The organism is Tenacibaculum sp. UWU-22 (assembly GCF_041021355.1).
Classification (GTDB): Bacteria; Bacteroidota; Bacteroidia; order Flavobacteriales; family Flavobacteriaceae; genus Polaribacter.
This window is the reverse complement of the sequence record NZ_JBFNGP010000001.1, coordinates 1-115,343: the sequence shown is the minus strand read 5'-3', so window position 1 is coordinate 115,343 and position 115,343 is coordinate 1. Positions and strand designations below refer to the sequence as shown.

The window sequence follows — 115,343 nt, the reverse complement described above, 5'->3', positions numbered from 1 at the left end:
AGCATTTTTAAGTTTAGCTACCGAACGCAAAACGTTAGAGCGTATTCAATACATGTTAAAAACAGGAAAACCACTTCGTAATTAATGCGAAAAGTATTGAAATATAAGACTCAATACTAAAACCTCAATACTAAAAATAAAATGAAAACAGCATATATAGTAAAAGGATATAGAACCGCCGTAGGAAAAGCTAAAAAAGGTGTGTTTAGATTTAAAAGAGCTGATGAATTGGCGGCTGAAACCATTAAATACATGGTTGAAAAATTACCAGCGTTTGATGTAAAACGTATCGATGACGTAATTGTTGGAAATGCAATGCCTGAAGGATCTCAAGGATTAAATATGGCTCGAATTATTTCGTTAATAGGATTAAATACAGTTGATGTTCCAGGGGTTACAGTAAATCGTTTTTGTTCGTCAGGGTTAGAAACTATTGCTATTGCTACAGCAAAAATTCAATCTGGAATGGCAAATTGTATTATTGCTGGCGGAACAGAAAGCATGAGTTCTGTACCTATGACAGGGTTTAAACCTGAATTAAACTACGATATTGTTAATTCGGGTCATGAAGATTATTATTGGGGTATGGGAAATACTGCAGAAGCCGTAGCTCAACAATTTAAAGTGTCTCGAGAAGATCAAGACCAATTTGCCTATGAGTCGCATATGAAAGCTCTAAAAGCATTAGATAGCGATCGTTTTCAAGATCAAATAGTGCCAATTAATGTAGAAGAGACCTATGTTGATGGAAACGGAAAACGAGCTACTAAAAGCTATACGGTTACTAAAGATGAAGGTCCTCGTAGAGGAACGAGCATAGAAGCATTAGCAAAATTACGTCCAGTATTTGCTGCCAACGGTTCGGTAACAGCCGGTAACTCTTCTCAAACAAGTGACGGAGCTGCTTTTGTAATGGTAATGAGCGAAGATATGGTAAAAGAATTGGGTATTCAACCAGAAGCTCGTTTGGTAAGTTATGTAGCAGCAGGGGTACCACCACGAATTATGGGTATTGGTCCTGTAGCAGCTGTTCCAAAAGCATTAAAACAAGCAGGGTTACAACAAAAAGATATTCAATTAATTGAATTAAATGAGGCATTTGCATCACAATCATTAGCTGTTATTCGCGAATTAGATTTAAATTCGGATATTGTAAATGTAAATGGGGGGGCTATTGCTCTAGGTCATCCGTTAGGCTGTACAGGAGGTAAACTATCGGTTCAGCTATTTGATGAAATGCGTAAACGAAAACTAAATAACAAATACGGCATGGTAACGATGTGTGTAGGTACAGGTCAAGGGGCAGCTGGTATTTTTGAATTTTTAAGTTAAAATTAAGCTATAAGTATAGAGCTGTTTCTTAGCTCTTTTTAAATAAACAAAAAATATAAAATAGTTAGTATCTTATACTCGCTACTAAATACTAAAAATCTATAAAAATTATGTCAGAACCAACTAAAAATATTTTACGCGGAGGGCAGTTTCTAGTAAAAGAAACCAAATGCGAAGACGTGTTTACGCCTGAAGATTTTTCTGAAGAACAAAACATGATGAAAGAAGCGGTGATTGAATTTAATGACCGTGAAATTATTCCAAATAAACCTCGTTTTGAAGCAAAAGATTATGCGCTAACCGAAGAAATTATGCGTAAAGCAGGTGAACTAGGTTTTTTAAGTGTAGCTGTTCCAGAGGCTTATGGTGGTTTAGATATGGGCTTCGTTTCTACGGTTTTAACCTGCGATTATATTTCGAGTGGAACAGGCTCTTTTAGTACTGCTTTCGGGGCGCATACAGGTATAGGTACCATGCCTATTACCTTATATGGTACTGAAGAACAAAAACAAAAATACGTTCCAAAGTTAGCCACGGGAGAATGGTTTGGGTCATATTGTTTAACAGAACCAGGAGCAGGGTCTGATGCTAATTCAGGTAAAACAACGGCAACCTTAACAAAAGATGGTAAATCGTACAAAATAAACGGACAAAAAATGTGGATTTCTAATGCTGGTTTTTGTAAGTTGATGATTGTTTTTGCGAGAATTGAAGATGATAAAAATATTACAGGTTTTATTGTAGAATACGATAAGGAAAATCCGAATGGAATTACCCTTGGAGAAGAAGAACACAAGTTAGGAATTAGATCATCATCGACAAGGCAAGTGTTTTTTAACGATACGGTAGTTCCTGTAGAAAATATGCTAGCAGGTAGAGGAGAAGGGTTTAAAATAGCGATGAATGCTTTAAATATTGGTAGAATTAAATTAGCAGCAGCCTGTTTAGATTCGCAACGCCGTATTACAACCTCTGCTGTACAATATGCCAATGAACGTAAACAGTTTAAAACACGTATTTCTGATTTTGGAGCTATTAAAGTTAAACTGGCAGAAATGGCAACGAATGCCTATGTAGGTGAATCGGCAACATATAGGGCGGCTAAAAATATTGAAGACCGTATTGCTATTCGTAAATCAGAAGGTAATTCGCATCAAGAAGCAGAGCTAAAAGGCGTTGAAGAATATGCTATTGAATGTTCTATTTTAAAAGTAGCTGTATCAGAAGATATACAAAACTGCTCTGACCAAGGTATTCAAATTTTTGGTGGTATGGGATTTTCTGAAGACACTCCTATGGAAGCCTCTTGGAGAGACGCTCGTATTACTCGTATATATGAAGGAACGAATGAAATTAATCGAATGCTTTGTGTGGGTATGTTAGTTAAAAAAGCAATGAAAGGGCATGTAGATTTATTAGCACCAGCAAAAGCAGTTGCTGATGAATTAGTTGGTATTCCGTCGTTTGATAGACCTGATTATTCTGAGTTGTTTGCCGAAGAAAAAGAAATGATAACCAAGTTAAAAAAAGTGTTTTTAATGGTGGCAGGTTCGGCAGTACAAAAGTTTGGTCCAGATTTACAAAAGCACCAACAGTTATTACTTGCAGCTTCTGATATTTTAATAGAAATATATATGGCAGAATCGGCAATTTTACGAACTGAAAAAAATGTAAAACGTACTAGCGAAAAAGAACAAAGCGCTCAAATAGCAATGACTAAATTGTATTTATATGAAGCGGTAGATATTATAGAGAAAAAAGGAAAAGAAAGTATTATTTCTTTTGCAGAGGGTGATGAGCAACGCATGATGTTAATGGGCTTAAAACGCTATACAAAATATGCGAATTATCCAGATATTGTTGATTTACGTAACGAAATAGCTGAAAAAGTAAAAGAAGAAAACAAATACTGTTTCTAAATAAATAATAAATAACTAGAAAGGCTGAATTATATTTTTTAATATAATTCAGCCTTTTTTTATTTAATAAATAAGATATATAAAAAGTGTTGTAAAATAAAAATAATACAAAAAACACCTTTTAAAAGAGGCTTTTTTTCTATATTTAAAGCTTATTTAAAGAATAGGTAATGAATATTGAAAAATATAAGGTGTCAAAAGCCATTGAACTAAACAATATACCCACTTTAGAAAAAATAGAAGATGCAGCAAAAAAACTAAAAAAAATCAGCAAACAATTATCTAATATACAAGATACTATGTATGCCGAAGGTAAATATAGTGTTTTAATTTGTTTGCAAGGCATGGATACTTCAGGTAAAGACAGTTTAATACGAGAAGTTTTTAAACAATTTAATGCACGAGGAGTAGAAGTACATAGTTTTAAAGTTCCAACAGAATTAGAGTTAAAGCACGATTTTTTATGGCGGCATTATATAGCACTTCCAGCGAAAGGTAAGGTAGGTGTTTTTAATCGCACTCACTACGAAAACGTTTTGGTAACAAGAGTGCACCCTAATTATATTTTTGCTGAAAATATTCCTGAAATAAAAAGTTTAGATGATATAAATGATGCTTTTTATCATGATAGAATGGAGCGAATCAATGCTTTTGAAAAGCATATCGTAACCAATGGTACTATTGTGTTAAAGTTTTTTTTACACCTATCAAAACAAGAACAAAAAAAACGATTGCTACGTCGATTAAATATCCCCGCAAAAAACTGGAAATTTTCTCCAGGCGATTTAAAAGAACGAAAGTTGTGGGATGATTATCAATTTTGTTATCAAGATATGCTAAATCGTACTTCAAAAAAAGAGGCTCCGTGGTATATTATTCCTGCAGACGATAAACCTTCAGCACGATATATTTTGGCAGGAATTTTGTTACAAGAAATTAAGAAGTATAATTTTAAAGAGCCCGTATTATCGCCAGAAATTCAAACTCAAGTAGAAGAATTTAAAGCACAATTAAACAACGAATAAAGATAAAATAGATAACGAATACATAGTTTTAAACTATTTGATATTTGTTATAAATAAAAAAAACTAACAACTTAGATGGAACTAAACTTGACAAAACCTATTGTGTTTTTCGATTTAGAAACAACAGGCATAAATATTGCAACAGACCGAATAGTAGAGATTTCTATTTTAAAAATATTTCCGAACGGAAATAAAGAAAGTAAAACATGGTTGGTAAATCCCGAAGTTGAAATACCTGAAGAAGCAACTGCTGTACATGGAATTACTAACGAAAAAGTAGTAAATGAACCTACTTTTGCAGAGTTGGCACCTAAAATAGATGCATTAATTAAAGATTGTGATTTGGCGGGGTTTAATTCTAACAGATTTGATATTCCTTTATTAGCCGAAGAACTAATGCGTGCAGAAATTGATTTTGATATGACTAATAGAAAGGCAATTGACGTACAAGTAATTTTTCATAAAAAAGAACAGCGAACCTTAAGTGCGGGTTATCAATTTTATTGCGGAAAAGATTTAGAAGATGCACATTCGGCAGAAGCAGATACCATGGCAACTTACGAAATTTTAAAAGCTCAATTAGATAAATATGACGATATAGAAAATAGCGTAGATGCATTAAGTGAATTTTCATCGCATACTCAAAGAGCTGATTTTGCAGGTTTTATTTTGTTTAACGATAACAAACAAGAAATTTTTTCTTTTGGAAAATATAAGGGTAGAACTGTAGAAGAAGTATTAAAAGAAAATCCTGGATATAATTCATGGATTCAACAGGCAGATTTTCCGTTATACACAAAAAAAGTACTACGAAATATTAAAAATAGAATAACTGAAAAAAAAGATGACGGCTTAACCGATCAAGAAAAATTACAAGCCTTACAACAAAAATTTAATTTGCGATAAAAAGGCTAGTGGCTGTGAAAGAGAATAAAAATTCTTTTTAAACTAAAAAAATAACAATGTTTACACCATACAATAATTTACCCAATAACTCTCGGGTTTGGATTTATCAATCTGATAGAAAATTTACAGATAAAGAAGTTGAATTTATAGAAAACGAAGCAGAAGAATTTATAACAAATTGGACAGGGCATGGCGATGATTTAAAAGGCTCTTTTACTATTAAATACAATCAATTTTTAATATTAGTAGTAGACGAAAATTTTAATAGTGTTTCAGGGTGCTCTATCGATGCTTCGGTGCGGTTTATACAAAATTTAGAAGAAGAGTTATCATTAGACCTAATGGATAAAATGAATATTTCTTTTCGTGACGACGAAAAAATTAACATTGCTAAATTAGCTGATTTTCAAGCTCTTGTAAAAGATGGGAAAATTACATTAGAAACCGTTGTGTTTAATAATATGATAAACACAAAACAAGATCTTGAAACCAAATGGGAAGTGCCTGTAAGTAAAAGTTGGCATACTCGTTTTTTTATGTAAACTAACCATTTAGAAATCGAATAAATTATGCAGAAAAAAATAAATATTTTATTTTTATGTTTCATTATATCACTTCAATTACTAGCTCAAAATATTGATCCTTTACGAGCTAAAGATGTAGCCGCTCAAAACAAGTGGGTAGACAGCATTTTACATTCGATGACCCTTGACGAAAAAATAGGTCAATTATTTATGGTGCAAGCATACTCTAATAAAGATGCTAAACACGAAAAATTTATTACCGATTTAATTACAAAATATCATGTAGGTAATTTAATTTTTATGCAGGGTACTCCTGAAAAACAATTAGAATTAACAAACAAATACCAATCAATATCTAAGCTACCCTTATTAATTGGTTTTGATGGTGAGTGGGGTTTAAATATGCGTTTAAAAAACACCTATAAATTTCCTTGGAATATGACATTAGGTGCTATACGAGATAATACTTTAATAGAAGCCTTTGGTAAACAAGTAGGGAAACAATGTAAACGTTTAGGAATTCACATCAACTTTGCGCCAGTTGTCGATATAAATACAAATCCGAAAAACCCAATAATAGGCAATCGGTCTTTTGGCGAAGATAAAGAAAATGTAACCCAAAAAGCAATTGCTTTTACTAAAGGTATGCAAAGTGTGGGGGTGTTAGCAAGTGCAAAACATTTTCCAGGTCATGGTGATACGGCAACCGATTCGCATCATACGCTACCAGTAGTTAATTTTACAAAACAACGTTTAGATACCGTTGAGCTATATCCATACCCAAAACTATTTGATGCAGGTGTTGCTAGTGTTATGGTAGCACATTTAAGTGTGCCTAGTTTAGAAGCCAATGCAGCATTACCATCATCACTTTCGTATAGTATAACCACAAAATTATTACAACAAAAACTAGGTTTTTTAGGTTTAGTAATTACGGATGGATTAAATATGAAAGGAGCCGCAAATTATGCTACCTCAGCAGCTATTAATTTAGATGCTCTCTTAGCAGGTAACGATTTATTGTTGATTCCGCAAGATATTCCAGGCACAGTAGCATTGATTAAAGAATCATTAAAAAAAGGAATGTTAACCGAACAACGAATTAATCATTCTGTAAAAAAAATATTACAAGCTAAGTATTTGGTAGGTTTAAATGCGTACAAACCTATAGCTACCGAAAACCTTGAAAACGATTTACATTCTTACGAAAACAAAATTTTGCATCGAAAATTGGTGAAAAATTCGCTGACTATGTTAAAAAATGAAAAAGGAAATATTCCAATCAGAAATTTAGAAAATAAAAAAATTGCCTACGTTTCTTTAGGTGATGCAGATGGAAGTTCATTTTTGCAAATGTTGAAAAATTACGCAAAAGTAGATAAAGTATCTGCAACAAATTTAAATACGTTACAAAAAAAATTAAAACGCTATAATTTAGTCATCGTAGGATTTCATAAATCGAATGAAACCCCTTGGAAAGATTATAAATTCACTGACAAAGAACTGGTTTGGTTACAAGAAATAGCACGAACAAAAAATGTTATTTTAGATGTATTTGCTAGTCCATACAGTTTATTGCAATTAAAAACTTTTACTAATATTGAAGGGATATTGGTGTCGTATCAAAATAGTAAAATCTCACAAGAATTATCTGCACAAGCTATTTTTGGAGCAATTGATATTAACGGAAAATTACCGGTATCTATTAAAAATCAGTTTTTAAAAGGTCACGGATTAATTTCGTTAAATTTAAAACGATTACAATATGATGTTGTACCTGAAGAAATGGGTATGTCGTCAAAAAAACTTTCTGAAATTACGAAGTATGTAGATACTATTATAAATGAAAAAATGGCACCAGGAGTTCGAATTTTAGTGGCGCGTTATGGCAATGTAATTTATAATAAAAGTTTTGGATATCTTACTTATGCTAATAAAGAACCAGTTAAAAATTCTGATATTTATGATTTGGCATCGGTAACAAAAATTTTGGCATCGTTACCTATGATTATGAAAGCCGAAGAAACTCATAAAATATCATTGAATACCACTATTGGTGAAATGCTTCCTTCGTTTCGAAATTCAAATAAAGATACGGTAACGGTAAAAGAAATACTATCGCATGTGGGTAAGTTAAAAGCATGGATTCCGTTTTATATAAAAACACAAGATAGTATTACCCATAAAAATTTAAAAAGGTTTTATCGTACGAAAAGTTCTGAAGAATTTGGGTTAAAGGTTGCTAGAAATATGTATTTAGAAAACTCGTATAAAGACAGTATATATAAGTATATTAAAGAAGCTCCACAAAGAGAATATTTTGGGTATAAATACAGTGATTTAGGTTATTATCTTTTTAAAGAAGCATTAGAGCAAATGTATAAAAAGCCTTATGATGTATTAGTAGATCAAGAGTTTTATAAGCCTTTAGGCGCCTATAGAACAACGTATAATCCTTTACGTAAATTTAGTGGAAAAGAAGTTGTGCCTACCGAAGACGATACTTATTATAGGCATCAATTGTTAAGAGGCTATGTACATGATATGGGGGCGGCAATGTTGAATGGTGTTAGTGGGCATGCAGGGCTTTTTTCGGATGCAAATGGAGTAGCTAAAATTATGCAAATGTATTTACAAGGCGGTTATTATGGTGGTAAACAATATTTAAAACCAGAAACGATTGATAAATTTAATACGCGTTATTATGTAGATAAAAAAGTGCGTAGGGCTTTAGGTTTTGATAAAAGGCAGTTAGATTCAGAAATAAAAGCCTCTTGTAATTGTGTTTCGTATAAAAGTTTTGGGCATAGCGGATTTACAGGTACCTATACTTGGGCAGACCCCGAAAGCGGAATTTTATATGTGTTTTTATCAAACAGAGTGTACCCGAAGATGGAAAACAGAAAATTGGTGACCTCTAATATGCGTATGAAAATTCAGCAAGTAATTCAAGATGCCATTATTAAATAGTTTTAGGTTTTTTAACCTTTTGTGTTTGTAGGGTAGCTTTTACTGTATATAAATACCAATAAAAAAGACGCTATAAAATACATGCTAGCTATTTTTAAGTTACAAATACGGTAGATTACTAATGATTGTAATGCATAAAATAAAGGAAATAAAACTGTATTTAAGCCAAAGCGAAAGGTATCTATAAATTCAATTTCATCAATTTTTTTTTCAATTTTTTTCCATAAAAAGTAAGGGATAAGACTGTTTAATACAATTAAATAAAGCAGTGGTTTCGTGTAGTTTTTTGTAGCTTTTTTAGGTAAAGGGTATGTTTCTTTTTGTAACATTTGATTAACTGCATCAACATTTGTAAAATCTACATTAGCCTTGTTTAATTTTGATAGTGTATTAGTGTAATTTTTTTCTTGAGTAATGCAAACGGTATTTTTTTCGAGTGCAGTTTTAACTTTTTCTTTTAAGGTATTTGTAGCGTTATGAAGGTTTTCACGATTGTAAAAGGTGTTTGCACGAATAGGTTTTCCGTATTTTAAAGCAATTTTTGAAGGAAAAAAAGATACTTTTTGATAGGTAATACCTACTGGAATAACTGTGATTTCTAAGTCGGGATATTTGTCAATAGCACCAAATAAAATACGGGTAAATCCTTTGTTAATCGGTCGTATTCTACGCATTTGATTATGGGTTCCTTCAGGAAAAATAAGTAAGGTTTCTTTATTTTTTAATAATTCGAAGCAATGGTTAAAAATTTCATTATTTTTTGATAATTGGTCTTTACCATCTCTTATCCTATAAATAGGCATTAAGTTTAAAGAGGCTAATATTTTTTTTGTCAATGGATTTTTAAAAACAGCAGCACGAACTAAAAAATGATTTATTCTTGGGTTGTGGGTAGCTATTATTAATGGGTCTAACAATCCGTTAGGGTGATTAGAAACAAATAAAACAGCGTCTTTTTTCGGAATATTTTCTAAGCCTGAAACTTTAATTTTTTTTGTGTAAAAAAAAAGTCCTGTTTTAACATAAAGCTTAACAAAGTAGTACCACGCTGTTTTAAGCATTTTTAAAATCCTTGAGCTATTTGTTGTAGTTCAGTAGGGTTGGTTACAACAACCTGTTTTCCTTTTAATTTTATATACCCTTTTTTATTAAACTCAGAAAGAAGTCGAATAGCACTTTCAGTAGCTGTACCAATAATATTGGCGATATCTTCTCTAGTTAATAAAATATCTAAATAACCATCTTCATTAGATTTAAACTTATTGTGTAAAAATAATAGGGTAGCCGCTAAACGTTGTTTTACTGTTTTTTGAGCCATGTCAACAATTACATTATCTGCATTTTTAAGTGAATTAGCCATGCTTTTAAGCATATCCATAGAAAAATCAATATTGTTTTGTAGACCATTAAGAATTTCTTCTTTCGGAATAAAACAAACTTGTACATCGTTTACAGCAATAGCTTTTAAATTTGATGCTTCATTGTTTACTAAACTGCGCTCACCTATAATATCACCTTTTTTTATTAAGTTTATAATTTGATCACGACCATTATCACTCATTTTAGAAACCTTACAAATACCATCTCTTATACAATAAACACCGTTAATGTGCTCACCCTCTTTAAAAAGAACCTCTCCTTTTTTTATTGTTTTAGAAACTTTACAGCCCGAAATTCGGGTAAGTTCTTGTTTGGTTAATGATTTCAAAGAATTAAATTCGCGAATGATACATTGTTCACATTTGCCCATAAATGCTTATTTTTAAGGATTCAAAGATAGTTAAAAGCTGATAAATATCATATTTTTAACAACGAGTTTATATAACCTTTGCAATAGGCAAAAGAGTAAATATGGAAAACACAATCTGTTTTCATTGTGGTAATGAGTGCGATACTAAAAAAATTACAGTAGATGATAAGTTTTTTTGCTGTAATGGATGTAGAACCGTGTATGAGATTTTTTCAGAAAATGATTTAACATGTTACTACGATTTTCAAAATAGTCCTGGAGCAATTCCGAAAGAAATTCAAGGTAAATACGATTTTTTAGATAACCAAACCATTGCTGAAAAACTGCTAGAGTTTAGCGATGGTAATGTGCAGGTTGTTAATTTATATATTCCTCATATACATTGTAGTTCGTGTATTTGGGTATTAGAAAATTTACACAAATTACAACAGCATGTAGTGTCTTCGCAAGTAAATTTTCCTCAAAAAACAGTGCGAATTACCTATAATTCTGATAATATATCGTTAAAAGAAGTGGTGTTGTTACTTAGTTCTATTGGTTACGAACCCTATATTTCTTTAGAAGATTATGAGCTAGGAAAAAAGAAAGTAGACCGTAGTTTATTATATAAGTTAGGTATTGCGGGTTTTGCTTTTGGAAATGTAATGTTTTTATCGTTTCCCGAGTATTTCGAAGTATCTGAATATTGGTTAGATCAGTATAAAGGGTTATTTCGTTTGTTAATGTTTTTCTTTTCGTTACCTGTAGTTTTTTATGCAGCGAAAGATTATTTTATTTCGGCATATAAAGGGTTGCGTTCGGGTATTTTAAATATCGATGTGCCTATTGCCTTAGGAATTTCGGTTTTGTTTATACGTAGTACGGTAGAAATTGCATTTAATTTAGGGGCAGGTTTTTTAGATAGTTTAACAGGGTTAGTCTTTTTTTTATTATTGGGTAAGTTTTTTCAACAGAAAACCTATAATTTTTTATCGTTTGAGCGCGATTATAAATCGTATTTTCCAATAGCAGTAACTAAAATTATGCCCGATAAAACAGAGGAAAATATTCAGATTTATGATGTGAAAAAAGGCGACAGATTGCTGATTAGAAATCAAGAATTAATTCCTGTTGATGGTATTTTAATTAGTAATCAAGGGCAAATAGACTACAGTTTTGTTACAGGTGAGGCTGTACCTGTTCTTAAAAAATCGGGCGATAAATTATTTGCGGGAGGTAAGCAACTTGCTGGAAGCATAGAAATGGAGGTTTTAGCGTCGGTTTCGCAAAGTTATTTAACTCAGTTGTGGAGTAATGATGTGTTTCAAAAAGACAAACATTCATCTTTTAAAACATTAACCGATAAAATCAGTAAAAATTTTACGATTGTTGTGTTGTCTATAGCATTTTTAACCACCATTTTTTGGTTGTATTACGATAGTAGTAAGGTGTTAAATGTTTTTACTTCGGTGCTAATTATTGCGTGTCCGTGTGCTATTGCTTTAGCAGCGCCTTTTACTTTGGGTAATATTTTGCGTATTTTTGGTAAAAAGAAATTTTATTTAAAAAATACTACAGTAGTTGAGCAGCTAGCGGTAATATCTTCGGTTGTTTTTGATAAAACAGGTACATTAACTACCAATAAAGAAAGTACCATAGTATATGAAGGAACATCTTTAGACGCAACTGAAACATCAATATTAAAAAGTTCATTACGAGCATCAAACCATCCGCTAAGTAGAATGTTATATGCTTCGTTGGCTGATGAAAAAATGGCTACCATAGATAAGTACCAAGAACACGCAGGAAAAGGAATTGAAGTTAATTCAGGGCAAACAAAAATAAAAATAGGGTCTTCATCTTTTGTAAAAGAGGCTAATGAACAGGTAAATTTAGACACATCGGTACATATTAGTGTTAATAATGAGTATAAAGGCAAATATGTTTTTAAAAATGCCTATAGGGAAGGAATTACAGACTTATTTGATAGCTTAAGCAAAAAATATGATTTGTCGGTTGTATCAGGCGACAATAAAGGGGAGAGAAAATTTTTAGAAACCTTATTACCTAAACAAACCACTTTTTTATTTAATCAAAAGCCACAAGACAAATTAGAATATGTTCAAAAGCTGCAAGAAAATAATAAAAATGTATTAATGATTGGTGATGGACTAAACGATGCAGGAGCTTTGGCGCAAAGTAATGTAGGAGTGGCTATTTCAGAAGATGTTAATGTTTTTTTACCAGCTTGTGATGCGATTTTAGATGCGTCAAAATTTGGTCAAATTTATAACTATATGATAGCTTCAAAAAAAGCTGTTCAAATTATAAAGTATTGTTTTTTACTATCTTTAATTTATAATGTTGTTGGGTTGTATTTTGCAGTAACAGGTCAGCTAAAGCCTGTAATTGCAGCTATTTTAATGCCATTGAGTTCTATTAGTATAGTTGTGTTTACAACCATTGCCACTAATATTATAGGAAAAAAACTAAAATAGTGATGCAATAAATAATTGCAGATAATTTGGATATAAAAGAATGAATAGTTTGCCTATAAAAAGAGATGAACATTAAAAAAAATGACAAACGGCATTAGCGTTTGCTTATTAATAGCTCTGTTTATTAAATATAATATTAAAAAACATGAAAAATTCACTTATTCAAAAATATAATATTCCAGGACCAAGATACACCAGTTACCCTACTGTTCCATATTGGGATAACGAAACGTTTTCAAAAGAAAAATGGATAGCAACTTTTAAACAATCGTTTATAGAAAGCAATTCGTCAGAAGGCATCAGTTTGTATATTCACCTGCCGTTTTGTGAGAGTTTGTGTACCTTTTGTGCTTGCCACAAACACATAACCAAGCGTCATGAAGTAGAAAATCCGTATATAACTGCTGTTTTAAAAGAATGGGAATTGTACTTAAATTTAGTTGACGAAACCCCTATTATAAAAGAAATTCATTTAGGAGGAGGTACCCCTACATTTTTTTCTTCAACAGAACTTAAACGGTTGCTCGATGGAATTTTTGCAAATGCTAAAAAACATCCTAATTACGAGTTTAGTTTTGAAGGTCACCCTAATAATACAACTAAAGAGCACCTACAAACGTTATACAATTTAGGGTTTACCAGAGTTAGTTTTGGGGTGCAAGATTATAATCCAAAGGTGCAAGAAGCCATTCATAGAGTGCAGCCTTTTGAAAATGTAGAGAAAGCCCACAATTGGGCTAGAGAAATTGGGTACACCTCTATTAGTCACGATTTAATTTTTGGACTTCCATTTCAAACCAAAGAAAACGTGATATATACCATTAATAAAACTAAAGAACTACAACCAGATAGAATTTCGTTTTACAGTTATGCACATGTGCCTTGGGTAAAAGGCGTGGGGCAGCGTGGATTTAACGAAGACGATTTACCCAAAAATGAAGAAAAACGAGAACTATATGAAATAGGTAAAAAGCTATTTGCTCAAATAGGTTATGTAGAAATAGGAATGGATCATTTTGCGCTGCCAAGTGATAGTTTGTATAAAGCTACAGAGCAAAAAACACTACACCGAAATTTTATGGGTTATACAGCAAATAAAACCCAGTTAATGATTGGTTTAGGTATGTCGGCAATTTCTGATTCGTGGTACGGGTTTGCACAAAATGTAAAAACCGTGAAAGAATACGAAAAAATGGTAGATGAAGGCGAAATCCCTGTTTTTAAAGGGCATATTTTATCTGAAGAAGATTTAATTGTTAGAAAACATATTTTAAATATTATGTGTCATTTTTCTACCTCATGGAAAGATAAGTCGATGCAAATAGATAATATAGAAAAACATTTAGAAAAGTTAGATGAAATGGTTTCTGACGGATTGCTTTTTATAGATAAAAACGGCTTAAACGTACCTGAAAAAGCACGACCTTATGTGCGTAATATCTGTATGGCATTTGACAAAAAACTACACGAAAAACAACCTCAGAAAAAATTGTTTTCGATGGTAATTTAACTTTTTTTAACAAAAAATCAATTAATATAAGTATATTTGGAATACGTTTTTTTAAAAAAAATTAAAAATATTTACTGTATTACAGTAGTTAAGTTTCTGATAAACATACTCAGAACAAAGTGAAACAGTTTAACATGATAAAAATCATATTTTAAAAAAACATAGGTACATATATTTGTGCAACAATTATCAGGCAGTATTATGAGCGTTATTTATTTGCTACTCGCATTAAGTGTTTTGGTGGCAGTTATTTTTTTCATAGCATTTATTATTTCGGTAAAAAGGGGGCAGTACGACGATTCGTATACGCCGTCGGTGCGTATGCTGTTTGATGATGAGTTGGTAAAAAAAGAGAACATAACAACTAACAATAAATAGATATTAAATTCAAATAAATTATGGAAATGCAACAATTTTATTACGATAACAAGATCGTGAAAAAATTCATCTATGCAACCTTACTATGGGGAATAGTAGGTTTTTCAGTAGGGTTATTACTGGCTTTTATGTTTTTATTTCCCAGCATGACAGAAGGAATACCATGGTTGAGTTTTGGACGGTTACGCCCCTTACACACCAATGCAGTAATATTTGCATTTGTTGGTAACGCCATTTTTGCTGGTGTTTATTATTCGCTTCAAAGGCTGTTAAAGGCTCGTATGGCGAGTAATTTTTTAAGTAATTTCAACTTTTGGGGCTGGCAGTTAATTATTGTTACAGCAGCCATAACGCTTCCATTAGGGTATACAACTAGTAAAGAATATGCAGAGTTAGAATGGCCTATAGATATAGCCATTGCTTTAGTTTGGGTAGCCTTTGGTGCTAACATGATTTGGACAATTTTAAAAAGAAGACAGCGCCATTTATATGTAGCAATTTGGTTTTATTTAGCAACCTTTGTTACCGTAGCTGTATTGCATATATTTAATAGTTTAGAGTTGCCAGTTAGCTTTTTAAAAAGTTACTCGGTATATGCAGGGGTACAAGATGCTTTGGTACAATGGTGGTACGGGCATAATGCAGTAGCATTCTTTTTAACAACACCTTTTTTAGGGTTAATGTATTATTTTGTGCCTAAAGCGGCTAATCGACCTATTTATTCATATCGATTATCTATTGTACACTTTTGGTCGTTGATATTTATTTATATCTGGGCAGGGCCACACCACTTATTATATAGTGCTTTACCTGATTGGGCTCAAAATTTAGGAGTTGCCTTTTCAGTAATGTTGATTGCTCCATCTTGGGGAGGTATGATTAACGGATTGTTAACCTTGAGAGGCGCATGGGATAAAGTAAGAGTTGACCCCGTATTAAAGTTTATGGTAGTAGCTATTACAGGTTATGGTATGGCTACGTTTGAAGGACCAATGTTGTCTTTAAAAAATATTAATGCAGTTGCGCATTTTAGCGATTGGATTATTGCACACGTACACGTTGGAGCTTTAGCTTGGAACGGCTTTTTAACCTTTGGTATGTTGTACTGGTTGGTTCCGCGAATGTTTAAAACAAAATTATACTCTAAAGGGTTAGCTAACCTTCATTTTTGGATTGGAACTTTAGGTATTGTAATGTACACTTTACCCATGTATGTTGCAGGAGTTACCCAAGCATTAATGTGGAAACAATTTAATCCAGACGGAACACTTACTTATGGTAACTTTTTAGAAACAGTAGCAGAAATAATACCTATGTATTGGATGCGTGCTATTGGTGGTAGTTTATATATTTTAGGTGCTCTTGTAATGCTATATAATATAGTAAAAACAATAAAATCAGGTAGTAAAGTTACTGATGAGTTAGCAGAAGCTCCTGCATTAACCAAAGTATCTAAATATAGAACAGCAGGAGAAACTTGGCACACTTGGATAGAAAGAAAACCTGTTAAATTAACTATTTATGCCACTATAGCTATTTTAATAGGAGGTATGGTTCAAATTATACCTACCTTATTGGTAAAATCAAATATTCCTACCATAACTAGTGTAAAACCTTATACTCCTTTAGAATTAGAAGGACGTGATCTTTATATTAGAGAAGGATGTGTGGGTTGTCACTCGCAAATGATACGTCCATTTAGAAGTGAAGTTGAACGTTATGGCGAATACGCTAAAGCAGGCGAATTTGTATACGATCACCCATTTTTATGGGGTAGTAAACGTACAGGTCCTGATTTATTAAGAGTTGGAGGTAAGTATAATGATAACTGGCATTTAAATCATTTATACGACCCACAAAGTACGTCGCCAGGTTCTATTATGCCATCATATAAATGGTTATTACGAAACAAACTGGATAAGAGTAACATCGAAGATAAAATGAAAGCAATGGTTACCTTGGGTGTTCCTTATACAAAAGAAGATATTGCTAATGCGCAAGCAAATATGGATGCGCAAGGCAAAAAAATTCAAGAGAGTTTATATGCAGATCCTGATTTTGTAAAAAATTATGAAGCCGATAAAAAGTATGCTGAAGAAAACGGAGAAGCGTTTGTAGAGATGAAAGATAGAGAAATTGTAGCAGTGATAGCATATTTACAACGTTTAGGAACCGATATTAAAGTAAAAGACGTAGAAGATCAATTAACCTCTAAAAACTAATATCATGTTAAAATTTGCAAAAAATTACATGGAGAGTATTACAGGAGTTGAAATATACCCCATGATTTCGTTAATCATATTTTTTACGTTTTTTGTAGTTCTTTTTTGGTGGGTGTTTACAGCTAAAAAAGAGCATATTAAAGAAGTAAGTAGTTTACCATTAGATAATTAGAAAAATATAATCAGATGAAAAAGTATCTTCAATCTATAGCATATCTTATTTTTGTAGCTGTTGCCATTTTTGCAATTATAACAGCTGTTAAATTTTACGATCATCCATTTAGTTTATACGAACACCCTTTGGTAAGTATTACCGCAGTAGTATTAGCAATAGTACTTGTGTTAAAAGAAGGTTTAAATATAGCAGCAATACAAAAAGCCAATCAGCTTCAAATGGAAAAAGATGGTGTTAACCCCGAAACCGTTGATAACTGGGCTTGGGCTAAAAAAATACTTAGTAAATGGACACAATCTAAACCTCTAGAACAAGAAAGTGAAATTATTTTAGACCATAATTATGATGGTATAAAAGAGCTAGATAACAAGCTGCCACCTTGGTGGATTTACATGTTCTATGCTACAATTATTTTTGCAGTCATATATATAACAAAATACGAGGTGTTGGGTGGAGACACTCAAGTAGACGAATACAACAAAGCTGTTGCCGAAGCACAACAAGCCTTAGCAAAATATAAAGCAACCTCTAAAGATGCTATTATTGATGCTGAAAGTGTTACGTTATTGACAGACGATGCTGATTTAAATAGAGGGAAGGCAATTTTTAAATTAAATTGTATAGCATGTCATGCACCTGATGGTGGAGGTGGTATTGGGCCAAACCTTACTGATAAACATTGGATTTTAGGCGGTGGAATTAAAAACGTATTCCATACCGTTTCTAATGGAGGTAGAGATGGTAAAGGAATGATAGCTTGGAATAAAACCCTAAAACCTCAAGATATACAAAAGGTAGCGAGTTATATTATTTCATTACAAGGCACAACACCTGCAAACCCTAAAGCACCACAAGGTGATATTATTTGGGAAAAAGAACAATAATATACTGTAACCATTGTAATGGGAGCGTTAAAAAACGAAAAATTTAGAGACAGCATTGGAACCATTAACGAAGAAGGAAATCGTTCTTGGGTTTTTCCTAAAAAACCTAGTGGTAAACTATATAAATACAGAAGCTATGTTAGTTATGTTTTGTTATTGTTTCTACTGTTGTCACCATTTATAAAAATTAATGGAAATCAATTTTTATTGTTCAATGTATTAGAACGTAAATTTAATATATTTGGATTTCCATTTTGGCCTCAAGATTTTCATCTATTAGTAATATCGATGATTATAGGCGTGGTTTTCGTTATTTTATTTACAGTAGTTTTTGGTCGAATTTTCTGTGGATGGATTTGTCCTCAAACCATTTTTATGGAAATGGTTTTTAGAAAAATAGAATATTTGATTGAAGGCGATAGAGGTAAACAAATACGGCTAAATAAACAACCTTGGAATGCTGAAAAAATTAGAAAGAGACTGTTAAAATGGACTGTATTTTTTATCATTTCTTTTATTATAGCTAATGTTTTTCTAGCCTATTTAATAGGTGGCGACGAACTTATAAGTTATATTACAGGTAATCCGTTAGATCATATTAGCACCCTAGTATCACTCTTAATTTTTACAGCAGTATTTTACTTTGTGTTTACCTGGTTTAGAGAACAAGTATGTATTATCGCATGTCCATACGGTAGGTTGCAAGGGGTATTGTTAGACAACAAAACAATTAATGTTGCTTATGATTATGTTAGAGGCGAAGGAAAAACAGGAAGAGGAAAATTTAATAAAAAAGAAGATCGAGCGGCATCAGGAAAAGGAGATTGTATTGATTGCTTTCAATGTGTAAATGTATGCCCTACAGGAATAGATATTAGAAACGGAACTCAATTAGAATGTGTTAATTGTACAGCCTGTATTGATGAGTGTAATCATATGATGGAAAAAGTTGGGTTACCAACTGGGTTAATTAGGTACGCAAGTGAAGAAAATATAGCTAAAAAATCGCCATTTAAATTTACCGCTAGAATGAAAGGATACACAGCGGTATTAAGTATCTTAATTGCTGTTTTAATAGGTATGTTATTCTTGAGAAATGATGTTGAAGCTACGATTTTACGATTACCAGGGCAATTATATCAACATAAACCTAATGGAGTAATTAGTAATATTTACACGTATAAAATTATTAATAAAACAACAAGAGAAATTAAAGATATAAGCTATAAACTATTATCTCATAAAGGAAAAATAGAAACAGTTACACATCAAGATTTTGATATTCCAAAACAAGGATTGGCAGAAGGTAGCCTTTTTATTGAGATGCACCAATCTGAAATGGAAAAAGAAAAAATAAAAATAAAAATTGGGGTTTATAGCAAAGGTAAATTAATAGAAACTACAACTACTAATTTTTTAGGACCAAGAAGTTATAGGTGATATTCAGCTAATAAGTTTATAAGCTAAAAGCCAGATACGAATAACATACAATTAAAACTAAAACCATAACAAAATGAAATTTAATTGGGGAACAGGTATTGCTATAGCAATATTAGCATTTATGGGATTTATTATGTACTACGTAATTAAGATTAGTACCGATAAAGCATATAATCACGATTTAGTATCTGATGCGTACTATCAAAAAGAATTAGAATATCAGCACGATATTGATGCGACTAAAAATGCAAATAATTTAAAGGAAAATATAAAAATAGAACAAACAAAAGAAGGTCTACGAATATATTTTCCATCAAATTTTACACCAAAAGATATTACAGGAAAAGTGTTCCTATACAGACCATCTAATAAACACCTGGATTTTGAAATTCCTATTTCGCTTTCCAATACATATTTGCTCGTGCCTGAGAACCGTTTGTTAGGTGGTCGCTGGAACATTACCGTTTCTTGGAACTACAAAAATAAAGATTATTTATATCAAAAAGAATTAAAATACTAATGTTTCTATCAGCTGTTATATTGGGTGTATTAGGAAGCTTTCATTGCATAGGTATGTGTGGGCCGATAGCTTTTATGCTGCCAGTTGATAGAACTAACAAAATAAAACAATCGCTACAAATTGCCAGCTATCATATAGGTCGGTTAGCGACATACAGTTTAATAGGGCTTTTATTTGGCTTTTTAGGTAAAGGTTTTTATTTCTTTGGATTTCAGCAACAACTTTCAATAATTGTTGGTGTTGTTATGATTTTAATTGTTTTACTACCCAAATTGTTTCAAAAATATAATGTTTCTAAACCGATAAGTAAATTCATTTTAAAAATAAAATCTGTACTCGGTGCAGAGCTTAAAAAAAAGAAAAAAAATACTTTTTTTGCTATAGGTTTTCTTAATGGTTTTCTTCCTTGTGGATTAGTATATATGGCAGTTTTTGGAGCTCTTGCTACATCGAATCCCTTATGGGGTAGTTTTTATATGTTTTTGTTTGGTTTAGGCACTATTCCGTTAATGACAACGGTGGTGTATTTGGGTAATTTTACAAATGCCAATCTAAAAAAAAGAATACAAAAAATAACTCCCTATGTAGTAGCTTTAATAGGTGTTTTATTTGTGCTTCGCGGGTTAGGTTTAGGTATACCTTATGTTTCTCCACTTCCAGTTAGTCATATAGGTAATGTAGTGCAAGGATGCCACTAGTTGGTGTATATCATCTTAGAAAGATTTTATATAGTTATTGATTTTTTTAATAGCACTAAAACTTTAAATTAAAAATGAGTTATAGCTAGGCAAATTAAGATGGTTATTGTTTTAAATAGTAATTGGTTAGCTAGTTTTTAAATACGTACTCTATTATATTAGCACCCATTTTTAAGGCTTTCTCTCTAATTTCTTTTGGGTCTTTGTGTACCTCTTGATCTTCCCATCCGTCACTTAAATCGGTTTCGTAATCATAAAAAACGATTAGTCTTCCTTCATAAAATAAACCTAAACCTTGAGGAGGGGTGCCATCATGTTCATGAATTTTAGGTATACCGTTGTTAAAAGAAAAGGTTTGATGGTAAATAGGGTGGTTTGTTGGAATTTCTTGTAAGGTTAATTTTGGAAACATTTTTTGTAATTCTTTTCTAATATATTTATCCATTCCATAATTGTCAGATATTTCTAAAAATCCACCTGAAATCAAATAATTTTTTAAATTTTCGATATCTTCTTCAGAAAAAAATACATTTCCATGTCCTGTCATAAAAATTATAGGGTAATTAAATAGTTCTTCATCATTAGGAGTAACTGTTTTTACATTTTTGTCTATTTTGGTATTGCAATGTTGGTTGGTGTAAGATACTAAGTTAGTTACAGAAGTAGGGTTTGCATACCAGTCACCACCGCCACTATATTTTAACACAGCCACTTGTTGCGTATAAACAGTTGCATAAAAAAAGAACAAAGAAAGTAGTGGTATAATATGTCTCATAGAGAAAGCAATATAGTGTTTTTTAGAAAACAAAAAACACCATTTATAAATGGTGTTTTTTTAATATTCTCTTCCTTTTTCTTGTTAAGAGCAATCTCAACTTATATGGTTAGACGTAGGATTGTTTTTAAATTATCCTAACAATTATTTGCCATGATAAAAGTATGTAAAAAATATAACTTAAAGTCCGAAAACGTCCAAATCGGATGTTTTTGGACAGGTTTTTTTAAAAAAACTAAGAACTAGAATTTCTATATTCGAAAGGAGTGCATCCTACATGTTTTTTAAATACAGCGTAGAAAGATGATTTTGAATTAAATCCAGATTCTAAACCAATGGCAGTCATAGTATAGTTGTTGTAATCTTTAGAGGTTAAAAGTTCCTTTGCTTGTTTTATACGCATTTCATTTATGTAGTCGACAAAACTTTTATCGGCACAGTTGTTAATTGTTAGCGATAAGGTACTGGGGCTTAAATTTACATCTTCCGATAGGTTTTGCAAGGTATATTTGGGCTGTAAAAACTTTTTTTCTTTTTTTATAAATACATTAATTTCATCAAATTGTTCTTGATGTTTATTAATTAGCACTAGGTGTTCTTTTTTGTTTTCTTTTATCAGATTTTCACTAAAACTAGATTCAAATGCAAAAGTGTTTCTAATTTGTTGTCGTTCTTTTAGTAAGCGTAATTGAATAAAGCCTTGATAACCTAGCCAGTAAATTAGAATTGTAGTAGCAACCCTCAAAGGATAATATGAAGATAAAAAATTTGAATAATTTAGGTTTGCTTTAATAATGATAGCAATACCCCATAAAACATAACTAACCAAGCCTAGTTTAAAGAAAGTATAAATCCAATGTAAACTGTCAAACGCTAGTATTTTAGGGAAAAGTTTTTCTTTTTTATATAATAGGTAAAATGAGTAGCTAAAGATACTAATTGATGTAATAAAACTTATAATTTCTTCTATAGAAGTGTATTTTTTATAGCGATAATTTAACTCGCTAAGTTGTACTTTATCTTCAAGGTACAATATATAAGCTATTTGTAAAGCAATAGCAGTTAAAAAAACAAGAATTGTAATTTTCAATACTTTTAATGATTTTTTAGCAATATTTAAATAATTGCTTAAAAAGAGATAAAAAAATGGTGCTATTAATAAGTGCCAAGGAATTAGTATATAATCTAATTTAAATCTGTGTTCAATTAAATGTTGATCAAGTATAAATGATTGGATATTATTTATCGAGATAACTAATATCATCAAATTTAGGTATATCATACTTTTTTCTCCCCCATTTTTAGACATAAAAAGGATAATGCTAAAAAAGAAGCCATGAATAGCACTTATTAATAAAAATAAGTTAAAAATATCTTTTCCACTCACAATTTAAAAATTAACAATTTTTAAATTAAATATATAAAAAATATTTTATTCGTTAATAAACAAAATGCTTTGTGTAGCAACTATACCTGCTGTTTCTGTACGTAAACGACTTTCTCCTAGTGATATAGGTGTGAAATTTTTTTCAATACTTTTTTTTATTTCTTCTGAAGAAAAGTCGCCTTCTGGACCGATTAAGATTGTTACATTTTCAGTAGGTTGTATTACCGTTTTTAAATTTACTTTATTTTCATCTTTGCAATGAGCAATACATAGTTTACCAGCTAAATTTAGATTTATAAAATTATTAAATTCTATAACAGGGTTTAATTTTGGAAGTGTAAACTTTAAAGATTGTTTCATAGCAGACTGAATAATTTTTTCTAATCGTTCTATTTTTACATTTTTACGTTCAGAGTTTTGACAGATAATGGGGGTAATTTCATCAATACCTATTTCAGTAGCTTTTTCTAAAAACCACTCAAAACGGTCGTTATTTTTCGTGGGGGCTATCGCAATGTGTAATTTGTAATTCCAAGGTTTAGTTTTTTGTTGCTTTTCTACTATTTCAGCAACACAATTTTTATCGCTAGCTAATGTAATTTTAGCTAAAAATAACCATTCTTTACCATTTGTAATGTATAAAATGTCATTTTCTTTTTTTCGTAAAACTTTTACAATATGCCTACTTTCGTTTTTATCAAAATTTATTTGTTGCGTTTTTGTTGATATTTCAGAATTGTAAAATAACTGCATTATAAAGTTAATTTGTAGGTTCTACGGCGTTTGTGAGTAATTGGGTTAAAATTTTCCCATATTTTTCGAATAGCATCATTGTCTTCTAATTCAGGTGTACGAATACAATTTTCTATTTTAAGAGGTTTAAAGGTTTTAGCATATTGTTCAAAAATAATAGCGGTTACACCTTTGTTTTGATACGATGGGTGTACGCCTATTAAGTAAAAAATAACATCTTTTGATTTTTTCTTTGCTTTTAATAAATGAAATATTCCAAACGGAAATAGTTTTCCGTTAGCTTTTTGCAATGCTTTTGAAAAAGAAGGCATTACAATAGCAAACGCAATTAGTTTTTTATCTTTATCAATAACAAATTTTATATACTCTGGGTTTATAAAACTAATGTATTTCTTTTTAAAATATGCAATTTGAGCGTCAGAAATAGGTACAAAAGTTGATAGTTTACTGTATGATGCAGAAAATACGCTAAACATTTCTTCTACATAGGGTAATATATCTTTTGTTTTTGTAAAGTCTAACGCGGTTAAATTATACCTCCTTTTTATAAGAGAGCTAATTCTACTATAATACGGTATATCGACAGCACTAAATTTAAATTTGTTTTCTAAGTATTCTTTTTCTTTTGTAAAACCTAATTGTTCTAAATGTTCTTTATAGTATGGGTGGTTGTACCAAGTAATCATAGTGCCAATATGGTCAAACCCTTCAATTAAAACACCTGTTTTATCTAAGTTGTTAAAGCCTACAGGGCCCTCGATAAACTCAAGGTTATTTTTATATCCAATTTCTTTAACTTTTTCAATTAAAACTTTTGTAACTTCTATGTCATCAATTACATCAAACCAACCAAAACGCATTTTTTTAAGTTGTTGTTTTTGAACTTCGTAGTTATTTATAATAGCGGCAATTCTGCCCACAATTTTTTTGTTTTTAATAGCAACAAAAAATCGCGCATCAGCATGCTCAAAAACAGGGTTTTTTGTTTTGTCAAAATTATTGATTTCGTCTTTTATAATTGGCGGTACCCAATACGCGTTGTTTTTATAAAGAGAAAAAGGAAACATAACAAATTGTTTCATTTCCTTTTTTGTGTGCATTTCTTGAAGCGTTATCATAAGATAAATAGGTTTTACAGTCGCGTTTATTAAACTTTTTTATTCTAATTTTTATTTTTTTTCCCAAATAAACGACCAAAGAACCCTTTTTCTTTTTCAACTTTGGTTACCGCTTTTTTACGTTTTCTCTTAGAAGAAGATGTGTTACCACTATCTTTTTTGCCAAATAAACGTCCAAAAATACCTCTGTTTTTTGATGATGCAGGAGCTTCTCGTTTTATTTCATTTCCAAAATTGTCGACTTCTATATATTTGTCTTTATGTTTATCTAAACGAAAAGAAACCCCTAAACTGCCATAATAATTTGAGGCATTATTTGTTAAAGCACTTCTGCCCGATAAATTAAATTGAAGGTCGTTAGAAAATAAATACGTTACCCCAATTCCTAAGTTGTTGTCGTCTTTCGAACCGTTAAAAAAACCTTGATATTCTGCAAAACCCGACCAAAAATCATTAAAATTATAGGTAGCGGTAATTACACAAGAAAACTGAGCAAAATCGCTAATTATATAATCGTAATAAAAGTTAGAAATTAAATTAAATTTATATGAAAATTCGTTTTGTAATAAAGCTCCTACTTTTGGGGTAATACCCCCTCTGTTATGGTAATCGGTTAAAACGGAACCAAAATTTACACCTCCATAAACGGCGACACTTGGTATTAAACGTTTCCAGTCAAAAGCCATTTTTCTTTTCCAACTTCTAATTTCTTTTGATTTATCGGTATAGGTGGGTTGAAATAATAAATATTTAGCCCCTAATGTAAGTTTACTAAAACCACTTTCAGTATACGACGATTCAAAAATATTTTTAAAAGCAATTTTATCTTTTTGAAAGCTTGTGTTTAGGTTTAGCTCTAATTTTTGTAAAAGGAAACTAGTTCTAAAAAATAAATTTGCACCAAAGGCCTCAGGATTACTAAAGGTGGGTATAATTTCTGATTTTTTGTAAAAAAAGCTGGTTTCAAATTGGTACACACCTGTTCCAACACTATATGGGCTTTGAGAAAACCCAGGGCGATTCGAATTAATAACCTCTGTATATTGTGCTTGTAGCTCAACACAAACACCTAGTAATATAAAAAAAAATAGTTTATCTAACTTTTTAAACATAAATTAACTCGAAATTATACAAACATACTCTAAAAAAAATCAACTTTAAATATAAGTTTTGTAAACTCTTAACGTATCAATTGACTTCAAATTATTACTTTTGATTGATTTTTTATAAAGTTATTTAAATGGGATTATTAAGAACAATAATAATTTTTCTGCTAATTTACTATGTTTTTAAATATTTAACACGCTTATTTGCTCCTTTTTTAATGAAAAAAATGGTTGATAATATGCAGGAAAGAGCTACACAACAGTACGGTTATAAACAAGAATCAGCTGTTAAAGAAGGAGAAACAATTATAGATAAAAAACCAAAACAAGCCTCAAAAACAAATGATGATTTAGGTGAGTATGTTGATTTTGAAGAGATTGATTAGTTATGAATTATAAAAAAACATTACCTTATATAATTGCTTTAGGTATTTTTATAATAGCTTCTTTAATATATTTTAATCCTGTTTTAAGTGGTAAACAAATAAAACAGAGCGACATAACCCAGTTTTCGGGTATGGCGAAAGAAATTAAAGATTTTAGAGCTAAAAACCATAAAGAACCGTATTGGACAGGTAGTGCTTTTAGTGGCATGCCTGCATATCAAATAAGTGCATATTACCCCAACGATTTTATTAAATATATTGATAAAGCAATTCGATTTTTGCCTAGACCAGCAGATTATTTGTTTCTTTATTTCTTTGGCTTTTTTATTTTACTTATTGCGTTAAAGGTAAATTGGAAATTAGCTATTCTAGGAGCGTTGTCGTTTGGATTTTCAACATATTTAATTATTATTTTTGGAGCAGGACACAATGCAAAAGCACATGCCATTGGTTTTATACCTATTGTGTTAGCAGGTGTTTTATGGATTTTTCAAAAACGTTATTTGTTAGGTTTTGTAACTACTAGTGTGGCAATGGCATTAGAAATTTATGCAAATCACATACAAATGACCTACTATATGGGGTTTATATTGCTGATTTTAGGAATTATTGAACTTATTGAGGCAATACAAAACAAATCACTACCCCTTTTTGCAAAACAAGCAGGAGTTATTACCCTAGCATTACTTTTAGGTATTAGTGTTAATGCTACACGGTTATTGGCTACTAAAGAATATTCGAAGTATAGTACTCGAGGAAAATCAGAATTAACCATTAAGCCTGATGGAAGCCCTAAAGAAAAATCTAGTGGATTAGATAAAGACTATATCACTGAATATAGTTATGGAATTGCCGAGACCTTTAATTTGATGATTCCACGCTTCATGGGAGGAGGAACAGTAGAAAAATTAGGTAAAAATTCTAACTTTTATAAAACACTTGAGCAAAAGGTAGGGGCTAAACAAGCCAAAGATTTTTCAGAACAAGTTTTAACATATTGGGGTAAACAACCTATTGTAGAAGCACCCGCTTATATAGGTGCTATTATGTTATTTTTATTTTTTCTTGGAATTTTTTTAGTGAAAGGAAAATTAAAAAAATGGTTAGTAGCAGCAACCCTTTTTTCAATCATACTTAGCTGGGGTAAAAACTTTTCAGGATTAACCAATTTTTTTATTGACTATATTCCGTTGTATAATAAGTTTAGAGCAGTTTCATCTATTCAAGTGATTGCCGAAATTTGTATTCCGTTATTAGGTATTTTAGCCCTTGGCAACTTTTTTTCAAATAAAATACCTACTGAAGAAAAAGAGAAAGCCCTAAAAAAAGCACTATATATTGGAGGAGGTATAGCGTTGTTTTTTATGCTTTTTGGTTCTAGTTTGTTTGCCTTTGAAGGAATTAGAGACTCGCAATACGCAAAATTACCCGAACTAATAGAGGCTTTAATTGCAGATAGAAAATCAATGTTGTTTAACGATAGTTTGCGCTCGTTACTACTAATTTTGCTGTCAGCAAGTTTATTGTGGTTACATTTGAAAAATAAGCTAAAACAACCTGTTGTAATTGCTTTATTAGGCTTGTTAATTCTATTCGATTTAACTTCTGTAGATATTAAATATGTTAATAAAGACGATTTTGTTACAGCTAGAAAAGTGCAAAAACCTTTTATTGCTTCAGAAGCCGATAAACAAATTTTAGAAGATAAAACCCATTACAGAGTAGGTAATTTTACAGCTAATTTGATGCAAGATGGAAGAACTTCGTATTTTCATCAATCTATTGGGGGGTATAATGCGGCTAAGATGGAGCGCTATCAAGAGTTATTTGATTATCAGATAGCAAAAAATAATATAGAGGTTTTAAATATGTTAAATACTAAATATTTTATTGTAGGCGCAGATCAGGCTCAGGTAAACCCAGATGCTAATGGAAATGCTTGGTTTGTGCAAAAATTAAAACCTGTTACCAATGCAAATCAAGAAATAAAAGCTTTAGATTCTATGCAAACTAAAGCTGAAGCGGTTTATGATGCCTCTAAATTTACAAACCTATTTAAAACAGGGGGTATTCAAACGTTTAAAAAAGATACTACGGCTACTATTCAATTAACAAAGTACAACGTAAACCAATTAACCTATCAGTCTACATCAGCAATTAACCAATTTGCGGTGTTTTCTGAAATATATTACAAAGATGGTTGGAATGCTTATGTTGATGGAAAATTAACCCCTCATTTAAGGGTTGATTATGTGTTAAGAGGAATGCAAGTTCCAGCAGGTAATCACACTATAGAGTTTAAATTTGAACCCACAGTTATTGAAAAAGGAAGTCTTATTTCACTAATCGCTTACGCATTTTTAGTATTGGCTTCTGTAGGCTGGTTTTTTGTAAAGAAAAAAAATAATGTACGACATATTACCTCAAAAACGATATAATAATACCATCGCTTTTTTAAAAAAAGTAGTGTCTGCACCAACAACTATTTTTGATTTAGGTGTTCGAAATCCGTTTAGTGAAATTATGGAGCAGTACGGCTATACGGTTTATAATACTGGTGGCGAAGATTTAGATATTTTACCAGAAGTAGTAAAAAAACAGTCAGTTGAAGTGGTTACGGCTTTTGAAATTTTTGAACATTTACTAGCTCCGTTTAATGTGTTACGAGAAATTGAAGCTACTAAATTGGTAGCCACGGTTCCGTTAAATTTATGGTTCGCTAAAGCCTATAGAAGTAAAACAGATATGTGGGATAGACATTACCACGAATTTGAAGATTGGCAGTTTGATTGGTTATTACAAAAAACGGGGTGGAAAATTATACAACAAGAAAAATGGACTAGCCCTATTCATAAAATAGGAATTCGTCCTATATTACGAAAATATACACCTCGCTATTACGCGGTTTACGCTGAAAAACAATAATCCATGATTATAGGGATGATTTTGGATAGTAATTTTCCACCAGACCCTCGTGTGGAAAATGAAGCTATAGCCCTTATAAATGCAGGACATACCGTTTGTTTGTTTTGTCTAACCTATGGCGATGAACCTTTAGAAGAGTTAATCAATCAAATTAAGGTAAAAAGATACCGCTCAAATACTCTAGAATATAAATTATCGGCATTAGCTTATACGCTTCCGTTTTATTCAAAAATAATGCGCAAAAAAATTTGCCATTTTTTAATTAAAAATAGTGTTGAAGTAATTCATATTCATGATATTAGAATTGCAGAAGCTGCTTTTTTAGCAAACAAATCACTGCAGTTGCCTATTGTGTTAGATTTACATGAAAACAGACCTGAAATAATGAAAGCGTATGCGTATGTTAACCAATTTCCGGGTAGGTTTTTAATAAATCCGTTAAAATGGAAAGAAAAAGAAGCGTATTTTACAGCTAAAGCCTCTAAAGTTATTACCGTAACGGAAGCCGCTAAAAAAGAATTGTGCAATAGAACTCATATCGCACAAAGTAATGTAGTGGTGGTACCCAATACCATAAGAAAGTCATTTTATCAAGAAGCTGAAATTAATACTGCTATTATACAAAAATATGCATCTAATTTTGTATTACTATATATTGGAGATACAGGGTTGCGTAGAGGATTAGAAACCGTAATAACATCATTAAAAGAATTAAAAGAAAAAATTCCGAATATTTTGTTGGTTATTGTAGGTAAAAATAAGACTGCTGATACAATTTTACAAAATCTAACAATTCGCTTAGGGTTAGAAAATCAGGTAGATTTTCAAGGTTGGCAAGAACCTACCTTTTTGCGTCATATATACAAGCTAGTGATGTTTGTTTATCTCCCTTACACAGAAATTTACATCACGATACTACCTATGCCAATAAAATATTTCAGTATATGAGTTTCGGTAAACCCCTTTTGGTAAGCAATGCTGTTGCACAAGAAGAATTGGTTGTTAAAAATAAAGCAGGTTTAGTGCATAAAGACAGAGATTTAGCTGATTTTTGCGATAAAATTTTACAATTATATACCGATGAGAATTTAAGGAAAGAATTAGGAGAAAATGGTAAAAATTTTGTTAGAAATAATTTTACTTGGGAAAAAACAGCAAAAAATTTAATAGAATTATATAATACTTTGTCGGTTTGAAAGCGCTTATTATAACATATTATTGGCCACCAGCAGGAGGTTCAGGGGTGCAACGTTGGTTGAAATTTGTGAAATATTTACCTGAGTTTGGTGTTCAACCTATTGTATATGTGCCAGAAAATGCAAACTACCCAACTATTGATAAATCGTTATTAGCAGAAATGCCTAAAGAGGTAACGGTTTTAAAATCACCGATTAAAAATCCGCAAGATGTTATTTCATTTTTAAAAAAAAATACCCATAAAAAAGGAGTTGCTAATGTTAGTAAAGGTGGTTTTTTATCATGGGTTAGAGGGAATTTTTTTATTCCCGATGCTAAAAAATTTTGGATAAAACCATCTGTGAAATATTTAGAAAGGTATTTAAAAGAAAACCCAGTAGATGTTATTATTTCTACAGGGCCACCGCATAGCATACATTTAATTGCCAATAAAATTAAACAAAAAACAAATTTACGATGGATTGCCGATTTTCGTGACCCATGGAGTCAACTGTATTATAACGCTGATTTTAATCTAAGTTCTTATGCGAAAAAGAAAAACAAGCAACTAGAAACGATTGTTTTACAAAATGCTGATGCTGTTATAACAGTAAGCAAATCATTAAAAAAAGAATTTGAAAATATCGCTAAAAAAGTGTTTGTAATAACCAATGGTTATGATGATGAAGTTTTACTAGATGAAAAATTGCCGTTGACATCGAAATTTTCGTTAGCACATATTGGTTTGTTGCCTAAGCAAAGTAATCCGCGAGTTTTATGGAAAGTATTGCAAACAATTTCTAAAGAAAATAAAACATTTAAAAATGACTTGGAAATTAATTTGATAGGTAATGTAAATCAAGAAACTATTGAAGATATTAAATATTTTGAACTGTTTAATAACACCATTTTAAAAGGATATGTGCCCCACAAAACAGCTATTAAATTACAAAAAACAGCACAAATATTACTGTTGTTAATTCCAAAAACCGATAATTCTAAAGGAATTTTAACAGGTAAGTTATTTGAATATATTACCTCAAAAAGACCTATCTTAGCTCTTGGAGATAAACAAGGCGATGCGGCAACCCTTATACAAGAAACCGAAACAGGGGTTTTAGTTAATTTTGATGATGAACAGCAATTAAAGGCAATAATTTTGCAATGGTATAAAGCATATCAAGAGCAACGTTTGTCGGTAAAGCCTAAAAACATAGAACAATATCACCGAAAAAATTTAACACAACAACTTTCTGAATTGATAAAAATAATGTAAGCATTGGGAATTATATTTAAACAATCTTTTAAAAACACCTTAATAATTTATTTAGCCTTTATAATAGGTGGAATAAATACCATTGTTTTTTACCCTCGTTATTTAGGTTCAGAATACTACGGTTTAGTAACGTATTTGTTGTCATCATCGAATTTAATTATGCCGCTGGCAGCTTTTGGGGTACAGTATACTATTATTAAATTTTTTCCGTCTTATGAAACTAAAAACGAAAAAGATCGATTTTTATCGTCGGTTATTTTTTTGCCATTATTAGTAGCTTTACCTCTTGGTTTTTTTTGGGATTATGTGCACCAGTGGATTATGAGTCGAGTAACACCAGAAAATAAAGCTATAGAAAGTTATACCGTTTCAATTTATATTATTGCTGTGTCTTGTGCTTATTTTGAGTTGTTTTATTCTTGGGCCAAAGTACAGTTACAAACAGTTTTTGGTAATGTTTTAAAAGAATTATGGAATAGAGTTGTGGTAATGTTGTTGTTGTTAGCTGTATTTTTTAATTTAATTACCAAACCACAATTTATATATGTGTTAACAGGTACTTATATATTAAGAACTTTGATAATGATGGGCTATGCTTTTAGCATTTATTTACCCAGATTTAGCTTTAAGTTGCCCGATAATTTTTCTGAAGTTTTAAAATTTTCGTTTTATATAATTTTAGCAGGTAGTGCAGGGGCTATATTGTTAGATATTGATAAGATAATGATACCAGATAAAGAAACCATAAGTAAGGCAGCATATTATACTGTGGCTGTATTTATAGGTTCATTTGTTGAAGCTCCTAGTAGGGCTATGTCACAAATTTTACAGCCTTTAACTTCTAAAACATTGAATGAGAATAACCACGTAGAGGTAGAGAGTTTATATAAAAAGAGTTCTATTAATTTATTGGTAATAGGTGGTTTGTTTTTTTTGCTTGTTAATTGTGGTGTACACGAACTTTTTAAATTAATGCCAGAAAAAGGATATGCTGGTGGCGAATTAGTGGTTTTAATGATTTCTTTAGCAAAATTATATACTATGGTTTTAGGTAATAATGGCGCAATAATAAATAACTCTAAATTTTATAGGTTTGCTTTACCATTAAGTTTAGGCATGGCACTGATGGTTTATTTTTTAAATAAATTGTTTTATTTTAAATTAGAGTTAGGAACTAACGGGTTAGCTTTCGCAACATTACTTACTATTTTTATATTTAATACCATTAAAATATGGTTGGTAAAAGATAAGTTTTCAATTACACCTTTTACAAAAAAGTCATGGCAAATGTTAGCAATTATTGTAGCCTTATTTTTTGCTTTTTACTTTTGGAATTTTCCGTTTACATCAATAAAATTATTTAAAATACCTTTAGGGCCAGTATTTAATATTGCTTTAAAAAGTGTTTTAATTGTTGTTATTTATCTTTTTTTAATAGTAAAACTTAATATTTCTCAGCAAATTACTAACTTAGTAAAACGGTATATATAAAAAAACTCACTACGGATTAGCGAGTTTTTATATAGGCTTTATTTTTCGAGAATATTAAGTTTTATTGACTATAAAGTTCTTGTTAAATATCTAAACTATAAATACATAGATTGTGGTTGATTTTGAAGCCTAAAAACTACAATTTATTTTTAACAAGGTAGCTTTTCTATAGCTAAACTTAAGCTGTTGAGTACTTTTCTATTTTTTTCTAAATCATTTAAAATACTAACTTTTTCTTCAATTTTACTGTTTTCAGTAAATAAATCAGTGTAATAGTTAATACCTCTTTTTAAATTTTCAGTAAATGTTGAAAAATATTTTTTTTGTTTTTCTGAAATATTTTCTGAACTCTCATTTATCTTGTCTTTTAAATAGGTAATATAAATTTGTAGTTCTTTAACAAACATATTAGGTCTGTTGTTACTCGTCACTTTAACTTGTGGATTGTAAATAGTTTTTACAATTTCTTGAAGACTCATTTTTTTAGAAAAATAAGCAATATTAGGTCCTGGGCAAATTGATACTCCTTTTCCTTCTGTTTTTGTGTCAAGGTTGTGAGCAAGTAAAGCACTAGTACCTAGCCCTACACACGTACAGGCTTTTTCTACAATTTTAGCGTATGCCTTTTCAAAATTATTTTTAGTTAGATTTTTACTTTCTAATTCTTTAATTTTTAAGTGTTGGTATTGCCTTGAAGCTATACACATTCCTTTTTCTGCAAATTCTTTGTTTAAAGCAACAAATTTTTTAGGGCATGAACTACCAGGTCGGCCTTTTTTTATAAATGTTTCTTTTTCTAAATCTTTTGTATTGCCTTTTAAGCTATTGAAAGGAACTCCTAATGGAGATATATTACTTAAATATACATCTTCTTCTTTGGCCTTAACCAATTTGTCTAAGGTTTTGGTGTCTACAGTTGTTGCTTCGGGTACTAATAAAAAAGGAGAGCCCCAACCCACCGAATCAATATTGTAATGTGTTAATAAAAATTCGTGTTCTACAGCTGTACCTACACCTCCTTGCGCAGAAATTTTAAATGACATTTCTGTTTTTGGAACGTTATATTCTTTTCGTGCTAAAGCATCAAATAAAACCTTTTGAAGGCTTTGTTGTAATTCTTCTCTTTTCTCTTTAAATTCTTCTAAAACGGGGCCTAATAAATAACCGTCAGTAGCAAAAGCATGTCCTCCGCAATTTAAACCAGACTCTATTCGATATTCAGATACCCAAATACCTTTTTTTGCTAAAAATCTTCCTTGAATTAAAGCTGAACGGTAATCACTTACTTTTAAAACTACTTTCTTTTTAATAACACCTTTTTCATCGGGGTAAAAATCTTCGAACTGCTCTAAATACGAATATAAACGAGGGTTCATGCCTGCAGAAAATATTATAGATGAGTTTACATTGCTATTAGCGTAACCTCTTAATGCGGCATGAGCATCGTTATATTTAATGGGTAATTTTTCATCTTTAGTGTAGTTGTCTTTATCAACCTTTGTCATTATATTAACATCTATCGACCCCATTTTTAAATTTTCTCGCAACCACGTACTTACTTCATCAAAATCGTACTTTTTATGGGTTAGTTTTATAAACTCTTGTTTTAAAGCAGAGGTGTTAGAAATCATACTAAAAAAATCGCTAACCGATTCTTTTGTAGCGGTAGTTATATTTTTAAATTCTTCAAATTTATTTTCTGATATTTTTTTTATCAAGTTTAAATAAGACGTAATTCTTTGGGCTCTAAAATCTTCAGTTTTGTCTGTGATTTCTTCGTAAGGAAATTTAAATTTTGAGCAATACATTTTTCTCATTTTCTCTATTAAAATATCGTCTACTAAAGAAATAACAGAGTCAATTCCGTATTTAGAAACTTTAAGAGGAGAGTCTATCGTAAAACCTATTCCCATTACAGGGATGTGAAAAGTATGTGTATTATTCATTTGTTATCTACAAAAATAGGGGCGCAAGGTATAAATGGTTGGCGTTATTTTTTATGATATTTATCATGTTAATGATTTAGATCTAACCTATCTTTCACAAAAAAAAAGAGCTGAAAACAGCTGTAGTTTAATGAAAACTAAAATTTATTTTTTTAGATTTTCAGATATGTTCTCTAAAAGACTTAAAGTATTTGGGCCTTCCATAAATAATAAATCGAGTATAGATAAATTAGGAATAAAACCATGTTTGTCGTCAAACATTTGTACATATGGTTTCATTATGAGGGTTACGCCATTTTTAGCTATGGCTAAATTTCTATAATCGTTAATTGAAGGGGTAATTTCGTATTCAATAGTTTTGGTATAAGCTGATGAAATTTGCAGGGCATCCGTTAAAAATAAAAAAGTATCAATTGTTACATCGATTAAATAAGTATATTTTTTAGTGAAAATAGGAAGTAAATCATCTTCGTAAAACTCAAAAAAGGGCGAAGATCGATAGGCCGCTTGTAACGATTTTAAATGTTGACTTTGCCAATTAAAATTATTTTCAACTAAAGTATCTTTTGTTTTTTTTCTTTTTGTAGAAGCGGTGTGTTTTACGGGTATGTTTAGTAATTGTTTACCATTGGCGCCATATATATAACAGCGGTTTCTATAAGTTTGTTTTTGAAAGTTGTCTTCTACTTCAAAAGTAATTTTATCAGTATTTATAATAGTAGCATACTGTATAATAGGAGAGAAGTAGGTGGGTATAAATAAACTCATTTCTCTATAATAATGGTATAATTAAAATTATAAATCGTATTATTTATTTTTTCTTTTTGAAAAAACTATAAGCAAAATACACACCAATTACTACCATAACTACCCATAGGTACGAAACAGGTTTACCACTACCGCCAACGGTAGTAAACATTCTATTCCAACGGATTGATTTTATTTTAGCAGGTAAATTTAAAATAGATATACTAGGGTCCCAACTTAACCAAATCATAACAGGTTTACCCACCACATGATCAAAAGGTACATAGCCCCAATAGCGTGCATCTAATGAGTTTTGTCGGTTGTCTCCCATCATCCAATAATAATCTTGCTTAAACGTGTATGAATCAGCTTTTTTACCGTTGATATAAATATAATCGCCTTGAATTACTAAATTATTATTTTCGTAGTTTTTAATAATTTGTTCGTAAAACGGAATGGTTTTGGTGTTAAGTGCAACAGTGGCTCCTTTTTGAGGAATATAAATAGGGCCATAATTATCTGTCGACCATCGATATCGACTATCGTGAGGAAAAAGGTCTTCATGGTAATTACCAGCAGGCTCTATGTTCTTTGTAATGCTTTTTACAATTGGATTTTTAGCTATTAGAGCGGCCTCATCATCCGTTAAGTTTAAATCGTATTTATCTCCTTGAATACGCCCTTCACGTATATTATAGCGTTTAATTTCCTCTTGACTAAAGTGTTTTCCGTTAGTGTCAACAGTAAAGAACCATTGTGGTTTTGCTCGGTCTGGTAGTACTGTTTTTTTTCCGTTTATATATACGTAACCATCTTTTATGCTTAAGCTATCGCCTGGTATACCCACACAACGTTTTACATAATTTGTTTTTTTATCAATGGGCTTGTAGGTAAACTTACCCGAATGATCGCCCCACATAGTTGCTAAGGTATCTGCAGGCCAACTAAATACTACAATATCGTTGCGTTTTATTTTTTGAAAACTAGGCAATCGCATATAAGGTAATTGAGGGCGTTTTAAATACGATTTTGTTTTAACTATAGGCAAACTGTCATGTACCATTGGAGCGGCAAATACGGTCATGGGTACACGAGCCCCGTAATGAAATTTACTTACAAATAAATAATCACCTACCAATAACGTTTTTTCTAATGACGAGGTGGGTATGGTGTAAGGCTGCATAATGTAGGTATGCACTAATGTTGCGGCAATAATAGCAAAAGAAATAGAACTAACCCATTCGCCAAGTGCTGATTGAGGTTTTAAGCTACGGTTTTTTATATACTTGGCATCAGTAAAATAATTAATGTAATAGATATAAAAGCCTAAGGTTAGTAATACTAAAAAAGTATCTAATCGCTTATTAAAACCAAAACTACGACATGTTTCTATCCATATTATAGGAAACATTAATAAGTTTACTATAGGTATAAAAAGCAATATAATCCACCATTTTGGACGTTTAATAATATCTAACAATACTATTCCGTTATATATAGGAATAGCAGCTTCCCATGCTTTTTTACCTGCTTTTATATATAATTTCCAAGTTGCTAAAAAGTGAATGATTGTTATTGCTAAGAAAAATAAAAACCATTGGCTAAGTGTCATAATTTCTTTACTTTTTTTCCGTAAGGGCGGAAGTTAAAATATTTGCTTGTTTAAATGTTTTTTGCCACGTTGTTTAACGTATATTTAACACGTCTTTCATTGTATGCACCCCTTTCTTATCAACCAACCATTCGGCGGCAATTACGGCTCCTAGTGCAAACCCTTTTCTATTATGTGCTGTATGGGTAATATCAATAGTGTCTATATCAGAGCTATAAGTAATAGTATGCGTTCCAGGAACATCGTCGATTCGTTTTGCTATAATAGGTATTACTTCGTTAGTGGTACTTTTGTCGAGTTGCCATTCTTTTTTTTGTGAGTTTTCAATAATACCTTCTGCTAGGGTTATTGCTGTACCACTTGGCGCATCTAATTTTTTTGTATGGTGTATTTCTTCAATACTTACCTGATAATCATTTAAGGTGCTCATCATTTTAGCCAGTTGTTTGTTCAACTCAAAAAAAATGTTTACCCCTAAACTAAAATTAGAAGCGTAGATAAAAGCACCATTTTTTTGGGTACATAAATCAACTACTTTGTCATAGTTTTTTAACCATCCTGTAGTTCCTGAAACTACAGGTACATTATTTTCTATACAACTTGTAATATTACTGTACGCTATTGTTGGTATGCTAAAATCTATACCAATATCGGCAGTAGTAATGTCAAATTTTTCAACGCCAGAAAATTTTATTACTATTTCATGACCTCTTTGTAAAGCAATTTTTTCAATTTCTTTACCCATTTTTCCGTAACCTAATAAGGCAATTTTCATATTTAAAAAGAATATTTAAAAGAGAGTCCAACTTTGGGGGCTTCCACAAATATTGGATCTGGTGTTATTGTTGTGTTTATTGATAAATTATCGTTGGTGTCAAATTGTAATAAATGTGCATTTACACTTGCTTCAACAATTTGCAAAACATATAGTAGTGCTCCAACAAGTAATGATAAATCTTTATTTTTACGTAAAACTTTTTGTGCGTTTTCTAAACCAGCAGTAGATAGTAAAACCGTACCATCATCTAAAGTAAACTCGTCTTGTAAACCTTGTTTGCGTAGTTTAAAAGCTTTTCTATACCGGTCGTATGCATTGCTATTGTCTACGTAAAAATAAATACTAGTACCTATGGCTGCCCATACAATAGGAGCTTTCCAGTATTTTTTGTTATAAATTTGCCCTCCTCCAGGAAAAACGGCTGAGAAAAAAGCAGCTTTTGAAGGTGAAAGCGGATTATATCTACTACTTTTTATAAGTTGTTGTTTTGTTTTTATAACAGTAGAATCTTTTTGTGCCGTTACAGATATAGTAAAAAATACTATGCAGATTAACGTTATGAATTTACGAGTAAACAACTTATTTTAGTAAGTTTTTAATACGGTTAAAATCTTCTTCAGAATTAAACGGAATTGTTATTTTTCCTTTTCCTTTTTGATTTGCTAAAATAGTTATTTTATGCCCAAAAAAATGGTTTAACTCTTCTATGTTATCTTTAACAAATTTAGGCAGTTGTTTCTTTTTAGCCGTTTTTGTAAGGTTGCCCGATTTTAAGTTTTTTACTAATTCTTCGGTTTGACGCACCGATAGCTTATCGCGTAAAATTTTTTCGTAAATCGTTAGTTGATCTTGAGTGCTTTCTATATTAATTAAAGCTCTACCATGCCCCATAGAAATAAATCCGTCGCGCATACCTGTTTGTATAATGGGGTCTAATTTTAATAACCGTAAATAGTTAGCAACAGTTGATCGTTTTTTGCCTACCCGAACACTTAATTCTTCTTGTGTTAGATTAATTTCTTCAATTAAACGTTGGTATGATAACGCAACTTCAATAGGGTCTAAATTTTTACGTTGAATATTTTCTACCAATGCCATTTCTAGCATTTCTTGGTCGTTGGCAATTCTAATATAGGCAGGTATGGTTTTATTGCCAATTAGTTTAGAAGCTCTAAAACGTCGCTCACCTGATACTAATTGAAATTTTTCACCTGATAATTTTCGTACGGTAATGGGTTGAATAACTCCTAATTCTCGAATAGAACTGGCTAATTCACGTAAGGCTTCTTCATCAAAATAAGTTCGTGGTTGGTAGGGGTTTACTGCTATTAAATCTAAATCAATTTCAATAATATTACCAACTACTTTATCGGCATTTTTATCATTAGCAGAAGTAACTTCTACGGTTTCTTTTAATAAAGCAGATAATCCTCGTCCTAATGCTTGCTTCTTTGTTGCTTTTGCCATTTTATGCGTTTTTCTTTAAAAGTTCGTTCGCCAAATTTAAGTAATTTACAGCACCTTTACTAGTGGCGTCATAGGTTATAATGCTTTCACCATAACTAGGGGCTTCTCCCAAGCGTATATTTCGTCGAATAATAGTGTCAAAAACCATTGTGTTAAAATGTTTTCGAACTTCATCTACTACTTGATTAGAAAGTCGTAAACGGCTGTCGAACATAGTAAGTAGTAAGCCTTCAATATCTAAGTCGGGATTATGAATTTTTTGTACACTTTTAATGGTGTTTAACAACTTTCCTAATCCTTCTAATGCAAAATATTCGCATTGTATAGGAATAAGTACAGAGTCGGCAGCTACAAGTGAGTTTAAAGTAATTAATCCTAATGATGGGGCACAGTCTATTAAAATAAAATCGTACTCGCTTTTTAAATCAGCAATCGCTTTTTTTAACATGTACTCTCTATTTTCTTTGTCAACCAATTCTATTTCTATGGCTACTAAATCAATATGTGCGGGTATAATGTCTACATTTGGAGAGTTGGTACTTACAATAGCATCTTTAGCAGCAATAGAATGTTCAAAAACCTGATAGGTTCCTGTAGAAATTTCATCAATATTAAGTCCTAAGCCAGATGAAGCATTAGCTTGAGGGTCTGCATCAATTAATAACACTTTTTTTTCTAAAACCCCTAAAGAAGCAGCTAAATTAACCGTAGTAGTGGTTTTTCCTACGCCTCCTTTTTGGTTTGCTATGGCAATAACTTTACCCATGTATATAGTTTTATTTAGTAAAAAGTAAAATTACAATTATTTATGACTTTTTTTAGCGAAAGATGTTAACAAAAATCATAAAAAAAAGTATAATTTATTTAAACAATTTACTGTGATGATGTGGTATTGTTTTTTAGGGGAATATTTTTAAGAATTTCTTGTAAAAAAGCCCAAAATTTTTGGGTTGATGAAATTTGTGCACGTTCGTCAGGTGAGTGTGCTCCTTTAATATTAGGGCCAAATGAAACCATGTCGACATTTGGGTAATTTTGTTTTAAAATGCCACATTCTAAGCCAGCATGACAAGCAGCAACATGAGCTTTTTCGCCATTTAATTTTTCATATAAGTCTGAAATAATTTTTAAAATTTCTGAATTTATATTGGGTTGCCAACCAGGATATGAGCCTGAAAAAGTTACTTCGAAACCTGCTAATTCAAATACAGATCGTAATGAGTTTGCTAAATCTAATTTATTGGTTTCAGAAGATGAGCGTGTTAAGCAGTTTATTGTAATTGAGCCTTGTTTTGCAATTATACGAGCAATATTGTTAGATGTTTCTACTAAGCCTTTAATGTCGCTACTCATTTTATAAACACCGTTTAGAGCTGCGTAAATAGCTTTAATAAAACCTTCTTGTACACCTAAATCCATTACTTTTTTAGGGGTGTCAACTTCTTTTAGTTCAATAGAAAGTTCGGGCTCTAAGGTTAAAAACTCTTGTTTTATGTTGTTAATAAGTTCGTTTGTTTCAAATAAAAAAGACTCTTTCGAAATTTTATCAATCACTACAGTCGAAAAACTTTCACGAGGTATCGCATTGCGTAATCCGCCACCATTAATTTCACAGATTCGTAAACCAAAATGTTCGAAACCATTGTATAACAATCGATTCATAATTTTATTGGCGTTGCCTAATCCTTTATGAATATCCATGCCTGAGTGCCCTCCGTTAAGTCCAGTTACTGAAATTTCGTAAGCAATAGTGTTTTTGGGGGTTGTTTCTTCAGTGTAATTTCGCTCTGCTGTTATATCGATACCGCCTGCACAACCCATGCCAATTTCGTCATCTTCTTCGGTGTCTAAATTTAATAATATTTCGCCTTGTAATTCACCAGCTTTAAGTCCCATAGCACCAGTCATTCCTGTTTCTTCATCTATTGTAAATAGTGCTTCTATAGCAGGGTGAGCTATGTTGTTAGACGACAAAATCGCCATAATGGCAGCAACCCCTAATCCATTGTCAGCTCCTAATGTGGTTCCTTTTGCTTTTACCCAATCGCCATCGACATACATTTTTATACCCTCGGTATTAAAATCAAAATTGGTATCGGCATTTTTTTGATGTACCATATCTAAATGCCCTTGTAAAATAACTGTTTTTCTATTTTCCATGCCTGTAGAGGCTGGTTTTTGAATAATAACATTTCCTACAGTATCTACTTGGGTTTTTAAATTAAGGCTATTGCCAAAATCGACCATAAATTGAATAATTTTTTCTTCTTTTTTAGAGGCGCGAGGCACTGCATTTAGGTCAGTAAAATGATTCCAAATTACTTTAGGTTCAAGCTTGCGTATTGCAGAGTTCATTGTTGGTGTTTTAGGTTTTGGGGGCTAAGTTACGAGATTTCAATGACAATATCAGTAGTCTTTTTTCTAACCTTTTCTAAATCTTTCATATAACAATCATTTGCTCTAAAACCAACAGGTAATACTAAAACCGATTGTAGGTTGTGGGCGTCTAAGTTTAAAATTTTGTTATATTCTTCTGAAGAAAAGCCTTCGATAGGGCAGGCATCTATTTTTTCGATAGCACATACAGTTAATAAATTACCTAATGTTATGTAGGCTTGATTTTTGTTCCATTGAAACAATTCTTCTTGCGATTTTTTCGCGACCTCATCAATTAAAAAATCTTTAAACGGATTTAAAATCTCGTCAGGGGTGTTTCTAATTTCTTTTACTAAATTAAAATAATCTTCAACTGCTTTAGTGGTGAATTTTTTAGGAACACAAATTACGAATAAGTGTGAGGCTTGTGCTATTTGCTCTTGATTCCAAGAATGTTGAACTAATTTTTTTTGTAATTCTTTATTTTTGATAATAACCAGTTTTACGGGTTGTAACCCATAAGAAGTTGGTGTTAAATTAAAAGCCTTTTTAAGTAGGTTGATTTTTTCGTTTGAAAGTAATTTGGTTTCGTCGAATTTTTTAACAGCATATCGCCATTTTAAGCTATCAATACTATTCATTAACTGTAATTTTTTAAACAACAAAAGTAAGGTATTAAACAATAATAATAAATAATGGTTTTTTTGTAAATTGATAACCTAATGCATTAATATGAAAGAGGCGTTTTTACATTACATTTGGCAGTATAAATTGTTTTCAACTACCACTATAAAAACAATAGATAATAGAGAAATTAGGGTTTTAAATGCAGGGAGTTATAATCGTAATTCGGGACCTGATTTTTTAAATGCGAAGCTAAAAATTGAAGAACAAATTTGGTGTGGAAATATAGAAATTCATGTAAATACGTCTGATTGGTATTTGCACCAACATGAAAAAGATGTTAATTATGATGCGGTAATTTTACATGTGGTTTGGCAGCATGATGCAGTTGTATTTATGAAAAATAATAAACCATTGCCAACTTTAGTATTAAAAGATTGGGTTGATAAGAATATATTAAAAAACTACAAAAAATTATTTTCAAAACAACAACAACAATGGATTTCTTGTGAGCATCAAATTAAAACAATAGATTCTTTTTTAATCGAAAATTGGTTAGAGCGATTGTTTTTTGAACGCCTACAAAATAAAGCAACGGTAATAGAAGAATTGTTAATTAAATCGAAAGGAAATTACGAAGCGGTATTGTTTAAATTATTAGCTAAAAACTTTGGTTTAAAAGTTAACGCAGAGGCTTTTTTAGCAATGGCTGAATCATTTGATTTTTCGGTATTACAAAAAATACAGTATAATAAACAGTACATTTCTGCACTGTTGTTTGGACAAGCTGGATTTTTAGAGAAAGATAATGAAGAAGATTATTACAGAACTTTAAAAGAATTGTATGCTTTTTTAAAGCATAAATATCAATTAAAGCCTATAAAAAATCAGTTATTTCAGTTTTTTAGAATGCGACCAGCTAATTTTCCAACTATTCGAATAGCCCAATTAGCGGCGTTATATAGCCAACATAAAAGTTTATTTTCGATGCTTTTAGCGTGTAATACGATAAATGATTTTTATGCTATTTTTTCTGTAGAAGTAGATTTTTTTTGGAAAACACACTATACATTTGAAACAGTTTCTAAAAAATATCAAAAAAGAATTACTAAGTTGTTTGTAGACTTATTGTTGATTAATACAATTTTACCTTTAAAATTTCAATATCTAAAAGAAAGAGGGGCTTTACAAGAAGAAGTTTTTTTAAGTTTAATTAAGCAGATAACTGCCGAGAAAAACAGTATTATTTCAAGATTTTCAGCACTAAATATAACAGCAAACAATGCTTTAGAGAGTCAGGCATTGTTAGAGCTTAAAAATAAGTATTGCAAACCAAAACGTTGTTTAGAATGCGCTGTAGGGGTTGCTTTATTGAAAAATAATTAATATAAACTTTTGTATTTTTTAGGGTCTGCTTCGTGCATTATTTCATATATTTTTTCAAAAATATCTTCGGCTGAAGGTTTAGAAAAATAATCACCATCGGTACCGTATGCAGGTCTATGCGCTTTTGCAGTTAAGGTTTGAGGTTTGCTGTCTAAATATTGATAAGCGTCTTGAGTTTCTATAATTTCTTGTAATAAATAAGCAGAAGCACCTCCTGGAACATCTTCGTCTACAATTAATAAACGATTTGTTTTGGCAATAGATTTTACGGTGTCGTGATGAATATCAAAAGGCAATAAACTTTGCGCGTCTATTAATTCAACTTTAATACCAATTTGAGCTAAATCTTTTACTGCTTCTTCAACAATTTTTAATGTTGAGCCGTAAGAAAGTACCGTAATATCGGTTCCTTCTACAATAGTTTCTACAACTCCAATAGGCGTTTTAAAATCGCCCAAATTACTAGGTAGTTCTTCTTTTAAACGATATCCATTTAAACATTCTACTACTAAGCCAGGGTCGTCACCTTCTAATAAAGTGTTATAAAATCCAGCTGCTTTAGTCATATTTCTAGGCACTAATACATGTATGCCTCTAATGATATTAATAATGCTTCCCATAGGTGATCCAGCATGCCAAATTCCTTCTAACCGATGTCCTCTTGTTCTAATAATTAATGGTGCTTTTTGCTTGCCAACAGTGCGGTACTGCAAGGTTGCTAAATCATCACTTAAAATTTGAAGAGCGTAGAGTATATAATCTAAATATTGAATTTCAGCAATGGGGCGTAAGCCGCGTAAAGCCATACCTATTCCTTGCCCTATAATAGTAGCTTCTCGAATACCTGTGTCAGAAACTCTAAGGTTTCCAAATTTATGTTGTAAGCCTTCTAACCCTTGGTTTACATCGCCAATATATCCAGCATCTTCTCCAAAAATGATAACTTTAGGATGTTTTTTTAAAATAGCTTCAAAATTGTCGCGCATGATAATACGAGCATCTACTATTTTTTTCTCATCACCGTAGGTAGGAGCTACTTCAGTAATATTAAGGGGAGAAAATTTGCTTTCACTTATTAAATGTGAATTGTATTTTTGACTTTCGTTTTTTAAATAATTTTGAATAAACGATTGAAGTTCTTTTTTTTCTGAAAATTCTTCGTCTTTTATATAACGTAGTGCTTTACGTACCGCTACTAATATATCTTTTCTAACGGGTTCTTTAATTTCTTGTAAATCGTTTTTACATTTGGTAATAAAGTTGCCATTAGTGCTTTTTTTAGCTACTTTTTCTAATAGCGTTATTGCTATATCTGCATCAGCTTTAACCTCACTAATAAAGGCGTTCCAAGCTGTTTTTTTTGCATTAATTACTTCTTTTTTAGCTTCTTTTTCAATCTGGATAATTTCTTCTTCTGAGTTAATGAATTTTAAGCTGTTTCCATTTTCATCTTGCAATTCAAAGTCTAAAATCCATTGACGCATTTTTTGTATGCAATCGTGTTCTTTTTCCCATTGTAATCGCTCTTTGCTTTTATATCTTTCGTGTGATCCAGAGGTAGAATGTCCTTGAGGTTGGGTTAATTCTTTAACGTGAATAATTACGGGGATATGTTCAGTTCTTGCAATTTTAGCGGCTTTGTTATATACATCTATGAGTTGTACGTAATCCCAACCATTTACTACAAATATTTCGTATCCATTGGTGTTTTTTTCTCGCTGAAAACCTTTTAAAATTTCAGAAATATTTTCTTTTGTGGTTTGATGTTTGGCGTGTACTGAAATACCATATTCATCGTCCCAAATACTGGTTATCATGGGTACTTGTAGTACCCCGCCAGCATTTATGGTTTCGAAAAATAAGCCTTCGCTAGTGCTAGCATTTCCAATGGTACCCCAAGCAACTTCGTTTCCATTAATAGAAAACTGGGTTTCACTTTTTAGTTCTTCTAGGTTTCGATATACTTTTGAAGCGTGTGCTAACCCTAATAAACGAGGCATTTGAGCTGCGGTAGGAGAAATATCGGTTGATGAATTTTTTTGTTGAGTTAAGTTTTTCCAGCTTCCATCTGGGTTTAAAGAGTGGGTTGTAAAATGCCCTCCCATTTGTCGACCTGCCGACATGGGTTCAATCGTAATATCAGGGTGTGCATATAAACCTGCAAAAAACTGTTGGGCTGTTAGCTCGCCAATAGCCATCATAAAGGTTTGATCTCGGTAATAGCCTGACCTAAAATCGCCATTTTTAAAGGCTTTAGCCATTGCCAATTGAGGTACTTCTTTACCATCACCAAAAATTCCAAATTTTGCTTTTCCAGTTAATACTTCTCGTCTACCTAATAAACTGCATTCGCGACTTATACGAGCAATTTTATAATCGTGTAATACTTCGTTTTTAAAGTCGTTAAAAGAAAGTTTGGGTTGAGTAGCAGTAAGTTCTTCGTGTAGCATAATAAAAAACGATTGTAACCTTTTGACAAAGGTAGTGCTTTTTAATTGAAATTAAAAAAAGGTTCGTTTTATTGTTAATATCGTAATTATTAGAGATAAAAATGATTTTTTTTGTATTATTTAAAATAATCCTCTGCGAATATAGTTGTATATTCTGCCTACATCTGTAGTAATAATAAATTTTATTTTAGAGAAATAGTTGTTGTTAAACTCAAAACCATTATTGGTGTATATAGGAAGGTAAAATTCGAAAGCTTGAGGTATAAAATTTAAACGAATACCATTTTCGTAAAAAAAGTGAGGATTTTCATTATGGTTTTTTAGCATTGCACCATCGTTGTAAAACTCTACCCATTTCCAAATACCGATACTGGTATTAACTGAAAGTATTGTTTCGTTAGCGAAAGAGTTTTTAAAGTTAGATTTAAAACCACCATCAGCAATTACATATTGTTGACTAAATAAGCCAGAATTTTCTGATCTTCCGAACAGGTTTTGTTCGAATAAATAATCAGAACCTCTATTTAATCCAAAACTAAAGTAATTGCTTTTAGACTTGTTGTTTATAAAGAAGCCGCCAAATAGGCGTATTGAAAATCGTTTATTGGGTGTTATTCGTTTTAAGTATCGAATATCGGTAGAAAACTTAGTAAAACTGTTGCCAAATTCAGTATTGATAGCATACTTTAAACCACGAATAACTCCCGGATTACTATAGGTGTATCTAAAATTTAATATGTTATATTTATCGTGATCAGTAGCCGTTACGCTATCGTTTACTTCTTTGTTGATAAAAACTAAACGAGATGTGAGGTATTTTTTATCTAAATCTCGTAGTGACTTTCTATTAAATTCAATCGTAACCGATGGTATAAAAGAGGTGTATCCTAAATTAGGTGCATAATGATAATAGTTGCCGCCGATACTATAATCTATTTTGTATATATTAGAATTTATATATTGGTTATAGGTAAACAAGTAACTTCCAGTAACTTGTTTACTTTTAAAGCTGTAATTTGGGGTTATACTGTATTTAAAATTACGAGCTAAAATAGGCTGATTATTAAAATTAACGCCTAATATAATACCGTCGTATAAATTATACCCAACAACAGGTTTGTAAAAAACTTGAGAATAATAAGGGTCTTGAATGTCTTTATAAAGCCTTAGTTGTAATGGTTTGTTAATTAGTTTATTATCTATTTTTTTATAATTATTTAATAAGTTGTATTCAGGATATAGGCGTTCGTAATTTATAGCAACCCTATCAAAGTCGCCACGAGGTATTTTAATGGTTTTTGTAGAGTCTATTCTGTCAATCCATTTTTTGAATTTTATTTTTTTATCTTTTACTCCATATAGACCAATAGGGGCTATTGTTTTCTTTTTGTTTTTTATAGTAACTTCAATAGAGTCTTTATTACGAGTAATTTTTGTTATTTTATAATCGAGTTTTTTATTGGTGTCGATATAATTGGTTTTAAACCATGTTAAATTTTTATCGGTATTTTTGTTAAGCGTATTTAAAAATTGTTTGCTATCGGTTAATTTTAATTTGTTTTTATAATAAAAAGATTTGAATGTTTTTTTTAATGCATCTTCACCGATATAATCTTGTAGGTATTTAAACCCTAACCCAGCTTTGTATTTACTTACTATTTTTCTATTAAAGTTAGAGAGAGAGTCTGCTGGTGTAGTAAGCGATTGATCGTAAAAATTTCGACTACTAAATAAGTATACAAAAGGGTATTTGTCGTTTTGTTTTAATTTGGCAATGGTGTAGCCTTTTATAGGCCAGTAGTTAGAGTATTTGCCCAAAATAGTTAAATCGGGGTAATATTTATTTACATATTCTATCATTAAAAAAGTTAATATTCCATCGTTTAACCAATAATCAGTTCTTTTGTTTACCAATAGCGCATCATCTATGTATTTAATAAGCATTGCTTTGAAAAAACTCATTTCCCAACGAAAATTTTCAGGAAAAGGTTTTAGCCATTTAGGTAGGCTATAGATATTATGTAATAAATTTTTTTCAACAGAATTACGATCTATAAATAATTGTTTATATGGATATCTGCCTAGATAATCTTGAATAAAATCAACTTCTTTTTTTATAATTTCGGTGGTTTTTTGATAATCTATCTTGGTATCGAAAAAATCAGTTTTTATTTCGATGTTTTTGGTTTTGAATGATTTATATTTTTTTAAAGTATCTAGGTCTATAATAATATCTTTTTGTTTTTTGCCTAATAAATAAAAATGCTTGGTGTTGTTTTCTTCAGTAACATATTTATATAAATTACTTTCTAAATAATATTTTTTTGGTGTGTTAATTTGTATTGTAAAATCGGCAATGTTAGCATATAAATCGTCCATGTTTAGGTTGCTCATTAATTGCCATTCGTTTTTATATACGGCGGGGGTTAAATACCAATAACGTAGGTGATAACCTGTTTTTGTTTTGCCAAAACCCGTAAAACTTGCTGATGGTACTTTGACGGTGTATACAGCCGAAATAGTAATGTGGTCGTTTGGGTTTAATGGTTGAGAAAGCTTAATTTCAATTATGTCGGGATGGTTTTTTACTATTTTGTAAGTTGTAAAACTATCATTAACTGTTATCTGATTTATTTTTGAAAAGCCTTTATTTTTTTGCTTTGAAAAATAAAAATCGCTACGGTAATCTTCTATAAAACGTTTTGCTAACGGAGTTTCATTGTTAGAAAAGCTATTTGCCCAGTTGTGTAAAAAAATACGATTAAGTATTGTGTCAGATGAATTATGGAAAACAATTTTCTGCTCAATTTTTAATTCTTTTTTATTGTCGTTTAATAGGGCATTTATATTTATGGAGTTGGTTTGTGCGGTAATAAAATTGCCACACACGATAATAAAAAAGGTTGTTATGAATAGTTTGTAATTCAAAATTAAAAATAAAAGAAACGAGCTAAAATAATGTTATTCTATACAAATTGAATGTTTTTTTAAGTTAGTTTTTTTTATTTGTGAGTTGTAGTGTGTTGTTGTTTTAAAAATTATGCCGTATTTTATATTTAGCATAAAACTTATTAAAATGTTCAACAGCTTCATCGGCAGTGTCTACCAGTCTAAATAAATTTAAATCTTCGGGGCTGATATTGCTTTCTTCTAGTAAGGTGTCTTTAACCCAAGAGATTAGTCCACTCCAAAATTTTGTACCAACTAACACGATAGGAAATCTTCCGATTTTTTTAGTTTGAATTAAGGTAATGGCCTCAAAAAGTTCATCCATTGTGCCAAAACCACCGGGCATTACTACAAACCCTTGCGAATATTTTACAAACATTACTTTACGAACAAAAAAGTAATCGAAGTCTAAACTTTTTCCACTGTCTATCCACGGATTGTCGTGTTGTTCAAATGGTAAATCTATATTTAAGCCTACAGATATTCCTTTACCTCTATTGGCTCCTTTATTGCCAGCTTCCATAATTCCAGGGCCGCCACCAGTAATAATTCCAAAACCGTTTTGAGTAAGTTTATAGGCAATTTCTTCTGCTAGTTTATAATAAGGATGGTCGGGTTTTGTACGAGCAGAACCAAAAATAGAAACACAGGGGCCTATTTTACTTAGACGTTCGTAACCCTCTACAAACTCTGCCATAATTTTAAATATAGCCCAACTATCATTTGTTTTTACTTCATTCCAAGTTTTTTGTTGTAGTTTTTCCCGTATTTTTCTGTCGTCGCTTGTCATCTAATTATTTTGTATTAAAGCTAAAAAAGTTGAATTTGTTTAAGAAGTTCTGTGTTATCTCTTTGATTTATAAATAAAGACGATTGTAATGTTTTAAAATATATAGAAACAACAAACTTTTGTAGAAAGGTTAAAAACCGCTACAAAAGTTTGTGTTAAAAAAAATAGATTTTAGTATTCGAGGTAATTGATATTTTTTAAATATCATCGAATGACACATTGGTAAAGTTTTCAGTTGCTGATTCTGTTGTTTGTTCAACCTCGTCTTCTTTTACCTCTTTTTTATAATCTTTTTGGTGGCGTTCACTAATTACTTCGCTTCCTTTTTCGTTTACAATAAAATCGGTTGCTTTAGTAAGCATTTCTTGAAAATCAGAAAAATCTTCTTTGTAAAGATAAATTTTATGTTTTTGATAGTGAAACGAACCATCGTCGTGTGTAAACTTTTTACTTTCGGTTACGGTTAAGTAATAGTCGTTAGCTTTAGTAGATCTTACGTCAAAAAAATAGGTTCTTCTACCAGCTCTTAATACTTGCGAAAAAATTTCTTCTTGTTCAACTCTCTCGTTCATAATTTCTAAATATAGTTGTTGTTGATATAAAATTGTCAGACAAATCTAACAAAATATTTTACTTGTCATAGTTAAAGATTAAATTTCTTTTTCTAAAAGTTGTTGTTGGTATAAATTTTTATAATATCCGTTTTGTGTTATTAGTTGATTATGAGTGCCTTGTTGTATTATCTTGCCTTTGTCTAGAATGATGATTTTATCAGCATTTTTTGCCGAAGAAATTCGGTGACTAATAATAAAAGTAGTTTTGTTTTTAGATACTTTTTTTAAGTTGGTTAGTATTTGTTCTTCGGTTTCTGTATCTACTGCAGAAAGGCAATCGTCAAAAATTAATATTTTAGGATCTTTTATAATGGCTCTAGCTATTGATATACGTTGTTTTTGTCCGCCAGAGAGTGTAATTCCTCTTTCTCCTAAAACGGTCTCATACTGGTTGTTAAATTGCATGATATTTTTGTGAACAGCGGCATTTTTTGCAGCAGTAATAATTTCTTGCTCAGTAGCATTATTTTTACCGAATTTTATATTGTTTTTAATGGTATCGGAAAATAAAAATGGATTTTGAGGTACAAAACCAATTTGTTTGCGGATATCATTTAAGTTACAATCTTTCAAAGGTGTTTCATCTATAAAAATGGTTCCGTCTGTAGGGTCGTAGAGTCGAACAATTAAATTTACAATTGATGATTTTCCAGAGCCCGTGCTTCCTAAAATAGCTAATACTTCTCCAGCATTTACAGTGAAATTAATATTTTTTAAAGCGGTAATACCTGTGTCGCTATAGGTTAGAGAAACATTTTTAAAAGTTACTTTGCCTTTGATGTTTGTGTGTTGATTTGTTGTGTTTTTAATTTCGGGCTCTTGTTTTAAAAACTCGTTAATTCGTTGTTGTGAGGCTTCTGCCTGTTGAATCATAGAGGTAACCCAGCCAATAATAGCTACTGGCCATGTTAAAATATTTATGTACAAAAGAAATTCAACAATTACACTCATTTGAATTTCTCCGTTTATATATTGTCGCCCACCGATGTAAACAACCAATAAATTGCTAATGCCTATAAGTAGAATCATTAACGGAAAAAATAAAGCCTGCACTTTATATAGGTCTATATTTTTTTCTTTACTTTCACTAGCAAGTTCTTCAAAATTTTCGATTACAACTTTTTCTATTCCATATGATTTAACCACATTTATTCCAGAAAAAAACTCTTGATTATAAGTGGTTAATTTTGATAAGTATTGCTGTACAATGGTGCTACGCTTATTAATAATTTTACTTACTACAAAAATAGAAATTGATAAAATTGGAAAAGGGAGTAAGGTATATAAGGTTAACTGTAAGTTTATACTAATCATTTTATAAAAGCCTATGGCAAATAAAATAATCATGTTGGTAGTGTACATTAGTGCGGGACCAAAATACATTCGTACTTTAGAAACATCTTCACTAATTCTATTCATTAAATCGCCTGTTCTATTTTTTTTATAAAAGTTAGTAGACAATCGTTGGTATTGCTCGTAAATTTCGTTTTTTAAATCAAATACAATAAAATGAGATGTAACAATTAGGGTTTGTCGCATTAAAAAAGTTAAAAAACCAGCTAAAATGGCTGCACCAATAATTAATAAAATATTGATAATGAGCTGGTGTTTTACTGCAGCTATGTCGGTTACTGTGCCATTTAAATAATCTTCAATAACATCAAAAGAATTACCAATAAAATCAGGCACTTTTAAAATAAAAAATTTAGAAATAATAGTTATTACTATACCAATAAGTAACCGCCATTTATATTTTACAAAATATTTATTTAAGTATTGTAGGGCTCTCATTAACTAAATTTAAGGCTATAAACAAATTTGTATTTATATGGCGAAGATACAGGTTTAAAGTAATATAGCGCTAGTTGCATTAGTAAATTACTGTGCTGAGATATGTGAATAAAAACCGATAAATATTATAGGTGAAGTAAAAAAGCAAAATAGAATATAAAATAATAATAAATAGTTTTATTTTTGCAGCATAATGTTAAACATTAATAAGAAGGAGCTTTTATACGTTCTTTAAAATATGATTAATCGAAGACACATACGAGTAAAGGTAATGCAATCGCTATATGCGATGCAACAATCGAAAAATTACGACATTGTAAAGCAAGAAAAATTTTTGAAATTTAGTATTCAAAAATTATTCGATTTATATGTCTTAAACTTGCAGTTATTAGTGGAGGTTCAAAAATTGGCTCACAAAAAAATAGAATTATCTAAAAAGAAAATACTTGCCACTAAAGAAGATTTGAATCCTAATACAAAATTTATTGACAATCAATTAATTAATTTAATTGCAGAAAGTGAGTCGCTAGCAAATTATGTAGCAGATAATAAGCTGAATAATTGGCAATTAGATGATGAGTATGTTAAAATTATTTGGGATAAGCTTCAACAAAGTAATTTATATAAAAAATACATAAATACTTCTGAAAACTCATATGCTATTGATCAGAATTTTGCAATCGATTTTTTTAAAGAAATTGTAGCACCAAACCAAAAATTAGCAGAATACTACGAAGATAAAATGATTACTTGGGTTGATGACATTCCTTTTGTAAATACTTGGATTGCAAAAACGTTAACCAAACAAAAATCTGGACGTTCTTTTTTATTAGGAAACTTATATAAAGATAATGATGATAAAGAATTTGTAGTAAGCTTACTTAAAAAAACGATACTACACCAACATAGTTACGAAGACGATATTAAAGAAAAAACGCCTAATTGGGAAGCAGATAGAATTGCTGATGTAGACATGATTTTGATTAAAATGGGACTTACCGAGTTTTTGCATTTTCCTTCAATTCCAACGAAAGTAACTATAAACGAGTATATTGAATTAGCAAAAGATTACTCAACACAAAAAAGCGGTTACTTTGTTAATGGTATATTAGATAAAATTTTAAAAGATTACATCACCGCTAAAAAGATGACCAAGCTAGGAAGAGGATTATTATAATAATATTTGTAGTTTTGTAATCTCTTTCAATAAAAAAATAAACAAATTAAATAATAAATAAATAAAAAAAAATGAAAAAAGTAATTGTAGCATTTGCATTTGTGGTATTTGCCGTAACCTTAAACTCTTGTAAAAAAGGTTCTGCAACATCTAAAGTTAAAAGCGAAAACGTGGTTAACGCAGAAAAACGCGATAACGATATTAGTAAAGGATCTCCAGTAGTTTCTTTTGATAAAACAGAATATAATTTTGGAACAGTAAAAGAAGGTGATATTGTAACTACTTCGTTTAAAGTTACTAATACAGGTAAATCTGATTTAGTAATTACTAGAGCTACAGCTACTTGTGGATGTACAATACCTACATGGCCTCGTGAACCTATTGCGCCAGGAGAGTCAGGTGAATTAAAAGTTAGATTTAATACTAGAGGTAAAAAGAATAGACAATCTAAAACGGTTACGTTATACACCAATACAGCTTCAGGTAGAGAGTATGTAAAATTATCAGGTATGGTAACACCAACACCTATTAAAAAAACAAATTCGTAATGTTTAGACCATTTTTTTTACAAGCAAGCGGTGCTGGAATTATGGGGATGCTTCCATTTATAGCTATGATAGCGGTTTTGTATTTCTTTATGATTCGTCCGCAAATGACCAAAGCAAAAAAAGAAAAACAGTTTCAAGCAGCCATAAAACGAGGAACAAAAGTAGTTACTTCTAGCGGTATACACGGTAAGGTGGTTGATATGAACGATACTGAAGGCACGGTTACTATTGAAACAGGTGCTGGAAAAATTAAGTTTGAACGTTCAGCTATATCAATGGATTTAAGTAAACGTTATTCAAACCAAAGTACCGATAAATAATTTTAACAAAAAGGCTGTCTAAAAAGCATTATTCTAAGTAGTTATACTGAGCGTAATCAAAATAAAAACGGAAATTTTATTAAATTTACGTTTTTAAGCTCAAAAGCATATTTAGATGAATTTTTAGACAACCTTTTTTTATTTTTTAGACCTTGTTGTTTAAATGATTTTTTTATAGAATTAAATAAATATGAGCAGCTGTTTAAGGTTTAAAAAAACAAGAAAGAGATTCTGAAAACAAAAAATTAATTTCTATTTTTTAGTTTGAAAAAGAAAATTAACATACCGAAAGTTTTTGTCGGATTTTTAATTGCATCCGCTTTAATATGGTTGTTAATAAATTTGTCGAAAGAATATACAACGGTTGTAACCTATAATGTAGATTACACAAATTTACCCAAATATAAGTTACTACAGTCACCTCCTTTAAAAGAAGTAGATTTTTTAGTAGCAGGTTCAGGGTTTAAACTGTTATCAGCTAAATTATCAGCTAAAACAATTCATTTTAACGCAGGTAACTTAATTCGTAAAAAAAACGATAGGTACTATTTTTTACCCAAAAATCAACGAAATTTAATTCAAAAACAGTTGCCTTCAGGCTTGCAATTACAAGAAGTATTAAAAGATTCGGTTTTTTTAAATTTGGGTAATTTATCAGTAAAAAAAATTCCTGTTAAGGCAAATGTTGCTATTGAATATCAATTAGGTTATGGGCTTTCTAAACCGATTATTATACAACCAGATACAATAACGATATCAGGGCCTAAAATGCAATTACAAAAAATAGAAACAGTTTCTACAGCTAAATTAAAACTAGATAATATAACTAAAAGTTTTAAAAAAGAAATAGCTCTTGTAATTCCTAAAAATGTAGAAAACACAACTTTTGAAACCCAAAAAGTAACACTAATTGCTGATGTAGATAAATTTACAGAGGGCGAAATAGAAGTTTCTTTTTTGGTAAAAAATTCGCCGCCAAATGTTGTTTTAAATACCTTTCCTAAAACCGTAAAGGTAATTTACAAAGTAGGCTTAGAAAATTTTAATAAAATTACTAAAAACTCGTTTACAGTTGTGTGCGATTATAACCAGTCAAAGAAAAATAATATCAGTTATTTAATTCCTAAAATAAAAGATAAACCCGCTATAGTATCTTCGGTAAAAATAATTCCTGATAAAATAGAATTTTTAATTCATAAATAATGATTGTTGGTTTAACAGGAGGTATAGGTAGTGGAAAAACAACCATTCTAAAACAATTTGAGCAATTTAAAAATGTTGCCATATATATGGCCGATCAAGAGGCTAGAAATGTAATAAACACTTCAAAAACCATTAGAAAAGAAATAATAAAAGAATTTGGTGAACAAGCCTATGTAGATAACCATATAAATCGACCTTTTATTGCAAATATTGTTTTTAAAGATTCTGCTAAATTAGCTAAACTAAATGCTATTACACACCCAATTGTTAAAGAGCATTTTCAAAATTTTATTAAACACCATAGAACAAAATCATATATTGTTTATGAAAATGCTATTTTATTTGAAATAGGAAGTGATGCTTTATGTGATAAAGTAATTACAGTAACGGCTCCCATAGAAAATAGAATAGAGCGGGTTATGAAAAGAGATAATACTACTAAAGCTGAGATTGAAAATCGAATAAAAAATCAATGGATAGAAGCTAAAAAAATAATACAATCTCACTACATTATTGAAAATATAATATTAGAAGAATCGGTGTTAAAAGTATTGGAAATCCATAATAAATTAACAAAAAACCGACTTTAAGTTGATGAAAATTCATTTTCAACCTTAAAAAAATCTTAAAAAATAATGTATCTTTGTTAATTAAGGTTAAAAAGAATATCTTCATAATTTGATTACAGTACTTTTGAATAATGAGTAAGAAAATTTTTATTCTCATTGTTGCGTTAATGAGCATATCGTTAATAGGCATTATAGCGGTTCAAATATATTGGATAAAAGACGCTATAAAAAATAAGCAACAGCAATTTGAAAATGATGTTACCATAGCGTTAGCGGGTACCTCAGAAAAAATTGCTGAAAGAGAAGAAAATGAAGCTTATCAACAATACAGTAAGTTCTTTGAAACTAATATTTATAGAACCAATGCCGAGATAAAAAACTTTTTATTTCAACAAATTGATACCACTAGCAAAGAAAAATTTTCGTTCGGCACTACTATTTTAGAAGAAAATTACAAAATACCAACAGGTTTTTATGATAATGATTCAGCGGTTGTAAAACGGATAACAGGGAAACAAGATTTTTTACGAATTAAAGCCATTGGAGGAAAAGAACTGTCTAAAAACATTAGTGAAAATAGATTTTCTGTCTATAAAAACTACTCTAATTTTGAAAGAGAAGAAATGGCAGAAATTTTTAGACAACGAAAACAAATTTATCCTATTGATAAACGTATTAGTAATCGTGAGTTAAACAATACGCTAAGAGAAGAATTAGCAAAACGAAATATTTATCAAGAATTTAAATATGGAGTATATGAAAACGGTTTAGCCACACCTTTAAAGTCGGGTTATTATACGGTGAAATCAGAAGGAAGTTTTTCGTATCCGCTTTTTGCTGATAATGAAGGAAATAGTCATTATAAGTTATTTGTAACTTTTCCAAACGAAAAAGAACATTTGCTGTCAGATATGATGTGGATTTTGGTGGTGTCGATATTTTTTATCTTTATTATTATTGTAGCTTTCTCTAGTTCGCTATATCAATTAATTCGTCAGAAAAAAATATCAGAGATAAAGACAGATTTTATCAACAATATGACACACGAGTTTAAAACGCCTATTGCAACCATTAATTTAGCATTAGACGCTATTAAAAATCCTAAAATTATAAGTGATCAAGAAAAAATAAAGCAATACGTAAAAATGATTCGCGAAGAAAATAAACGAATGCATGGTCAGGTAGAAAATGTATTGCGAATTTCTAAATTAGAAAAAAAACAATTAGATATTGCTAAACAAGCCGTAGATGTTAATCAAATTGTAAAAGATGCAATTGAGCATATTTCGTTATTAATTTCTAGTAAAGAAGGTTCTGTACAAACTCATTTAAATGCTTTGTCAACCGAGGTTTTAGGTAATCAATTTCATTTAACCAATGTAATTGTAAATATGTTAGAAAATGCCATAAAATACTCTGATAGTGCGCCAAAAATTGATATATTTACAGAAAGCACTAACAAATTTTTTATTCTAAAAATTCAAGATGACGGAATTGGTATGAGTAAACAAGCACAAAAATATGCGTTCGATAAATTTTATAGAGAACATAAAGGAAACATACATAATGTAAAAGGGCATGGTTTAGGGCTTGCCTATGTAAAAGAAATTATAGAAAATCACCACGGTATAGTTTATGTGGAAAGTGAAAAAGGAAAAGGAAGTACGTTTACAGTAAAATTACCACTAATTTAAACCTAAAAATATGGGAAGTAAAAAAATATTATTAGTAGAAGACGATCCAAATTTTGGTACCGTTTTAAAAGATTATTTAGCATTAAATGATTATAATGTAACCTTAGCAAAAGATGGTATAGAAGGACTAATTATTTTTAAAAATTCTGATTACGATTTATGCATATTAGATGTAATGATGCCTCGTAAAGATGGCTTTTCTTTGGCTTCAGATATTCGTGCCACCAATAAAGAAATACCCATTATATTTTTAACGGCTAAAACTTTAAAAGAAGATGTGTTAAAAGGTTATCAAGTTGGGGCAGACGATTATTTAAATAAACCTTTCGACTCTGAAGTATTATTACATAAAATAAAGGCAATTTTACAGCGTAAAGATTTAGAAACCACAGTAGATACAGAACAATTTGAATTCACTATTGGTAAATTCGATTTCAATTCTAAATTACGTCATTTGTCATTCGAAGGAGCAGAGCCTCAAAAATTATCACCTAAAGAAAGTAAATTATTACGTATGTTGGCTATTCATAAAAACGATTTAATGCCTCGAGAATTAGCCTTAACAAAAATATGGAGAGATGATAATTATTTTACCTCTCGTAGTATGGATGTATATATTGCTAAATTACGCAAATACTTAAAACAAGATCCTAGCGTAGAAATTTTAAACATTCACGGTGAAGGATTTCGGTTAATTGATAAAGCATAAGTTTAAAACGTTTTTTTTAAGTTTAAAAAATGGCAGAGTTTATTAAAATTTATAACGAAAATCCTGATCCGAGAAAAATAGAAAAAGTTGTTTCGGTATTGCAAAAAGGTGGTTTGGTAATTTACCCAACTGATACCGTTTATGGTTTGGGTTGCGATATTACCAATACAAAAGCTCTGGAACGAATAGCTAAAATTAAAAATGTAAAGTTAGAAAAAGCCAACTTTTCATTTATTTGTAACGATTTAAGTCACTTGTCTGATTTTGTAAAGCAAATAGAAACATCAACCTATAAAATTTTAAAAAGAGCATTACCCGGGCCGTATACATTTATATTACCTGGTAGTAACTCTTTACCTAAAGTATTTAAAAAACGAAAAACAGTAGGTATTCGGGTGCCCGATAATGCTATTGCTAAAGCATTAGTAGTAGCCTTAGGAAACCCTATTGTTTCTACCTCTATTCATGATGAAGACGAGATACTAGAATATACCACAGATCCTGAATTAATTTTTGAAAAATGGCAAAATTTGGTTGATGTGGTAATTGATGGTGGTTATGGAGATAATCATGCTTCAACAGTGATTGATTTAACCACTCAAGAGCCAACGGTAATTAGAGAAGGTAAAGGAAGTTTAGATATTTTATAAATAGCTTGTTTTTGATTTCTTGTTTCTTAGTGTAAATCAGAAAACTTTTTTCTTCCTAAAATAAAGTATTGCCAAACGGCAGAGGTATGTACGTTGTAATGGGTCTTTTTTTGTAATTTCTTTCGTTTTTTTAAAAAACGGTAAAAATTTTTGTAAAAGCTAAAATGAGCTTTTATAATAGCCCAAGTATGTATGGGTCTTAGTTCTAACATAAATTTAATACCAGCAATACCATCTAAAATCAATCGCATAAAAACGACAAACAAAAACCATTTTTTAGGTACATTTTTAACTACTGTAAATAGGCTGTTTCTAAAGTTTAAAAATGTTTTTTTAGGGTTAGCTTCTTGTAGAGTAGCACCACCAACATGGTATACTGTAGAGGTACCAACATATTTTATATTATAACCTTCATTTTGTACGCGCCAACATAAATCTATTTCTTCTTGGTGTGCAAAATAATCTTCATCAAATCCGTTTACTTGGTGGTATATGTTTGAGCGAATAAACAAACAAGCACCTGATGCCCAAAAAATAGTAGAAATATCGTTAAACTGTCCCGTATCTTTTTCTAAGGTGTTAAAAATTCTACCACGACAATAAGGGTAGCCATATAAATCTATAAACCCTCCACCAGCACCAGCATATTCAAATGTGTTTTTATTTTTAAAATCTAATAATTTAGGTTGAATAATAGCCGTGTTTTTTTCTCTGTTAAACACTTCTATTACTGGAGTTAACCAGTTTTTAGTAACCTCAACATCAGAATTTAACAAACAATAAATATCGGCATCTACATTTTGTAGTGCGTCGTTATACCCTTTAGCATACCCGCCATTTTTGGTGTTTTCAATAATATTTACAGAAGGGTAAAACTCTTTTATAAAATCTATTGAATGGTCGGTAGAAGCATTGTCAGCAACATAAATTGTAGCTTCTTGACTAAAGTTAATAACCGAAGGTAAAAACTGTTCTAGTAGTTTTTGCCCATTCCAATTTAATATGATAACAGCAGTTTTCAAGTGCGCTAAAATACAGTTTAATTATGAGTTGAAATAACAAGAATTTGTTAATTATAAGAGGGAATTGTTTTTAAAAAAATATAGGTTTTATTTTTGGTATCCATTTGGCAATAATAATGGTTTAACCCATTGGTAACAATAAGGTATGAAGCATTTAGTTTTAAGTTGTACCTAGCAATTTGGTCAAATGTTTTTTGTGTTATAGCTATATTTGGAGCCTTACATTCTACAACTATATGAGGTAAACCATTAGAAGAAAAAACTAAAATATCGCTTCTTTTTTTTAAATTATTAATAGTTAACTGTTTTTCAACGGCAATTAAAGAAATAGGATATTTTTTTTCATGTATTAAAAACAATACAAAGTGCTGACGTACCCATTCTTCTGGGGTTAAAACCACATATTTTTTTCTAATTTTATCAAAAATAAGCGTATGTTTTTCGTTACTTTTGAGCTTAAATGAATAATTAGGAAGATTAAGTTTTTGCATCAATCAAAAATAACAAAATGAATCAAATTAAGGCAATTGTTAGTGATATAAAAAACGGTCAAATAAAACCCATTTATTTTTTAATGGGTGAAGAACCGTATTATATCGATAAAATTTCTGATTATATTGAAAATAATATTTTAAGCGAATCTGAAAAAGGGTTTAATCAAGTAATTATGTATGGTAGAGATGTTTCTATAGATGAAATTATTTCTTCAGCAAAGCGTTACCCTATGATGGCAGAAAAACAAGTAATAATTGTTAAAGAAGCACAAGATTTAAGTCGAACCATTGAAAAAATTGAATCGTATGCACAAAACCCTCAGCCTACTACAGTATTGGTTTTTAATTATAAATATAAAAAACTAGATAAACGAAAAAAGGTTTACAAGGCTATTGCTAAAAACGGGGTGATTTATGAGAGTAAAAAATTATACGAAAATCAAGTTGCTGATTGGATTCGTAAAGTTTTAAATGGAAAAAAGTATCAAATAGAACCTAAAGCGGCTCAAATGTTGGTTGAGTTTTTAGGTACTGATTTAAGTAAAATTAGTAATGAATTAGATAAGTTAACAGCTATTTTACCAGCACAAACTACAATTACCGCAACTCATATCGAAGAAAATATAGGTATTTCTAAAGACTTTAATAATTTTGAATTACGTAAAGCTATTGGACAAAAAAACACCCTAAAGGCGAATAGAATTATTACTTATTTTTCACAAAACCCTAAAAACAATCCGTTAGTAATGACTATTTCGTTACTGAATAGTTTTTTTACACAACTATTGCTGTATCATGGGTTGCGAGATAAATCAAAAGCGAATGTAGCTAAAAAATTGGGGGTAAATATCTATTTTATTGACGATTATGTTCTAGCTGCTCGAAATTATTCTATGCCAAAAGTAGCTCAAACAATTGCTTTATTGCGCGATGCCGATATAAAAAGTAAAGGGGTGGGGGCTAATCAAACTCAAAGTGATATTTTAAAAGAGTTATTATTTAAAATTTTGCATTAATTTTTTAAACAGTTGCCTTAAGAAATAAAAAAAACCTCATTAATTTAAATATATAAAATTAATGAGGTTTTTTGTTTTTTAATATAAAGAGCTATTTAACATCCATTAACTCTACATCAAAAATTAAAGTAGCATTTGGTGGAATTACACCACCTGCGCCTGCAGCACCATAAGCTAAGTTTGATGGAATTACCAAACGTGCTTTATCACCTACTTTTAATAATTGAATTCCTTCATCCCATCCAGGAATAACTTGCCCAACACCAATAGCAAAATCAATAGGTTGTTTGCGTTTGTATGATGAGTCAAATACCGTTCCGTCTAATAATTGTCCTTTATAGTGTACAGAAACCGTTGCACCTTTAGTAGCTTGTTTTCCATCTCCATTTTGTAAAATTTTATAGCGTAAACCCGATTCGGTTTCGTCATAGCCCGCAGCTACTTTATCCAATAATTCTTTTTGACGAGCTTTTTCTTCAGCTTCACGTTTTTCACGAGCTCCTTCAAAAGTTCTAAAGGCTTCTACAGCATTCCATTTTTTAGCTTCATCACCAACACGAATAATTTCAACCTCCATAGTGTCGTCTTGAGTTATAGCATCTACTACCTCTTGACCTTCTATAACATTGCCAAAAACAGTATGTTTGCCGTCTAACCAAGGGGTAGGAACATGTGTTATAAAAAATTGAGAACCATTAGTACCTGGGCCTGCGTTTGCCATTGATAATTTTCCTGGGGCATCGTGTTTTAAATCAGGGTGAATTTCATCGTCAAATTTATATCCAGGGTTTCCAGTTCCAGTTCCTTGTGGGCATCCTCCTTGAATCATAAAATCAGGAATTACTCGGTGAAATGTTAATCCGTTGTAATAAGGTGTACCTTGAGGTTTTGCTGAGTTTTCTAAATTTCCTTCGGCTAAAGCCACAAAGTTGCCTACTGTTCCAGGAGTTTTTAGGTATTCTAAGTTTACTAAAATATCACCCTTAGGGGTGGTGAATTTTGCATAAATTCCGTTGTCCATTTTTTTCTTTATTTATATATGAATGTACTTTTTTCCGAAGAAAAAGCAAAGTTAGTTTTTTACACTTAAAGTAGAAAGGTTAAAACTTAAACCTATGTTAATATTATATGAATTTACGTTGCCAAAAGGGGTGTAATATTTTCCGCCAGAAACAATAGCGGAAATATTATTCATAAAAGAATAACTTATTCCGGCAGTTGAACGAATAAGAATTCCTTCGCTGGTATCAACTCCGCCACCTCCGCCAGCTCCTCCCATAAATTCTATAAACCCCCTCATTTTATTGTTTAAAAATTGAGGGCTATATACGCCGCCGCCAATCAATCCGTGAGCGTATCCGCCCGAACGACCATCGTAAGCAAAACTAGCTTCTCCAGCAATATATAACCAGCGAGTTACATCGTAATTACCTTTTAAGCCAATTAATTGTAAATTAATTTCAGAGGCGTTATAAATATCGTCAGTTTTTGCAACGTTGAAATACGTTTGGTTTTGCAATTCCATTCGTAATCCGTGCGTGTAATATGTTTTGTTTTTGTCGGGAGATATTCCGTTGTTTAATCCGTAGTATTTTAATCCAAAACCGTAGGTGTAGGCTTCTAAATCGCCAGCAATAGCTTTGTAGTAGCCTACATGACCACTTAAAGCAATATTACTTGTTAATTTTAAATCGATTCCTGCCGAGGGGTATATCATCCATCCACCTTCGGCAGCTACACGACCACCAGCAGCACCAGTACCTAATTTACCAAAAATATTAATGTATTTTGATTGGTATGGATGATAACCGACCCCCAAAAACAAATCCATAAACCCAGCGCGTAAACCTTTGTATATGGCATCTGTATGGGTAAATATAAAGGTGTTTTTATTTAAGTATTTTTGATATTCAAATCCGATAAGATATAAAGTTTGGGTTAAAGGAGTGCCATTGTCTTTTTTTGAGTTTCCGATGGGTTTAAAAAAATCAAAACGAATTTGCTGTGCATTTTTAACTGCAGGTTTATACCAAAAACTATCAGGAGAAAGGTTGTTAGCTACAAATTGTTGATGTGCATCGTTATAATTAATAAAACGGAGAACACTTGGTATTTGAATAAAAAATGAAATAGCGTTGCTTTTAATTTCGCCAGATAAAAAGTTAATGTGACTATACTGTATACCAAAAGAATAATCGTTTTTTTTGTACTGTAACCCTATATTTGGATTAATAAACCCGCCGTCATTTATTAAATAACGGTATCCGCCGCCGCCGCCAAAGTGTATATTTGCATCAAAATATATGTTTTTATAGAGTTGTTTATTTATGCCTAATTCGACTCCTAAGGTAAATAAACCACCTTGGTCACCTGTAACTGCAAAATGAAATGCCGCCCCGCCATATAACCAATTATTTATAGGAACTTGATAGTGTAAACCTGCTAGCCCCATGGTTGGTTTTAGTTTCGCAAATTTATCTGTAGGCATTTTAACAGGAATAAAATTTAAGCGAACGTTATTATTTAGCTCTTTTCCCTGTAGGGTTGATAAGCTTTTTTGCCCATAGCTATAAAAAGAGAGTAAGCTAAATAAAAAATAACTTATGTAACGTTTTTTAAAATTCACTAGTAAAATGAAATTTTATTGATGGGTATTTTTGTTGTGTCATTTGAATGGTAAATGCCGAGTCTGCTAAAAACACCAATTGCCCTTGTTTATCTTTGGCTAAATAACGTTGTTTTACGCGTTTAAATTCTTTAAACTCCTCATTTTTAGTATCTTGTGGTTCAACCCAGCAAGCTTTATGTACTTGAACATTTTCGTAAGTACACTTGGCACCATATTCATGTTCTAAACGGTATTGAATTACTTCGTACTGTAATGCACCTACGGTACCAATAATTTTTCGTCCGTTCATGTCTAAGGTAAATAATTGCGCAACCCCTTCATCCATTAATTGGTCTAAACCTTTATACAGTTGTTTAGCTTTCATGGGATCGGCATTGTTTACATAGCGGAAGTGTTCAGGAGAAAAACTAGGGATTCCTCTAAAATTTAGTTGCTCTCCTTCGGTTAAGGTGTCACCAATTTTAAAGTTTCCAGTATCGTGTAATCCTACAATATCACCAGGAAAAGATTCTTCTACAATTTCTTTTTTTTCTGCAAAAAAAGCATTTGGACTCGAAAACTTTATTTTTTTACCATTACGAACGTGTAGGTATGGTGTGTTTCTTTTAAATATTCCAGAAACAATTTTAACAAAGGCTAAACGATCACGATGTTTAGGATCCATATTGGCGTGAATTTTAAAGACAAATCCAGTTAACGCATCTTCTTTAGAATCTACCAATCGCTCTTCTGCTTGTTTAGATTGTGGGTTAGGGGCAATATCAATAAAACAGTCTAATAATTCTTTTACGCCAAAGTTATTTAAGGCCGAGCCAAAGAATACAGGTTGAAGAGAGCCTTTTAAATAGCTTTCTTGATTAAATTCAGGATATACTTCTTTTACCAGTTCTAGTTCTTCACGGAGTGTATTAGCGGCATTTTCACCAATTTTTTCATCTAATTCAGAGCTATCAATATCATCAAATTCAATTCCTTCTGAAATAGTTTGTTTATTTTCTCCCGAAAAAATATTTAGTTTTTTCTCCCAAATATTATAAATCCCTTTAAAATCATAACCCATTCCAATAGGGAAACTTAGGGGTGTTACTTTTAAACCTAGTTTTTGTTCTACTTCATCTAACAAATCAAAGGCATCTTTACCTTCGCGATCTAATTTGTTAATAAAAACAATCATAGGTATATTACGCATTCTACAAACTTCTACCAGTTTTTCGGTTTGCTCTTCAACACCTTTGGCAACATCAATTACCACAATAACACTGTCAACAGCTGTTAAAGTTCTAAAAGTATCTTCGGCAAAATCTTTATGCCCAGGTGTATCAAGAATATTTATTTTTTTGTTTTTATAAATAAATGCAAGTACAGAGGTAGCTACTGAAATTCCACGTTGACGTTCAATTTCCATAAAATCAGAAGTGGCACCCTTTTTAATTTTATTATTTTTAACAGCACCTGCTTCTTGAATAGCACCACCAAAAAGCAATAGCTTTTCGGTTAAAGTAGTTTTACCAGCATCGGGGTGCGATATAATTCCAAAGGTACGTCTTTTCTGTATTTCTTCTAAAAAACTCATGTGTAAAATATAAGGGTGCAAAGATACATTTTAAAGCGGATTGTTCAAAAAGGATTAATTGTTGAACTGTAAGGTTTTTTGTAAGTTTGCCTTTTACAAGTTTATAGGCAGAGTTTTTGTAGAAAAATTAAGATACTTTTAAAGCAAAAAGACCTAAAACTATAAAATTAGAAAGTTAAAAATAAATATTTAAGTTAAGTTTATTTGTGTGAAAGAACAGGTTATTTTAGTTGATCAGCAAGACAATCCAATAGGGTTAATGGAGAAAATAGAGGCACACGAAAAAGCATTGTTGCATAGGGCGTTTTCTGTATTTATTTTTAATGATAAAAATGAGTTGATGTTACAACAGCGAGCTGCTGAAAAGTATCATTCACCTTTGTTATGGACCAATACATGTTGTTCGCATCAACGTGATGGTGAAACCAATATTGAAGCAGGTAAGCGTCGTTTGCAAGAAGAAATGGGTTTTTCTTGTGAATTAACAGAAGTGTTTTCGTTTATTTATAAAGCCCCATTTGATAATGGGTTGACAGAACATGAACTTGACCATGTAATGGTTGGGCGATTTAACGGTGAGCCTGCTATAAATTTAAAAGAGGTAGAGGCGTATAAATGGATGACGTTAGCAGATGTAAAAAAAAATATAGACCAACATCCTGAATTATATACCGAGTGGTTTAAAATTATTTTTAAAAAATCGTATACTAAAATAGCACAATATGCCTAGAGTAACTGTACATAGAAGAGCCTATTTTAATGCCGCTCACAGGTTATATAGAAAAGATTGGTCTGACGAAAAAAATATAGAGGTTTTTGGTAAATGCAGTAACCCCAATTACCATGGGCATAATTATGAGCTCATAGTTTCTTTAACGGGTGAAATAGATGTAGAAACGGGTTTTGTTTATGATTTAGGAAAACTTAGAAATCTTATAAAAAAAGAAATAGAAACCCCTTTTGACCATAAAAATTTTAATATAGAGGTAGAAGAATTTAAAAATACAAACCCAACAGCCGAAAACATAGCTGTTGTGATTTATAATAAATTAAGAGAAAAAATTCCAAATCATCTAGATTTAGCGGTTAAGCTTTATGAAACACCACGTAATTTTGTAACTTATGCTGGAAAATAAAATGGAAAAATTAGATCAGTTTTTAAAGTTTACTCCTATTTTGAAAGAAAAAATTTGGGGAGGCGAAAAACTAAGTAAATTACTTCATAAAAATACAAATCAGCCTAATATTGGAGAAAGTTGGGAAATTTCAGATGTTGAAGGAGACACGTCGATTGTGGCAAATGGTGATTTAAAAGGTTATAACTTAAAAGAACTACTTGAAAAATATCAAGAAAAATTAGTAGGCGATAAAGTATATATTCAATTTAGAAAAAAGTTTCCGTTGTTAATTAAATTTATAGATGCTAAAGAAGCGTTGAGTATTCAGTTGCATCCGCACGATGATTTAGCTAAAAAACGCCATAATTCTTTTGGAAAAACAGAAATGTGGTATGTTGTGCAAGCCGATACAAAAGCTAATTTAATTGTCGGTTTTAAAAAAAATACAAATAAAGAAGTATACTTACAGCATTTAAAGGATAAATCGCTATTATCCATTTTAAATGTTGATGAAGTAGAAGCTGGTGATGTATATTTTATTCCTACAGGTAGAGTACACGCCATTGGGGCAGGTGTGCTACTAGCTGAAATTCAACAAACCTCTGATATTACCTATCGAATTTATGATTGGGATAGGCAAAATCCTGACGGAACATATAGAGATTTACACACCGATCAAGCTATTGATGCTATTGATTATAAGGCACAAGACTCGTATAAAACACCGTATAAAAAAATTGAAAATAAATCAACTGAAATAGTCTCTTGCCCTTATTTTACAACCAATATACTACCTGTTAATGGTGAACTTACCTTAAATCATACAAAGAAAGACTGCTTTGTAATTTACATGTGTGTAAAAGGAGAGGTAACATTTAAGTATAAAAATAAATCAGAAAATCTACAGATGGGCGAAACGCTTTTGGTACCCGCTTGTCTTAAAGAGTTTACAATTACATCAACTCTTAAATCAGAATTGTTAGAGGTTTATATTGAAATGTAAGCGGTCTTAAATAACTTTTTTTATTGTCGTAAAAGCAATCAATTCTTTATCTTTGGTCTTTTATTTAAAATTATTAAGAAATGCCAGGATTTGAATTATTTAGCGATTTAGAACGTAAAGAAGTTAATGATGTTTTAGAAAGTGGAGTTTTAATGCGTTACGGATTTGATGGTGCCCGAAACGGACATTGGAAAGCTAAAGAATTAGAACAAGAATTACAACGTATACTTAATGTAAAACATGCTCAATTAACCAGTAGTGGTACTACAGCCTTAAATGTAGCTTTGGCAGTTTTAGGAGTAGGAGCAGGCGATGAAGTAATTATGCCAACCTTTACTTTTGTAGCTAGTTTTGAAAGTATATTGGCGGCAGGAGCCACTCCTATTTTGGTTGAAATTGATGATACTTTAACACTTGACCCAAAAGCTGTAGAAGCAGCAATTACCCCTAAAACAAAAGTAGTTATGCCTGTACATATGTGTGGGTCAATGGCAGATTTAGATGCTTTAAAAGCAATTTGCGATAAACATAATTTAATTTTATTAGAAGATGCTTGTCAAGCTGTTGGCGGGTCATATAAAGGAAAAAAACTAGGAACTATTGGAGATGCAGGATGTTTTTCGTTTGATTATGTAAAAACCATTACTTGTGGTGAAGGAGGTGCTATGGTTACCAATAATGCAACCTTAGCAAAAAATGCCGATCATTATACCGATCATGGTCATGACCATGAAGGAAATGATAGAGGTGCAGAATCACACCCGTTTTTAGGATACAATTTTAGAATTTCTGAATTAAATGCAGCAGTTGGTTTAGCACAAGTAAGACGTTTAGAAGATTTTGTAGCGATACAACGCAAGCATAAAAAAATATTAAAAGAAGCTTTAGCTACTATTACTGAAGTATCTTTTAGAAGAATTCCAGATCAAGAAGGTGATAGCGCTGGTTTTTTATCGTTTTTTATGCCAACAAAAGAACTAACCGATAAAGTTATAATAGCGTTTAAAGCGTTTGGTGTAGATGCTTATTGGAACTATTACCAAAATAACTGGCATTATGTGCGTAAATGGAAACACTTAAAAGATAAAATATCGTTATTTCCTTTATCCAATCAAATTGTAAACGGAATGCAAGATTTGAACACAATACAATTTCCCCAGTCAGACGATTTTATTTCGCGTAATATTTCTTGTTTAATAAAGCTTTCTTGGACCGAAGCACAAGTACATGAGCGTGCAAAAAACATGGTAGCAGCAATTAAATCAGTACTCTAACACACTAGAATAAATGAAAGTTATTGCAATGATTCCAGCTCGTTATGGAGCTACACGATTTCCAGGGAAACTAATGGCTGATTTAGGCGGTAAACCTGTTATTGTACGCACCTATGAGGCTACAGTGGCTACCAATCTTTTTGATGCCGTATATGTTGTTACCGATAGTGAAATTATAAAAGAAGAAATAGAGAAATATGGTGGTAAAGCTATTATGAGCATAAAACAACACGAATGTGGTTCGGATAGAATTGCAGAAGCTGTTGAAAATATGGATATCGATATCGTGGTAAATGTTCAAGGCGACGAACCATTTGTAAAAAAAGAGCCTTTAGAAAAGGTGTTAGAAGTTTTTAAAGCTAAAGATGCCAACCAAATAGATTTGGCTTCGCTGATGCAAGAAATAACGGATTGGAAAGACATTACCGACCCTAATTATGTAAAGGTAATTGTTGATGAAAATAATTTTGCGCTCTATTTTTCGCGTTCTCCAATACCGTATCCTAGAGATAAAAATGCTGGTGCCCGTTACTTTGAACATATAGGCGTTTATGCTTTTCGAAAACAAGCTATAATAGATTTTTATAAATTTCCTATGCGTTCGTTAGAAGCTACCGAAAAAATTGAGTGTATTCGTTATTTAGAATATGGTAAAAAAATTAAAATGGTAGAAACTGATTTTATGGGGATTGAAATAGATACACCTGAAGATTTAAAAAAAGCAGTGAAATATTTAAAAAATTAAATAGATAAAATAAACCTTATTTATAAGTAAAAAAAGGATTATTGTCGGTTATCGTTATCTTAAAGCTATTCAATTGGCCGTAAATAAAAATATTAGGTAAATTACAAGTATGTTGTAAACTACAATACATGACAGTATTTTGTTAAATACGAATCAAAAACTTTCTGTATTTTTGTGGCAAATTAAATCACACAATGAGTTTTAGAAATTTTCCAATGGTTCCTCGCGTTGTATTTGGTAGGGGAAGCTTTAATCAATTAGATGAAATTTTAACACCAAAACGTAAAAGCAAAAAAGCACCGTTTATTTTTATTGTAGATGATGTTTTTAAAGGAAACGACTGGTTAGTTAGTAGAATTCCACTTCATTTTAATGACAAAATTATTTATGTAAGCGCATCAGAAGAGCCTAAAACAAAATATGTTGATGCTTATCGAGATCAAATTGTTGAAGAATTTGAAGAAATTCCTTCTGGAATTATAGGTATCGGTGGAGGTACAATGTTAGATTATGCTAAAGCTATAGCTTTAATGTTAACAAACCCAGGCAGTTCTGCAGATTACCAAGGATGGGATTTAGTTAAAAACAAAGGGGTTTATCATGTGGGTATTCCAACAATTTCGGGTACTGGAGCAGAAGTTTCAAGAACAACAGTACTTACTGGGCCAGAAAAAAAATTAGGTATGAACTCAGATTATACACCATTTGATCAAGTAGTTTTAGATCCAGAACTTACTAAAGATGTGCCAACCAATCAATGGTTTTATACAGGAATGGATTGCTATATTCACTGTATAGAATCGCTTACAGGTACTTATTTAAATGCATTTAGCGAAAGCTACGGTCAAAAATCGTTAGACTTATGTAGAGAAGTGTATTTAGAAAAAGAAACTAGAGACCAAGATAGCCAAGACAAATTAATGATGGCTTCGTGGCATGGAGGTATGAGTATTGCTTATTCTCAAGTAGGGGTAGCTCATGCAATGAGTTATGGACTTTCATATTTATTAGGTACAAAACATGGTGTAGGTAACTGTATTGTTTTTAATCAATTAGAAGAATTTTATCCAGAGGGTGTAGCTGAATTTAAACAAATGGTTAAAAAGCACGCTGTTGATATACCTAAAAATATTTGTGCAAATTTAACAGATAAAGATTTTGATATAATGATTGACGTTTCTTTAGGATTAGTGCCACTATGGGAAAATGCCTTAGGTAAAGATTGGCGAAAAACCATTACTAGAGAAAAGTTACGTTCGATGTACGAAAAAATGTAAGTTTAAAATAAAAAACAAAATAAAATAAAAAATAAGTAAATTATGGCAAGCATAAAAAATTTAAAAAAAGATATAAACTATACTTTAGGTGATCTTATACAAGAATGTTATATGTGGGAGCTATCGAACCCTACAGAAAGCACTGAAAAATCAGAAGCAATTATAGACGAAGCTATTGAAACTTTTGATGGGCTTATAGAGCGGTTGCACCAAAAAAACATTGAAAATAAAAAAGCACATTTTAAAGCAATTAGTAATGATTTACAAGCTGAAGCTGTTAAGTTAGCCGATAAAATAAATAACTTGTAATCGTAATTTTATTGGTTTGTATTTCTAGCTAAAAATATTTTTTTAGTGTTTTTTTTTGTAAAATTTAACAGAGGTATATAATAAAAAATTGTATCTTTCGTTCAAGTTACTAATACAACAATAATGTTATGGCAAGAGCTATGTTAGAGTATACTAAAACTATACTTAAAAAGGTAAGTTTTAGCTCTGATTTATTTTGTAAAGAATTAGAAAAAGCGTTAGAAAGATTATTACCTTACGAAGTTGAAGAATTAACAATTTGGTTAAAACAATTCACTTTTAATAAGCCAGAACTTTACGTTTGTATGGCTTTGGTTAAAAAATAAAGCTAAAAAAAGCACCACGTTAACGTAGTGCTTTTTTTTAGTCATTATCTTTTTTGTAGGGTTTTCCTTGATATTTACGTAAAAGTTTTTTGTGAAACTCCCGTTCGGCTACTTGTAGCTTTATAATTTTTTTATACGGTATTATGTTAGAGAGCTCGTTGTAAAATGAATTAGTAATACGGTAAATTTTATTATTAGAAGATTGCATTTCTAAAACAAGTTCTTTTGCTTTGCTTTCGGTAAGAGCATTAATACTTCCCGCTTGTTTTATTTGGTTTTTTATTTTAAACTTACTCTTTAATCGTATATCGTCTACTTCTTTATCATAATTGTTATAAAGCGTCCAAAATTTTTCAGACTCACTTTGGGTTAAATTTAATTGCTCAGTTAAGTAAGCAATTTTATAAGCATGTATTTTATCTATTTTATTATCTTGGGCATTAATGGAATAACTACCTAAAACAAATAAAAAATAAAAAATAAATATGTTTTTTTTAATCATTTTGCAATTGTATTTCGTTAATCAAAGTAGCGGGATCTATATTTTCTAAATAATTTTCAATTTCGTTTTGGTTAGAAGTTAAAAATTCACTTTCGTCAAAATTGAATGAATCGATTGCTGATGCAAATTCAGTTTCATCAATACTTCCGTAATTAGAGTCGTACCATAACTCTATTTCTTTAGGCGTAATATTATCTATAGTTGTTTTTGTGCTCGATGAAGAGAAATAATTTATGCCGATAAATAACAATACTGAAGCTGCAGCTGCAACAGGTATAAAATGCAGTAACATTTTACGAATCGAAACTATTTTTGCTTTAGGTTCTTTTAACGAAAGCGTACTTAAAACAGCGCTCTCTAGGGTATCGAAATAAGTTTTAGAAACAGTAAAACCACTTTTTTCAGGAAGTGTATCAGTCGACAAATTTGTAAAAAAAGTATCTTCAAACTCATCGAAATAAGTGCTGTGAACTTTAAAGCCTGTTTTTTTACCAGTTTTACTGTTTATGTAAGATTCGCTATGTTTTATATTCGTATTCATGTTATTATAGAATCCACGTTTGTTAGTAAGACATTTATTTATTAAAAAGGTTTAATTTGTATTACATCTAATGTATTCTTCTATTTTTTTAACGGCATAATGGTACGATGCTTTTAAAGCGCCGATAGAAGTTTCTAGTATTTCAGAAATAGTTTCATATTTCATTTCATCAAAATACTTCATATTAAAGACAAGCTGTTGCTTTTGTGGTAAGGTAGCTATTGCCTTTTGTAAAATTAGTTGAATTTCGTCACCACTAAAATTTGAATCGCTTGTTAAATTAGATACAATCTGTTCTTGCATTTTGGTTACCTCAATATTTCTATTTTTGGCTCGTTTGTTAATAAAAGTAATGGCTTCGTTTGTAGCGATACGATACATCCAAGAAAATAACTTACTTTGAGCTTTAAAGGTGTCGATGTTTTTATAGATTTTAATAAACGTGTTTTGTAAAACATCATCAGTATCGTCGTGAGAAATTACAATTTTACGAATATGCCAATATAAGCGTTCTTTATACTCAGTTACCAAAATCCGAAAGGCTTGTTCTTTAGTTTGAATGTTTTGTAACTGTTCTATAAGTGTAATTTCACTTGTCAATTAAATCTATTTTTTAATTAGACACTAAAAAAGAAAGATGGTTTAATGTTTTAGTAAAATAAAATATTAATCTTTTATACGCTTACGGGTATAACCAAATAAACGTTTTGTTTTAATCATTTCAGATATTCCTTCAGGAAGCATTTCTTCCCAGCCTTCTTCGCCGTTTTTAATCATTTTTAATACTTTTCTAGAAAAAATATGAAGAATTTCAGGATTGTAGTCTTTTACATCAACTAATCGACCATTATTTTTGAAGAATTTGTAGAGTTCTTTTATGCGTGGATGTACTTTTAAATTTTCACTTGTAATAAACTCTTCTGAGGGGTTTTCATTATATGGGTAGAGATATATTTTTAAATCGCGATAAAAAAGTTTACCAAAAGCCTCTAAAATACCACCACTTAAATCACGATAATATTTTTCGTCAAAGATTTGAATTAAATTATAAACCCCCATTACCAGTCCCATACGAGCTTTGGTATATTCACTAAAATACTCTACAAGCCTAAAATATTCTTGAAAGTTTGTTATCATTACCTCTTGCCCTAGCGAGCAAAGTAATTCTGCTCTATCTAAGAAATCACGTTCGTTAATTTCTCCTTCTGACCGTAAATTACTTAGGGTAATTTCAAAAATAATTTTTGAATTTTTAGGATCTACTTTATTTTCAGCAAAAAAGAGTTCTTTAGATTTTTCGTACATTTCCATATTAACCTTGGTAACAGGTCTAAAACTTCCACGAAATGCTAAAATATTTTTTTTATACAGTACTTGAGCGGGTAATAAATTGTTTCCGTCTGGTCCAAACATAACTGCATTGGTCATTCCATTTTTAACCAATTGTAAGCTCATTAAACGGTTGTCAACATACATAAATCGAGGGCCAGAGAAATTAATCATGTCAATTTCTAACTTATCTTTGTCGATATTATCGTAAAAAGATCTAACAATTTCTTTAGGATTATCATTCATGTAATAGGCACCGTAAATTAAATTCACGCCTAAAATACCCAATGTTTCTTGTTGTAAACGGGCATCAGTTTCTTTAAAACGAAGGTGAACTATAATTTCGTTGTAATCTTCTAAAGGATCTAATTGAAAGCGTATACCAACCCATCCATGACCTTTAAATTTTTTGGAAAAATTTATGGTGGCTACGGTATTTGCATAACTAAAAAATAGTTTGTCAGGGTGTTTGTTACGACTTAATCGTTCTTCGATTAAACTAATTTCATGGCTTAGCATTTTTTTTAAACGAGATTCTGTAACGTAACGATTGTCTTTTTCAACCCCATAAATAGCATCAGAAAAATCTTTGTCGTATGCACTCATTGCTTTAGCAATAGTGCCTGAAGCACCGCCAGATCTAAAAAAATTTCGAACAGTTTCTTGACCTGCGCCAATTTCTGCAAATGTACCGTAGATATTTGTATTTAAGTTAATACGTAGTGCTTTGCTTTTAGTAGTGGGTACACTATTAATTTTTTGATCTCCCTTAAGTATAATTGCCATTTAGTGATGTGTTTTGCAACACAAAAATACGAAAAAGAGAGCGATTTTAATGGTTTTTACGCAATAATTAGGGCTTTACTATTTAACTGGTTAAAGCAGTTAAACAAGGTTGCTTTAAGGTGTTTGGTTATAGGTATTTATATAAAATGCGAACACTTACAAATGCAATTAAAATAGCTGTTGCTTTTTTTAATTGAATAGAGGTAAAAAATTTATTACTAAGTCTGTTGCCAATTTGCCCACCAATAAAAACAACAAATAAGAGTATAGAGGTTAGTTTCCAATCAATTTCAAAGTAAGGGTTTGTATATTGGCCTAATAACCCAGCAATTGAGTTTACTAAAATAAAAAAACTTGCAGTAGCGGCTATTTTTTTTGGGGTATCCCAATGGGTTAAGTGAAGTAAAGGAGCTAAAAAAATACCTCCGCCAATCCCTACTAATCCAGAAATAAAACCAACTATTCCACCATAAAAACTACTTTTAGTTAGGCTTAGGGTTGTTGTTTTTTTTGTTGAAATAATTATTTTTTTTGATAACCACATGGTAATTGCGGCAAATAATAAAGTAAAGCCTAAAAGAATAAAAAAGAAAGTTTGACTAATTTTTAAGTGCCCCCCCAAAAAAGCCATAGGGATACTAAAAAATACTAAAGGAAGTACTTTTTGCCAATGGTATAAGTTTTTTTTTTGATAAATGAATACATTGCCTGTTACTACCACAATATTACATAATAAAGCAGTAGCTCTTATTTGTGTAAAAACAACCCCCGTTAGGGCTAAAATAGCTAAATAACTAGAACCGCCTCCAAAGCCAACAGACCCGTATAAAGCAGCAACTAAAAAAAATAATGTAATAATATACCAATGCTCGATAAGTGTTTCAAAAATCATATAAATATTCAGAATAAAAGAAAATGGCTTTTTTAGTATAAAATTGTTAGGTGTTAATTTTAAGGTAAAAATAAGGAATTGTTATGGTAAACAATGCTTGTTTTTAATATTGTTCTGAATTAATTGATTTTATAAATTGATGGGGAGTCATTAACTCCATTTTTTTAAATTGTCGATTAAAGTAACTGGTATTGTTAAAGCCAGATTTAAACGCAATATCTGATATTCGCAAATGTTTATTTTCTTTAATAAGCTTTTTAGAAAATTTAATTTTTTCGGCGTTAATATAATCTATAGGAGAAATACCTAAGGTATTTTTAAATTTTTTATGAAAGTGAGAGGTACTCATATAAGCTTTTTGAGCTAATACATCTACAGTAATGTCTTTATTAGTAAGGTTTTCTTTTATGTATTTTATTACTGTGCCAATTCGAGTATCGCTAAAAATTTTATTATAATCATTAACAATTAGCGATTTTGCTTTGGTTTGTAGTAATCGCACAATTAATTCTTGAATCATTAAATCCAATAAAATATCTTTAGATTTATTGTTAAGTATAAAAGTGCGTGTTAAACGTTTTATAAGATCATTAACATCACTATTGTTTGTTAAATGCGAAGCATAATTGTCTATTTTCCAATTGTTATTTTCGTTTTCAATAGCTACGTTATTGTTAAATTTTTCAATAATTTCATTAATTTTTTCGGGGTCTATACCTAAAGCCAAACATTGTGTAGGTGCGTCTTGAGTGGCTATTGGAAAATCAATAATCATTTCTTTTTTAGAAGGCATTACTACTGATTCTCCAGGATAAAAATCAAAAGAAGGCATGCCTTGAATATGCATTATTTTTTTTCCGCTAAGCATACTGGTAATTACTGGAAAATCGAATATTAACGATATTTTTTCAGCAGCTGTATGTGTTTCAAACACATTTAATTCAGCATATTCCACATTGTAGGTTGTTTTGTTTTCTACTAAAGTGGTGAGTTTTCTATTGTGTTTATGCTGCTTTAACAAAGAGTTCATGTACAATAATACAAAAAAAAGTGTTTTTAAAATGTTAAAATAATAGATATGTTCAAGATTATAATAAATATGTTCAATTTATTAAGTATACGATAAAATATCTTTGTTAAGATTGCTTTATAAGTAATTTTTAACTTACAAAAGTTAATATTTATTAATTTAAAATTATAGTTTATGAGTTATTCAAAACCAACATTTAAAGAAAAATATTACAATTTTATTAATGGACAATTTGTGCCTCCTGTTGGAGGAGAGTATTTTGACAATACATCGCCAATAGACAATAGTTTAATTGCTAAATATCCGCGTTCTCAAAAAGAAGATATTGAATTAGCAGTTGATGCTGCTAATGCAGCAAAAGAATCTTGGGGAAACACCTCTGTTACCGAAAGAGCTACCTTATTAAATAAAGTAGCGGATATTATTCAAGAAAATTTAGAAGAATTTGCACTAGTAGAAACCTGCGATAACGGAAAACCTATTCGCGAAACTTTAAATGCAGATATTCCTTTGTCTATAGATCATTGGCGATATTTTGCCTCGTGTATACGTGCTGAAGAAGGAAGCGCTACAGAATTAGATGCCAACACTTTATCGATGAACATAAAAGAACCTTTAGGGGTTGTTGGGCAAATTATTCCGTGGAATTTTCCGTTACTAATGTTGTCTTGGAAATTACCTCCTGCATTAGCTACAGGAAATTGTGTTGTGTTAAAACCAGCAGAGCAAACCCCTTCAACAGCTACGTTATTAATGGAAAAAATTGCCGAGGTGTTTCCTCCAGGGGTTATAAATGTAGTACATGGCTTTGGGCCTGAGGCAGGAAAACCATTGGCCTCTAGCTCTAAAATAGACAAAGTTGCTTTTACTGGTGAAACCACTACAGGGCAATTAATTATGCAATATGCTTCTAAAAATTTAAATCCAGTAACGATGGAGTTAGGAGGTAAGTCTCCTAACATATTTTTTAATTCTGTAATGGATGCAGATGACGAATTTTTAGATAAAGCCATAGAAGGGGCTGTATTGTTCGCTTTTAATCAGGGAGAAGTTTGTACTTGCCCATCAAGGTTACTTGTACAAGAAGATATTTATGATAAGTTTATAGAGCGTGTGGTAGCTCGAACAAATGCTATAATTCAAGATAATCCCTATGATGTAAATACAATGGTAGGGGCGCAGGCTTCTAATGATCAATACGAAAAAATTCAATCGTATTTAAAAATAGGTAAAGAAGAAGGGGCTAAAGTACTTTGTGGTGGAGAAGCCAATAAGTTAGGGGGTAACTTGGCTAACGGGTTTTATATAAAACCAACCATTTTAGAAGGGAATAATAAAATGCGAGTCTTTCAAGAAGAAATTTTTGGGCCTGTGGTCTGTGTAACTAAATTTAAAGATGGGGCAGAAGCATTAGAAATTGCTAATGATACTTTATATGGATTAGGGGCAGGAGTTTGGACACGTGATGCTCACCAACTTTATCAAATTCCTAGAGCTATAAAAGCAGGACGCGTATGGGTAAATTGTTATCATGCATATCCAGCACATGCGCCTTTTGGTGGATATAAAAAATCTGGTTTTGGTAGAGAAACTCATTTAATGATGATGAATCATTACAGACAAACTAAAAACATGTTAATATCTTACGATAAAAATAAGTTAGGTTTTTTTTAAAAAATAGCACAAAAAGTTTAATTTTATGCGCGCAGTTTTGAAGTATTATAATCAACTGCGCGTATTTTTTAGTTTTATTACAATGCAATTTAGCCGAGTAGCCATTACCGAAAAAGCCAAAGAAATAGTAGCGATACTAAAGAAAAAACATGGAGCGTTAATATTTCATCAAAGCGGAGGGTGTTGTGATGGTTCTGCGCCTATGATTTTTGAAAAAGAAGACATGTATCTCGATGAAAGCGATATACTTTTAGGCGAAATAGAAGGGGTTAATTTTTATATGAATAAAGATCAATTCGAATATTGGAAACACACCCACTTAACAGTTGATGTTACCGAAGGTAGAGGAAGTAGTTTTTCTCTTGAAATACCTTTAGGCGTTCGCTTTATTATTCAGTCAAGGCTTTTTACAGAACAAGAAAATAAATTTTTTAACTAACAATCTACTAACTACTATTTAATAATTATTATGAGTAATTACCACATCAAACATTTAGAAGAATATTATCAAGTTTATAGAAAATCGATTAGAAACCCTGAACAATTTTGGGAAGAAGTTGCTGAAGAACATTTTTTATGGCGAAAAAAATGGAACGCTGTGTTACATTGGGATTTTTCTAAACCTGAAATTAAATGGTTTGAAGGGGCTAAGTTAAATATTACCGAAAATTGTATCGATAGGCATTTGGCTACTAGAGGAGATAAAACAGCTATTTTATTTGAGCCTAACAATCCAGAAGAGCCCGCTGAGCATATTACTTATAAACAACTACACCACCGAGTAAACCAATTTGCTAATGTATTAAAAGAGCAAGGTATAGAAAAAGGAGATCGTGTGTGTATTTATGTGCCAATGATTCCTGAATTGGCAATTTCATTATTAGCTTGTGCTAGAATTGGCGCTATTCATTCAGTTGTTTTTGCAGGATTTTCTTCTACTGCTTTAGCTACTAGAATTAATGATGCCGATTGTAAAATGGTAATTACTGCAGATGGCTCTTATCGAGGAGCCAAAACTATTGATTTAAAAGGAATTGTAGATGAAGCCTTACAAAACTGTCCTACCGTAAAAACGGTATTAGTTGCTAAAAGAATTAATTCTGATATTACCATGAAAGAAGGGCGTGATAAATGGCTACAGCCATTGTTAGATGCAGCTTCTGATCAATGTAAAGCAACGGTTATGGACGCTGAAGATCCGTTATTTATTTTATATACTTCGGGTTCTACAGGTATGCCTAAAGGTATGGTACACACAATTGCGGGGTATATGGTATATACCGCATATACTTTTAAAAATGCTTTTCAATATAAAGAAGAAGATGTTTATTGGTGTACTGCAGATATAGGTTGGATTACAGGGCACAGTTATATTGTGTATGGCCCTTTAGCAAATGGGGCAACAACGGTTATGTACGAAGGAGTACCTAGTTATCCAGATTTTGGACGTTTTTGGCAAATTGTAGAAAAACACAAAGTAAATCAGTTTTATACCGCACCTACTGCGATTAGAGCATTGGCTAAACAAGGTGTTGAGTTGGTAGATAAATACGATTTATCTTCGTTAAAAGTATTGGGTAGTGTGGGTGAACCTATTAATGAAGAAGCTTGGCACTGGTATAACGATAATGTAGGAAAAGGAAAGAGCCCTATTATAGACTCTTGGTGGCAAACTGAAACAGGAGGCATGATGATTACCCCTATTCCGTATGTAACACCAACTAAGCCTACTTACGCTACTTTACCATTTATAGGTATACAACCTTGTTTGATGGATGAAAATGGAGACGAGCTAAAAGGTAATCAGACTGAAGGACGCTTATGTATAAAATTTCCATGGCCTAGTATAGCTAGAACAATTTGGGGTAATCACCAACGTTATAAAGATACTTATTTTTCAACTTTTAAGAATATGTATTTTACGGGTGATGGAGCATTGCGCGATGAGGTTGGCTATTATAGAATTACAGGTAGAGTAGATGATGTAATTATTGTGTCTGGTCATAATTTAGGTACAGCGCCAATAGAAGATGCTATAAATGAGCACCCTGCGGTTGCAGAAAGTGCTATTGTTGGTTTTCCACATGATATTAAAGGAAGTGCTTTATATGGTTATATTACGTTAAAAGATATAGGCGAAAGTAGAAATCATGATAATTTACGTAAAGAAATTAATCAAATAATTTCTGATAAAATAGGGCCTATTGCTAAACTAGATAAAATACAATTTACCCAAGGTTTACCAAAAACACGGTCAGGTAAAATTATGCGACGTATTTTACGTAAAATAGCTTCAAATGAGCTTTCTAATTTAGGAGATGTATCAACCTTGTTAGACCCAGAAGTAGTAGAAAATATTATTAAGGATAAGTTGTAATCGAGTGCTTTAGTTTTTTTAATACTAAAAAATAGAACAAAATAATTAAAAACAAAATATAAGATGATTTATTTAGGACTAATTGGGCCTTTTCTATTAATCATACTTCTTGGAATTTTACCAACAATTCTTGCCCTTGTAGATATTTTAAAGAGCAAATTTGAAGATAATGATAAAATTGTATGGTTGTTGACGGTGTTATTTCTTAATTTTTTTGGTGCAATTTTATATTTCTTAATTGGCAGAAAACAGAAAATAAATAAAATTTAAAAAGTATAATTTGTACTCTTAAAACAAGAACAGGAGGGTTACACTTGGTTGTTAGCGTAGTTTTTCTAAGCTACTGCAAAGTAATTTTTGTTAGTTGGTTATAAATAAAATCGTAATAATTTTTATAGTTAGGTACCATAAAGGAGCCGTGTTTTGTAGAATCGGTTAATATTTCTAAGTCAAAAAGTTGTAGATCATCTACTTCGTTAATTTGTTTGGTAAGTTTAGAAATAGGTACGAGCAATTTACATATAAAAATATGTTTGTGCTCGTTATCGAGTATTCCGTTTGAATGGATAATTTCGTCTTTTCTTAAACCAATTTTTGTGAGTTGGTTTTTGGTAATGGTAATTCCTATTTCTTCTTTTACTTCACGAATTGCAGCATCAATAATATTTTCACCAGCCCCAATGTGTCCAGCAACAGAAACATCCCAAAGGTTTGGAAATACTTTTTTTACAGATGCTCTTTTTTGTAACAACACCTTTTTATCATCAGTATATAGCCATACATGAGTTGTTGAGTGGTACCAACCGTTTTTATGGGCTTCAGATTTTAAAGCGATTTTTCCGGTAGGTTCTCCGTCAGAAGTTAAAATGTCAATCCATTCATCCATAATAAATCAGGTCTATTTTTTTAAATTTTTGTAATAAGCATCAATAACTGATTTTCTACCAATGGTTTTTGTAATACTATCTTTTTCAAGATCCCAACCACGAGCAGGTGAGTATTCGCGACCATAATAAATAATTTGTAGGTGCAAAGTATTCCATAAATCTATAGGAAATAGTCGTTTTGCATCTTTTTCGGTTTGTGCAACGTTTTTACCGTTCGATAAATTCCAACGATATAATAATCGGTGAATATGGGTGTCAACCGGAAAAGCAGGAACATTAAAAGCTTGACTCATAACTACACTAGCTGTTTTATGTCCTACGGCAGGTAGCAATTCTAGAGCTTGCATATCTGCAGGAACCTTACCATCGTATTTTTCAATTAATATTTTTGACAAACCATAAATTCCTTTCGATTTCATTGGTGATAATCCAACAGGTTTAATAATTTCACGAATTTCATCAACAGAAAGCTTTACCATATCAAATGGGTTATCTGCTTTTTTAAATAATTTTGGAGTAATAATGTTTACCCGAGCATCAGTACTTTGAGCAGATAAAAGTACTGCTATTAATAAGGTGTAAGGGTCTTTGTGGTTTAAAGGAATAGGAGGGTTGGGGTATAATTTTTTTAAAGTATTTATAACAAACTGTACTTTTTCTTTTTTTGTCATATTAAAGATATAAATAAGGTGTTTATGTCAAAGTTACTAACTTATTTGTACTTTTAAACCACAAATATTAAATTAAAAAACCATGATAAAATTAAAAGTAGGAGATAAGGCTCCCAATTTTGAAGCTAAAGACGAGAAGGGAAATACGATAAAACTTTCGGATTATAAAGGAAAAAAATTGGTTTTGTTTTTTTATCCTAAAGCTAGTACACCAGGATGTACAGCAGAGGCTTGCAATTTGCGTGATAATTATAATGCGTTTTTAGCTAAAGGATATAAGGTGTTAGGGGTAAGTGCCGACTCTGCTAAACGCCAACAAAATTTTATAGATAAAAATAAATTACCGTTTCCGTTATTGGCAGATGAAGATAAATCTGTTATTAATGCTTTTGGAGTTTGGGGACCTAAAAAATTTATGGGGCGTGAATATGAAGGAATTAATAGAACTACTTTTATAATTGATGAAAAAGGTAATATTGAAAACATTATTGAAAAAGTAAAAACTAAAGATCACGCTGCACAGATTTTAAACGAATAGATAACTTAAATAGCTTCTTTGTAAAACACACTGTAAGTTTACAAAGAAGCTGTTTTGTAGTTGTTAATTAAGTTACTGCGCCACTTTTTGGGCAATACCTATAATAACTTCAGTGGCTTTAATCATGCTTTCTACAGGTACATATTCGTACCGACCGTGAAAATTATGTCCGCCTGCAAAAATATTAGGACAAGGTAGCCCTTTGTAAGAAAGCTGCGACCCATCAGTACCTCCTCGAATAGGTTTAATAATTGGGGTAATGTTTAAATCTTTCATTACCTCTTCAGCAACAGTAACAATGTGCATAACAGGAGTTATTTTTTCTTTCATGTTATAATACTGATCTTTAATATCAATTTCAATTAAGTTTTTACCTATTTCTTTATTGATATTGTCAGCGATATTGCGTATTAATTCTTTGCGTTGCTCAAATAAGTTTTTATCGTGGTCTCTAATAATGTATTGTAAAACGGTTTGCTCTACATTACCAGATATATGGTGTAAATGAAAAAAACCTTCATATCCTGAGGTTTTTTCAGGCACGTCAGTACTGGGTAAAGCTGTAATAAATTGGTTAGCAATTAGTGTAGAATTAATCATTTTACCTTTTGCATAGCCTGGGTGAACTATTTTTCCGTTAATAGTAACTTTTGCTTTAGCTGCATTAAAATTTTCATATTCTAATTCGCCAATTTGGCTACCATCCATGGTGTATGCCCAGTCAGCTCCAAATTTTTTAACATCAAATAGTTCAGCTCCTTTGCCAACTTCTTCATCAGGGGTAAAGCAAATTTTAATTGTACCGTGTTTGATTTCAGGATGTTGCAATAAGTATTCCATTGCAGAAACAATTTCAGTAACACCTGCTTTGTCATCGGCTCCTAAAAGGGTTGTGCCATCTGTAGTAATAAGCGTTTGCCCTTTATATTGAAGTAAATCTTTAAAGTAATCTGGTGAAAGAATAATGTTTTCTTTTTTATTTAAAACAATATCTTTTCCGTCATAATTTTCATGAATTTGAGGCTGTACATTTGTTCCTGTAAAATCAGGGCTGGTATCTAAATGTGCAACAAAACCGATAGTAGGAGTTGGGTGGTCTACATTACTAGGTAACGTGGCCATTAGGTAACAGTTTTGGTCTAATTCAACATTTTGCATACCAATTTCTATTAATTCTTGTTCTAATAAACGAGCAAGATTCCATTGTTTTTCAGTACTAGGAAAAGCAGGGTTGTTAGGGTCAGATTCGGTATCAATAGTTACATATTTTACAAATCGGTTTATAATGTGTTGTGGGTTCATTGTGGTTGTTTTTTATAGGGTAAAAGTAATTATTTCAAAGCTATTTTTTCTATTAGTTTAATAGCTTTACAAAAACGTTCGTTAATTAAAGAGTCTCCGTACACTTCAATTTTAGTTTGTAAAAAATTTTCAGAGTTTACTTTAGAATAGATGGTTAAAATATGATAAGTGTATTTTTTCTTTTTACCTTTAGAAAAGGTGAAATAAGAGGGTTTGTTTAAAAAAATAAGTGTTTTAGATTTAATAAAGGATAACTGTTCTGATATGTTTTCGCGAGTTATTTTTTGTTTAAATTGCTCGTTAAAAGTTATTGGAGAATACAGTAGGGTAACATCTATTAATGTTGTTTTAGTAAGACTAGTAGTGGTGTCGGCACTAAATATAGAGGTTTGTGTATTGTCGTAGTATAAATTTGTTTTCCAATGTTTTGGTAACGAAATACTAAATAAATTTTGAATATCGTTAGTGGTTTCTAAATGAGTATATGAAGAACTGTTTTTACAGGGAAATTCTTTTTCTAAATCAGAAGAATTACAACTAATTAGTAAAATACAAAAGCCGATAAAAAGATAAAAGAATTTCAAAACTTATAAGTTGGGTTGATTTGTATTAAAATAAGCAATTAATAAGTCAACAACATAGTCGTAAGAAGCAATTCCTTTAGCTTGTTTGTTGGCTTTTAAGTACGAGTTATACCCTTTTTTTAAATAAGGCTCAATAGGATTTTTAAATTGCTCCCAAAACGTATTGTTAGCTTTAAAATCGCTTAAAATACCAGGGCTAATTAAATGCCATATTTCTTTTGCTATTTTAGGGTTTCGTTTTTTTATTTCGATATAACATTTAATAAATGCAAACCGATATGCTGAGTATTTAAAATAAAGGTTGTTGTTAGCAGCGGCAGCTAAAAAACCTATAAAATTGGCTTCGTTTTCGGCAGCAAACCCAATTTGATGAGCCATTTCGTGACAGGTAGTTAATGGGTAGCTTGTTTTAGGAATCATAGCATTTACTTGAGCTTCGCCTGTTAAAGGGTTTAAATATCCAGAAGTTCCATTATAGCTTTGTATTAAGCTAATCAATGAACTTTTTATAGAGGCGTGTTTATAAGATAGTTGAGGGTAGGTTTTTGCAATTTCTTGATAGCCTTCTAAAGCCATAGTATACATTTCTTTTTGAGTATATGGTACGACTACTTTAAGGGTGTCGTTTTTGGTAATTTGTATATGTAAACGATTTAATGTTGTTATTATGTTTAGAGTAGTAGTTTCTAATTCGTTAGTAGTGTATTGATTTTGGTTAAAACCTAAATTTTTAGCTAATGGTTCTCTAAAATAATTTAGTCCCCAAAACATATAAAAACAGCCGTAAAGTATTGAAAGAAACGCAGTAAAAGCTAATACTTTTTTCCCGATATTTTTAAACTTATTTTTTAATAAATTATAGCAGGTGTACAAAAAGTAGATACCTAAAAAGATAACTAAAACATCTCCAATTGAAAAAGGAATCCAGCCCAATAATTGACGAAAAAATGAAGAAATATAAAGATAGATTCCGTTTGAATAATATTGTTCAACAACCTGAGGATATTGGCTTAATAATTGCACTAATAAAATTTGTACAGGTAATAAAACGGTTAGTAAAAGGTACTTTTTTTTATTTTTCAAAGTGATAACCTTAAAATAAGCGCAAAAATACAAAAAAATAAAAGTTAGCCACTTATTAACATGTTAATAACATTAAAAAAACAAGGTTATTTACATGTTATGTGTACAAATAAAAATTATATATTTAAGTAACAATTAAACCTAAAAAATTACTTTTGTTTTATGGAAAAAGCAACACCGTTTACAGGTAAAAAAATAGACAAAACAAGAATAATTAGTTTAGAAAAAGGAAAAATACCCCCTCAGGCTCTTGACTTAGAGCAAGCGGTGTTAGGGGCTATGATGATAGATAAAAAGGGTATTGATGATGTAATAGATATATTACATTCAGAAGCTTTTTACGATAAACGACACCAATTAATATATACAGCGATATACTCATTATTTCAAAATTCGGAGCCTATTGACTTGTTATCGGTATCAAATCAACTAAGAAAAGATGGCAATTTAGATACTATAGGTGGTGATTTTTATATTATTGAGCTTACTCAAAAAGTAGCTTCTTCGGCTCATATTGAGTTTCACTCTCGAATTATATTACAAAAATATATTCAGCGAAAATTAATTTCTATTTCAAGTGAAATTATAGAAAATTCGTATGATGAAACCATTGATGTTTTTGATTTATTAGATGATGCCGAAGCTAAATTATTTGAAGTTACCCAAGGAAATTTAAAGAAAAGTTCAGAAAAAGCTAGCGATTTGGTTAGACAAGCCTTGGTAAAAATTCAAGAAATTTCTAATAAAGAAGGCATGAGTGGTTTGGCTACAGGTTTTACCAAATTAGACGCTTTAACTTCGGGTTGGCAGCCTTCAGATTTGGTTATTATAGCAGCACGACCAGGTATGGGTAAAACAGCTTTTGTAATTTCAATGGCCAAAAATATGGCAATTGATTTTAATATTCCAGTAGCTTTATTTTCATTAGAAATGTCGTCTGTTCAGTTAATTACCCGTATGATTTCGTCTGAAACAGGGTTAACATCAGAAAAATTACGAAAAGGAAATTTACGCCCAGACGAGTGGCAACAGTTAAATACTAAAGTAAAGCATTTATCTGATGCCCCTATTTTTATTGATGATACACCAGCGCTTTCTATTTTTGATTTACGAGCTAAAGCTCGTCGTTTGGTATCGCAACATGGGGTAAAAATTATAGTTATAGATTATTTACAGCTAATGACTGCTGGAGGTGCTGGTGGAAATCGTGAGCAAGAAATTTCTACTATTTCTCGTAATTTAAAGGCGCTAGGTAAAGAGTTAAATATTCCAGTAATTGCTTTGTCGCAGTTATCACGTGCAGTAGAAACACGTGGAGGTAGTAAACGACCTTTACTATCCGACTTACGTGAATCAGGAGCTATTGAGCAAGATGCCGATATTGTTTCGTTTATTTTTAGACCAGAATATTACGGAATGACCGAGTGGGACGACGACGACCATACTCCTTGTGAAGCACAAGCAGAGTTTATTGTAGCGAAACACCGTAATGGAGGCTTAGAAAATATTCGTTTAAAATTTACAGGACACTTAGCTAAGTTTTCTGATTTAGAAGAAAGTTTTAGTAGTGAATATCAATCTAAAATGAATAACGATATTTTACCAAACCAACGTGTTGACCCTAAAGATGCTTTTGATAATGAAGATGAAAATGGTTTGCCTTTTTAAAATTAATGAATTGATTTAAAATAGTAAGTGTATACTTAAAAATTTGTTTGCGTGAAAAAACTCTTATTAGTAGTCATATTTTTGTTTATGTCAAATTTACTTTGTGCATCTTTTATATACATACCTATGAGTGCTGATAATCAAAAAAATCATTTAAAAGCGTATGGTATAGTGTATTTTGCACTTCAAAAAGGATTGAAAGCAAAATGGCTTCTTAATTACGACGGCGGGGCATTTTTAATTGAAAATAATGAAATAGTAGAAAAAGAATGTGTTATTAGGGGTGTTTCGCATCGGGTAATCTCTGATGCTAAATCAGTTTTAATATTAGAAGAAATTTCGTCGCCTTCTAAAAATCAAGAAGCGGTAACTTTAGAAAAAGCACCAAAAATAGCGGTATACTCTCCAAAAGATAAAATGCCATGGGATGATGCAGTAACTATGGTATTAACCTATGCCGAAATTCCGTTCGATGTGGTGTATGATGAAGAAGTGTTGAATGATAAATTGGTTTTGTACGACTGGTTACACTTACATCACGAAGATTTTACGGGTCAGTACGGTCGATTTTATAGTGCTTACCGAACAGAACCATGGTACATTCAACAAAAAAAAGATGCTGAAAAACTAGCTGCAAAATTAGGATATGCAAAAGTATCTGAAGAAAAAAGAGATGTAGCATTAAAAATCAAAGATTACGTAATTGGTGGTGGTTTTATGTTTGCAATGTGTTCGGCTACGGATAGTTTTGATATTGCACTTGCTGCCGCAGGTGTTGATATTTGCGAATCGATGTTTGATGGAGACCCTTCAGAACCCAATTACCAATCAAAAATAGATTTTACTAAAACATTTGCTTTTAAAAATTTTGAATTGATTAAAGACCCTACGGTATATGAATTTTCGACTATCGATATGACTCGTAAACGTAATATACCTAAAACGTCTGATTATTTTTCGTTGTTAGAATTTTCTGCAAAATGGGATCAAGTACCCACCATGTTAACCCAAGACCATACCCGATTGGTAAAGGGATTTATGGGACAAACTACTTCATTTGACAGACATACCATAAAATCAACCGTTTTAATAATGGGCGAAAATAAAGCTAATGGAGAGGCGCGTTATATTCATGGTACTATAGGTAAAGGTATGTTTACTTTTTACGGAGGGCATGATCCTGAAGATTATCAACATCGGGTGGGTGACCCTAAAACCGAATTAGATTTACACCCCAATTCACCAGGGTATCGCTTAATTTTAAATAATGTGTTGTTTCCTGCAGCTAAAAAGAAAAAGCAAAAAACATAGAAATAGTTTATTGAAAAACACATCTTATGTTTTTTAGAGCTATACTAGATGTGTTTATGGCGGTAAAAAAAATAATTTTTATAAAAAAGAAACAAGGTTTTATTAAAATCTTTTCGATGTTAATAATTCGGGCAATAAATACTGTAAAGTAACAATGGTAAAATCCAATCACTTTTGTATTTTTGTCAGCATAAAATTTAAAACATGCCAACAACACAACAGTTACAAGATTTTACACAACAAGTTCGTAGAGATATTTTACGTATGGTGCACGATGTAAATTCGGGTCATCCCGGAGGCTCTTTAGGTTGCGCCGAATTTATTACTTGCCTATACCAAGAGGTAATGGAGTATTCTACTAATTTTTCTATGGATGGAAAGAACGAAGATTTATTCTTTTTATCAAATGGGCATATTTCTCCAGTTTTTTATAGTGTTTTAGCACGTAGTGGTTTTTTTCCAGTAAGTGAATTAGCCACTTTTAGAAAATTAAATTCTCGCTTACAAGGGCATCCAACTACTCATGAAGGATTACCTGGTGTTCGAATTGCTTCAGGTTCGTTAGGACAAGGAATGAGTGTGGCAATTGGAGCAGCAAATACAAAAAAATTAAATAACGACGACAAATTAGTATATTCGTTACACGGCGATGGAGAGCTTCAAGAAGGACAAATATGGGAGGCCGCTATGTATGCTGCCGCCAAGAAAGTTGATAATTTAATAGCAACAGTCGATTTAAATGGAAAACAAATTGATGGAACAACCGATCATGTTTTAGCCATGGGAAGCATAAGAGCTAAATTTGAAGCTTTTGGTTGGGATATTGTTGAAGTTAAAAAAGGTAATGATATTGAATCTATTTTAGCTGGTTTAGCCGATGCTAAGTCTAAAACAGGTAAAGGAAAACCCATTTGTATTTTATTATATACTGAAATGGGTAATGGTGTAGATTTTATGATGCATACTCATGCGTGGCATGGTAAAGCTCCTAATGACGAACAGTTAGCGGAAGCTTTAGCTCAAAACCCAGAAACGTTAGGAGATTATTAAAAATGTAAAATCCTAATCAAAATATTTTAAGAGATACCTAAGATGGCTTTTAAGCTGTTTTAGGTATTTTTTTTATATCAAATTTAGATTAAGTGGTATAATTTAAAGAAGAGAATATAAGGCGAGATTTTATTTAAGCATTATTAAACCAAAAAAAACTTCCTAAACATTTTTTGTTTAGGAAGTTTTTAATTTACATTATTAGTAAAGGCTAAAATAAACTTGTCGTAAGAAATTGAAATAAATAATTTACGACTTTAGTTTAATTTCTTTTTTCTTTAATTCTTGCTTTTTTACCAGTAAGACCTCTAAAATAGAATATACGAGCTCTACGTACTTTACCTCTTTTGTTAATTTCAATTTTTTGAATAGAAGGTAAGTTTACAGGGAAGATACGCTCAACCCCAACAGTTCCAGACATTTTTCTAATAGTAAAAGTCTCGGTTGCACCAACACCTCTTTTTTGAATTACAACTCCTTTAAAAAACTGAGTTCTTGTTTTGCTACCTTCTTTAATTTCGTAGTATACTGTAATAGTATCACCTGCAGCAAATTTTGGTAATTCTTTTTTAGCTACAAATTCGTTTTGTACAAATTGGATTAAAGATTCCATATTTATATTTTTTATAAGTTTATCTAAAAGCAACGTACACGATTTTCGTCAGAGGTTGGTTTTGAGTGCGGCAAATTTAAGAATTATTTTTTCACGATAAAACTAATTGTTGGTTTATTTTTTATACATATAGTCAGCGCAATAGAAAACCCAAAATTTTCTAACTTCTTGGTTTCCTCTTTTTATAATTATAGGTTCTAGTTCTTTTACCTCTTTAAAATAGGTGGTTAACTCAGTAGGTATTTCTCCTTTTTTGTTTTTGTTTTTAAATCGTTTATCAGAATCTATAAACAAAGCATTTTTACCATTTAAAGAGGTTAAATCATCGCCAATATAATCAAACTGTAAAGCAGGTAAACCAATAATATTTTGAGCATATATTTTTTCGTCTAAATAAAAATTCAATGCTGCTGAAGTTTTGTAGTTATCGTTAGAAAATACAAATGTATTAGGGTATTGTTTTTGTATTTTCTTTGTTTCTTGGGCTAATTTTTCCCATCCTACCCAAGTATCATCACTTTTTATAGGTACAATATAAAATAGTATTTCAACAGCAATAAGAATATGAAAAACGATAGAAATTATAAGTTGAGTTTTAAGTAGTTTTTTATTAAAAAACATTGCAGCAATTATAATTCCAGTGATGTAAGAAGGCATTAGCCAATTCATTTTAACCCAGTAAATAGGGGTTATTAGAAAAAAACCGACAAAAGTTGGAACAAAAAAAGCTAACAAAAATAAGGTTTGATTGCTAGGGAGTTTAAATTTTAAAAGGGCTTTTTTTATGTATTTGTAGGTAAATGTTACAAAAACCGCAAATAAAATGGGTAATAATAAAATGAGTTGATGACCAATAGCTCCTAAAAAATATTTAGGGTTTATTTCTAATTTAGAGATACTGCTGGTTCTGTTAGTTGATTGAAAAGTAAATGAAACAAAATTGTTTTGATAATTCCACCACCAAACAGGAAAAGTTACTAGTGCTGCAATTATTAAACTAATCCATAACCAAGGCGAAAGTAAAAGCTTTCGATAACGGTTAGAGAAAAATAAAAAAGCGATTAACCCAATAGGTAAAAGCAGTGCGGTGTATTTGCTGTCAAAAGCTAAGCCCATGGCGATTCCACCTAAAATCCAATATTCTTTTTTTTGTTGAAAAATAGCCTTGTATAAACAGTTGATGCTTAAGGTCCAAAATAATAATAAAGGAACATCAGGAGTTGAGTTAAAAGATAAAATAGAAACAAATAGTGTTGTGCTAATTAAAATAATAGCATAGTTTAAATACCTTTTTGATAAAAAATGTGAGGCCAGTTTGTAAAAACTTACTAAGGTTAAAGAGGTAACCACAAAATCGGTAAGTTTAATAGCCCATACAGTTTTTCCAAAAACGCTTGTAAACAACCGTAAAAGATAGCCAATCATGCCAGGGTGATCAAAATACGAAGGTGCTAAATGCTCACCATAAAAATAATAATATGCGTCTTGAGGCATTAAGCCCATAAAAGGAAGCATTATAAATCGAAACAATTGAAAGCCTATTACAATGCTTATTGCGGGATACTTTTTAGTATAATAAAGTAAGCTATTCATCTAATAAATCGGGTCTAATATTTTTAGTGCGTTCAAAGGCTTTTTCACTACGCCAATCATCAATTTTTTTAAAATTACCAGATAAAAGAACTTCTGGAACTTTTAATCCGTTGTATTCGGCAGGTCGAGTATAAACAGGGGGTGATAATAAGTTGTCTTGAAAAGAGTCGGTTAAGGCAGATTGCTCGTCGCCTAATACGCCTGGTATTAACCGTATAATAGCATCGCATAAAACTGCTGCAGCCAATTCGCCACCAGTTAATACATAATCGCCTATTGATATTTCTTTAGTAATAAACTTGTCGCGTACACGTTGGTCTACACCTTTATAATGCCCTGCTAAAATGATTATATTTTCTTTTAATGATAAAAAATTTGCAGTAGCTTGATTTAGGGTTTTTGCATCGGGCGTCATATAAATAATTTCATCGTATTTTCTTTGTGCTTGTAATTCAGAAATACATTTATCTATAGGCTCAATCATTAACACCATACCAGCTCCACCACCAAAAGGCATATCGTCTAATTTTTTGTACGACCCAATTCCGTAGTCTCTTAAATTATGAAAATGTACCTGTACTAATTTTTTATCAATAGCGCGCTTTATCATTGAGTGTTCAAACGGGCTTTTTATTAATTCTGGTGAAACCGTAATAATATCTATTCGCATATGGCAAAAGTAGCTTTTTTTATCGATAACAAAATTTAAAATCCGATTGCCTTATCATCGCCACGAGGGTCAGCGCCTCCTTCTAGTTTTCCGTTAGGTAATACTAAAATCCCATCTATTCTACCAATAGAAGGGGCATCTTTTTCGTTAATTGTATAACCTAATTGTTTTAAAGCGCTAATCGTTTTTTTGTCAAATTTATTCGATTCCATAAAAATTTCATCGGGGAGCCATTGGTGATGAAATCGAGGTTGATTTACGGCTTCTTGCATTCCCATATTAAACTCGTACACATTTAAAATGGCTTGCAATACCGATGTAATAATGGTAGCCCCTCCTGGAGTGCCTACAACCATATAAAGCGCATTGTTTTTTTCTACAATAGTTGGTGTCATAGAGCTTAACATTCGTTTTTCGGGTTCTATTTTATTGGCTTCTGCACCTATTAATCCAAACATATTAGGTACTCCAGGTTTGCTAGAAAAATCATCCATTTCATTATTTAAAAAAAAGCCTAAATCGTTGCAGTATAATTTTGATCCGTAGGCGCCATTTAAAGTAGTGGTAACCGAAACGGCATTGCCAAACTGATCTACAATAGAATAATGGGTTGTTTCATTACTTTCAGAAATTTGAATATGACCATGACTAATACTCGCTGATTTTGTGGCTGCTTTAAAAGAAAAGTTATGCATTCTGTTTTTTGCATACGACTTACTTATGAGTGTTTTAATTGGAATTTTCACAAAATCTGGATCGCCTAAAAAATAGCTTCTATCAGCATAAGCTCTGCGTTCTGCTTCGGTAATAACTTGAATTGTTTTGGTAGTGTTATGCCCTAATTTACCTAAGTTAAAAGGCTCTATAGCGTTCATAATTTGAGCTAAACAGATGCCTCCACTAGACGGGGGAGACATAGAAATTATTTTTAATTCTTTATACTTAAAAACAATAGGTGTTCTCCATTTAGCTTCATATTTTTCTAAATCTTTTTCGGTGATAATTCCACCATTTTCTTGAATAAATTTTACTAGTTTTTTAGCGGTTTCTCCTTTATAAAACTCATCGCGTCCATTTTTTAAAATTCGACTTAAGGTTTCTGCAAGTTTTGGATATTTTATAGTATCATGCTCTTTCCAATTTTTATCAAATAAAATAGTATTAGTGTTTACTTTTAAAAAAAAAGGTTGATATTTTTTTATGCGGTTAGCTTGTTTTTTAGTAACGATTACCCCTCGATTTGCCAAGTCTATTACAGGTTGAATAATTTCATTTAAAGGTAAAGAACCAAATTTTTTATAGGCCTTAAAAACACCAGCTATAGTACCAGGAACTCCAATAGCCATAGCGCCTAATGTACTTTTGTTTTTAATTACATTTTTATTAGTGTCTAAATACATATTTTTGTGGCTGCTAAAGGGGCTTTTTCACGATAGTCGAGAGCGCCTATTTCACCATCGTGTTTACGGTACACCATAAATCCACCACCACCTATGTTACCAGCATATGGGTAAGCTACGGCAAGAGCCAGTTCTGTGCCTACCATTGCATCAAATGCATTACCTCCCTTATTTAAAATATGCATGCCAATTTTAGAAGCTTCTTCTCGCGCTGAAACAACCATTGCTTTGTCGGTTGTTACACCAATAATTTTTTTATTTTTTTTACAGCTATAAATGCAAAAGATTATTAACGTGAAATAAAAAACGTTTTTCATAGTGACTATTTTAGAGACCTAGTTCTTTTAATTTTTGATTAGAAAAAGCCTGTAAATCTTTGAAAAAAGAGGTAAAATCTTGTTCAAAATCAAAGTAATGAAGTTGTAAATCTTCTATAGCTAAATTCATTTTAGATTTTCCTTTGGTACGCCTATTCATACCTTCTAACACTTCTTTTATGCCTTTTATGTATTGGTAATTATATAGCCAGTTGTATTGAATCATATAGGGTAACATTTCTTGAGTTTTACTAGGTAGTATATCAAGGTTGCTTTTTAATAAGGTATATACATTATTTACATAGGTGTCTAATGAAACAGTTGTGTAGGTTTCCCAGTTTTTTGCTAAAAAATGGTCGTAAAAAATGTCGATGATTACTCCGTTATAATGTCTATAGCGTTTGTGTAATCTTCGTTTACTTTTTTTTACTGTTTCATGGCTATCGGTAAAGGTGTCTATTTGTCGGTGTAATAAAATGCCTTGTTGAATTTTATTCGAAAAATGAGAAAAATGATTTCCTTTTATTTGATCGGCAATAAAATTACCTATCATAATATCAGTATGATTTTTTGAAAGGTACAAGTGGGCAAGAAAATTCATTTGCTAAAGATAATCATAATAATTTTTACGAGTAATCGGTGTTAGCCGCTTTTTTAACTACTTTTTAACTATTTTATACCCTTTTAAGAGGTTCTAAAATAGCAAAATTCGATTAGAAGGTATAAAATTACCTTACCTTTGCTAGCTTAACTCATAATATAAACAGCTTAAATTATGCAAAAAAAAGTTTTTTGCCTTATTATTCTTTTAGGGTCAATTTCTTTGTGGTCGCAAGTAGGTCACAATTTATCGAAAAAAAATACTAGTCGTTCAGCAACTGATAAACCTAATTTTATTTTAATCGTTGCAGATGATTTAGGTTTTGGTGATGTCGGTTTTAATGGGAGTACAGAAATTAAAACTCCAAATATTGATAATTTGGCATATTCTGGTGTAAGATTTCCTCAAGGATATGTTTCTTCTGCAGTATGTAGCCCTTCTCGCGCTGGGCTTTTAACAGGAATTAATCAAGTAGAATTTGGGCAAGATAATAACCTTAGTTCTAATCAACCAGGTTTTGACCCTGAGTTTCTTGGAATGCCAGTAACTCAAAAAACAATAGCTGATAGGTTAAAACCATTAGGTTATGTAAGTGGTATAATAGGAAAGTGGCATTTGGGTTATAAACCACAATTTCACCCTTTAAAGAGAGGTTTTGATGAGTTTTGGGGGTATTTAGGTGGAAGTCATGATTATTTTAAATCTACCCCTAAAGGTTCAGGGCATACTGCTCCCATTCAATGTAACTATAAAACGCCTAGCCCTATAACCTATATCACTGATGATAAAGGGAATGAATGTGTTGATTTTATAAAAAGACACCAAGCAGAACCATTTTTTTTGTATGCAGCTTTTAATGCACCGCATGCACCAATGCAAGCAACTAAAGAAGATCTTGAGTTATATAAGAATATAAAAGATAAAAAAAGACGCACTTATGCCGCAATGATTCATAGGTTAGATGTTAATATTGGAAAAATTGTTAAGACACTTGATAAATACGGATTAAAAGATAATACTTTGATTGTTTTTATTAGTGATAATGGAGGGCCATGTGATGTTAATGCTTCTATAAACGCACCCTATAGAGGGCAAAAAGGAATACTTTTAGAAGGAGGTATTCATGTACCTTATATTTTAAATTGGCCTAAAACTTTAGAGTCAGGAAAAGTATATGACCACCCTGTTTCTTCGTTAGATTTAGCGCCTACTTTTGTTAAACTAGCTGGGGGAGAAATTAAAAAAGAAGACCATTTTGATGGGGTAAACTTGTTTCCATATATTACAGGAAAAGATACCTCTTTACCTCATCAAGAATTAAAATGGCACTTTACTATTAGTGCAGCAATTCGTGAGGGAAATTGGAAATTAATAAGTCTTCCAGACCGTTTACCTTTATTATATTACTTACCAACAGATGTTTCTGAACAAAATGATGTTTCTTTAAAAAATATTGAAAAAACGAAAGAGTTACTTAAAAAACTAGGTGATTGGGAAGTTCGATTGCCTCATCCTGTGTTTTTAGAAGGACCTAATTGGAGAAAAAGACAGCTTAGTTTATACGACAAAGAATATCAGCTTACACAACCCGTTAATAATAAGCCATAACGTAAAGTAATTATTGGTTAAAAAAAACAACCCTAACTACATATAATTTATTGATAGTTAGGGTTTTGTGTTGTTTTTGAGTACGTTTTTTTCTACGTAAAAATATTTTTATGTTTTTCTGTGAACGATAAAATACTGTTGAAAACTAATTTAATAGAGCTTTTTATCTTTACATTGTAAATATTATTTTAGCATACACTTCAATCCGTTAAACTTATGGTACCAGAAACTAATTATACTGAAGATAATATACGTTCACTTGACTGGAAAGAACATATTCGTATGCGTCCTGGGATGTATATTGGTAAGTTAGGCGACGGTTCTTCTGCCGATGATGGTATTTATATTTTAGTAAAAGAGGTGTTAGACAACTCTATTGATGAGTATGTGATGGGAGCGGGTAAAACTATCGAAGTTTCGGTGCAAGGAGATAAAGTAATTGTTCGCGACTATGGTAGAGGTATTCCTTTAGGAAAGGTGGTAGATGTGGTTTCTAAAATGAATACAGGAGGTAAATATGACTCTCGCGCGTTTAAAAAGTCGGTAGGATTAAATGGGGTAGGTACTAAAGCAGTAAATGCTTTATCTAGTTATTTTAGAGTAGAGTCTACCAGAGACGGTAAATCAGCATCGGCAGAATTTGAAAAAGGGAATTTAACCCATCAAGATCTATTAGATGAAACCTCTCGTCGTAGAGGAACTAAAGTAACCTTTATCGCCGATGATACTATTTTTAAAAATTATAAGTATCGCCCAGAATACATTGTTCGATTACTTAAAAACTATGTGTATCTAAACCCAGGATTAACTATTGTTTTTAATGGAGAAAAGTTTTATTCAGAAAATGGATTAAAAGATTTATTAGAAGACAACAATAATCAAGACGATATGTTGTATCCTATAATTCATTTAAGAGGAGATGATATTGAAGTAGCAATAACACATAGTAAAACCCAATATTCAGAAGAATATCACTCGTTTGTAAATGGTCAAAACACGACACAGGGTGGTACGCATCAAGCAGCGTTTAGAGAAGCTTTGGTAAAAACTATTCGCGAATTTTACGGTAAAAACTTTGAGGCGTCAGATGTGCGTAAGTCGATTATTTCTGCCATTTCTATTAAAGTGATGGAGCCTGTTTTTGAAAGCCAAACAAAAACCAAATTAGGTTCTACCGAAATGGGAGGAGAGTTGCCAACAGTTCGCACGTACATTAATGATTTTCTAAAAACACAGCTCGATAATTATTTGCATAAAAATGCCGAAACGGCAGAAAAGCTTCAAAAAAAGATTTTACAGGCAGAAAAAGAACGTAAAGAATTATCAGGAATTCGAAAACTAGCACGTGATAGAGCAAAAAAAGCGAGCTTACATAATAAAAAATTACGCGATTGTCGTATTCATTTTGGCGACACTAAAAAAGAGGGATATTTAGAAACTACCTTGTTTATTACTGAGGGAGATTCGGCAAGTGGTTCTATTACTAAATCTCGTAATGTAAATACACAGGCTGTATTTAGTTTAAAAGGAAAACCATTAAACTCGTACGGGTTATCTAAAAAAATTGTATACGAAAATGAAGAATTCAACCTTCTACAAGCGGCATTAAATATTGAAGATGGGTTAGAAGATCTTCGTTACAATAATATTGTAATTGCTACTGATGCCGATGTAGATGGTATGCATATTCGATTGTTGTTAATAACCTTCTTTTTACAGTTTTTTCCAGAAGTTATTAAAGAAGGTCATCTGTATATTTTAGAAACCCCCTTGTTTAGAGTTCGAAATAAAAAGGAAACTATTTATTGTTATTCAGAAGAAGAAAAACAAGCAGCAATTAATAAACTACGAGGAAAACCAGAAATTACCCGATTTAAAGGATTGGGAGAAATTTCACCTAACGAATTTGTTCATTTTATTGGAGCTGATATTCGTTTAGATCCTGTAATGTTAGATAAAGAAATGTCGATAGAACAGATGTTAGAATTTTATATGGGTAAAAACACGCCTGACAGACAAAAATTTATCATTAATAACTTAAAAGTTGAGTTAGACTTAGTAGAAGAAGCTTAGTTTGTTTAATAGTTCTAAAAAATAGATGCAAAAACAAATAAACTACCCATAAACCGTTTAAAATTGATACATGAGTGAAGAAAATAATAATTACGAGCACGACGAAGAATTAAATCAATCTGTTGAAAATACCGAAACCATTACCAAGGTTACTGGTATGTATAAAGAGTGGTTTTTAGATTATGCCTCGTATGTAATTTTAGAACGAGCAGTACCTTCAATTGAAGATGGGTTTAAACCTGTACAACGCCGTATCATGCATTCGATGAAAGATTTAGATGATGGGCGTTATAATAAGGTAGCAAACATTGTTGGGCATACCATGCAGTATCATCCGCATGGAGATGCTTCTATAGGTGATGCCATGGTGCAGATGGGGCAAAAAGAATTGCTGATAGACATGCAAGGTAACTGGGGAAATATTTTAACTGGTGATCGGGCAGCGGCTTCTCGTTATATTGAAGCACGGTTATCAAAATTTGCCCTAGATGTTGTTTTTAATGCTAAAACTACCGAGTGGCAAGCCTCATACGATGGACGTAAAAAAGAACCTGTAAACTTGCCTGTAAAGTTTCCACTTTTGTTAGCACAAGGAGCAGAAGGTATTGCGGTAGGATTATCAACCAAAATTTTACCTCATAATTTTAATGAGTTAATCGACGCGTCTATCAAATATTTAAAAGGAAGAAGTTTTACTATTGTTCCTGATTTTTTAACGGGGGGTATTGTAGATGTAAGCGATTATAAAGACGGAAAAAGAGGTGGAAAAATAAGAGTTAGAGCAAAAATATCAGCACTCGACAAAAAAACACTAGTTATTAATGAAGTGCCTTTTGGCACTACAACCTCTTCTTTAATTGATAGTATTTTAAAAGCGAATGATAAAGGCAAAATAAAAATTAAGCAAATTGAAGATAATACCGCTGCTACGGTAGAAATTTTAGTGCATTTACCACCTAATGTGTCGCCTGATAAAACCATTGATGCATTATATGCCTTTACGAGTTGTGAAAACTCAATTTCGTCTTTGTGCTGTATTATCGAAGATAATAAACCTGTGTTTACAGGGGTTTCAGAAGTATTAAGAAAATCGACTGATTTTACCGTTGAATTGTTAAAGCGCGAATTAGAAATTCAGTTACACGAATTAGAAGAACAATGGCATTTTGCTTCGTTAGAACGTATATTTATCGAAAACAGAATTTACCGAGATATTGAAGAAGTAGAAACTTGGGAAGGGGTTATAGAAGCTATTGATAAAGGTTTACAACCACATACTAAACATCTTAAACGAGCAATTATCGAAGAAGATATTGTACGCCTAACAGAAATTAGAATTAAAAAGATTTCTAAGTTCGATATTGATAAGGCAAAACAATTTATTGAAGGGTTAGAAGAAAAAATAACAGAAGTAAAACACTATTTAGCAAATCTTATCACCTTTGCTATAGATTACTTTAAAGAATTAAAAACCAAATACGGAAAAGGAAAAGAACGTAAAACAGAAATACGAATTTTTGATGATATTGTGGCTACTAAGGTAGTTATGCGTAATGCAAAATTGTATGTAAATAGAGAAGAAGGGTTTATTGGAACGGCTCTAAAAAAGGACGAATATGTTACCGATTGTGCCGATATTGATGATATAATTGTTTTTAGAGATAACGGTACAATGCAAGTAACCAAAGTAGATTCTAAAACCTTTGTAGGTAAAGGAATTATACATGTAGCCGTTTTTAAAAAGAAAGACAAACGTACCGTATACAATATGGTTTATAGAGATGGCGCTAAAGGAGCATCGTATATGAAACGTTTTAACGTAACCTCAGTTACACGAGATAGAGAATATAATTTAGCAAATGATAATCCAAAGTCGAAAGTATTGTATTTTTCGGCTAATGCTAATGGAGAAGCAGAGGTGGTAACTATTTTACTACGAGCTGTAGGAAGTATTAAGAAATTAAAATGGGATGTTGATTTTTCAGATTTAGCGATTAAGGGACGTAGTGTTCGAGGTAATCAAGTTACTAAACATGCTATTAAAAAAGTAGAGTTTAAAGAAGCAGGAGTGTCTACTTTAAAGCCTCGAAAAATTTGGTTTGATGATACTGTACAGCGTTTAAATGTTGATGGAAGAGGAGAGTTGTTAGGTGAATTTAGAGCAGAAGATAAAATTTTAATTGCTACCCAATCAGGAAAAATTAAAGCAATTACTCCAGATTTGGCAATGCATTTTGATGATGATATGATTGTTCTTGAAAAATGGAACCCTAAAAAACCCATATCAGCTATTTATTTTGACGGAGAAAAACAACGGTATTATGTAAAACGATTTTTAATTGAAGCTACTGATAAAGAAGAGCTTTTTATTTCAGAACATGAAAAATCGCAATTAGAAATTGTGGCTACTGATTATAGACCCGTAGTAGAAATTGTGTTTTCTAAACGAGATGTAAAAAACATGGAGGTTAATTTAGAAGAGTTTATTAGTGTTAAAGGAATTAAAGCATTGGGTAATCAATTAACAACCGAAAAAATAAAACAAATAAACATTTTAGAAGCGCTTCCTTACGAAGAACCCACTGTAGAAGAAGTTGAAGTTGTAGAAGAAGAAATTATTGATAATGATGAGTTACCTATTGATGTGCCTAAAGTAGAGCCTACCATTAAAAAATCATCAACCATAGAAATGTCTGATAAAGAGGAAAAGAAAAAAGAGCTTATAAAAAAGGCAATTCAAAAGAAAAAACAAAATAACGACGACAATCAGCAAAAACTATTTTAACGGTTAGCTTTTTAAGGTTTAAATGGCGTTAAGTTAAGTAAGATCTTAAAAAAATACTTTTAAAGGTTGTGTTAAATACGTTTTTTTATCCAGGTATTAAAACTGTGAAAATTTTGAGGAGCAACACCATGCCCAACAGGATACTCAGAGTATTGGTTTTGTAGTTGTAAGTTGTTTAAAAACACAGGTGCTTTTCGCGCCCAATCAACAGGTAATACTTGGTCGACTGTTCCGTGAGAAATATAATAATCGGTAGTAATATCTTCTTTTATATGTGTGGGCAGTAGGTCTTCATTTATATAACCGCTTAATGCAATTACATGTTGCACTTTGTTAGGGTAGTTAAAACTTACAGCATAACTTAAAATAGCACCTTGACTAAACCCTAATAAAAAAGTATTGTTTGCATCAGTATGGTATTTGGCTTTAATTTCGTCAATAAACGAGGCAATAGCTTCAATTGATTTTTTAGCTTCATTTAAATCAGAAAATTTACCATTTTGGTCATCAAAATTTATCGCATACCAAGCGTACCCGCCAAAACCCATACTATAAGGTGCGCGAGCACTAACAATTAATAATTCATCTGGAAGCTCATTTGCAAACGAAAACAAATCTTCTTCGTTACTACCATAACCATGTAGTAAAATTAGCAAAGGTGGATTTGTAATTGCAGTTTTAGGCTCTCTTAAGAGGTAATGTAACATTAAATATTTTTAAACCATTCTTGAAATTGGTCACCAAATATTGGAATTTTCTTTTCTTCACCTTTTATAGCTCCCATAAAACCGATTATCCAAAGAATAACTAATGCAACTCCAATAATTCCAGCGGCAACAGAACTTACGTATTTTTGAATAATCCAACTGTTTAATAACTGTATAATACACAAGCCAATCATTTGACGAATATGAAAACTTACAAATGAATTTTTTTTACTATTATTTAAAATATATGCTACTATAGTGCCTATTATAGTTAAATAACTAATAATTGCATTGGTTTTACCTTCGTTTACTGTTTGATTTTCTATCATTTTATCTCCCATGATGTTATTAATTTAATATAAGTTGATTGTTGTTAAAAACGCCGTATGCTTTTCCTTCCATTTTTTTGCCAATAAATATACTGTTTTTTGAGGTGGATAAAATATTTTGTTCAGAAAAAGTATATTCAGTTTTCGGATTAAAGAGAGATAAATCTGCTTTTTCACCTTTTTTTATAGAGGTTGATGTTAATCCAAATCGTTTTTTAGGGTTTATTGAAAGGCATTTTACTATGGTTTCAATATCTAATACCGAGTTTAAAGCGCCAAAAGCACTTTCTAAACCAATAGTACCGTTTTTGGCTTGGCTATATTCTACCTTTTTATGTTCAATGTCAATAGGGTTGTGATCTGAAGTAATGATGTCAATAGTACCCTCTTTAACTCCTTTTTGTAGAGCTTTTGTGTCTTTTAAGGTTCGTAAAGGTGGGTTTACCTTTGTGTTTGAATCAAAATTGTGAAGTTCATTATCGGTTAATAATAAGTTATGAACGGCTACGCTACAAGTTACATTTATTCCTTTTTTCTTAGCCTCTTTAATCAGTTTTACTGAGTTTGCTGTAGAAATGGTGGGTATATGTAATTTGCCTCCAGTATATTCTAAAATAAATAAATCACGTGCAATTTGTAATTCTTCTGCTAAGGCAGGAGCACCTTTTAACCCTAGTTTGGTTGAGTTAATGCCTTCGTTTACAATTCCCATACCCGCAATGGCATTATTTTTAGGAAAACTCAATATTAATCCGTCAAAATTTTGAGCATATAAAAGAGCTATTTTTAATAAATTGTCATTAAAAACGGGTTTGTTATAATCGCTAAAAGCAATGGCTCCCGATTGTTGCATGTCAAACAATTCAGCCATTTCAGCACCTTTGCTTTGTTGTGTAAGGGCTGCTATTGGGTATAGGCTTGTGGCCTGTTTATTGGCTGTGTTTGTTAAAAACTCAACACCTGCTTTGTTATCAATAATAGGGTTGGTGTTTGCATTTACTGCAACAGAGGTAAAACCGCTTTTAGCGGCAACTTGTAATCCGTTTACAATAGTTTCTCGCTCTTCAAAACCAGGTTCGCCAAAAGACACACTAGTGTCAAACCAGCCACAAGAAATATGTAAATTGTCGAGATTAACAACTGTATAGTCACTTTTTTTGTCAATAGTAGTTGCTATTTTTTCAATAATACCATTTGTAATTAAAATATCCTTTTGTTGTTTATGGTGCGGACCTGTAGGATCGATAATTATTGCCGACTTAATGAGCGTACTCATACTTTGAAGAATTTTAGAATTAAAATTTCTAGAAGCAAAGATACAATAGCCAAGGCTAAAAACCATTGCCAAAGCCAATGAACTTTATTTTTTTTATTTATATCCGTAAAAACTTCTTTTACAGAGGTAGCTGTTTCTATGTTTTTAGCAATGTCTAGAGTTTTAATATCTAAAAATTGTAAAGCGCTTTCTTCTTTTTGATAGTTGTAGGCTATTGATTGCAAGGTGTCTTTTTGCTGCGTAATGTAATAAAAACCAGCTTCATTAGGTTGGTCTTGTGTGGTTAAACTGACCTTGTTTTGAGAAATTTGTTGTAGCGGAATAAAAGTGGTGTGGTTATTTTTTATCGTTAAAATATCATCTTTATTTAATTGAGTATTAATTTCTATAGTGTTGTTTTGATTAAGCCTGTAATATAATTTGGTATGTTGTAGACTTTGTTGAGCAATATTGTAAAAAACTGGAACGATTAAAGGCGAATTAGTAAAGTTGCTATATTGTTTTTGTAATGGAGAAGCCACCCAAAAAAGTTTACTGTTAGGTAAATCAATTTGTTGAATAAAGCCCGTTTTATTTTCAAAAGAAATAATATTACTACTCTTATTAAAAGCGGAAGGGAAATAATTTTGTACAAAAGGATATTGAAAATTATCTATTTTTTTAAAAAACACATTTTTTAGTAAGGGGTGTTCAAAATTAATAGTTGTTATTTTTAAACTGTCTTTTTTGTTTGGCAAGAGTTTGCCTGCTGATAAATTTTTAAATAATAAATTGTATGATGGTATTGCAGATTCAGCATTGGGTATTATAGTTAAGTAACCTCCTTTTTTACAAAAATCGGTAAGACTAGAAATTAAAGAAGACGGAATTTCGGTAAGCTCATTTAATATAATAAGTTGCTGTTTTGCAAACGAATTGTAGTTGGTGTTTTTAAGTGGAATGCTTGTGAAATTAAATTCGTTTTTTGTGTAAATTTTACTTAAAAAAGAAGTCCTTTTTTCAATGCTTAAAACATTAATTTTTTTGGTGTTATTTAAAGTGAAGTAGAAGGTGTTGTCAAAACCAAAAGTATCGCTAAAAGTTATTTTTATTTTACCTAAAAAAACAGGTTGTTTTTGAATTAAAAACTGAATGGTTTTACTATTGTTTTCGGGTATAGAAAAAGATTGTTTGCTAATTAATTTTTCGTTGTTGAAAATTGCAATAGGAATATTTTCTAAAGCTTTGCCTTGATTTTTTATAACAATGTTAACAGAGGTATTGTCAGTATTATGGTCGCTTATAAAAACACTATCAATAGAAAGATTACTTTGTTGTGAATTTTTTAACTTTATAAGAGATAAAGGTTGATTTACATTTGTAAAATTACTTTTATAAGTATTCTGAAAGTCAGATATTAATATGTTTTTATATGAAGTGTTAGTTTTAGTTTTATTTTCGCTGTTTATTTTTAATAAAATATCATTTAAGGTTAATGTTTTTGATGTGTTTTTTATAGATAAAAGCGTATTTTTTAATTCTGGCGACGATAATTTAGGGTAATAATTATCATTAGTAAGTAATGAAAATTGGTCTTTATCAGAAATATTTTCTATGATTTCTTGTATCGTATTTTGTAATAAATTGCCCTTTTCACCTTCGCTATTAGTACTTAATGAGTTATCTAAATAAATAAAATTGTGTTGGGTTTTGGCTATATTTTTATTGCTAAAATAAGGTTGTGAAAAAGCAAAAACTAACGCTGCAAGTAATAGTGTTCGAACGGCTAATAATAACCATTTTTTTAACCGTGAACTTTTACGGGTTTGCAATACTAATTTTTGTAAAAAAGCAACGTTTGTAAAAGGTACTTTTACAAACCGTTGTAGTTGGAATAAATGCACCAAAATAGGGATTATTAAAAGTGCAAGAAAATATAAAATTTCAGGATGTTTAAATTGCATATTTTAAATAAACTAATTGTAAAAATAGCTATTTAGATGATTAAAAAAAGAAACTCTTTAAAAATCTATTTAGAAAAAAAAAGTTTTGGTAGTGATGGTTTATAAATTAATTATTCAACATAATACCATTTTACTTTTTAAATGCTGTGTAAGCGGTTTAATAATCAATAGGTATTGTCAAAATTTAAATTGGTAATCGTTGTTTATTTTTTATCGTTTTATAATCGTATGCTAAATGTAATTACTATTCAAATTAGTATCTTTACGTTTTTTAAACAAAATTATGTTTAATGCTTAGGCTCTGTTAATGCTACAGAGCGTATTAATTATTATGTAATCAACTCTTTTTAGCTAGATGAACGTTAGCCACATTCCGTTTTATAAAACAGGTTTTTTTTCTAAAATAATAGCTGATTACCTATCAGAAAAAGAAACTATTCGCTTTTTTTATCATAATTATCCAAATTTTAATGGATTTAAAAAACAAATAGAAGAAAAACAAGCGTCTTTTTTAAACGAAAAAAGGCAGGTTTTAGTTCGCGCTATACAAAATCAATATGCGGCTATAAATGCATCAAATAAAACGCAAAAAAATATTGAGGCTTTATTGCAAGAGAATACCTTTACGGTTACAACAGGGCATCAATTAAACTTGTTTACGGGTCCGTTATATTTTTTATACAAAATTATTTCTACTATTAATTTATGTGAAGAATTAACTCAAAAATTTCCTAAAAAAAATTTTGTTCCAGTATATTGGATGGCTACCGAAGACCATGACTTCGCCGAGATTAATTATTTTAATTTTAAAGGTATAAAGGTACAATGGAATACCAATCAAAAAGGTGCGGTAGGGCGTTTTTCAACTGATGGGTTAGCATTGGTTTTAGAGCGTTTTTCAGAAGAGTTAGGAGATAGTGAGCATGCTGAGTTTTTAAAAAATCTGTTTTATCAAGCTTATGTAACCCATTCTAAATTAGCTGATGCGACAAGGTATATTGCTAACGAGTTATTTGGGGCATACGGCTTGGTAGTTTTAGATTCAGATTCATCTGAGTTAAAACAACAATTTACACCCTATGTAAAAGATGAATTATTGGCTAACACTTCATTTAAAGCAGTGTCAAACACTAATGATTCTTTAAAAGAAAACTATGCTATACAAGTAAACCCTCGTGAAATTAACTTGTTTTATTTAAAAAATAACCTTAGAGAACGAATAGTTGTTGAAAATCAAGAATATAAAGTGCATAATACAGCTATTACTTTTACAAAAGATGAAATTTTAGAAGAAGTAGAGCGGTTTCCTGACCGATTTTCGCCCAATGTAATTATGCGCCCGTTATATCAAGAGGTGATTTTACCAAACTTGTGCTATATTGGTGGTGGTGGAGAGTTGGCTTATTGGTTACAGTTGAAAAAATATTTTAATACAGTAGCGGTACCATTTCCTATTTTGTTGTTGCGAAATTCTGTTCAAATTATATCTCAAAAGCAACAAAAAAAATTAGATAAATTGCATATTTCAATACCTCAGTTATTTTTGAAGCAAAATGATTTAGTGGTGAAAAAAGTAAAAGAAAACACGAAAATATCTTTTGATTTTACCCAACAAAAAACATTTTTACAAGAGCAATTTTTACAGCTTAAAAATATAGCAAAACAAACGGATGTTACTTTTTTAGGAGCTGTAAATGCTCAAGAACAAAAACAGCTAAAAGGACTAGAAAATCTTGAAAAAAGGTTGATTAAGGCTGAAAAAAGAAAACAAAAAGACTTGGTTGAGCGTATAAAACTACTTCAAAACGAATTATTGCCAAATCAAAGTTTAGAAGAGCGACAGCGTAATTTTTCTGAATATTACCTAGCTTATGGTGATATGTTTTTAAAAACACTTAAAAATACCCTAAAACCGTTGCAATTAGAATTTACGGTAGTTGTTTTTGAAAATTGAGTTTTTTAAAAATGCATTTAAAAAATAAAAGCCCTATAGTATTAAAAACTGTAGGGCTTTGCTATTCTAGTAAAATGTTTTTTACAAATGGATTACTTCATCGTAAGCATCTGCAACAGCTTCCATAACCGCTTCACTCATAGTTGGGTGAGGGTGAATAGCTTTTAACACTTCGTGACCTGTTGTTTCTAGTTTGCGACCTAAAACCGCTTCGGCAATCATATCGGTAACACCAGCGCCAATCATATGACAACCTAACCATTCGCCATATTTAGCATCAAAAATTACTTTTACAAAACCATCGGGTGTGCCAGCTGCTTTTGCTTTTCCTGAAGCTGAGAATGGAAATTTACCAATTTTTAATTCATAACCAGCTGCTTTTGCTTTTTCTTCGGTTAAACCAACTGAAGCAATTTCAGGAGTTGCGTAAGTACAACCTGGAATATTTCCATAGTCAATAGGTTCGGTATGTAATCCTGCAATTTTTTCTACACACGTAATTCCTTCTGCCGAAGCTACGTGCGCTAGTGCTGGTCCAGGGGTAACATCACCAATAGCATAGTAGCCAGGAATGTTAGTTTGGTACCAGTCGTTTACCAAAATTTTATCTCTGTCGGTAATAATACCAACATCTTCTAAACCAATGTTTTCAATATTTGTTTTAATACCAACTGCAGATAAAACAATATCGGCTTCTAAAATTTCTTCTCCTTTTTTAGTTTTTACGGTAGCTTTTACACCTTTACCAGAGGTGTCTACAGACTCAACAGAAGAGCTTGTCATAATTTTAACACCTGCTTTTTTAAATGAACGCTCCATTTGTTTAGATACATCGTTATCTTCTACAGGAACAATGGTAGGCATAAATTCGACAATAGTAACATCGGTACCTATAGCGTTATAGAAGTGAGCAAACTCAACCCCAATGGCTCCTGAACCAACAACAATCATTGATTTAGGTTGTTTAGGTAAATTCATTGCTTCTCGGTAGCCAATAACTTTTTTACCATCTTGAGGTAAATTAGGTAACTCACGAGAGCGTGCTCCAGTAGCTATAATAATATGGTCAGCACTATATTCAGTTACTTTACCGTCTTTATCGGTTACAGCTACTTTTTTGTCGGTTTTAATTTTACCAAAACCATCAATAACATCAATCTTGTTTTTTTTCATGAGGAATTGAACTCCTTTACTCATGCTTTCTGCAACACCTCGGCTACGTTTAATAACCGCGTCAAAATCTTTATCAATTGCTTCGGCTTTTAAACCGTATTGGTCTACGTGTTTTAGGTAATCGTATACTTGTGCAGACTTTAATAAGGCTTTGGTAGGAATACAACCCCAGTTTAAGCAAATTCCGCCTAAGTTTTCTTTCTCTATTACTGCGGTTTTAAACCCTAATTGAGAGGCTCTAATTGCAGTTACATAACCTCCAGGGCCACTTCCAATTATTAGTACGTCGTATTTCATATTTTAAGATGTTTTATCGTTTAGTGTTTATTTTTAATATTAATTATAGTTAATTGTGTAGGATTAAAAACAACGTCATTAATACCTAATTTTTTACTCGTGTAGCTAAAAACTATATGGGTAAAATAATGAATAAAAGTTAAACCAACAATGGCTAAAAAAGGGACTCCCAATAATTGATAAGGCCAAAAATAAGTCCATGTACCTAAATTAATAGCTATCATTTCACCCAAAGCTGGAAAAAATAAAGCCATTAAAAGAATTAAGGAATTTCTTGAAGCATTGGATAAATTTGGAAACTGAGTATATATTTGAACTTCTATTCTATACATTAAAACAAACGCACCAGCCCAACCAAAAAATAGCCATTTAGGAATTTGACTAGTAACATCATGATATTCCCAATGATTGTAAGTCGTTCCTAAATATTCAACTAAAATCCCTATTAACCCTGTAAAAACAAGTCCAGTAACAAATATAGGGCTATAGGTATTGTTTTTTACAGAAGAGTAAATAGAGTGAATTATTTTTAGACCTAATACTACGGCTAGTATTAAATCATATTGATGGAAAACACCAATAATAACTCCGCCAATTACTAACTTAAGGGTACTTAGAATTAGTGTTTTTTTCATAAGCAGTACTTTTTTACATTCTTTCAGGAACCTGAATTCCTAATAATTTAAATGCTGATTTTATGGTGTCAGCTACCTTTTTAGATAATTGAACTCTAAATACTTTTTTGTTATTATCTTCTTCTCCTAAAATAGAAACATTTTGGTAAAAAGAATTAAACTCTTTTACCAAGTCGTAGGTGTAATTAGCAATAATAGCAGGAGAGTAATTTGCTGCTGCTTGTTCAATTATTCCAGGGTATAGCTCTAGTTGTTTAATTAATTCTTTTTCTTTAGGATGTAATGATATTTCAATTTTATCTAACGAATCGTTATAGTTAAAATTAGCTTTGCGTAAAATCGATTGAATTCTTGCATAGGTATATTGCACAAATGGCCCCGTGTTTCCTTGAAAATCAACCGATGCTTTAGGGTCAAATAAAATACGTTTTTTAGGGTCAACTTTTAAAATGAAATATTTTAAGGCTCCTAAACCAATTGTTTTGTATAATTTTTCTTTTTCTTCAGCCGAATAACCTTCTAATTTTCCTAGTTCTTCTGATATAAGTTTTGCTGTATCAGTCATTTCATCTATTAAATCGTCGGCATCAACAACGGTACCTTCTCTTGATTTCATTTTTCCAGAAGGTAAATCTACCATGCCGTAACTTAAATGGTATAAATTGGCTGCCCAAGAGTACCCTAGTTTTTTTAGGATTAAAAATAACACTTTAAAGTGATAATCTTGTTCGTTGCCTACAGTATAAATCATTCCATTTACATCTGGAAAATCTTTAGTGCGTTGTACAGCAGTACCAATGTCTTGAGTTATGTAAACGGCGGTTCCGTCTGAACGTAATACTAATTTTTCATCGAGCCCTTCATCTTTTAAATCACACCATACTGAACCATCATCTTTTTTGAAGAAAACCCCTTTTTTAAGTCCTTCTTCAATAATGTCTTTTCCTAATAAATATGTTTTGCTTTCGTAGTATAATTTGTCAAAATCAACACCAATATTGTGGTAGGTAATATCAAATCCATCATACACCCAATTGTTCATCATATTCCAAAGTGTAACGATTTTTTCATCACCAGCTTCCCACTTACGTAGCATTTCTTGTGCTTCTAAAAATATTGGAGCTTGTTTTTTTGCATCGTCTTCGGTAATTCCGTTTAAAACTAATTCAGCAATTTCTTTTTTATATTCTTGGTCAAATTTCACATAGTAGTTTCCCACTAACTTATCACCCTTTAAGCCAGTAGATTCAGGTGTTTCGCCATTTCCAAACTTTTCCCAAGCTAACATTGATTTACAAATATGGATACCGCGATCGTTAATTATTTGTGTTTTATAAACTTTGTGACCTGCAGCTTTTAAAATTTCAGCAACCGAATACCCTAATAATACATTTCGAATATGCCCTAAGTGTAAGGGTTTGTTCGTATTAGGTGAAGAATATTCTACCAGACGCGCATCGGTTTCTTTTTTTGACGCAAAACCATAGGTTGGATTGGTGGCTATTTGGTTAAAAAAGTTTAGATAATAAATGTCGCTAATGGTTAAGTTTAAAAAGCCTTTAACAATGTTGTAACTTTTAATTTCGCTGATGTTGTCAACCAGATATTTTCCAATATCTTCGCCAATTTGCACAGGATTTCCTTTTTTATATCGCAATAAAGGGAAAATAACCACTGTAATGTCACCTTCAAAATCTTTACGAGTAGCTTGAAATTCTACATTTGGAATTTCTACGTCATATAAAGTTAAAAATCCTTCTTTTACTTTCGTTTCAATTAACGATTCAATAGTCATTGGCTGTTTAATTATCCTGCAAAATTACTACTTTTAATTTTTTTATTGCACGATTTTTTCTGTGATTTTTTAAGGTGCCATAGTCGTTTACTTAGTTACGGCTTTTGTACCTTTGTGTTATGGATAAAGATCTTGAAAATTTATCAAAGCTAGCTAAAGATGTTTTAAGTGAAAATAAAAAGTATTTTCAAAAATTAAAAAAGCGAACGCCTAAACGGTTAGATCTGCTAATGCAAGAATTACACGATGAAGAATTTAAGCGTACAGATTGTTTAGCTTGTGCAAATTGTTGTAAAACTACATCGCCCATATTTACTGAAAAAGATATTGAACGTATTGCAAAATATTTACGAATAAAGGTGATTGATTTTACAAACCAATATTTACGGCGCGATGAAGATAATTTTATGGTATTGCAATCTGCTCCATGTACTTTTTTAGATGAAACCGATAATACTTGTTTTATTTATAATGTTCGTCCGAAGGCGTGTTCAGAATACCCACATACCGATCGGAAAAAGTTTATTCAATTGACTGATTTGACTATTAAAAATACAGCGGTTTGTCCTGCTACCTACAGAATAGTTGAAGAGTTAAAGAAACGCTTACCTCAGTAGGTAAAAAAAGTAACGTTCAATAAAACGAAGTTGTATGGGTTAATTTTATTTTCTAATAAGTGAAAAATGCCCAGTCTTAATATGAACATTTCCTTTTTTATCGGTTAGTGTAGCTTTGAACCAGTAATCATTAGAAGAAACTTGTTTGTTTTTGTACATTCCGTCCCAACCGTCTCCATCAATATCTAGTTTAGTAAGCACTTTACCTAGTCTGTTAAAAATATAGATTTCACTTTTTGGATAAAAACTAGAATTTACGCCTTTTATTTGCCAAGTATCATTATATCCATCATCATTGGGGGTAAAAAAGTTAGGGAATTCAATAACCGATACATCTATACGAGCAACTCCACAACCATTTTTATCGCGTGCTAAAACCGTGTAAATATTACCTTCTAAATTTTCAAAAATAGGGCTGTCTTGATAATCAACTAGAATGATTCCGTTGGTATCTAATAGTGAAAATTCATAATCACCTTCGCCTAAGTTATGATTGTCATTGTTGATACTAATAGTATTATTGTCGTTACCGTCTTTAACAATAATGTCGTCTAATGTAAGGGTTGCAATATTTGATTGGTTAACTGTAATGGTTTTTGTTTTAGAACATTCAGAGCCATTTGTGGTAGTTGCTGTAACGGTATATTTACCAGGTTCAAAAACATTTTGAGAAATATCAGTACCTAGATTATTTCCATTAGCATCTTTCCACTGATAAGTATATTCACCGTCAGGATTTTCAACTTGTAAGGTAAGTGGGGTATTGTTTAAACAAATATATTGAGGTGAGGTTACCTCGAAATCAGGTACCGAATTAACCTTTACTAGAAAAGAAAAATTATCGTTAACACAACCCGTTGCTTTGTTTTGTACTCGCACGTAAATGGTTTGTTGGTGGGCGGTGGTATTGGTAAAAGGCGAATGTAAAGAGTTTGTTCCGCTAGAGGCTTCTGCTTTAGATAGGTGAAAAGTTACAATAAAATCATCGGGGTCTTGTGAAACACCTAAAATATCAGGTATTTGACTATCGAGGTCAAAATTTTGTACAATACCATTGGTGTCATCTAGATCTGTCAAATCATCACACATAAATAAGTCTGATACAGGATGTGATGGGTCTGAATTAGCAAGTGGTTCGGGATTAATCAGTACATCAAAATTTGAAATATCATTAATGCAATTGGTCTTATTATTAACAATTCTAATATAGATTCTTTGTTTATAAGGAATTGTATTAGAAAAAGGACTGGTTAATTGGTTTGTTCCATTTTGAGCATCGGCAAGCGAAGCGTGATAGGTTACGGTATAAGAGGCGGCATCTTGACTTCCTAAAATACCAGAAGTTTGACTTTCTAAATTAATATTTTGAGCAAACCCATTACGAGCCGACCCGTCAGAATCATCATCACATACTTGTAAATCGTCCACATGATTAGCAATAGGTATAGGATTTACAATAAGGTTGAAAGTGGTATTGCTTGTATAGCATCCCGTATTTTTATTAGTAACCCGTACGTAAATAGTTTGTTGGTTGGCAATGGTGTTTGTAAAAGGAGAACTCAAGAGGTTGTTTCCATTTTCTGCATCAGTTTTGCTACTGTGGTAGGTTACTTGAAAAGTAGCTGGGTCTTGATTTCCTAAAACAGTAGGTGTTTGACTTTCTAAATCAAAATTTTGAATTCCATTTGTATTAGAACCATCTGAGGCATCATCACACAGCACTAAATCACTAGCAGGATTAGCCTTAGGCTTTGGATTGACAATAAGGTCAAAATCAGTTAGGTCGTTAAAACAGCTGGTGGTGTTGTTTTCAACTCGTACATAAATGGTTTGTTGGTTAGCGGTAGTATTGGTAAAACTGGTAGGATTGGTAATTTGATTACTACCACTCGTAGCATCAGCTTTATTGGTATAATAGGTTACCGAGAAATCACTCGAGCTTTGTGTTCCGAGTATGGTACTGTTTTGAGCGGTTAGGTCAAAGGTTTGTATACCATCGGTATCATCATCACACAGCACTAAATCACTAGCAGGCTCAGCCTTAGGTTTTGGATTGACAATAAGGTCAAAATCAGTTAAGTCGTTAAAACAGCTGGTGGTGTTGTTTTCAACTCGTACATAAATGGTTTGTTGGTTAGCGGTAGTATTGGTGAAGCTCGCAGGATTGGTAATTTTATTGCTACCACTCGTAGCATCAGCTTTATTGGTATAATAGGTTACCGAGAAATCACTCGAGCTTTGTGTTCCGAGTATGGTACTGTTTTGAGCGGTTAGGTCAAAGGTTTGTATGCCATCAGTATCATCATCACACAGCACTAAATCATTAGCAGGATTAGCCTTAGGTTTTGGATTGACAATAAGGTCAAAATCAGTTAAGTCGTTAAAACAGCTGGTGGTGTTGTTTTCAACTCGTACATAAATGG

Annotated in this window: 101 protein-coding genes and 2 pseudogenes (1 of these 103 running past the window's edge); 53 read left to right on the top strand and 50 right to left on the bottom strand. The window is 31.3% G+C overall.

The features are described 5' to 3' along the window. From AB2B44_RS00515 to AB2B44_RS00485, 7 genes are all read left to right on the top strand, one after another. Positions 1 to 85, top strand: partial view of a 3-hydroxyacyl-CoA dehydrogenase NAD-binding domain-containing protein gene (locus AB2B44_RS00515; protein ID WP_369047601.1) — the final stretch only. It extends 2,321 nt beyond the left edge of the window; only the last 85 of its 2,406 coding nucleotides appear in the window; its start codon lies off the left edge, out of view; its stop codon occupies positions 83 to 85. Positions 86 to 141: 56 nt separating this feature from the next. Beyond that, on the top strand, positions 142 to 1,332 hold the full coding sequence (locus AB2B44_RS00510) for an acetyl-CoA C-acyltransferase (RefSeq protein ID WP_369047600.1): 1,191 nt from the start codon (positions 142 to 144) through the stop codon (positions 1,330 to 1,332). 110 nt (positions 1,333 to 1,442) lie between these two features. Further along, positions 1,443 to 3,251, top strand: coding sequence for an acyl-CoA dehydrogenase family protein (locus tag AB2B44_RS00505; RefSeq protein WP_369047599.1), 1,809 nt, complete (start codon positions 1,443 to 1,445; stop codon positions 3,249 to 3,251). A gap of 170 nt (positions 3,252 to 3,421) precedes the next feature. Continuing rightward, positions 3,422 to 4,276, top strand: a complete 855-nt coding sequence (locus AB2B44_RS00500; protein ID WP_369047598.1) for a PPK2 family polyphosphate kinase — start codon at positions 3,422 to 3,424, stop codon at positions 4,274 to 4,276. A gap of 75 nt (positions 4,277 to 4,351) precedes the next feature. After that, complete coding sequence (locus tag AB2B44_RS00495) at positions 4,352 to 5,182, top strand: exonuclease domain-containing protein (RefSeq protein WP_369047597.1); 831 nt, start codon at positions 4,352 to 4,354, stop codon at positions 5,180 to 5,182. Positions 5,183 to 5,238: 56 nt separating this feature from the next. After that, on the top strand, positions 5,239 to 5,724 hold the full coding sequence (locus AB2B44_RS00490; RefSeq protein ID WP_369047596.1) for an ABC transporter ATPase: 486 nt from the start codon (positions 5,239 to 5,241) through the stop codon (positions 5,722 to 5,724). A gap of 27 nt (positions 5,725 to 5,751) precedes the next feature. After that, complete coding sequence (locus tag AB2B44_RS00485; protein WP_369047595.1) at positions 5,752 to 8,676, top strand: glycoside hydrolase family 3 N-terminal domain-containing protein; 2,925 nt, start codon at positions 5,752 to 5,754, stop codon at positions 8,674 to 8,676. An 11-nt stretch (positions 8,677 to 8,687) separates the two neighbouring features. Here the strand turns inward: AB2B44_RS00485 and AB2B44_RS00480 are convergent, their stop codons facing one another. Further along, positions 8,688 to 9,737: a lysophospholipid acyltransferase family protein gene (locus tag AB2B44_RS00480; protein WP_369047594.1), complete on the bottom strand. Its 1,050-nt coding sequence runs from the start codon at positions 9,735 to 9,737 to the stop codon at positions 8,688 to 8,690. Positions 9,738 to 9,739: 2 nt separating this feature from the next. Further along, on the bottom strand, positions 9,740 to 10,426 hold the full coding sequence (locus tag AB2B44_RS00475; protein WP_369047593.1) for a Crp/Fnr family transcriptional regulator: 687 nt from the start codon (positions 10,424 to 10,426) through the stop codon (positions 9,740 to 9,742). A 101-nt stretch (positions 10,427 to 10,527) separates the two neighbouring features. Here AB2B44_RS00475 and AB2B44_RS00470 point away from each other — a divergent pair, with 101 nt between their 5' ends. The 9 genes from AB2B44_RS00470 to AB2B44_RS00430 all read left to right on the top strand — a co-directional run bounded on the left by AB2B44_RS00470 (position 10,528) and on the right by AB2B44_RS00430 (position 20,730). Further along, positions 10,528 to 12,903, top strand: a complete 2,376-nt coding sequence (locus AB2B44_RS00470; RefSeq protein WP_369047592.1) for a heavy metal translocating P-type ATPase — start codon at positions 10,528 to 10,530, stop codon at positions 12,901 to 12,903. A gap of 145 nt (positions 12,904 to 13,048) precedes the next feature. Further along, entirely contained in the window at positions 13,049 to 14,413 is a 1,365-nt protein-coding gene (gene hemN, locus AB2B44_RS00465; protein WP_369047591.1) for an oxygen-independent coproporphyrinogen III oxidase, read from the top strand. 201 nt (positions 14,414 to 14,614) lie between these two features. Then, entirely contained in the window at positions 14,615 to 14,791 is a 177-nt protein-coding gene (ccoS, locus tag AB2B44_RS00460) for a cbb3-type cytochrome oxidase assembly protein CcoS (RefSeq protein WP_369048506.1), read from the top strand. A 20-nt stretch (positions 14,792 to 14,811) separates the two neighbouring features. Further along, positions 14,812 to 17,013 carry a cytochrome-c oxidase, cbb3-type subunit I gene (ccoN, locus tag AB2B44_RS00455; RefSeq protein WP_369047590.1) on the top strand — a complete coding sequence of 734 codons (2,202 nt, stop codon included), beginning with the start codon at positions 14,812 to 14,814 and terminating at the stop codon, positions 17,011 to 17,013. A 4-nt stretch (positions 17,014 to 17,017) separates the two neighbouring features. Next, the gene (locus AB2B44_RS00450; RefSeq protein WP_369047589.1) at positions 17,018 to 17,185 is read left to right on the top strand and encodes a CcoQ/FixQ family Cbb3-type cytochrome c oxidase assembly chaperone; all 168 of its coding nucleotides are present in this window, start codon (positions 17,018 to 17,020) and stop codon (positions 17,183 to 17,185) included. A 14-nt stretch (positions 17,186 to 17,199) separates the two neighbouring features. After that, positions 17,200 to 18,072 carry a cbb3-type cytochrome c oxidase N-terminal domain-containing protein gene (locus tag AB2B44_RS00445; protein WP_369047588.1) on the top strand — a complete coding sequence of 291 codons (873 nt, stop codon included), beginning with the start codon at positions 17,200 to 17,202 and terminating at the stop codon, positions 18,070 to 18,072. A gap of 18 nt (positions 18,073 to 18,090) precedes the next feature. Beyond that, on the top strand, positions 18,091 to 19,512 hold the full coding sequence (gene ccoG / locus AB2B44_RS00440) for a cytochrome c oxidase accessory protein CcoG (RefSeq protein WP_369047587.1): 1,422 nt from the start codon (positions 18,091 to 18,093) through the stop codon (positions 19,510 to 19,512). Between the two features lie 73 nt (positions 19,513 to 19,585). After that, positions 19,586 to 20,032, top strand: coding sequence for a FixH family protein (locus tag AB2B44_RS00435; protein ID WP_369047586.1), 447 nt, complete (start codon positions 19,586 to 19,588; stop codon positions 20,030 to 20,032). After that, complete coding sequence (locus tag AB2B44_RS00430) at positions 20,032 to 20,730, top strand: sulfite exporter TauE/SafE family protein (RefSeq protein ID WP_369047585.1); 699 nt, start codon at positions 20,032 to 20,034, stop codon at positions 20,728 to 20,730. The genes AB2B44_RS00435 and AB2B44_RS00430 overlap by 1 nt, the downstream gene beginning before the upstream one ends. A gap of 130 nt (positions 20,731 to 20,860) precedes the next feature. Here the strand turns inward: AB2B44_RS00430 and AB2B44_RS00425 are convergent, their stop codons facing one another. From AB2B44_RS00425 to AB2B44_RS00405, 5 genes are all read right to left on the bottom strand, one after another. After that, positions 20,861 to 21,505: a DUF4159 domain-containing protein gene (locus AB2B44_RS00425; protein WP_369047584.1), complete on the bottom strand. Its 645-nt coding sequence runs from the start codon at positions 21,503 to 21,505 to the stop codon at positions 20,861 to 20,863. Between the two features lie 235 nt (positions 21,506 to 21,740). Continuing rightward, positions 21,741 to 22,769 (bottom strand): helix-turn-helix domain-containing protein, encoded by a 1,029-nt coding sequence (locus AB2B44_RS00420; protein ID WP_369047583.1) that lies wholly within the window; start codon positions 22,767 to 22,769, stop codon positions 21,741 to 21,743. A gap of 168 nt (positions 22,770 to 22,937) precedes the next feature. Further along, positions 22,938 to 23,645, bottom strand: a complete 708-nt coding sequence (locus tag AB2B44_RS00415) for a 16S rRNA (uracil(1498)-N(3))-methyltransferase (RefSeq protein ID WP_369047582.1) — start codon at positions 23,643 to 23,645, stop codon at positions 22,938 to 22,940. Next, positions 23,645 to 24,763, bottom strand: a complete 1,119-nt coding sequence (locus AB2B44_RS00410) for a GTP cyclohydrolase (RefSeq protein WP_369047581.1) — start codon at positions 24,761 to 24,763, stop codon at positions 23,645 to 23,647. The genes AB2B44_RS00415 and AB2B44_RS00410 overlap by 1 nt, the downstream gene beginning before the upstream one ends. Before the next feature lie 44 nt (positions 24,764 to 24,807). Further along, complete coding sequence (locus tag AB2B44_RS00405; protein ID WP_369047580.1) at positions 24,808 to 25,875, bottom strand: transporter; 1,068 nt, start codon at positions 25,873 to 25,875, stop codon at positions 24,808 to 24,810. Positions 25,876 to 26,003: 128 nt separating this feature from the next. Between AB2B44_RS00405 and AB2B44_RS00400 the strand changes: the two genes are divergently transcribed. The 6 genes and pseudogenes from AB2B44_RS00400 to AB2B44_RS00375 all read left to right on the top strand — a co-directional run bounded on the left by AB2B44_RS00400 (position 26,004) and on the right by AB2B44_RS00375 (position 33,123). Continuing rightward, complete coding sequence (locus AB2B44_RS00400) at positions 26,004 to 26,255, top strand: DUF4834 family protein (RefSeq protein ID WP_369047579.1); 252 nt, start codon at positions 26,004 to 26,006, stop codon at positions 26,253 to 26,255. A gap of 2 nt (positions 26,256 to 26,257) precedes the next feature. Then, the gene (locus AB2B44_RS00395; protein WP_369047578.1) at positions 26,258 to 28,693 is read left to right on the top strand and encodes a YfhO family protein; all 2,436 of its coding nucleotides are present in this window, start codon (positions 26,258 to 26,260) and stop codon (positions 28,691 to 28,693) included. Continuing rightward, positions 28,662 to 29,180: a methyltransferase gene (locus AB2B44_RS00390; RefSeq protein ID WP_369047577.1), complete on the top strand. Its 519-nt coding sequence runs from the start codon at positions 28,662 to 28,664 to the stop codon at positions 29,178 to 29,180. Before AB2B44_RS00395 ends, AB2B44_RS00390 begins: the two co-directional genes overlap by 32 nt. Before the next feature lie 3 nt (positions 29,181 to 29,183). Beyond that, positions 29,184 to 30,344 (top strand): annotated as a pseudogene (locus AB2B44_RS00385) (glycosyltransferase); the annotation flags it as partial. 28 nt (positions 30,345 to 30,372) lie between these two features. Beyond that, complete coding sequence (locus AB2B44_RS00380; RefSeq protein ID WP_369047576.1) at positions 30,373 to 31,632, top strand: glycosyltransferase family 4 protein; 1,260 nt, start codon at positions 30,373 to 30,375, stop codon at positions 31,630 to 31,632. 3 nt (positions 31,633 to 31,635) lie between these two features. Continuing rightward, positions 31,636 to 33,123, top strand: a complete 1,488-nt coding sequence (locus tag AB2B44_RS00375; RefSeq protein ID WP_369047575.1) for a lipopolysaccharide biosynthesis protein — start codon at positions 31,636 to 31,638, stop codon at positions 33,121 to 33,123. A 149-nt stretch (positions 33,124 to 33,272) separates the two neighbouring features. On the opposite strand, the gene AB2B44_RS00370 is transcribed toward AB2B44_RS00375, so the two are convergent. From AB2B44_RS00370 to AB2B44_RS00330, 9 genes are all read right to left on the bottom strand, one after another. Beyond that, complete coding sequence (locus AB2B44_RS00370; RefSeq protein WP_369047574.1) at positions 33,273 to 35,069, bottom strand: hypothetical protein; 1,797 nt, start codon at positions 35,067 to 35,069, stop codon at positions 33,273 to 33,275. A 144-nt stretch (positions 35,070 to 35,213) separates the two neighbouring features. Further along, entirely contained in the window at positions 35,214 to 35,837 is a 624-nt protein-coding gene (locus AB2B44_RS00365; RefSeq protein ID WP_369047573.1) for a WbqC family protein, read from the bottom strand. Between the two features lie 43 nt (positions 35,838 to 35,880). Then, the gene (gene lepB, locus AB2B44_RS00360) at positions 35,881 to 37,428 is read right to left on the bottom strand and encodes a signal peptidase I (protein ID WP_369047572.1); all 1,548 of its coding nucleotides are present in this window, start codon (positions 37,426 to 37,428) and stop codon (positions 35,881 to 35,883) included. Between the two features lie 73 nt (positions 37,429 to 37,501). Then, positions 37,502 to 38,203, bottom strand: coding sequence for a 4-hydroxy-tetrahydrodipicolinate reductase (gene dapB, locus AB2B44_RS00355; RefSeq protein ID WP_369047571.1), 702 nt, complete (start codon positions 38,201 to 38,203; stop codon positions 37,502 to 37,504). Positions 38,204 to 38,205: 2 nt separating this feature from the next. Beyond that, entirely contained in the window at positions 38,206 to 38,784 is a 579-nt protein-coding gene (locus tag AB2B44_RS00350) for a DUF5683 domain-containing protein (protein WP_369047570.1), read from the bottom strand. A gap of 1 nt (position 38,785) precedes the next feature. Further along, positions 38,786 to 39,673, bottom strand: a complete 888-nt coding sequence (locus tag AB2B44_RS00345; RefSeq protein ID WP_369047569.1) for a ParB/RepB/Spo0J family partition protein — start codon at positions 39,671 to 39,673, stop codon at positions 38,786 to 38,788. Between the two features lies 1 nt (position 39,674). Continuing rightward, the gene (locus AB2B44_RS00340; RefSeq protein ID WP_369047568.1) at positions 39,675 to 40,439 is read right to left on the bottom strand and encodes a ParA family protein; all 765 of its coding nucleotides are present in this window, start codon (positions 40,437 to 40,439) and stop codon (positions 39,675 to 39,677) included. Between the two features lie 107 nt (positions 40,440 to 40,546). Further along, positions 40,547 to 42,028, bottom strand: a complete 1,482-nt coding sequence (locus tag AB2B44_RS00335) for an aminoacyl-histidine dipeptidase (RefSeq protein ID WP_369047567.1) — start codon at positions 42,026 to 42,028, stop codon at positions 40,547 to 40,549. A 29-nt stretch (positions 42,029 to 42,057) separates the two neighbouring features. Continuing rightward, positions 42,058 to 42,690, bottom strand: coding sequence for an NAD(P)H-dependent oxidoreductase (locus AB2B44_RS00330; RefSeq protein ID WP_369047566.1), 633 nt, complete (start codon positions 42,688 to 42,690; stop codon positions 42,058 to 42,060). A gap of 91 nt (positions 42,691 to 42,781) precedes the next feature. Here AB2B44_RS00330 and AB2B44_RS00325 point away from each other — a divergent pair, with 91 nt between their 5' ends. Further along, positions 42,782 to 44,059 carry a DUF2851 family protein gene (locus AB2B44_RS00325; protein WP_369047565.1) on the top strand — a complete coding sequence of 426 codons (1,278 nt, stop codon included), beginning with the start codon at positions 42,782 to 42,784 and terminating at the stop codon, positions 44,057 to 44,059. On the opposite strand, the gene AB2B44_RS00320 is transcribed toward AB2B44_RS00325, so the two are convergent. The 5 genes from AB2B44_RS00320 to AB2B44_RS00300 form a co-directional block, all read right to left on the bottom strand. Further along, positions 44,056 to 46,509 carry a thiamine pyrophosphate-dependent enzyme gene (locus tag AB2B44_RS00320; protein WP_369047564.1) on the bottom strand — a complete coding sequence of 818 codons (2,454 nt, stop codon included), beginning with the start codon at positions 46,507 to 46,509 and terminating at the stop codon, positions 44,056 to 44,058. The two genes, AB2B44_RS00325 and AB2B44_RS00320, sit on opposite strands and share 4 nt — an antisense overlap. Positions 46,510 to 46,629: 120 nt before the next feature. Beyond that, positions 46,630 to 49,437 (bottom strand): aminopeptidase, encoded by a 2,808-nt coding sequence (locus AB2B44_RS00315; RefSeq protein ID WP_369047563.1) that lies wholly within the window; start codon positions 49,435 to 49,437, stop codon positions 46,630 to 46,632. 103 nt (positions 49,438 to 49,540) lie between these two features. Continuing rightward, the gene (locus AB2B44_RS00310; RefSeq protein WP_369047562.1) at positions 49,541 to 50,248 is read right to left on the bottom strand and encodes a TIGR00730 family Rossman fold protein; all 708 of its coding nucleotides are present in this window, start codon (positions 50,246 to 50,248) and stop codon (positions 49,541 to 49,543) included. A 197-nt stretch (positions 50,249 to 50,445) separates the two neighbouring features. Continuing rightward, complete coding sequence (locus AB2B44_RS00305) at positions 50,446 to 50,820, bottom strand: PUR family DNA/RNA-binding protein (protein WP_369047561.1); 375 nt, start codon at positions 50,818 to 50,820, stop codon at positions 50,446 to 50,448. 78 nt (positions 50,821 to 50,898) lie between these two features. Further along, positions 50,899 to 52,653 carry an ABC transporter ATP-binding protein gene (locus tag AB2B44_RS00300; protein ID WP_369047560.1) on the bottom strand — a complete coding sequence of 585 codons (1,755 nt, stop codon included), beginning with the start codon at positions 52,651 to 52,653 and terminating at the stop codon, positions 50,899 to 50,901. A gap of 238 nt (positions 52,654 to 52,891) precedes the next feature. On the opposite strand from AB2B44_RS00300, the gene nusB reads away from it, so the two are divergent. The 8 genes from nusB to AB2B44_RS00260 all read left to right on the top strand — a co-directional run bounded on the left by nusB (position 52,892) and on the right by AB2B44_RS00260 (position 59,523). Continuing rightward, positions 52,892 to 53,830: a transcription antitermination factor NusB gene (nusB, locus tag AB2B44_RS00295; RefSeq protein ID WP_369047559.1), complete on the top strand. Its 939-nt coding sequence runs from the start codon at positions 52,892 to 52,894 to the stop codon at positions 53,828 to 53,830. Between the two features lie 71 nt (positions 53,831 to 53,901). Then, positions 53,902 to 54,378 carry a DUF1573 domain-containing protein gene (locus tag AB2B44_RS00290; protein WP_369047558.1) on the top strand — a complete coding sequence of 159 codons (477 nt, stop codon included), beginning with the start codon at positions 53,902 to 53,904 and terminating at the stop codon, positions 54,376 to 54,378. Next, the gene (gene yajC / locus AB2B44_RS00285) at positions 54,378 to 54,698 is read left to right on the top strand and encodes a preprotein translocase subunit YajC (RefSeq protein WP_369047557.1); all 321 of its coding nucleotides are present in this window, start codon (positions 54,378 to 54,380) and stop codon (positions 54,696 to 54,698) included. The genes AB2B44_RS00290 and yajC overlap by 1 nt, the downstream gene beginning before the upstream one ends. Before the next feature lie 264 nt (positions 54,699 to 54,962). Beyond that, positions 54,963 to 55,901, top strand: a complete 939-nt coding sequence (locus AB2B44_RS00280; protein WP_369047556.1) for a CdaR family protein — start codon at positions 54,963 to 54,965, stop codon at positions 55,899 to 55,901. Continuing rightward, positions 55,901 to 56,491 (top strand): dephospho-CoA kinase, encoded by a 591-nt coding sequence (gene coaE / locus AB2B44_RS00275; RefSeq protein WP_369047555.1) that lies wholly within the window; start codon positions 55,901 to 55,903, stop codon positions 56,489 to 56,491. The genes AB2B44_RS00280 and coaE overlap by 1 nt, the downstream gene beginning before the upstream one ends. Before the next feature lie 110 nt (positions 56,492 to 56,601). Further along, a complete protein-coding gene (locus AB2B44_RS00270) occupies positions 56,602 to 58,164 on the top strand; it encodes a sensor histidine kinase (protein ID WP_369047554.1) in 1,563 nt (520 codons plus the stop codon). A 10-nt stretch (positions 58,165 to 58,174) separates the two neighbouring features. Next, positions 58,175 to 58,873 carry a response regulator transcription factor gene (locus AB2B44_RS00265; RefSeq protein ID WP_369047553.1) on the top strand — a complete coding sequence of 233 codons (699 nt, stop codon included), beginning with the start codon at positions 58,175 to 58,177 and terminating at the stop codon, positions 58,871 to 58,873. A gap of 29 nt (positions 58,874 to 58,902) precedes the next feature. Beyond that, entirely contained in the window at positions 58,903 to 59,523 is a 621-nt protein-coding gene (locus AB2B44_RS00260) for an L-threonylcarbamoyladenylate synthase (protein WP_369047552.1), read from the top strand. Positions 59,524 to 59,549: 26 nt separating this feature from the next. Here the strand turns inward: AB2B44_RS00260 and AB2B44_RS00255 are convergent, their stop codons facing one another. After that, entirely contained in the window at positions 59,550 to 60,545 is a 996-nt protein-coding gene (locus tag AB2B44_RS00255) for a glycosyltransferase family 2 protein (protein WP_369047551.1), read from the bottom strand. A gap of 47 nt (positions 60,546 to 60,592) precedes the next feature. After that, positions 60,593 to 61,036, bottom strand: coding sequence for a type I restriction enzyme HsdR N-terminal domain-containing protein (locus AB2B44_RS00250; protein WP_369047550.1), 444 nt, complete (start codon positions 61,034 to 61,036; stop codon positions 60,593 to 60,595). Between the two features lie 17 nt (positions 61,037 to 61,053). Between AB2B44_RS00250 and holA the strand changes: the two genes are divergently transcribed. After that, positions 61,054 to 62,055 (top strand): DNA polymerase III subunit delta, encoded by a 1,002-nt coding sequence (gene holA / locus AB2B44_RS00245; protein WP_369047549.1) that lies wholly within the window; start codon positions 61,054 to 61,056, stop codon positions 62,053 to 62,055. Positions 62,056 to 62,146: 91 nt separating this feature from the next. Here holA and AB2B44_RS00240 read toward each other — a convergent pair whose 3' ends face one another. From AB2B44_RS00240 to AB2B44_RS00230, 3 genes are read right to left on the bottom strand one after another with little or no spacing between them, the layout of a single operon-like run. After that, the gene (locus AB2B44_RS00240) at positions 62,147 to 63,076 is read right to left on the bottom strand and encodes a peptidylprolyl isomerase (protein ID WP_369047548.1); all 930 of its coding nucleotides are present in this window, start codon (positions 63,074 to 63,076) and stop codon (positions 62,147 to 62,149) included. A gap of 51 nt (positions 63,077 to 63,127) precedes the next feature. After that, positions 63,128 to 64,681, bottom strand: a complete 1,554-nt coding sequence (locus tag AB2B44_RS00235; protein ID WP_369047547.1) for a hypothetical protein — start codon at positions 64,679 to 64,681, stop codon at positions 63,128 to 63,130. After that, positions 64,671 to 66,257 (bottom strand): peptide chain release factor 3, encoded by a 1,587-nt coding sequence (locus AB2B44_RS00230; RefSeq protein WP_369047546.1) that lies wholly within the window; start codon positions 66,255 to 66,257, stop codon positions 64,671 to 64,673. Before AB2B44_RS00230 ends, AB2B44_RS00235 begins: the two co-directional genes overlap by 11 nt. Before the next feature lie 208 nt (positions 66,258 to 66,465). On the opposite strand from AB2B44_RS00230, the gene idi reads away from it, so the two are divergent. The 8 genes from idi to AB2B44_RS00190 all read left to right on the top strand — a co-directional run bounded on the left by idi (position 66,466) and on the right by AB2B44_RS00190 (position 72,309). Beyond that, a complete protein-coding gene (gene idi / locus AB2B44_RS00225; protein ID WP_369047545.1) occupies positions 66,466 to 66,987 on the top strand; it encodes an isopentenyl-diphosphate Delta-isomerase in 522 nt (173 codons plus the stop codon). Continuing rightward, the gene (locus AB2B44_RS00220) at positions 66,980 to 67,393 is read left to right on the top strand and encodes a 6-pyruvoyl tetrahydropterin synthase family protein (RefSeq protein WP_369047544.1); all 414 of its coding nucleotides are present in this window, start codon (positions 66,980 to 66,982) and stop codon (positions 67,391 to 67,393) included. Before idi ends, AB2B44_RS00220 begins: the two co-directional genes overlap by 8 nt. A 1-nt stretch (position 67,394) precedes the next feature. Continuing rightward, a complete protein-coding gene (locus tag AB2B44_RS00215) occupies positions 67,395 to 68,378 on the top strand; it encodes a type I phosphomannose isomerase catalytic subunit (protein ID WP_369047543.1) in 984 nt (327 codons plus the stop codon). Between the two features lie 80 nt (positions 68,379 to 68,458). After that, a complete protein-coding gene (locus AB2B44_RS00210; protein ID WP_369047542.1) occupies positions 68,459 to 69,652 on the top strand; it encodes a DegT/DnrJ/EryC1/StrS family aminotransferase in 1,194 nt (397 codons plus the stop codon). Between the two features lie 13 nt (positions 69,653 to 69,665). Beyond that, positions 69,666 to 70,397, top strand: a complete 732-nt coding sequence (gene kdsB, locus AB2B44_RS00205) for a 3-deoxy-manno-octulosonate cytidylyltransferase (RefSeq protein WP_369047541.1) — start codon at positions 69,666 to 69,668, stop codon at positions 70,395 to 70,397. Positions 70,398 to 70,591: 194 nt separating this feature from the next. Continuing rightward, positions 70,592 to 71,674: an iron-containing alcohol dehydrogenase family protein gene (locus AB2B44_RS00200; RefSeq protein ID WP_369047540.1), complete on the top strand. Its 1,083-nt coding sequence runs from the start codon at positions 70,592 to 70,594 to the stop codon at positions 71,672 to 71,674. A 42-nt stretch (positions 71,675 to 71,716) separates the two neighbouring features. Next, complete coding sequence (locus AB2B44_RS00195; RefSeq protein ID WP_369047539.1) at positions 71,717 to 71,983, top strand: hypothetical protein; 267 nt, start codon at positions 71,717 to 71,719, stop codon at positions 71,981 to 71,983. Between the two features lie 128 nt (positions 71,984 to 72,111). Beyond that, a complete protein-coding gene (locus AB2B44_RS00190) occupies positions 72,112 to 72,309 on the top strand; it encodes a hypothetical protein (RefSeq protein WP_369047538.1) in 198 nt (65 codons plus the stop codon). Positions 72,310 to 72,346: 37 nt separating this feature from the next. Here AB2B44_RS00190 and AB2B44_RS00185 read toward each other — a convergent pair whose 3' ends face one another. The 6 genes from AB2B44_RS00185 to AB2B44_RS00160 form a co-directional block, all read right to left on the bottom strand. Continuing rightward, positions 72,347 to 72,811 carry a hypothetical protein gene (locus tag AB2B44_RS00185; RefSeq protein WP_369047537.1) on the bottom strand — a complete coding sequence of 155 codons (465 nt, stop codon included), beginning with the start codon at positions 72,809 to 72,811 and terminating at the stop codon, positions 72,347 to 72,349. Then, entirely contained in the window at positions 72,804 to 73,352 is a 549-nt protein-coding gene (locus AB2B44_RS00180) for a hypothetical protein (RefSeq protein WP_369047536.1), read from the bottom strand. The genes AB2B44_RS00185 and AB2B44_RS00180 overlap by 8 nt, the downstream gene beginning before the upstream one ends. Before the next feature lie 51 nt (positions 73,353 to 73,403). Further along, entirely contained in the window at positions 73,404 to 73,952 is a 549-nt protein-coding gene (locus AB2B44_RS00175) for an RNA polymerase sigma factor (RefSeq protein WP_369047535.1), read from the bottom strand. Positions 73,953 to 74,018: 66 nt separating this feature from the next. Beyond that, positions 74,019 to 75,467, bottom strand: coding sequence for a TonB-dependent receptor (locus AB2B44_RS00170; protein WP_369047534.1), 1,449 nt, complete (start codon positions 75,465 to 75,467; stop codon positions 74,019 to 74,021). A gap of 127 nt (positions 75,468 to 75,594) precedes the next feature. Continuing rightward, a complete protein-coding gene (locus tag AB2B44_RS00165) occupies positions 75,595 to 76,359 on the bottom strand; it encodes a sulfite exporter TauE/SafE family protein (protein ID WP_369047533.1) in 765 nt (254 codons plus the stop codon). A gap of 103 nt (positions 76,360 to 76,462) precedes the next feature. Beyond that, a complete protein-coding gene (locus AB2B44_RS00160) occupies positions 76,463 to 77,389 on the bottom strand; it encodes an AraC family transcriptional regulator N-terminal domain-containing protein (RefSeq protein WP_369047532.1) in 927 nt (308 codons plus the stop codon). 174 nt (positions 77,390 to 77,563) lie between these two features. On the opposite strand from AB2B44_RS00160, the gene AB2B44_RS00155 reads away from it, so the two are divergent. The 4 genes from AB2B44_RS00155 to AB2B44_RS00140 all read left to right on the top strand — a co-directional run bounded on the left by AB2B44_RS00155 (position 77,564) and on the right by AB2B44_RS00140 (position 81,710). After that, the gene (locus AB2B44_RS00155) at positions 77,564 to 79,063 is read left to right on the top strand and encodes an aldehyde dehydrogenase family protein (RefSeq protein ID WP_369047531.1); all 1,500 of its coding nucleotides are present in this window, start codon (positions 77,564 to 77,566) and stop codon (positions 79,061 to 79,063) included. An 82-nt stretch (positions 79,064 to 79,145) separates the two neighbouring features. Continuing rightward, on the top strand, positions 79,146 to 79,502 hold the full coding sequence (locus AB2B44_RS00150; RefSeq protein WP_369048505.1) for a DUF779 domain-containing protein: 357 nt from the start codon (positions 79,146 to 79,148) through the stop codon (positions 79,500 to 79,502). Positions 79,503 to 79,532: 30 nt separating this feature from the next. Further along, positions 79,533 to 81,440: an acetate--CoA ligase gene (gene acs / locus AB2B44_RS00145; RefSeq protein ID WP_369047530.1), complete on the top strand. Its 1,908-nt coding sequence runs from the start codon at positions 79,533 to 79,535 to the stop codon at positions 81,438 to 81,440. 63 nt (positions 81,441 to 81,503) lie between these two features. After that, positions 81,504 to 81,710 carry a PLD nuclease N-terminal domain-containing protein gene (locus AB2B44_RS00140; RefSeq protein ID WP_369047529.1) on the top strand — a complete coding sequence of 69 codons (207 nt, stop codon included), beginning with the start codon at positions 81,504 to 81,506 and terminating at the stop codon, positions 81,708 to 81,710. 70 nt (positions 81,711 to 81,780) lie between these two features. Here AB2B44_RS00140 and AB2B44_RS00135 read toward each other — a convergent pair whose 3' ends face one another. Next, positions 81,781 to 82,326: an NUDIX domain-containing protein gene (locus AB2B44_RS00135; protein ID WP_369047528.1), complete on the bottom strand. Its 546-nt coding sequence runs from the start codon at positions 82,324 to 82,326 to the stop codon at positions 81,781 to 81,783. A 12-nt stretch (positions 82,327 to 82,338) separates the two neighbouring features. After that, entirely contained in the window at positions 82,339 to 82,998 is a 660-nt protein-coding gene (nth, locus tag AB2B44_RS00130; RefSeq protein ID WP_369047527.1) for an endonuclease III, read from the bottom strand. An 82-nt stretch (positions 82,999 to 83,080) separates the two neighbouring features. On the opposite strand from nth, the gene bcp reads away from it, so the two are divergent. Then, the gene (bcp, locus tag AB2B44_RS00125; RefSeq protein WP_369047526.1) at positions 83,081 to 83,536 is read left to right on the top strand and encodes a thioredoxin-dependent thiol peroxidase; all 456 of its coding nucleotides are present in this window, start codon (positions 83,081 to 83,083) and stop codon (positions 83,534 to 83,536) included. Between the two features lie 72 nt (positions 83,537 to 83,608). On the opposite strand, the gene pepT is transcribed toward bcp, so the two are convergent. From pepT to AB2B44_RS00110, 3 genes are read right to left on the bottom strand one after another with little or no spacing between them, the layout of a single operon-like run. Continuing rightward, positions 83,609 to 84,838, bottom strand: a complete 1,230-nt coding sequence (gene pepT, locus AB2B44_RS00120) for a peptidase T (RefSeq protein ID WP_369047525.1) — start codon at positions 84,836 to 84,838, stop codon at positions 83,609 to 83,611. A gap of 29 nt (positions 84,839 to 84,867) precedes the next feature. Continuing rightward, on the bottom strand, positions 84,868 to 85,422 hold the full coding sequence (locus AB2B44_RS00115; protein WP_369047524.1) for a hypothetical protein: 555 nt from the start codon (positions 85,420 to 85,422) through the stop codon (positions 84,868 to 84,870). A gap of 3 nt (positions 85,423 to 85,425) precedes the next feature. Then, positions 85,426 to 86,505, bottom strand: a complete 1,080-nt coding sequence (locus AB2B44_RS00110) for a DUF3810 domain-containing protein (RefSeq protein WP_369047523.1) — start codon at positions 86,503 to 86,505, stop codon at positions 85,426 to 85,428. A gap of 162 nt (positions 86,506 to 86,667) precedes the next feature. Here AB2B44_RS00110 and dnaB point away from each other — a divergent pair, with 162 nt between their 5' ends. The 3 genes from dnaB to AB2B44_RS00095 all read left to right on the top strand — a co-directional run bounded on the left by dnaB (position 86,668) and on the right by AB2B44_RS00095 (position 90,534). Beyond that, a complete protein-coding gene (dnaB, locus tag AB2B44_RS00105; protein ID WP_369047522.1) occupies positions 86,668 to 88,173 on the top strand; it encodes a replicative DNA helicase in 1,506 nt (501 codons plus the stop codon). 87 nt (positions 88,174 to 88,260) lie between these two features. Next, positions 88,261 to 89,484, top strand: a complete 1,224-nt coding sequence (locus tag AB2B44_RS00100) for an asparagine synthetase B (RefSeq protein WP_369047521.1) — start codon at positions 88,261 to 88,263, stop codon at positions 89,482 to 89,484. A gap of 204 nt (positions 89,485 to 89,688) precedes the next feature. Then, positions 89,689 to 90,534, top strand: coding sequence for a transketolase (locus AB2B44_RS00095; RefSeq protein ID WP_369047520.1), 846 nt, complete (start codon positions 89,689 to 89,691; stop codon positions 90,532 to 90,534). A 262-nt stretch (positions 90,535 to 90,796) separates the two neighbouring features. On the opposite strand, the gene rplS is transcribed toward AB2B44_RS00095, so the two are convergent. From rplS to AB2B44_RS00070, 5 genes and pseudogenes are all read right to left on the bottom strand, one after another. Then, entirely contained in the window at positions 90,797 to 91,147 is a 351-nt protein-coding gene (rplS, locus tag AB2B44_RS00090) for a 50S ribosomal protein L19 (protein ID WP_369047519.1), read from the bottom strand. A 114-nt stretch (positions 91,148 to 91,261) separates the two neighbouring features. Beyond that, positions 91,262 to 92,740, bottom strand: coding sequence for a glycosyltransferase family 39 protein (locus tag AB2B44_RS00085; RefSeq protein ID WP_369047518.1), 1,479 nt, complete (start codon positions 92,738 to 92,740; stop codon positions 91,262 to 91,264). Further along, complete coding sequence (gene trmD / locus AB2B44_RS00080; RefSeq protein WP_369047517.1) at positions 92,733 to 93,410, bottom strand: tRNA (guanosine(37)-N1)-methyltransferase TrmD; 678 nt, start codon at positions 93,408 to 93,410, stop codon at positions 92,733 to 92,735. The genes AB2B44_RS00085 and trmD overlap by 8 nt, the downstream gene beginning before the upstream one ends. A 35-nt stretch (positions 93,411 to 93,445) precedes the next feature. Next, positions 93,446 to 95,127, bottom strand: a pseudogene (gene ggt, locus AB2B44_RS00075) (gamma-glutamyltransferase). Between the two features lie 10 nt (positions 95,128 to 95,137). Beyond that, a complete protein-coding gene (locus tag AB2B44_RS00070) occupies positions 95,138 to 95,680 on the bottom strand; it encodes an ACP phosphodiesterase (RefSeq protein WP_369047516.1) in 543 nt (180 codons plus the stop codon). 222 nt (positions 95,681 to 95,902) lie between these two features. On the opposite strand from AB2B44_RS00070, the gene AB2B44_RS00065 reads away from it, so the two are divergent. The 3 genes from AB2B44_RS00065 to AB2B44_RS00055 all read left to right on the top strand — a co-directional run bounded on the left by AB2B44_RS00065 (position 95,903) and on the right by AB2B44_RS00055 (position 102,194). Beyond that, positions 95,903 to 97,336, top strand: coding sequence for a sulfatase-like hydrolase/transferase (locus AB2B44_RS00065; RefSeq protein ID WP_369047515.1), 1,434 nt, complete (start codon positions 95,903 to 95,905; stop codon positions 97,334 to 97,336). 216 nt (positions 97,337 to 97,552) lie between these two features. After that, the gene (locus tag AB2B44_RS00060; RefSeq protein WP_369047514.1) at positions 97,553 to 99,409 is read left to right on the top strand and encodes a DNA topoisomerase IV subunit B; all 1,857 of its coding nucleotides are present in this window, start codon (positions 97,553 to 97,555) and stop codon (positions 99,407 to 99,409) included. 70 nt (positions 99,410 to 99,479) lie between these two features. Next, positions 99,480 to 102,194, top strand: a complete 2,715-nt coding sequence (locus AB2B44_RS00055) for a DNA gyrase/topoisomerase IV subunit A (protein ID WP_369047513.1) — start codon at positions 99,480 to 99,482, stop codon at positions 102,192 to 102,194. Between the two features lie 71 nt (positions 102,195 to 102,265). On the opposite strand, the gene AB2B44_RS00050 is transcribed toward AB2B44_RS00055, so the two are convergent. From AB2B44_RS00050 to AB2B44_RS00035, 4 genes are read right to left on the bottom strand one after another with little or no spacing between them, the layout of a single operon-like run. Continuing rightward, on the bottom strand, positions 102,266 to 102,901 hold the full coding sequence (locus tag AB2B44_RS00050; protein WP_369047512.1) for an alpha/beta hydrolase: 636 nt from the start codon (positions 102,899 to 102,901) through the stop codon (positions 102,266 to 102,268). Continuing rightward, positions 102,901 to 103,242: a DUF4870 domain-containing protein gene (locus AB2B44_RS00045; protein WP_369047511.1), complete on the bottom strand. Its 342-nt coding sequence runs from the start codon at positions 103,240 to 103,242 to the stop codon at positions 102,901 to 102,903. Before AB2B44_RS00045 ends, AB2B44_RS00050 begins: the two co-directional genes overlap by 1 nt. A gap of 7 nt (positions 103,243 to 103,249) precedes the next feature. Further along, positions 103,250 to 104,506, bottom strand: coding sequence for a dihydroorotase family protein (locus AB2B44_RS00040; RefSeq protein WP_369047510.1), 1,257 nt, complete (start codon positions 104,504 to 104,506; stop codon positions 103,250 to 103,252). After that, positions 104,503 to 106,449, bottom strand: coding sequence for a BatA domain-containing protein (locus tag AB2B44_RS00035; RefSeq protein WP_369047509.1), 1,947 nt, complete (start codon positions 106,447 to 106,449; stop codon positions 104,503 to 104,505). The genes AB2B44_RS00040 and AB2B44_RS00035 overlap by 4 nt, the downstream gene beginning before the upstream one ends. A 355-nt stretch (positions 106,450 to 106,804) precedes the next feature. Here AB2B44_RS00035 and bshC point away from each other — a divergent pair, with 355 nt between their 5' ends. Beyond that, complete coding sequence (bshC, locus tag AB2B44_RS00030) at positions 106,805 to 108,403, top strand: bacillithiol biosynthesis cysteine-adding enzyme BshC (protein ID WP_369047508.1); 1,599 nt, start codon at positions 106,805 to 106,807, stop codon at positions 108,401 to 108,403. Between the two features lie 81 nt (positions 108,404 to 108,484). Here bshC and lpdA read toward each other — a convergent pair whose 3' ends face one another. Genes lpdA through argS form a run of 3 tightly spaced genes read right to left on the bottom strand, consistent with a single transcriptional unit; the run spans position 108,485 to position 112,303 of the window. Further along, a complete protein-coding gene (gene lpdA / locus AB2B44_RS00025) occupies positions 108,485 to 109,873 on the bottom strand; it encodes a dihydrolipoyl dehydrogenase (protein ID WP_369047507.1) in 1,389 nt (462 codons plus the stop codon). Between the two features lie 20 nt (positions 109,874 to 109,893). Next, entirely contained in the window at positions 109,894 to 110,508 is a 615-nt protein-coding gene (locus AB2B44_RS00020) for a hypothetical protein (RefSeq protein WP_369047506.1), read from the bottom strand. Positions 110,509 to 110,521: 13 nt separating this feature from the next. After that, positions 110,522 to 112,303 (bottom strand): arginine--tRNA ligase, encoded by a 1,782-nt coding sequence (gene argS, locus AB2B44_RS00015; RefSeq protein WP_369047505.1) that lies wholly within the window; start codon positions 112,301 to 112,303, stop codon positions 110,522 to 110,524. Between the two features lie 119 nt (positions 112,304 to 112,422). Here argS and AB2B44_RS00010 point away from each other — a divergent pair, with 119 nt between their 5' ends. Beyond that, a complete protein-coding gene (locus tag AB2B44_RS00010) occupies positions 112,423 to 112,920 on the top strand; it encodes a YkgJ family cysteine cluster protein (RefSeq protein WP_369047504.1) in 498 nt (165 codons plus the stop codon). Between the two features lie 45 nt (positions 112,921 to 112,965). Here the strand turns inward: AB2B44_RS00010 and AB2B44_RS00005 are convergent. Further along, on the bottom strand, positions 112,966 to 115,343 hold a 2,378-nt coding region (locus AB2B44_RS00005), incomplete at its 5' end, for a T9SS type B sorting domain-containing protein (RefSeq protein WP_369047503.1).

Excerpts from the sequence above, each read along its gene's own strand:
- AB2B44_RS00510 (WP_369047600.1), top strand. The coding sequence starts at position 142 with ATGAAAACAGCATATATAGTAAAAGGATATAGAACCGCCGTAGGAAAA.
- AB2B44_RS00505 (WP_369047599.1), top strand. The coding sequence starts at position 1,443 with ATGTCAGAACCAACTAAAAATATTTTACGCGGAGGGCAGTTTCTAGTA.
- AB2B44_RS00500 (WP_369047598.1), top strand. The coding sequence starts at position 3,422 with ATGAATATTGAAAAATATAAGGTGTCAAAAGCCATTGAACTAAACAAT.
- AB2B44_RS00495 (WP_369047597.1), top strand. The coding sequence starts at position 4,352 with ATGGAACTAAACTTGACAAAACCTATTGTGTTTTTCGATTTAGAAACA.
- AB2B44_RS00490 (WP_369047596.1), top strand. The coding sequence starts at position 5,239 with ATGTTTACACCATACAATAATTTACCCAATAACTCTCGGGTTTGGATT.
- AB2B44_RS00485 (WP_369047595.1), top strand. The coding sequence starts at position 5,752 with ATGCAGAAAAAAATAAATATTTTATTTTTATGTTTCATTATATCACTT.
- AB2B44_RS00480 (WP_369047594.1), bottom strand. The coding sequence starts at position 9,737 with ATGCTTAAAACAGCGTGGTACTACTTTGTTAAGCTTTATGTTAAAACA.
- AB2B44_RS00475 (WP_369047593.1), bottom strand. The coding sequence starts at position 10,426 with ATGGGCAAATGTGAACAATGTATCATTCGCGAATTTAATTCTTTGAAA.
- AB2B44_RS00470 (WP_369047592.1), top strand. The coding sequence starts at position 10,528 with ATGGAAAACACAATCTGTTTTCATTGTGGTAATGAGTGCGATACTAAA.
- hemN (WP_369047591.1), top strand. The coding sequence starts at position 13,049 with ATGAAAAATTCACTTATTCAAAAATATAATATTCCAGGACCAAGATAC.
- ccoS (WP_369048506.1), top strand. The coding sequence starts at position 14,615 with ATGAGCGTTATTTATTTGCTACTCGCATTAAGTGTTTTGGTGGCAGTT.
- ccoN (WP_369047590.1), top strand. The coding sequence starts at position 14,812 with ATGGAAATGCAACAATTTTATTACGATAACAAGATCGTGAAAAAATTC.
- AB2B44_RS00450 (WP_369047589.1), top strand. The coding sequence starts at position 17,018 with ATGTTAAAATTTGCAAAAAATTACATGGAGAGTATTACAGGAGTTGAA.
- AB2B44_RS00445 (WP_369047588.1), top strand. The coding sequence starts at position 17,200 with ATGAAAAAGTATCTTCAATCTATAGCATATCTTATTTTTGTAGCTGTT.
- ccoG (WP_369047587.1), top strand. The coding sequence starts at position 18,091 with ATGGGAGCGTTAAAAAACGAAAAATTTAGAGACAGCATTGGAACCATT.
- AB2B44_RS00435 (WP_369047586.1), top strand. The coding sequence starts at position 19,586 with ATGAAATTTAATTGGGGAACAGGTATTGCTATAGCAATATTAGCATTT.
- AB2B44_RS00430 (WP_369047585.1), top strand. The coding sequence starts at position 20,032 with ATGTTTCTATCAGCTGTTATATTGGGTGTATTAGGAAGCTTTCATTGC.
- AB2B44_RS00425 (WP_369047584.1), bottom strand. The coding sequence starts at position 21,505 with ATGAGACATATTATACCACTACTTTCTTTGTTCTTTTTTTATGCAACT.
- AB2B44_RS00420 (WP_369047583.1), bottom strand. The coding sequence starts at position 22,769 with ATGATATTAGTTATCTCGATAAATAATATCCAATCATTTATACTTGAT.
- AB2B44_RS00415 (WP_369047582.1), bottom strand. The coding sequence starts at position 23,645 with ATGCAGTTATTTTACAATTCTGAAATATCAACAAAAACGCAACAAATA.
- AB2B44_RS00410 (WP_369047581.1), bottom strand. The coding sequence starts at position 24,763 with ATGATAACGCTTCAAGAAATGCACACAAAAAAGGAAATGAAACAATTT.
- AB2B44_RS00405 (WP_369047580.1), bottom strand. The coding sequence starts at position 25,875 with ATGTTTAAAAAGTTAGATAAACTATTTTTTTTTATATTACTAGGTGTT.
- AB2B44_RS00400 (WP_369047579.1), top strand. The coding sequence starts at position 26,004 with ATGGGATTATTAAGAACAATAATAATTTTTCTGCTAATTTACTATGTT.
- AB2B44_RS00395 (WP_369047578.1), top strand. The coding sequence starts at position 26,258 with ATGAATTATAAAAAAACATTACCTTATATAATTGCTTTAGGTATTTTT.
- AB2B44_RS00390 (WP_369047577.1), top strand. The coding sequence starts at position 28,662 with ATGTACGACATATTACCTCAAAAACGATATAATAATACCATCGCTTTT.
- AB2B44_RS00370 (WP_369047574.1), bottom strand. The coding sequence starts at position 35,069 with ATGAATAATACACATACTTTTCACATCCCTGTAATGGGAATAGGTTTT.
- AB2B44_RS00365 (WP_369047573.1), bottom strand. The coding sequence starts at position 35,837 with ATGAGTTTATTTATACCCACCTACTTCTCTCCTATTATACAGTATGCT.
- lepB (WP_369047572.1), bottom strand. The coding sequence starts at position 37,428 with ATGACACTTAGCCAATGGTTTTTATTTTTCTTAGCAATAACAATCATT.
- dapB (WP_369047571.1), bottom strand. The coding sequence starts at position 38,203 with ATGAAAATTGCCTTATTAGGTTACGGAAAAATGGGTAAAGAAATTGAA.
- AB2B44_RS00345 (WP_369047569.1), bottom strand. The coding sequence starts at position 39,673 with ATGGCAAAAGCAACAAAGAAGCAAGCATTAGGACGAGGATTATCTGCT.
- AB2B44_RS00340 (WP_369047568.1), bottom strand. The coding sequence starts at position 40,439 with ATGGGTAAAGTTATTGCCATAGCAAACCAAAAAGGAGGCGTAGGAAAA.
- AB2B44_RS00335 (WP_369047567.1), bottom strand. The coding sequence starts at position 42,028 with ATGAACTCTGCAATACGCAAGCTTGAACCTAAAGTAATTTGGAATCAT.
- AB2B44_RS00330 (WP_369047566.1), bottom strand. The coding sequence starts at position 42,690 with ATGAATAGTATTGATAGCTTAAAATGGCGATATGCTGTTAAAAAATTC.
- AB2B44_RS00325 (WP_369047565.1), top strand. The coding sequence starts at position 42,782 with ATGAAAGAGGCGTTTTTACATTACATTTGGCAGTATAAATTGTTTTCA.
- AB2B44_RS00320 (WP_369047564.1), bottom strand. The coding sequence starts at position 46,509 with ATGCTACACGAAGAACTTACTGCTACTCAACCCAAACTTTCTTTTAAC.
- AB2B44_RS00310 (WP_369047562.1), bottom strand. The coding sequence starts at position 50,248 with ATGACAAGCGACGACAGAAAAATACGGGAAAAACTACAACAAAAAACT.
- AB2B44_RS00305 (WP_369047561.1), bottom strand. The coding sequence starts at position 50,820 with ATGAACGAGAGAGTTGAACAAGAAGAAATTTTTTCGCAAGTATTAAGA.
- AB2B44_RS00300 (WP_369047560.1), bottom strand. The coding sequence starts at position 52,653 with ATGAGAGCCCTACAATACTTAAATAAATATTTTGTAAAATATAAATGG.
- nusB (WP_369047559.1), top strand. The coding sequence starts at position 52,892 with ATGATTAATCGAAGACACATACGAGTAAAGGTAATGCAATCGCTATAT.
- AB2B44_RS00290 (WP_369047558.1), top strand. The coding sequence starts at position 53,902 with ATGAAAAAAGTAATTGTAGCATTTGCATTTGTGGTATTTGCCGTAACC.
- yajC (WP_369047557.1), top strand. The coding sequence starts at position 54,378 with ATGTTTAGACCATTTTTTTTACAAGCAAGCGGTGCTGGAATTATGGGG.
- coaE (WP_369047555.1), top strand. The coding sequence starts at position 55,901 with ATGATTGTTGGTTTAACAGGAGGTATAGGTAGTGGAAAAACAACCATT.
- AB2B44_RS00270 (WP_369047554.1), top strand. The coding sequence starts at position 56,602 with ATGAGTAAGAAAATTTTTATTCTCATTGTTGCGTTAATGAGCATATCG.
- AB2B44_RS00265 (WP_369047553.1), top strand. The coding sequence starts at position 58,175 with ATGGGAAGTAAAAAAATATTATTAGTAGAAGACGATCCAAATTTTGGT.
- AB2B44_RS00260 (WP_369047552.1), top strand. The coding sequence starts at position 58,903 with ATGGCAGAGTTTATTAAAATTTATAACGAAAATCCTGATCCGAGAAAA.
- AB2B44_RS00250 (WP_369047550.1), bottom strand. The coding sequence starts at position 61,036 with ATGCAAAAACTTAATCTTCCTAATTATTCATTTAAGCTCAAAAGTAAC.
- holA (WP_369047549.1), top strand. The coding sequence starts at position 61,054 with ATGAATCAAATTAAGGCAATTGTTAGTGATATAAAAAACGGTCAAATA.
- AB2B44_RS00240 (WP_369047548.1), bottom strand. The coding sequence starts at position 63,076 with ATGGACAACGGAATTTATGCAAAATTCACCACCCCTAAGGGTGATATT.
- AB2B44_RS00230 (WP_369047546.1), bottom strand. The coding sequence starts at position 66,257 with ATGAGTTTTTTAGAAGAAATACAGAAAAGACGTACCTTTGGAATTATA.
- AB2B44_RS00220 (WP_369047544.1), top strand. The coding sequence starts at position 66,980 with ATGCCTAGAGTAACTGTACATAGAAGAGCCTATTTTAATGCCGCTCAC.
- AB2B44_RS00215 (WP_369047543.1), top strand. The coding sequence starts at position 67,395 with ATGGAAAAATTAGATCAGTTTTTAAAGTTTACTCCTATTTTGAAAGAA.
- AB2B44_RS00210 (WP_369047542.1), top strand. The coding sequence starts at position 68,459 with ATGCCAGGATTTGAATTATTTAGCGATTTAGAACGTAAAGAAGTTAAT.
- kdsB (WP_369047541.1), top strand. The coding sequence starts at position 69,666 with ATGAAAGTTATTGCAATGATTCCAGCTCGTTATGGAGCTACACGATTT.
- AB2B44_RS00200 (WP_369047540.1), top strand. The coding sequence starts at position 70,592 with ATGAGTTTTAGAAATTTTCCAATGGTTCCTCGCGTTGTATTTGGTAGG.
- AB2B44_RS00195 (WP_369047539.1), top strand. The coding sequence starts at position 71,717 with ATGGCAAGCATAAAAAATTTAAAAAAAGATATAAACTATACTTTAGGT.
- AB2B44_RS00190 (WP_369047538.1), top strand. The coding sequence starts at position 72,112 with ATGGCAAGAGCTATGTTAGAGTATACTAAAACTATACTTAAAAAGGTA.
- AB2B44_RS00185 (WP_369047537.1), bottom strand. The coding sequence starts at position 72,811 with ATGATTAAAAAAAACATATTTATTTTTTATTTTTTATTTGTTTTAGGT.
- AB2B44_RS00180 (WP_369047536.1), bottom strand. The coding sequence starts at position 73,352 with ATGAATACGAATATAAAACATAGCGAATCTTACATAAACAGTAAAACT.
- AB2B44_RS00170 (WP_369047534.1), bottom strand. The coding sequence starts at position 75,467 with ATGGCAATTATACTTAAGGGAGATCAAAAAATTAATAGTGTACCCACT.
- AB2B44_RS00165 (WP_369047533.1), bottom strand. The coding sequence starts at position 76,359 with ATGATTTTTGAAACACTTATCGAGCATTGGTATATTATTACATTATTT.
- AB2B44_RS00160 (WP_369047532.1), bottom strand. The coding sequence starts at position 77,389 with ATGAACTCTTTGTTAAAGCAGCATAAACACAATAGAAAACTCACCACT.
- AB2B44_RS00155 (WP_369047531.1), top strand. The coding sequence starts at position 77,564 with ATGAGTTATTCAAAACCAACATTTAAAGAAAAATATTACAATTTTATT.
- AB2B44_RS00150 (WP_369048505.1), top strand. The coding sequence starts at position 79,146 with ATGCAATTTAGCCGAGTAGCCATTACCGAAAAAGCCAAAGAAATAGTA.
- acs (WP_369047530.1), top strand. The coding sequence starts at position 79,533 with ATGAGTAATTACCACATCAAACATTTAGAAGAATATTATCAAGTTTAT.
- AB2B44_RS00140 (WP_369047529.1), top strand. The coding sequence starts at position 81,504 with ATGATTTATTTAGGACTAATTGGGCCTTTTCTATTAATCATACTTCTT.
- AB2B44_RS00135 (WP_369047528.1), bottom strand. The coding sequence starts at position 82,326 with ATGGATGAATGGATTGACATTTTAACTTCTGACGGAGAACCTACCGGA.
- nth (WP_369047527.1), bottom strand. The coding sequence starts at position 82,998 with ATGACAAAAAAAGAAAAAGTACAGTTTGTTATAAATACTTTAAAAAAA.
- bcp (WP_369047526.1), top strand. The coding sequence starts at position 83,081 with ATGATAAAATTAAAAGTAGGAGATAAGGCTCCCAATTTTGAAGCTAAA.
- pepT (WP_369047525.1), bottom strand. The coding sequence starts at position 84,838 with ATGAACCCACAACACATTATAAACCGATTTGTAAAATATGTAACTATT.
- dnaB (WP_369047522.1), top strand. The coding sequence starts at position 86,668 with ATGGAAAAAGCAACACCGTTTACAGGTAAAAAAATAGACAAAACAAGA.
- AB2B44_RS00100 (WP_369047521.1), top strand. The coding sequence starts at position 88,261 with ATGTCAAATTTACTTTGTGCATCTTTTATATACATACCTATGAGTGCT.
- AB2B44_RS00095 (WP_369047520.1), top strand. The coding sequence starts at position 89,689 with ATGCCAACAACACAACAGTTACAAGATTTTACACAACAAGTTCGTAGA.
- rplS (WP_369047519.1), bottom strand. The coding sequence starts at position 91,147 with ATGGAATCTTTAATCCAATTTGTACAAAACGAATTTGTAGCTAAAAAA.
- AB2B44_RS00085 (WP_369047518.1), bottom strand. The coding sequence starts at position 92,740 with ATGAATAGCTTACTTTATTATACTAAAAAGTATCCCGCAATAAGCATT.
- trmD (WP_369047517.1), bottom strand. The coding sequence starts at position 93,410 with ATGCGAATAGATATTATTACGGTTTCACCAGAATTAATAAAAAGCCCG.
- AB2B44_RS00070 (WP_369047516.1), bottom strand. The coding sequence starts at position 95,680 with ATGATAGGTAATTTTATTGCCGATCAAATAAAAGGAAATCATTTTTCT.
- AB2B44_RS00065 (WP_369047515.1), top strand. The coding sequence starts at position 95,903 with ATGCAAAAAAAAGTTTTTTGCCTTATTATTCTTTTAGGGTCAATTTCT.
- AB2B44_RS00060 (WP_369047514.1), top strand. The coding sequence starts at position 97,553 with ATGGTACCAGAAACTAATTATACTGAAGATAATATACGTTCACTTGAC.
- AB2B44_RS00055 (WP_369047513.1), top strand. The coding sequence starts at position 99,480 with ATGAGTGAAGAAAATAATAATTACGAGCACGACGAAGAATTAAATCAA.
- AB2B44_RS00050 (WP_369047512.1), bottom strand. The coding sequence starts at position 102,901 with ATGTTACATTACCTCTTAAGAGAGCCTAAAACTGCAATTACAAATCCA.
- AB2B44_RS00045 (WP_369047511.1), bottom strand. The coding sequence starts at position 103,242 with ATGGGAGATAAAATGATAGAAAATCAAACAGTAAACGAAGGTAAAACC.
- AB2B44_RS00040 (WP_369047510.1), bottom strand. The coding sequence starts at position 104,506 with ATGAGTACGCTCATTAAGTCGGCAATAATTATCGATCCTACAGGTCCG.
- AB2B44_RS00035 (WP_369047509.1), bottom strand. The coding sequence starts at position 106,449 with ATGCAATTTAAACATCCTGAAATTTTATATTTTCTTGCACTTTTAATA.
- bshC (WP_369047508.1), top strand. The coding sequence starts at position 106,805 with ATGAACGTTAGCCACATTCCGTTTTATAAAACAGGTTTTTTTTCTAAA.
- lpdA (WP_369047507.1), bottom strand. The coding sequence starts at position 109,873 with ATGAAATACGACGTACTAATAATTGGAAGTGGCCCTGGAGGTTATGTA.
- AB2B44_RS00020 (WP_369047506.1), bottom strand. The coding sequence starts at position 110,508 with ATGAAAAAAACACTAATTCTAAGTACCCTTAAGTTAGTAATTGGCGGA.
- argS (WP_369047505.1), bottom strand. The coding sequence starts at position 112,303 with ATGACTATTGAATCGTTAATTGAAACGAAAGTAAAAGAAGGATTTTTA.
- AB2B44_RS00010 (WP_369047504.1), top strand. The coding sequence starts at position 112,423 with ATGGATAAAGATCTTGAAAATTTATCAAAGCTAGCTAAAGATGTTTTA.